General features: G+C 65.3%; 93 protein-coding genes, 2 tRNA genes and 17 pseudogenes (1 of these 112 running past the window's edge). 53 read left to right on the top strand and 59 right to left on the bottom strand.

Translation table 11 applies throughout. The features are described from left to right. The 6 genes and pseudogenes from coaBC to ACSKB9_RS25010 form a co-directional block, all read left to right on the top strand. On the top strand, positions 1–728 hold the final stretch of the coding sequence (gene coaBC, locus ACSKB9_RS25035; protein WP_438076429.1) for a bifunctional phosphopantothenoylcysteine decarboxylase/phosphopantothenate--cysteine ligase CoaBC. Its footprint begins 739 nt before the window's first position; only the last 728 of its 1,467 coding nucleotides appear in the window; its start codon lies beyond the left edge, outside the window; the stop codon is at positions 726–728. Positions 729–779: 51 nt separating this feature from the next. Beyond that, positions 780–1,238 (top strand): dUTP diphosphatase, encoded by a 459-nt coding sequence (gene dut, locus ACSKB9_RS25030; RefSeq protein WP_438076427.1) that lies wholly within the window; start codon positions 780–782, stop codon positions 1,236–1,238. 515 nt (positions 1,239–1,753) lie between these two features. Then, positions 1,754–4,265 (top strand): annotated as a pseudogene (locus tag ACSKB9_RS25025) (ATP-binding protein). Then, positions 4,262–5,785 (top strand): tRNA (adenosine(37)-N6)-threonylcarbamoyltransferase complex ATPase subunit type 1 TsaE, encoded by a 1,524-nt coding sequence (tsaE, locus tag ACSKB9_RS25020; protein ID WP_438076425.1) that lies wholly within the window; start codon positions 4,262–4,264, stop codon positions 5,783–5,785. Before ACSKB9_RS25025 ends, tsaE begins: the two are co-directional and overlap by 4 nt. An 87-nt stretch (positions 5,786–5,872) precedes the next feature. Further along, positions 5,873–6,193: a PilZ domain-containing protein gene (locus ACSKB9_RS25015; RefSeq protein WP_028337556.1), complete on the top strand. Its 321-nt coding sequence runs from the start codon at positions 5,873–5,875 to the stop codon at positions 6,191–6,193. 125 nt (positions 6,194–6,318) lie between these two features. Further along, positions 6,319–7,041 (top strand): nucleotidyltransferase family protein, encoded by a 723-nt coding sequence (locus ACSKB9_RS25010; RefSeq protein ID WP_438076423.1) that lies wholly within the window; start codon positions 6,319–6,321, stop codon positions 7,039–7,041. A 12-nt stretch (positions 7,042–7,053) separates the two neighbouring features. On the opposite strand, the gene ACSKB9_RS25005 is transcribed toward ACSKB9_RS25010, so the two are convergent. Both ACSKB9_RS25005 and ACSKB9_RS25000 read right to left on the bottom strand, forming a co-directional pair. Further along, complete coding sequence (locus ACSKB9_RS25005) at positions 7,054–8,067, bottom strand: DUF2891 domain-containing protein (protein WP_438076421.1); 1,014 nt, start codon at positions 8,065–8,067, stop codon at positions 7,054–7,056. Next, entirely contained in the window at positions 8,064–8,987 is a 924-nt protein-coding gene (locus ACSKB9_RS25000; protein WP_438076419.1) for a hypothetical protein, read from the bottom strand. The genes ACSKB9_RS25005 and ACSKB9_RS25000 overlap by 4 nt, the downstream gene beginning before the upstream one ends. Before the next feature lie 57 nt (positions 8,988–9,044). On the opposite strand from ACSKB9_RS25000, the gene ACSKB9_RS24995 reads away from it, so the two are divergent. The 6 genes from ACSKB9_RS24995 (at position 9,045) to ACSKB9_RS24970 (ending at position 18,834) form a co-directional block, all read left to right on the top strand. Beyond that, complete coding sequence (locus ACSKB9_RS24995) at positions 9,045–9,998, top strand: LysR family transcriptional regulator (RefSeq protein WP_438076417.1); 954 nt, start codon at positions 9,045–9,047, stop codon at positions 9,996–9,998. Positions 9,999–10,078: 80 nt separating this feature from the next. Continuing rightward, a complete protein-coding gene (gene addB / locus ACSKB9_RS24990; RefSeq protein ID WP_438076415.1) occupies positions 10,079–13,225 on the top strand; it encodes a double-strand break repair protein AddB in 3,147 nt (1,048 codons plus the stop codon). Further along, positions 13,219–16,695: a double-strand break repair helicase AddA gene (gene addA / locus ACSKB9_RS24985; RefSeq protein WP_438076413.1), complete on the top strand. Its 3,477-nt coding sequence runs from the start codon at positions 13,219–13,221 to the stop codon at positions 16,693–16,695. Before addB ends, addA begins: the two co-directional genes overlap by 7 nt. A gap of 115 nt (positions 16,696–16,810) precedes the next feature. Beyond that, positions 16,811–17,131: a thioredoxin gene (gene trxA, locus ACSKB9_RS24980; RefSeq protein WP_016847387.1), complete on the top strand. Its 321-nt coding sequence runs from the start codon at positions 16,811–16,813 to the stop codon at positions 17,129–17,131. A 96-nt stretch (positions 17,132–17,227) separates the two neighbouring features. Beyond that, positions 17,228–18,292: an ATP-dependent DNA ligase gene (locus tag ACSKB9_RS24975; protein WP_438076410.1), complete on the top strand. Its 1,065-nt coding sequence runs from the start codon at positions 17,228–17,230 to the stop codon at positions 18,290–18,292. Positions 18,293–18,375: 83 nt separating this feature from the next. Beyond that, complete coding sequence (locus tag ACSKB9_RS24970; protein ID WP_438076408.1) at positions 18,376–18,834, top strand: DUF2231 domain-containing protein; 459 nt, start codon at positions 18,376–18,378, stop codon at positions 18,832–18,834. Positions 18,835–19,054: 220 nt separating this feature from the next. On the opposite strand, the pseudogene ACSKB9_RS24965 reads toward ACSKB9_RS24970, so the two are convergent. The 13 genes and pseudogenes from ACSKB9_RS24965 to aroA form a co-directional block, all read right to left on the bottom strand. Continuing rightward, positions 19,055–19,792 (bottom strand): annotated as a pseudogene (locus ACSKB9_RS24965) (metallophosphoesterase family protein); the annotation flags it as partial. 128 nt (positions 19,793–19,920) lie between these two features. Further along, positions 19,921–21,165, bottom strand: a complete 1,245-nt coding sequence (locus tag ACSKB9_RS24960; protein ID WP_438080390.1) for a bifunctional folylpolyglutamate synthase/dihydrofolate synthase — start codon at positions 21,163–21,165, stop codon at positions 19,921–19,923. 95 nt (positions 21,166–21,260) lie between these two features. Continuing rightward, positions 21,261–22,202 (bottom strand): acetyl-CoA carboxylase, carboxyltransferase subunit beta, encoded by a 942-nt coding sequence (gene accD / locus ACSKB9_RS24955; protein WP_076833798.1) that lies wholly within the window; start codon positions 22,200–22,202, stop codon positions 21,261–21,263. Between the two features lie 105 nt (positions 22,203–22,307). Continuing rightward, entirely contained in the window at positions 22,308–23,144 is an 837-nt protein-coding gene (gene trpA, locus ACSKB9_RS24950; RefSeq protein WP_253605802.1) for a tryptophan synthase subunit alpha, read from the bottom strand. Then, positions 23,141–24,358 (bottom strand): annotated as a pseudogene (gene trpB, locus ACSKB9_RS24945) (tryptophan synthase subunit beta). Before trpB ends, trpA begins: the two are co-directional and overlap by 4 nt. Positions 24,359–24,528: 170 nt before the next feature. Further along, positions 24,529–25,179, bottom strand: a pseudogene (locus ACSKB9_RS24940) (phosphoribosylanthranilate isomerase); the annotation flags it as partial. Between the two features lie 75 nt (positions 25,180–25,254). Then, positions 25,255–25,641, bottom strand: a complete 387-nt coding sequence (locus ACSKB9_RS24935; protein WP_438076406.1) for a LapA family protein — start codon at positions 25,639–25,641, stop codon at positions 25,255–25,257. A gap of 84 nt (positions 25,642–25,725) precedes the next feature. Further along, positions 25,726–26,056 (bottom strand): annotated as a pseudogene (locus tag ACSKB9_RS24930) (integration host factor subunit beta). A 174-nt stretch (positions 26,057–26,230) separates the two neighbouring features. Next, positions 26,231–27,209: pseudogene (gene sppA / locus ACSKB9_RS24925) on the bottom strand (signal peptide peptidase SppA). Between the two features lie 459 nt (positions 27,210–27,668). Further along, positions 27,669–29,376: pseudogene (rpsA, locus tag ACSKB9_RS24920) on the bottom strand (30S ribosomal protein S1). Positions 29,377–29,467: 91 nt separating this feature from the next. Next, the gene (locus tag ACSKB9_RS24915; protein WP_438076404.1) at positions 29,468–29,695 is read right to left on the bottom strand and encodes a hypothetical protein; all 228 of its coding nucleotides are present in this window, start codon (positions 29,693–29,695) and stop codon (positions 29,468–29,470) included. A 74-nt stretch (positions 29,696–29,769) separates the two neighbouring features. Beyond that, complete coding sequence (gene cmk / locus ACSKB9_RS24910; RefSeq protein ID WP_018269281.1) at positions 29,770–30,399, bottom strand: (d)CMP kinase; 630 nt, start codon at positions 30,397–30,399, stop codon at positions 29,770–29,772. Further along, a complete protein-coding gene (gene aroA / locus ACSKB9_RS24905; RefSeq protein WP_438076402.1) occupies positions 30,396–31,733 on the bottom strand; it encodes a 3-phosphoshikimate 1-carboxyvinyltransferase in 1,338 nt (445 codons plus the stop codon). The genes cmk and aroA overlap by 4 nt, the downstream gene beginning before the upstream one ends. Before the next feature lie 146 nt (positions 31,734–31,879). Here aroA and ACSKB9_RS24900 point away from each other — a divergent pair, with 146 nt between their 5' ends. The 3 genes and pseudogenes from ACSKB9_RS24900 to ACSKB9_RS24890 form a co-directional block, all read left to right on the top strand. Next, positions 31,880–32,287 carry a TIGR02300 family protein gene (locus ACSKB9_RS24900; protein ID WP_057020408.1) on the top strand — a complete coding sequence of 136 codons (408 nt, stop codon included), beginning with the start codon at positions 31,880–31,882 and terminating at the stop codon, positions 32,285–32,287. Positions 32,288–32,384: 97 nt separating this feature from the next. Beyond that, positions 32,385–32,460: transfer RNA gene (locus ACSKB9_RS24895), tRNA-Ala, on the top strand. Between the two features lie 163 nt (positions 32,461–32,623). Next, a pseudogene (locus ACSKB9_RS24890) lies at positions 32,624–32,824 on the top strand (GIY-YIG nuclease family protein); the annotation flags it as partial. A gap of 52 nt (positions 32,825–32,876) precedes the next feature. Here the strand turns inward: ACSKB9_RS24890 and ACSKB9_RS24885 are convergent. Then, entirely contained in the window at positions 32,877–33,338 is a 462-nt protein-coding gene (locus ACSKB9_RS24885; protein ID WP_438076400.1) for a MarR family winged helix-turn-helix transcriptional regulator, read from the bottom strand. A gap of 167 nt (positions 33,339–33,505) precedes the next feature. On the opposite strand from ACSKB9_RS24885, the gene ACSKB9_RS24880 reads away from it, so the two are divergent. From ACSKB9_RS24880 to ACSKB9_RS24845, 8 genes and pseudogenes are all read left to right on the top strand, one after another. Continuing rightward, entirely contained in the window at positions 33,506–33,931 is a 426-nt protein-coding gene (locus tag ACSKB9_RS24880) for an organic hydroperoxide resistance protein (protein ID WP_438076398.1), read from the top strand. A 189-nt stretch (positions 33,932–34,120) separates the two neighbouring features. Continuing rightward, positions 34,121–35,326 (top strand): CaiB/BaiF CoA transferase family protein, encoded by a 1,206-nt coding sequence (locus ACSKB9_RS24875; RefSeq protein WP_438076396.1) that lies wholly within the window; start codon positions 34,121–34,123, stop codon positions 35,324–35,326. A gap of 287 nt (positions 35,327–35,613) precedes the next feature. Continuing rightward, positions 35,614–36,930 carry a sn-glycerol-3-phosphate ABC transporter substrate-binding protein UgpB gene (ugpB, locus tag ACSKB9_RS24870; RefSeq protein ID WP_438076394.1) on the top strand — a complete coding sequence of 439 codons (1,317 nt, stop codon included), beginning with the start codon at positions 35,614–35,616 and terminating at the stop codon, positions 36,928–36,930. Between the two features lie 164 nt (positions 36,931–37,094). Beyond that, positions 37,095–37,976, top strand: a complete 882-nt coding sequence (ugpA, locus tag ACSKB9_RS24865) for a sn-glycerol-3-phosphate ABC transporter permease UgpA (protein WP_438076392.1) — start codon at positions 37,095–37,097, stop codon at positions 37,974–37,976. Further along, positions 37,976–38,825: pseudogene (gene ugpE / locus ACSKB9_RS24860) on the top strand (sn-glycerol-3-phosphate ABC transporter permease UgpE). The gene ugpA and the pseudogene ugpE overlap by 1 nt, the downstream one beginning before the upstream one ends. Beyond that, complete coding sequence (locus tag ACSKB9_RS24855; RefSeq protein WP_438076390.1) at positions 38,825–39,907, top strand: sn-glycerol-3-phosphate import ATP-binding protein UgpC; 1,083 nt, start codon at positions 38,825–38,827, stop codon at positions 39,905–39,907. The pseudogene ugpE and the gene ACSKB9_RS24855 overlap by 1 nt, the downstream one beginning before the upstream one ends. Positions 39,908–40,077: 170 nt before the next feature. Beyond that, positions 40,078–40,503: an Hsp20 family protein gene (locus ACSKB9_RS24850; protein ID WP_057020402.1), complete on the top strand. Its 426-nt coding sequence runs from the start codon at positions 40,078–40,080 to the stop codon at positions 40,501–40,503. A gap of 50 nt (positions 40,504–40,553) precedes the next feature. Further along, a complete protein-coding gene (locus ACSKB9_RS24845) occupies positions 40,554–40,823 on the top strand; it encodes a DUF1150 family protein (RefSeq protein ID WP_016843536.1) in 270 nt (89 codons plus the stop codon). A 74-nt stretch (positions 40,824–40,897) separates the two neighbouring features. On the opposite strand, the gene ACSKB9_RS24840 is transcribed toward ACSKB9_RS24845, so the two are convergent. From ACSKB9_RS24840 to ACSKB9_RS24825, 4 genes are all read right to left on the bottom strand, one after another. Continuing rightward, positions 40,898–41,245 carry a DUF6665 family protein gene (locus ACSKB9_RS24840; RefSeq protein WP_438076388.1) on the bottom strand — a complete coding sequence of 116 codons (348 nt, stop codon included), beginning with the start codon at positions 41,243–41,245 and terminating at the stop codon, positions 40,898–40,900. Positions 41,246–41,351: 106 nt separating this feature from the next. Further along, positions 41,352–42,884, bottom strand: a complete 1,533-nt coding sequence (locus ACSKB9_RS24835) for an AMP-binding protein (RefSeq protein ID WP_438076386.1) — start codon at positions 42,882–42,884, stop codon at positions 41,352–41,354. A gap of 123 nt (positions 42,885–43,007) precedes the next feature. Further along, positions 43,008–44,138, bottom strand: coding sequence for a DUF5938 domain-containing protein (locus ACSKB9_RS24830; RefSeq protein ID WP_438076384.1), 1,131 nt, complete (start codon positions 44,136–44,138; stop codon positions 43,008–43,010). 36 nt (positions 44,139–44,174) lie between these two features. Continuing rightward, complete coding sequence (locus ACSKB9_RS24825) at positions 44,175–44,978, bottom strand: SDR family NAD(P)-dependent oxidoreductase (protein WP_057020396.1); 804 nt, start codon at positions 44,976–44,978, stop codon at positions 44,175–44,177. A 364-nt stretch (positions 44,979–45,342) separates the two neighbouring features. Between ACSKB9_RS24825 and ACSKB9_RS24820 the strand changes: the two genes are divergently transcribed. After that, positions 45,343–45,948, top strand: coding sequence for a TetR/AcrR family transcriptional regulator (locus ACSKB9_RS24820; protein WP_026192040.1), 606 nt, complete (start codon positions 45,343–45,345; stop codon positions 45,946–45,948). Between the two features lie 194 nt (positions 45,949–46,142). Here ACSKB9_RS24820 and ACSKB9_RS24815 read toward each other — a convergent pair whose 3' ends face one another. From ACSKB9_RS24815 to ACSKB9_RS24765, 11 genes and pseudogenes are all read right to left on the bottom strand, one after another. Beyond that, entirely contained in the window at positions 46,143–46,403 is a 261-nt protein-coding gene (locus tag ACSKB9_RS24815; RefSeq protein ID WP_438076382.1) for a HepT-like ribonuclease domain-containing protein, read from the bottom strand. Further along, positions 46,404–46,700: a nucleotidyltransferase family protein gene (locus ACSKB9_RS24810; RefSeq protein WP_057020394.1), complete on the bottom strand. Its 297-nt coding sequence runs from the start codon at positions 46,698–46,700 to the stop codon at positions 46,404–46,406. A gap of 55 nt (positions 46,701–46,755) precedes the next feature. Continuing rightward, positions 46,756–47,217, bottom strand: coding sequence for a PTS IIA-like nitrogen regulatory protein PtsN (gene ptsN / locus ACSKB9_RS24805; RefSeq protein ID WP_016843543.1), 462 nt, complete (start codon positions 47,215–47,217; stop codon positions 46,756–46,758). A 231-nt stretch (positions 47,218–47,448) separates the two neighbouring features. After that, a complete protein-coding gene (gene hpf / locus ACSKB9_RS24800; protein WP_028337939.1) occupies positions 47,449–48,048 on the bottom strand; it encodes a ribosome hibernation-promoting factor, HPF/YfiA family in 600 nt (199 codons plus the stop codon). Between the two features lie 186 nt (positions 48,049–48,234). After that, positions 48,235–49,890 (bottom strand): RNA polymerase factor sigma-54, encoded by a 1,656-nt coding sequence (gene rpoN, locus ACSKB9_RS24795; RefSeq protein WP_438080388.1) that lies wholly within the window; start codon positions 49,888–49,890, stop codon positions 48,235–48,237. A gap of 205 nt (positions 49,891–50,095) precedes the next feature. Next, a complete protein-coding gene (gene lptB, locus ACSKB9_RS24790; RefSeq protein WP_431016063.1) occupies positions 50,096–51,082 on the bottom strand; it encodes an LPS export ABC transporter ATP-binding protein in 987 nt (328 codons plus the stop codon). Between the two features lie 340 nt (positions 51,083–51,422). Beyond that, a pseudogene (locus ACSKB9_RS24785) lies at positions 51,423–52,152 on the bottom strand (LptA/OstA family protein). After that, positions 52,149–52,874, bottom strand: a complete 726-nt coding sequence (lptC, locus tag ACSKB9_RS24780; RefSeq protein ID WP_438076379.1) for an LPS export ABC transporter periplasmic protein LptC — start codon at positions 52,872–52,874, stop codon at positions 52,149–52,151. The pseudogene ACSKB9_RS24785 and the gene lptC overlap by 4 nt, the downstream one beginning before the upstream one ends. Positions 52,875–53,028: 154 nt before the next feature. Then, positions 53,029–53,643 (bottom strand): ribonuclease D, encoded by a 615-nt coding sequence (locus tag ACSKB9_RS24775; protein ID WP_438076377.1) that lies wholly within the window; start codon positions 53,641–53,643, stop codon positions 53,029–53,031. Positions 53,644–53,880: 237 nt separating this feature from the next. After that, complete coding sequence (locus ACSKB9_RS24770) at positions 53,881–55,647, bottom strand: autotransporter outer membrane beta-barrel domain-containing protein (RefSeq protein WP_438076375.1); 1,767 nt, start codon at positions 55,645–55,647, stop codon at positions 53,881–53,883. Then, positions 55,586–56,665: a hypothetical protein gene (locus ACSKB9_RS24765; RefSeq protein ID WP_438076373.1), complete on the bottom strand. Its 1,080-nt coding sequence runs from the start codon at positions 56,663–56,665 to the stop codon at positions 55,586–55,588. Before ACSKB9_RS24765 ends, ACSKB9_RS24770 begins: the two co-directional genes overlap by 62 nt. 444 nt (positions 56,666–57,109) lie before the next feature. Between ACSKB9_RS24765 and ACSKB9_RS24760 the strand changes: the two are divergent. Then, positions 57,110–58,374 (top strand): annotated as a pseudogene (locus tag ACSKB9_RS24760) (MFS transporter). Positions 58,375–58,414: 40 nt separating this feature from the next. On the opposite strand, the gene ACSKB9_RS24755 reads toward ACSKB9_RS24760, so the two are convergent. Both ACSKB9_RS24755 and ACSKB9_RS24750 read right to left on the bottom strand, forming a co-directional pair. Continuing rightward, entirely contained in the window at positions 58,415–59,626 is a 1,212-nt protein-coding gene (locus tag ACSKB9_RS24755) for a GNAT family N-acetyltransferase (protein WP_438076371.1), read from the bottom strand. Positions 59,627–59,882: 256 nt separating this feature from the next. Beyond that, complete coding sequence (locus tag ACSKB9_RS24750) at positions 59,883–60,779, bottom strand: LysR family transcriptional regulator (protein ID WP_069279043.1); 897 nt, start codon at positions 60,777–60,779, stop codon at positions 59,883–59,885. A gap of 93 nt (positions 60,780–60,872) precedes the next feature. Between ACSKB9_RS24750 and styA the strand changes: the two genes are divergently transcribed. The 3 genes from styA (at position 60,873) to ACSKB9_RS24735 (ending at position 63,143) form a co-directional block, all read left to right on the top strand. Next, positions 60,873–62,123: a styrene monooxygenase subunit StyA gene (gene styA, locus ACSKB9_RS24745; RefSeq protein WP_438076369.1), complete on the top strand. Its 1,251-nt coding sequence runs from the start codon at positions 60,873–60,875 to the stop codon at positions 62,121–62,123. Between the two features lie 129 nt (positions 62,124–62,252). Continuing rightward, on the top strand, positions 62,253–62,780 hold the full coding sequence (locus ACSKB9_RS24740) for a flavin reductase family protein (protein WP_253605779.1): 528 nt from the start codon (positions 62,253–62,255) through the stop codon (positions 62,778–62,780). Positions 62,781–62,927: 147 nt separating this feature from the next. After that, a complete protein-coding gene (locus tag ACSKB9_RS24735; protein WP_438076367.1) occupies positions 62,928–63,143 on the top strand; it encodes a hypothetical protein in 216 nt (71 codons plus the stop codon). A gap of 117 nt (positions 63,144–63,260) precedes the next feature. Here the strand turns inward: ACSKB9_RS24735 and ACSKB9_RS24730 are convergent. Continuing rightward, a tRNA-Leu gene (locus tag ACSKB9_RS24730) sits at positions 63,261–63,347 on the bottom strand. A 146-nt stretch (positions 63,348–63,493) separates the two neighbouring features. Between ACSKB9_RS24730 and ACSKB9_RS24725 the strand changes: the two are divergent. Beyond that, positions 63,494–64,463: pseudogene (locus ACSKB9_RS24725) on the top strand (complex I NDUFA9 subunit family protein). A gap of 142 nt (positions 64,464–64,605) precedes the next feature. Here ACSKB9_RS24725 and ACSKB9_RS24720 read toward each other — a convergent pair. Continuing rightward, complete coding sequence (locus tag ACSKB9_RS24720; protein ID WP_028341730.1) at positions 64,606–65,412, bottom strand: undecaprenyl-diphosphate phosphatase; 807 nt, start codon at positions 65,410–65,412, stop codon at positions 64,606–64,608. 263 nt (positions 65,413–65,675) lie between these two features. Between ACSKB9_RS24720 and ACSKB9_RS24715 the strand changes: the two genes are divergently transcribed. Genes ACSKB9_RS24715 through ACSKB9_RS24705 form a run of 3 tightly spaced genes read left to right on the top strand, consistent with a single transcriptional unit; the run spans position 65,676 to position 68,339 of the window. Continuing rightward, positions 65,676–66,368, top strand: coding sequence for a glutathione S-transferase family protein (locus ACSKB9_RS24715; protein WP_057020382.1), 693 nt, complete (start codon positions 65,676–65,678; stop codon positions 66,366–66,368). Then, on the top strand, positions 66,317–67,507 hold the full coding sequence (queG, locus tag ACSKB9_RS24710; RefSeq protein ID WP_438076365.1) for a tRNA epoxyqueuosine(34) reductase QueG: 1,191 nt from the start codon (positions 66,317–66,319) through the stop codon (positions 67,505–67,507). Before ACSKB9_RS24715 ends, queG begins: the two co-directional genes overlap by 52 nt. Before the next feature lie 34 nt (positions 67,508–67,541). Then, complete coding sequence (locus ACSKB9_RS24705) at positions 67,542–68,339, top strand: acyl-CoA thioesterase domain-containing protein (protein ID WP_438076363.1); 798 nt, start codon at positions 67,542–67,544, stop codon at positions 68,337–68,339. Between the two features lie 106 nt (positions 68,340–68,445). Here the strand turns inward: ACSKB9_RS24705 and ACSKB9_RS24700 are convergent, their stop codons facing one another. Both ACSKB9_RS24700 and ACSKB9_RS24695 read right to left on the bottom strand, forming a co-directional pair. Then, positions 68,446–68,913, bottom strand: a complete 468-nt coding sequence (locus tag ACSKB9_RS24700; protein WP_438076361.1) for a nuclear transport factor 2 family protein — start codon at positions 68,911–68,913, stop codon at positions 68,446–68,448. A gap of 176 nt (positions 68,914–69,089) precedes the next feature. Continuing rightward, positions 69,090–69,884, bottom strand: coding sequence for an alpha/beta hydrolase (locus ACSKB9_RS24695; RefSeq protein ID WP_438076359.1), 795 nt, complete (start codon positions 69,882–69,884; stop codon positions 69,090–69,092). Between the two features lie 229 nt (positions 69,885–70,113). Between ACSKB9_RS24695 and infC the strand changes: the two genes are divergently transcribed. The 3 genes from infC (at position 70,114) to rplT (ending at position 71,666) form a co-directional block, all read left to right on the top strand. Then, positions 70,114–70,653: a translation initiation factor IF-3 gene (infC, locus tag ACSKB9_RS24690; protein ID WP_438080386.1), complete on the top strand. Its 540-nt coding sequence runs from the start codon at positions 70,114–70,116 to the stop codon at positions 70,651–70,653. A gap of 378 nt (positions 70,654–71,031) precedes the next feature. Further along, positions 71,032–71,232 (top strand): 50S ribosomal protein L35, encoded by a 201-nt coding sequence (gene rpmI, locus ACSKB9_RS24685; protein WP_008539890.1) that lies wholly within the window; start codon positions 71,032–71,034, stop codon positions 71,230–71,232. A 74-nt stretch (positions 71,233–71,306) separates the two neighbouring features. Then, entirely contained in the window at positions 71,307–71,666 is a 360-nt protein-coding gene (gene rplT / locus ACSKB9_RS24680; RefSeq protein WP_018269297.1) for a 50S ribosomal protein L20, read from the top strand. Positions 71,667–71,681: 15 nt separating this feature from the next. Here the strand turns inward: rplT and ACSKB9_RS24675 are convergent, their stop codons facing one another. Then, positions 71,682–72,092, bottom strand: a complete 411-nt coding sequence (locus ACSKB9_RS24675) for a hypothetical protein (protein WP_438076352.1) — start codon at positions 72,090–72,092, stop codon at positions 71,682–71,684. Positions 72,093–72,299: 207 nt separating this feature from the next. On the opposite strand from ACSKB9_RS24675, the gene pheS reads away from it, so the two are divergent. From pheS to ACSKB9_RS24655, 4 genes and pseudogenes are all read left to right on the top strand, one after another. Continuing rightward, entirely contained in the window at positions 72,300–73,382 is a 1,083-nt protein-coding gene (gene pheS / locus ACSKB9_RS24670; protein ID WP_438076350.1) for a phenylalanine--tRNA ligase subunit alpha, read from the top strand. 85 nt (positions 73,383–73,467) lie between these two features. Continuing rightward, positions 73,468–75,877: pseudogene (pheT, locus tag ACSKB9_RS24665) on the top strand (phenylalanine--tRNA ligase subunit beta). A gap of 215 nt (positions 75,878–76,092) precedes the next feature. Further along, a complete protein-coding gene (locus ACSKB9_RS24660; RefSeq protein WP_438076348.1) occupies positions 76,093–76,869 on the top strand; it encodes a sulfite exporter TauE/SafE family protein in 777 nt (258 codons plus the stop codon). Between the two features lie 35 nt (positions 76,870–76,904). Next, entirely contained in the window at positions 76,905–77,849 is a 945-nt protein-coding gene (locus ACSKB9_RS24655) for an MBL fold metallo-hydrolase (RefSeq protein ID WP_438076346.1), read from the top strand. 88 nt (positions 77,850–77,937) lie between these two features. Here ACSKB9_RS24655 and ACSKB9_RS24650 read toward each other — a convergent pair whose 3' ends face one another. Beyond that, the gene (locus tag ACSKB9_RS24650) at positions 77,938–79,155 is read right to left on the bottom strand and encodes an IS4 family transposase (protein WP_438076344.1); all 1,218 of its coding nucleotides are present in this window, start codon (positions 79,153–79,155) and stop codon (positions 77,938–77,940) included. Positions 79,156–79,612: 457 nt separating this feature from the next. Continuing rightward, positions 79,613–81,015: pseudogene (locus tag ACSKB9_RS24645) on the bottom strand (flavin monoamine oxidase family protein). A gap of 198 nt (positions 81,016–81,213) precedes the next feature. Between ACSKB9_RS24645 and ACSKB9_RS24640 the strand changes: the two are divergent. Next, on the top strand, positions 81,214–82,095 hold the full coding sequence (locus tag ACSKB9_RS24640) for a YiiX/YebB-like N1pC/P60 family cysteine hydrolase (RefSeq protein ID WP_438076342.1): 882 nt from the start codon (positions 81,214–81,216) through the stop codon (positions 82,093–82,095). A gap of 3 nt (positions 82,096–82,098) precedes the next feature. Here ACSKB9_RS24640 and ACSKB9_RS24635 read toward each other — a convergent pair whose 3' ends face one another. Continuing rightward, positions 82,099–84,189 (bottom strand): TonB-dependent receptor, encoded by a 2,091-nt coding sequence (locus ACSKB9_RS24635; RefSeq protein ID WP_438080385.1) that lies wholly within the window; start codon positions 84,187–84,189, stop codon positions 82,099–82,101. A gap of 258 nt (positions 84,190–84,447) precedes the next feature. Here ACSKB9_RS24635 and nikR point away from each other — a divergent pair, with 258 nt between their 5' ends. Further along, complete coding sequence (gene nikR, locus ACSKB9_RS24630; protein ID WP_438076340.1) at positions 84,448–84,885, top strand: nickel-responsive transcriptional regulator NikR; 438 nt, start codon at positions 84,448–84,450, stop codon at positions 84,883–84,885. Between the two features lie 61 nt (positions 84,886–84,946). Here nikR and ACSKB9_RS24625 read toward each other — a convergent pair whose 3' ends face one another. Both ACSKB9_RS24625 and ACSKB9_RS24620 read right to left on the bottom strand, forming a co-directional pair. Further along, positions 84,947–85,894: a hydroxymethylglutaryl-CoA lyase gene (locus tag ACSKB9_RS24625; RefSeq protein WP_310880928.1), complete on the bottom strand. Its 948-nt coding sequence runs from the start codon at positions 85,892–85,894 to the stop codon at positions 84,947–84,949. A 7-nt stretch (positions 85,895–85,901) separates the two neighbouring features. Continuing rightward, positions 85,902–87,071, bottom strand: a complete 1,170-nt coding sequence (locus ACSKB9_RS24620) for a CaiB/BaiF CoA transferase family protein (RefSeq protein WP_438076338.1) — start codon at positions 87,069–87,071, stop codon at positions 85,902–85,904. Positions 87,072–87,264: 193 nt separating this feature from the next. Here ACSKB9_RS24620 and ACSKB9_RS24615 point away from each other — a divergent pair, with 193 nt between their 5' ends. From ACSKB9_RS24615 to ACSKB9_RS24605, 3 genes are all read left to right on the top strand, one after another. After that, positions 87,265–88,188, top strand: coding sequence for a LysR family transcriptional regulator (locus ACSKB9_RS24615; RefSeq protein ID WP_092081141.1), 924 nt, complete (start codon positions 87,265–87,267; stop codon positions 88,186–88,188). A gap of 327 nt (positions 88,189–88,515) precedes the next feature. Continuing rightward, positions 88,516–89,928 (top strand): MFS transporter, encoded by a 1,413-nt coding sequence (locus ACSKB9_RS24610; RefSeq protein WP_438076336.1) that lies wholly within the window; start codon positions 88,516–88,518, stop codon positions 89,926–89,928. A 104-nt stretch (positions 89,929–90,032) separates the two neighbouring features. Next, on the top strand, positions 90,033–90,785 hold the full coding sequence (locus ACSKB9_RS24605) for a sulfate transporter family protein (RefSeq protein ID WP_438076334.1): 753 nt from the start codon (positions 90,033–90,035) through the stop codon (positions 90,783–90,785). On the opposite strand, the gene ACSKB9_RS24600 is transcribed toward ACSKB9_RS24605, so the two are convergent. The 6 genes and pseudogenes from ACSKB9_RS24600 to nth form a co-directional block, all read right to left on the bottom strand. Beyond that, positions 90,782–92,284, bottom strand: coding sequence for a DHA2 family efflux MFS transporter permease subunit (locus tag ACSKB9_RS24600; RefSeq protein ID WP_438080383.1), 1,503 nt, complete (start codon positions 92,282–92,284; stop codon positions 90,782–90,784). The genes ACSKB9_RS24605 and ACSKB9_RS24600 overlap by 4 nt on opposite strands. 59 nt (positions 92,285–92,343) lie before the next feature. Continuing rightward, positions 92,344–92,856 carry an isoprenylcysteine carboxyl methyltransferase family protein gene (locus ACSKB9_RS24595; protein ID WP_438076332.1) on the bottom strand — a complete coding sequence of 171 codons (513 nt, stop codon included), beginning with the start codon at positions 92,854–92,856 and terminating at the stop codon, positions 92,344–92,346. Further along, positions 92,853–93,905, bottom strand: a complete 1,053-nt coding sequence (locus ACSKB9_RS24590) for a type III polyketide synthase (protein WP_438080381.1) — start codon at positions 93,903–93,905, stop codon at positions 92,853–92,855. The genes ACSKB9_RS24595 and ACSKB9_RS24590 overlap by 4 nt, the downstream gene beginning before the upstream one ends. A 140-nt stretch (positions 93,906–94,045) precedes the next feature. After that, positions 94,046–95,675, bottom strand: a pseudogene (locus tag ACSKB9_RS24585) (MFS transporter). After that, a pseudogene (locus ACSKB9_RS24580) lies at positions 95,662–96,808 on the bottom strand (HlyD family secretion protein). The pseudogenes ACSKB9_RS24585 and ACSKB9_RS24580 overlap by 14 nt, the downstream one beginning before the upstream one ends. Positions 96,809–96,914: 106 nt before the next feature. Continuing rightward, positions 96,915–97,700, bottom strand: coding sequence for an endonuclease III (gene nth / locus ACSKB9_RS24575; protein WP_438076330.1), 786 nt, complete (start codon positions 97,698–97,700; stop codon positions 96,915–96,917). Between the two features lie 22 nt (positions 97,701–97,722). On the opposite strand from nth, the gene ACSKB9_RS24570 reads away from it, so the two are divergent. Together ACSKB9_RS24570 and ACSKB9_RS24565 are read left to right on the top strand one after the other, a co-directional pair. Continuing rightward, complete coding sequence (locus tag ACSKB9_RS24570) at positions 97,723–98,283, top strand: DUF2244 domain-containing protein (RefSeq protein WP_244558980.1); 561 nt, start codon at positions 97,723–97,725, stop codon at positions 98,281–98,283. A 107-nt stretch (positions 98,284–98,390) separates the two neighbouring features. After that, on the top strand, positions 98,391–99,287 hold the full coding sequence (locus ACSKB9_RS24565; RefSeq protein ID WP_028335763.1) for a methylated-DNA--[protein]-cysteine S-methyltransferase: 897 nt from the start codon (positions 98,391–98,393) through the stop codon (positions 99,285–99,287). A gap of 123 nt (positions 99,288–99,410) precedes the next feature. Here the strand turns inward: ACSKB9_RS24565 and ACSKB9_RS24560 are convergent, their stop codons facing one another. The 8 genes and pseudogenes from ACSKB9_RS24560 to dnaK form a co-directional block, all read right to left on the bottom strand. Next, a complete protein-coding gene (locus ACSKB9_RS24560) occupies positions 99,411–100,034 on the bottom strand; it encodes a 2,3-bisphosphoglycerate-dependent phosphoglycerate mutase (RefSeq protein WP_028341753.1) in 624 nt (207 codons plus the stop codon). Between the two features lie 47 nt (positions 100,035–100,081). Continuing rightward, a complete protein-coding gene (gene dapB / locus ACSKB9_RS24555; protein WP_016841511.1) occupies positions 100,082–100,894 on the bottom strand; it encodes a 4-hydroxy-tetrahydrodipicolinate reductase in 813 nt (270 codons plus the stop codon). Positions 100,895–100,965: 71 nt separating this feature from the next. After that, positions 100,966–101,262, bottom strand: coding sequence for a DUF1330 domain-containing protein (locus tag ACSKB9_RS24550; RefSeq protein WP_057020363.1), 297 nt, complete (start codon positions 101,260–101,262; stop codon positions 100,966–100,968). Between the two features lie 21 nt (positions 101,263–101,283). Beyond that, positions 101,284–101,994: an orotidine-5'-phosphate decarboxylase gene (pyrF, locus tag ACSKB9_RS24545; protein WP_438076327.1), complete on the bottom strand. Its 711-nt coding sequence runs from the start codon at positions 101,992–101,994 to the stop codon at positions 101,284–101,286. A 6-nt stretch (positions 101,995–102,000) separates the two neighbouring features. After that, a complete protein-coding gene (locus tag ACSKB9_RS24540) occupies positions 102,001–102,579 on the bottom strand; it encodes an NADPH-dependent FMN reductase (protein WP_092081152.1) in 579 nt (192 codons plus the stop codon). Positions 102,580–102,627: 48 nt separating this feature from the next. Beyond that, entirely contained in the window at positions 102,628–103,230 is a 603-nt protein-coding gene (locus ACSKB9_RS24535) for a class I SAM-dependent methyltransferase (RefSeq protein WP_438076324.1), read from the bottom strand. A 99-nt stretch (positions 103,231–103,329) separates the two neighbouring features. Beyond that, positions 103,330–104,456, bottom strand: a pseudogene (gene dnaJ, locus ACSKB9_RS24530) (molecular chaperone DnaJ). 158 nt (positions 104,457–104,614) lie between these two features. Beyond that, entirely contained in the window at positions 104,615–106,516 is a 1,902-nt protein-coding gene (gene dnaK / locus ACSKB9_RS24525; protein ID WP_026192053.1) for a molecular chaperone DnaK, read from the bottom strand. Positions 106,517–107,071: 555 nt separating this feature from the next. Between dnaK and ACSKB9_RS24520 the strand changes: the two genes are divergently transcribed. From ACSKB9_RS24520 to ACSKB9_RS24505, 4 genes are all read left to right on the top strand, one after another. Continuing rightward, on the top strand, positions 107,072–108,007 hold the full coding sequence (locus ACSKB9_RS24520; RefSeq protein WP_438076322.1) for a hypothetical protein: 936 nt from the start codon (positions 107,072–107,074) through the stop codon (positions 108,005–108,007). An 85-nt stretch (positions 108,008–108,092) separates the two neighbouring features. Further along, positions 108,093–108,803, top strand: a complete 711-nt coding sequence (gene pncA, locus ACSKB9_RS24515) for a bifunctional nicotinamidase/pyrazinamidase (protein WP_438076320.1) — start codon at positions 108,093–108,095, stop codon at positions 108,801–108,803. A 22-nt stretch (positions 108,804–108,825) separates the two neighbouring features. Continuing rightward, positions 108,826–109,680, top strand: coding sequence for a helix-turn-helix domain-containing protein (locus ACSKB9_RS24510; RefSeq protein WP_438076318.1), 855 nt, complete (start codon positions 108,826–108,828; stop codon positions 109,678–109,680). A 68-nt stretch (positions 109,681–109,748) separates the two neighbouring features. Then, on the top strand, positions 109,749–110,174 hold the full coding sequence (locus ACSKB9_RS24505) for a VOC family protein (RefSeq protein ID WP_438076316.1): 426 nt from the start codon (positions 109,749–109,751) through the stop codon (positions 110,172–110,174). 49 nt (positions 110,175–110,223) lie between these two features. On the opposite strand, the gene grpE is transcribed toward ACSKB9_RS24505, so the two are convergent. Next, the gene (gene grpE, locus ACSKB9_RS24500; protein WP_028341763.1) at positions 110,224–110,829 is read right to left on the bottom strand and encodes a nucleotide exchange factor GrpE; all 606 of its coding nucleotides are present in this window, start codon (positions 110,827–110,829) and stop codon (positions 110,224–110,226) included. Positions 110,830–110,994: 165 nt separating this feature from the next. Beyond that, positions 110,995–112,083, bottom strand: coding sequence for a heat-inducible transcriptional repressor HrcA (gene hrcA, locus ACSKB9_RS24495; RefSeq protein WP_016841498.1), 1,089 nt, complete (start codon positions 112,081–112,083; stop codon positions 110,995–110,997). 182 nt (positions 112,084–112,265) lie between these two features. On the opposite strand from hrcA, the gene rph reads away from it, so the two are divergent. Genes rph through hemW form a run of 3 tightly spaced genes read left to right on the top strand, consistent with a single transcriptional unit; the run spans position 112,266 to position 114,770 of the window. Further along, positions 112,266–112,979 carry a ribonuclease PH gene (gene rph, locus ACSKB9_RS24490; RefSeq protein ID WP_016841497.1) on the top strand — a complete coding sequence of 238 codons (714 nt, stop codon included), beginning with the start codon at positions 112,266–112,268 and terminating at the stop codon, positions 112,977–112,979. An 11-nt stretch (positions 112,980–112,990) separates the two neighbouring features. Further along, a complete protein-coding gene (gene rdgB, locus ACSKB9_RS24485) occupies positions 112,991–113,626 on the top strand; it encodes an RdgB/HAM1 family non-canonical purine NTP pyrophosphatase (RefSeq protein WP_438076313.1) in 636 nt (211 codons plus the stop codon). Then, complete coding sequence (hemW, locus tag ACSKB9_RS24480; protein WP_438076311.1) at positions 113,613–114,770, top strand: radical SAM family heme chaperone HemW; 1,158 nt, start codon at positions 113,613–113,615, stop codon at positions 114,768–114,770. Before rdgB ends, hemW begins: the two co-directional genes overlap by 14 nt. The last annotated feature ends 144 nt before the right edge of the window (positions 114,771–114,914 follow it).

Here is a 114,914-nt window from a genome sequence, read left to right as displayed (position 1 = left end):
GCCCGCCGCAGCCGCGTCCGCTGGCCGGCAAGCGGGTGCTGATCACCGCGGGCCCGACCCATGAGGCGATCGATCCGGTCCGCTACATCGCCAATCGCTCGTCCGGCAAGCAGGGCTTTGCCATTGCCGCCGCCGCGCGCGCCGCCGGCGCCGAGGTCGTGCTGGTGACCGGCCCGGTCGAGCTCGACGACCCCCAGGGCATCTCCGTGATGCGCGTGGAGTCCGCCCGCGACATGCTGCACCGGGTCGAGGCCGCGCTGCCGGTCGACGTCGCGATCTTTGCCGCCGCGGTCGCCGACTGGCGGGTCGCCACCGAGGGCGGCCAGAAGCTCAAGAAAACCGCGGCCGGCATGCCGCCGCTGCAGCTGGTCGAGAACCCCGACATCCTCGCGACAATTTCCAAGCTGAAGGAGCAGCGGCCGCCGCTGGTGATCGGCTTCGCCGCCGAGACCGAGCATCTGATCGAGAACGCCAAGGCGAAGTTCGCGCGCAAGGGATGCGACTGGATCGTCGCCAACGACGTCTCGCCGGCGACCGGGGTGATGGGCGGCGACCGCAACACCGTTCATCTGCTCTCGCGCGAGGGCAAGGACGTCACCGTCGACTCCTGGCCTGTCATGACCAAGGAGGAAGTCGCGACCGCGCTGGTGTCGCGCATCGCAAGAGCGTTTTCGAGCGAAGTGGTCACCGGTTCGCGTCAAGAAAACGCGACCAAACAAAAGGATTAGAGCATGATCCGATTCAATCGGATCATGCTCTAGAGCCGTAGGAACCGCATCGTGAGCGCCACCATCAAGCTCGAAGTCCATCAATTGCCGCACGGCGCGGATCTCCTGCTGCCGATCTATCAGACCGCCGACGCGGCCGGCCTCGACCTGCTCGCGGCGGTGCCGCAGTCGGCGCCGCTGCTGCTGCTGCCGGGCCGCTACGAGATGGTTCCGACCGGGCTGACGATCGCGCTGCCGCCGGGCTACGAGGCGCAGGTGCGGCCGCGCTCCGGCCTTGCCGCCAAATACGGCGTCACGGTGCTGAACTCGCCCGGCACGATCGACGCCGACTATCGCGGCGAGATCCACGTGCTGCTGATCAACCACGGCCACGAGGTGTTCTCGATCCGGCGCGGCGAGCGCATCGCGCAGATGGTGATCGCGCCGGTCACCAGGGCCGAGCTGGTTCCGGTCGACGTGCTGTCGGCGACCGGGCGCGGCAGCGGCGGCTTCGGCTCGACCGGACGCTAGTGCGCGACGACTTCACTCGAGCGGCGGCGCCTCTTCACCTCGCCCCGCGTGCGGGGAGAGGTCGGAACGCATCGTCAGATGCGTTCCGGGTGAGGGGAGTCTCCGCGAACGCAGCTATCACCGGATATGCGGAGACGGCCCCTCACCCCAACCCTCTCCCCGTAAGAACGGGGAGAGGGAGCCAAGCGCCTTCGCATCGGAGAAGTGTGCGGACGAGCTCCGCAAGATCACGCTTGGTGCGCGTTCTCCGCATGACTACGGAGTCAATTCGCGTAAAATCCACGCCTCCCGGCGGCATTTTTTCACAGGGGATTCTGCGTTCACGGTCTGGACTCTTACTCGCCGAGTCCCGTTGGGACTATTCTGTTTTGATTCGAGCACGACGGGGGTCTCGTCGGGCTGACTGGTCCTGCTTGGGCATGATCGGCGGACAAACGTCGTACGTTTGCCGTGAGGGAACACCGGTCTCCGCTTTTCCGGATCATGCCTGGGGTTTGTGCGTTCTGGGGCAACATATGTCGGGCGTAGTCGCGGCAATGCGTCGAACCCTGCTGTCATGCACCTCACTGGCGCGCGACGGCATGATTGGGCTCGCCATCACCGCATTGCTGCCGGCCCGCACCGCGTTGGCCGCCGAGAGCCCGGTCGCCCAGGCGATGTCGGATCATTTCGGCTTCAATCACCAGGAGGTCGCGGTCCTCGCGACGTCGCTTGCGCTGGTCGGCTTCTCGGCCGTCGCCGCGATCCTCTTGATGCGCACCCGCGTGCGCGCGACGCGGAACGAGGAGCAGCTGCAGTCCGAGATCACGGACCTGCAGGCGCAATCGGACCGGCTGCGCGCGCTGCTGTTCGTCGAGCCGCAGGTCCTGATCTCCTGGGCCGCCGGCGACAACCGGCCGCAGATCTCGGGCGACATCTCGCTGGTGATGTCGCAGGAAGGCTCGCCGCAACGCGTCCTCGCCTTCGGAACCTGGCTGCCGCCCGAGCCGGCGCTGCAGATGGATCACGCCGTCGACGCGCTGCGCGAGAAGGGCGAGGCGTTCCTGCTCAACCTCTCGACCTCGGCCGGCCGCGCCATCGAGGCGATGGGCCGCGCGATCGGCGGCCAGGCCATCGTGCGGATCCGCGAGCTCGGCGGCCTGCGCCGCGAGCTCGCCGAATCCAACCTGCGCTACAAGACGCTGCAGGAGGAAACCGAGCTGCTGCGCGATTTCGCCGCCGCCGCGCCGTGGCCGATCTGGGCCAAGAGCCTCGAGGGCAATCTGCGCTATGCCAACGCGGCCTATGTCCGCGCCACCGAAGGCAAGAGCGTGTCGGATGCGCTGCAGCGCAATCTCGAACTGCTCGAAAGCGACCAGCGCGGCGAATTGACCCGCGCGCTGAACGACAACGCCAATTATGCCGCGCGGCTGCCGATCGTGGTCAGCGGCGAGCGGCGGATCTACGACGTGCAGGCGCTGAAGCTCTCCGGCGGCAGCGCCGGCATCGCGATCGACGCCAGCGAAGCTGCGGCGCTGCGCGCGGCGATCGCTCGGATGGTCGAAGCGCACCGGCGCACCCTCGACCAATTGTCCTCGGGCGTCGCGGTGTTCGATGCCGACCGGCGGCTCACCTTCTACAACGAGTTCCTATCGGCGGCTGTGGGGCCTCGACCAGGCCTTCCTCGACGGCAACCCCGACGATTCCAGCGTGCTGGACCGGCTGCGCGCCAACCGCAAGCTGCCCGAGCAGCCGGATTTCCGCGCCTGGAAGGCCAAGCTGCACGAGGCCTATCGCGCGGTCGAATCCGAGACCTATACCTGGTTCCTGCCCGACGGCCGCGCCATCAGCGTCGTCACCACGCCGAACCTCGAGGGCGGCGTCACCTATCTGTTCGACAACGTCACCGAGAGCCTCGACCTCGCGCGCCGCTACGACCGCCTGACGCGGGTGCAGCGCGAGACCCTGGACAATCTCGGCGAGGCGGTCGCGGTGTTCGGCAGCAACGGCCGCGCGGAACTGTTCAACCCGCCCTTCGCCAAGATGTGGAAGCTGCCGGCCAACGCGCTGCAGGGCGAACCGCATATCGAGGCGGTGGAAGCACTGTGCCGGCCGCTGTTCGACGACGCCCTGACCTGGCGCACACTGCGCGAGCAGATCACCGCGATCGAGAACCGCGCCCAGGTCACGCTCAAGCTCGAGCGCAAGGACGGCAGCGTGCTGAATTGCATGACCATCCCGCTGCCCGACGGCAAGACCCTGCTCGCCTTCCAGGACATCACCGACACCGAAAATGTCGAGCGGGCGCTGCGCGAGCGCAACGAGGCGCTGGAAGCCGCCGACCAGATGAAGGTGGATTTCGTCCATCACGTCTCCTACGAGCTGCGCGCACCGCTCACCACCATCATCGGCTTCGCGCATTTCCTCAGCGATCCCTCGACCGGACCGCTGACGCCGAAGCAGGCCGAATATCTCGACTACGTCACCAAATCGACCAACGCGCTGCTGGCGCTGACCAACAACATTCTCGATCTCGCCACCATCGACGCCGGCGCGATGAAGCTCGAGCTCGGTCCGGTCAATATCGGCCAGGCGATCGAAGCCGCCGCCGAAGGCATCCAGGATCGCCTCGCGACCGACCGCATCACCCTCAAGGTCGATATCGAGCCCAACATCGGCGCCTTTGTCGGCGACGAGCGGCGCGTGGTGCAGGTGCTCTATAATCTGCTCGCCAACGCGGTCGGCTTCTCGCCGCACGACGCCACCGTCACGATCAGCGCCCACCGCACCGAGCACAGCGTGGTGTTTGCGGTGACCGACGCCGGTCCCGGCATTCCGGCGGAGATGCGCGACAAGGTGTTCAACTGGTTCGAGAGCCATTCGCACGGCTCGCGGCACCGCGGCGCGGGCCTTGGCCTGTCGCTGGTCCGCTCCTTCGTCGAACTCCATGGCGGACGGGTGCGCGTCGATTCGACCGTAGGCCGCGGCACGACCGTGACCTGCGACTTCCCGATCGACCAGACCGCACACCGCAACGCTGCTGAATGACGGCGACCTCGACATTCTCGGTGGCGCTCGCGAACGAGACCGCGACAGCAGAGCTGATGGCCGACCTCGCGCTGCTGATCGGCGCCGGCGACGTCATCACGCTGTCCGGCGATCTCGGCGCCGGCAAGACCACGGCCGCGCGCGCGTTGATCCGCTATCTCGCCGACGACGACGCGCTGGAGGTGCCGAGCCCGACCTTCACGCTGGCGCAGAGCTACGAGCTGCCGTCGTTTCCGCTGGTTCATGCCGACCTCTACCGCATCAACGACGCCGGCGAGCTCGAGGAGATCGGGCTGTCGCCGCTGCCCGACGACATCGTGGCGCTGATCGAGTGGCCGGAGCGCGCGCCCGACGCGATGCCCGCCGACCGCATCGATATCGCGTTCAGCCATCGCCCGGCGCTCGGATCCGCGGCACGCGCGGCCGAGATCACCGGCCATGGCAAGGGCGCGGCGAAGGTCGCGCGACTCAACGAGCTGCGCCAGTTCCTCGATCGCGCGGGCTTTCTCAATGCCCGGCGCGAACGCATGCCGGGCGATGCCTCGACACGCTCCTATGCGCGGCTGCGCAACGACGACGGCACCGTCATCCTGATGAATTCGCCGCGCCGTCCCGACGGCCCGGCGATCTACAGCGGCCAGTCCTACAGCGCGGCGGTGCATCTCGCCGAAGACGTCAGGCCGTTCGTCGCGATCGGAAACGGCCTGCGCAAGCATGGTTTCTCCGCGCCCGCGATCCGCCACATCGACCTCGGATCCGGCTTCCTCATCACCGAGGATTTCGGCGCCGAAGGCGTCATCGAGGGCGATCCACCGCAGCCGATCGCCGAGCGTTACGAGGCCGCCGTCGACATGCTGGCGGCACTACACCGCGAGGTGCTGCCGGAGCAATTGCCGCTGACATCAGACGAGAGCTACGACATCCCGGTGTTCGACATCGACGCCTGGCTGATCGAGATCGGGCTGATGTTGGAATGGTACCTGCCCGACCGCGACGTACCGCCGAGCGAGGAGCTTCGCACCGAATTTCTCGGGATGTGGCGCGGCCTGCTCGAGAAGCCCGCAGCGGCGCCGCGGACCTGGGTGATCCGCGACTTCCATTCGCCGAACATCATCTGGCTTGCCGAACGCACCGGCATCCTGCGCGTCGGCGTCATCGACTTCCAGGACGCGCTGCTCGGCCCCGCGGCCTATGACGTGGCGTCGCTGCTGCAGGATGCGCGGATCGACATCCCCGAGCAGCTCGAGCTGTCGCTACTGACCCGCTACATCAAGGCGCGGCGCGCGACCGACGAGAGCTTCGATCCGGCCGGCTTCGCCGAGCTCTATGCGATCATGTCGGCGCAGCGCAACACCCGCCTGCTCGGCACCTTTGCGCGACTCAACCGCCGCGACGGCAAGCCGCAATATCTCAAGCACCAGCCGCGGATCTGGACCTATCTCGAGCGGTCGCTGGCGCATCCGGCGCTGACCAGCTTCCGCATCTGGTACACAGCCAATGTCCCTCCTCCAGTACCGTAGTTTACGGGTTATTAGCCTCGCCTCCCCTAAGGTTGCGGAGCCCGCACCTGATCCATGGCGCGGCCGGATCTGGAGCGGGACCACACGATGGGGACGGAACGACGCAAGGGCGATCGTGTCACGTTTGAGCGCGGCATAGCGGCGCACATGATGGGCATCGACGGCACCTGGCGGCGCGACTGCACCATGGAAGACGTGTCGGAGACGGGCGCCAAGCTCTCCGTCGACGGCTCGGTCGAGGGCCTGAACCTGAAGGAGTTTTTTCTACTGCTGTCGTCCACAGGATTGGCCTATCGCCGCTGCGAGCTGGCGTGGGTCAATGGCGACCAGATCGGCGTCAACTTTCTCAAACAAGGCGACAAGAAGAAGAAAACCGCCAGACGCGGCACGCAAGCTGCCGACGTCTAGGCCAGGGTCGTCATTGCCGTCTTACGGCCGTCATGTCTCGTGACTATGGCGTCTGATTGATGTGCTTGCCGAATCGCCGTGATATGATCGGCGCATGAGAGATGATGACCGAGAATATCCGGAAGATGCCCGTCACACCCCATAAGGCCATGGTGCTCGCTGCGGGCCTCGGCGTGCGCATGCGCCCCCTGACCAACACGATGCCGAAGCCGCTGGTCAGCGTCGCCGGCCAGCCGCTGCTCGACCATGTGCTCGACAAGCTCGCCGGCGCCGGCGTCAGCGAAGCGGTCGTGAACGTGCACTATTTGCCCGACCAGATCATCGAGCACGTCAAGACCCGCAGCCGTCCGCACGTGATCATCTCCGACGAGCGCGACCAGGTGCTCGGCACCGGCGGCGCGGTGGTGAAGGCGTTGCCGCTGCTCGGCGATGCGCCGTTCTATCATCTGAACGCGGACACGATGTGGATCGACGGCGTGCGCTCCAATCTGGCGCGGCTCGCGGAAACCTTCGATCCGGCGCGAATGGATATCCTGCTGCTGATGGCGCCGACCGCTACGAGCATCGGCTATGGCGGGCGCGGCGACTATTCGATGTTGCCGGATGGCGCGTTGCGCAAGCGGCGCGAGAACCAGGTGGTGCCGTTCGTCTATGCCGGCGCCGCGATCATGTCGCCTGCACTGTTCGCCGACGCGCCGGCCGGCGAGTTCTCGCTGACCAAGATATTCGACCGCGCCAACGAGCAAGAGCGGCTGTTCGGCCTGCGCCTCGACGGCGTCTGGATGCATGTCGGCACTCCGGACGCGATCCAGGCCGCGGAAGAAGCTTACCTGGAAAGCGTCGCGTAGGCGGCGCCGTCGTCAGCCATCGGCGTCGATCGCGAGCACCGCGAAGCTCGCAAGCCAGTGTTCACCCATATAGTCGCTGGCGATATGCGGCAGGCCGGCGTCGAGATGCCGGCGCGCGGCATCCTGCAGGATCGGACGGCGCGCATCGGCCGCCGGCAACGCACCGGCCAGCGCCCGCCAGCACCATGCGCGGCTGAGATTGAGCCCGTCGAGATGTGCCAGCTTGCCATCCGAGCGATCGGTGACCGTGGCGGGACGGAACAGGGTTGCGGGTTCGCGCAGGTCGAGCCGCGGCAGGAAGCGGTCGAGCCAGGGCAGGAAGTCGCCCGGCGCCAGCAGCCGGCGCATGCACTCGGCTTCGATCAGCGCGGACGACTGGAAGTCGTCGCCGCTCGGCTCACCCCAGGCGGGGCAGTCCTGATCGGCGCCGTACCAGCGCAGCGCTGTGTCGCGCAACAGCGCGCCGAACGCATCGTCCCGTGTCGCTGCGGCGTAGTCGGCTGCCATGCGCAGTCCGAACGCGGTGTTGAAATGGGTGCCGACCCGCACCGGATAGGTGGCGAGCGGCAGGAAATCGCGGTAGCGCTGCGCGAAGATCTCGGCGAGCGGAGCGATCCGATCGCGCCAGTTGGTGTTCTCGACGAGCGAGAGCTCTGCGGCGAGCTTCAACAGCCAGCCCCAGCCGTAAGGCCGCTTGAAGCCGCGCGCGGTCGGGGCGGCGAGATAGCTGCATTCGGCGGCAACCTTCTCCGTAACGAACTGCGCGTCGAACAGCGCGCGGATATCGTCCGCCGCCTCGGATGAGGGATAGCGGCGCAGCAGCCGGGCAAGCATCCAGTAGCTGTGGACGCAGGAGTGCCAGTCGTAGCTGCCGAAGAACACCGGATGCAGCTCACGCGGCGTGCGCGCGTCCTGCGGCCCCGCCAGCACGTGATCCGGCTTGTTCGGATATTCGCGCGTGACATGGCCGAGCGCGATGCGCGCGAAGCGGACGGCGAGGTCTTCGGTCAGGATCGTCGCGCTCATGGTGAGGCATTCTCCTTGCGCTCGCGGCGAACAAGCATCCCGATCAGCCGCGGCGTCATATAGATCGGAAACTGCGTGGCGGCGAAGAACAACGCCGTCATCGGCGACACCGCAGCGCCCATCGCCGACCAGACCAGTCCGACATTGCGGTTGCCGAGAATGAGGCCGCTGGTCAGCCGCGCAGCCAGATTGCCCGGCGTGAGGAGCGCGCCACACAATTGCAGGGCAAGATTGCAGGCGAAGGCAAGGCCGACGCAGGTGAACGCGGCGGCCGGTTGCGCTTCGATCTGGGTGCGCACCCCCGCCATGGTGGCGATCGCGAACAGCAGCAGCGAGGCGAGCACGAGCGCGTCGATGATGCGCGCATGCTGGACCAATCGTGCAGCGGCCTGACGGCGCAGCAGCAACGCCAGCACGCCGGCGCCGCCGACCAGCAGCGCAAGCCGCGTCGCAAGCGCCAGCGGATCGAGCGCGAGACCGGCAAATCCCGCGGCGATCAGCGGCACGGTGACCGGCGCCAGCGCCATCGACAGCAGCGTCACGGCAAGCGGAATGGTCGCATCGAAGCCGAGCATGCGCGCGACGGCCGCCGTGCCGCTCGACGGTGGCGCACACACCGACAGCACCAATGCGACGATCAGCTCGGGTCGAAAGCCGGCGCCGCGCGCGGCAAGGCCGACTGCAAGCGGGCTCGCCAGCATGGCGAGCGCCGGCAACAGCAGCCAGATCAGCGGCCGCCGCAACGCGCGCCGGAACGCCGTGCCGTCGACCTGGAGGAAGGTGCCTAGCACCAGAACGAAGATCGCCGCCGCCATCAGCGGGCGGGCGCCGTCCGCCAAGGCGGGGAAAGCCAATCCTGCCAGCACGCCGATGATCAGCAGTGTCGGCCCGCTTGGCACCAGCCTCGCAAATCTCGCCAAATTCCTGGGTCCCGTCGTCATGTCCGACCAACGAGCATAGGCCGGGGCAAATCATTGTTGAAATCGATTATTCTTATAAGTATTATTGCTACGATGAATTTATCCGCCGTCGATCTCAACCTGCTGGTCGCCTTCGAAGCGCTGATGGAGGAGCGCCACGTCACCCGGGCGGCCGAGCGCATCGGGCTCGCCCAGCCGTCCATGAGCAGCGCGTTGCGAAGGCTGCGTGCGCTGTTTGCGGACGAACTGTTCCTGCGTGCCGGCGCGGGCATGCAGCCGACCGAAAAGGCGCTGGCGCTGGCCGGGCCGATCGGCGAAGCGCTGCGGCAAATCCGGAGCGCGCTGGTGCCCGATCAGGGCTTCGATCCGGCGATCGCGCGACGGCGCATCACCATCGCCGCGACCGACTATGGCGATCTCGTTGTGGTGCCGGAACTGACCCGGCTGCTGCGCGTCGAAGCGCCCGGCATTGACCTTGCCGTGCGCCCGCTCACCGATGCGACGGTGGCGCTCGCGAAGCTGGAGCGCGGCGAACTCGATGCGCTGATCGGCGGGCACCTGCCGGACTCGCCGCGCTGTGTCCGGCACCGGCTGTTCGAGGAACGCTTCGTCTGCGCCCGCGATGCACGCACGAACCGATCGGAGCGCCTCAGTCTGGAAGATTACGCGACCTTGCCGCACGCGCTGTTCTCGGCGGCCGGCGGCGATGGCCTGCCGAGCGTGATCGACGCGCTGCTGGCGCGCCATGGACTGAAGCGACGGGTGGCGGTGACGCTTGCGCATGTGGTGGCCGTTCCGTTCGCCGTGGCCGGCACCGATCTGATCGCCACGATGTCCGAGCGCATCGCCCGGCGCTTCACGGATCTGGCCGACATTGCCGTCGTCGCGCCGCCGATCGACATCCCCGCCTTCGCGATCGACCTGATCCATACGAGCCGCGCCGCCCAGGATCCGGCGCTGCGCTGGTTCCTGGATGCCGCCGATCGCTGCGCCCGCCGATTGCGATATTGAGCGGTGACGGTTCTCCGACAGGGGTGGCTAACGACGGTCGCCGCTCCCTATATTGGCGCCGGATTCGAATCAGGCAGCCCATGCGCGTCTTCAGTGTTCCCGTTTCTGCGCCGTTCCTGCGCACCGTCATCTCGGCGCTGGTCGATGGCCGGCTGGTCGCGGGATTCGAGGCGCAGAGCGATCCGGCAAGGCTCGCCAACGCCACGCTGTATCTGCCGACCCGCCGTGCCGGGCGGCTGGCGCGGGAAATCTTCCTCGATGTGCTCGAGTCGGACGCCGCGGTGCTGCCGCGCATCGTCGCGCTTGGCGACATCGATGAGGACGAACTCGCCTTCGCCGACCAAAGCGAGGACGTCGGCGGCGCCGCGCCGCTGGAGATTCCGCCAAGGCTGGGCGAGCTCGAGCGCCGGCTGACGCTGGCGCATCTGGTCGCCGCCTGGGCGAAGACGCCGGTATCGGCGCCGCTGGTGGTCGGCGGGCCGGCCTCGACGCTGCAACTCGCCGGCGATCTGGCGCGGCTGATGGACGACATGGTGACGCGCCGCGTCGACTGGCGCGCGCTCGACCGCCTGGTGCCGGACCAGCTCGACAAATACTGGCAGCACTCGCTCGACTTCCTGCGCATCGCGCGCGACGCCTGGCCCAGCTACCTCAAGGAGATCGGCCGGATCGAACCCGCCGCGCGCCGCGATCTGCTGATCGAGGCGGAGGCGGCGCGGCTGACCGCGCACCACGCGGGCCCGGTGATCGCGGCCGGTTCGACCGGCTCGATGCCGGTGACGGCGAAATTCCTGCACGCGGTGGCGAAGCTGCCGAACGGTGCCGTGGTGCTGCCCGGGCTCGACACCGATCTCGACGAGGGCAGCTGGGACACGATCGGCGGCGAGCGCGGCGACGACGGCAGGTTCGTAACGCCGCCCTCGTCGAACCATCCGCAATTCGCGATGCACGCCTTGCTCGACCGCTTCGGCATCAAGCGCCGCGACGTCGAGAGCCTTGCCGAGCCGGCGCCGCTCGGCCGCGAGGTGCTGGTGTCGGAGACGATGCGTCCCTCGACCGCGACCGCGCAGTGGCACGATCGGCTGGAACGGCCGGAGATCGTGGCGCGGATTTCCGCCGGGATGACCAACCTCACCGTGGTCGAGGCGCCCAATCCGGAAATGGAGGCGCTGGCGATCGCGGTTGCGATGCGCGAGGCGCGGCATCTCGGCAAATCGGCCGCGCTGGTGACGCCGGATCGCGCGCTGGCGCGCCGCGTGATGGCGTCGCTGACGCGCTGGAAGCTCGAGTTCGACGATTCCGGCGGCGATGCGCTGATCGAGACGCCGGCCGGCGTGTTCGCCCGCCTGACCGCGGAGGCGGCGGCCAAGGGGCTGGAGCCGCCGACGCTGCTCGCGCTGCTCAAGCATCCGCTGTTCCGGCTCGGCGGTTCGCGCGGCGCGCTGCGGCGCGCGATCGAGGTGCTGGAGATCGCGCTGCTCCGCGGCACGCGGCCGCAAGCCGGGACCGGCGGCCTCGCCCGCGACTTCGCGCGCTTCCGCGCCGAGCTGGTCAAACTGCACGGCGGCGAGACCTCGTCGCTGCACGCCATGGAGCCGCGCGCCCGGCTGCGCGACAACGAGCTCAACCAGGCGCAGGACCTGATCGCCAGATTGCAGGCGGCGCTGGCGCCGCTCGAAGGCATGGCGTCGTCAAAACCCCATGATTTCGCCGAGCTCGCCGCGCGCCACCGCGAGGCGCTGATCGCGCTGTCCGGAGACCAGAACGGCGTTGCGGTCGTGTTCGAGGAGCGCGCCGGTGCGTCGCTGGCGTCCGCATTCGACGAGCTGCTCGCCAAACAGCAGCCGAGTCGGCTGATGACGCCGCTCGCCGATTATCCCGAGGTGTTCCAGACCGCGTTCGCCGACCGCATGGTGCGGCGACCGGAATCGGCGCGCGCGCAGCTCAACATCTTCGGCCAGCTCGAAGCACGTCTCACCGAATCCGATCGCGTCATCCTCGGCGGCCTGGTCGAGGGCGTCTGGCCGCCGGCGCCGCGGATCGATCCGTGGCTGAGCCGGCCGATGCGGCACGAGCTCGGGCTAGATCTTCCCGAGCGGCGTATCGGGCTTTCCGCGCACGACTTTGCGCAGCTGCTCGGCCATGACGAGGTGATCCTCACCCACGCCGCAAAAGTCGGCGGCGCGCCGGCGGTCGCCTCGCGCTTCCTGCACCGGCTCGAAGCCGTGGCGGGCCAAGCGCGCTGGAAGGCCGCGACATCGGCCGGCGAAACTTACGTGCAGTATGCCGCCGAGCTCGACCGGCCCGACAAGGTCGAGCCGATCCCGCAGCCGGAGCCGCGGCCGCCGCGCGAGGCACGTCCGCTGAAAATGTCTGTGACCGCGATCGAGGACTGGCTGCGCGATCCCTACACGATCTATGCGCGCTACATCCTGCGGCTCGATCCGCTCGACCCCGTCGACATGCCGCTGTCGGCGGCCGACCGTGGCTCGGCGATTCACGAGGCGCTCGGCGAGTTCACGCAGGTCTATGCCGACGCGCTGCCTGCCAACACCCTGCTCACGCTGCGCGAGATCGGGGCCAAATATTTTGCGCCGCTGATGGAGCGACCCGAGGCGCGGGCGCTGTGGTGGCCGCGCTTCCAGCGCATCGCAGGATGGTTTGCCGAATGGGAGCAGGCCCGGCGCGGCAATATTGCTGCGATCAAGGCCGAGATCCGCGGCGAGATCGGCATCCCGCTCGACGATGCCAGGACCTTCACCCTCTCGGCGCGCGCTGACCGCATCGAGCGGCGCGATGACGGCAGCTTTGCGATCCTCGACTACAAGACCGGCCAGCCCCCGACCGGCAAGCAGGTGCGCATGGGCCTGTCGCCGCAGCTCACGCTGGAAGCCGCGATCTTGCGCGAGGGCGGCTTCGCCGACATCCCGGCCGACTCCTCGGTCGGCGACCTCGTCTATGTCAGGCTGAGCGGCAACAACCCGCCGGGCGAGCAGCGTTCGCTGGAACTGAAGATCAAGACCAGCGACACGCCGCAGCCCCCCGATGAGGCCGCCGACAGCGCGCGGCGCAAGCTGGAGGCCCTGATCCGCGCCTTCGACGACGAGCAGCAGGCCTATACCTCGCTGAACCTCTCGATGTGGGCCAACCGCTACGGCGCCTATGACGACCTCGCACGCATCAAGGAATGGTCCGCAGCCGGCGGCCTGGGGATCGAGGAATGGTGAAGGCACCCCGTCCGATTCCGCCCGCCGTGCGCGACGCGCAGGCGCGTGCGTCCGATCCGAAGGCATCGACCTTCGTGTCGGCCAATGCCGGCTCGGGCAAGACCCATGTGCTGGTGCAGCGCGTGATCCGTCTGCTGCTGTCGGGCGTGCCGCCGGAAAAGATCCTCTGCATCACCTTCACCAAGGCCGCGGCGGCAAACATGGCCGAGCGCGTGTTCACGACGCTCGGCCATTGGGTGACGCTCGACGACGCCGGGCTCGACGCCGCGATCCGCGAGGCCGGCATTGCCCATCCTTCCGCCACGCTGCGGCGCGAGGCGCGCAAGCTGTTTGCCTGCGCGCTGGAGACGCCCGGCGGCTTGAAGGTGCAGACCATCCACGCGCTGTGCACCCGCCTGCTGCAGCAGTTTCCGTTCGAGGCCAACGTGCCGGCGCGCTTTGCCGTGCTCGACGATCGCGACCAGAACGAGATGATGGAGCGCGCCAATCTCGCGGTGTTCCTCGAGGCGTCGCGGATTCCCGACAGTCCGATCGGCCGCGCGCTGCGGACGGCGATGGCAAATGCCGCCGACGTCACCTTCAAGGAGGTGGTCCGCGAAGCCTGCCTCAGCCGCGACCACTTCATGGCCTGGACCGATGCCGCCGGCAACGCCGCGGCCGCCGCCGCGCAGATGTCGGCCGCGCTCGGCGTCTCCGCCGATGATCGCATCGAGGAGGTCGAGCGCGAGATCGTCGACGGCCCGAACCTGCCGCGCGCGAGCTGGAAGGAGATGGCGACGCTCCTCGATACCAGCAGCAAGGCGGATCAGAAGCAGGCCGAACGGCTGCGGAGCGCGCTGACCTTCACCGGTGCAGCCCAGGCCGACGAATATCTCGGCGTCTTCTTGACCGATGAACGCGCCCCGCGCGCGTCTGTCGTCACCAACAGTTTCATCAAGAAGAATGCGGTCGCGGGCCATCGGTTCGAGGCGGAGGTCGACCGTCTCGGTCCGTTGATCGAGCGCCGCCGCGCCGTGGTCGCGCGCGACCGCACCGAGGCGCTGATCCACATCGCGACCGCGGCTGCCGCGCATTACCGGCGCGAGAAGCTGGAACGCGGCCTGCTCGACTATGACGATTTGATCGACAAGACGCTGGCGATGCTCGACCGCGTCTCGTCGGGCTGGGTGCATTACAAGCTCGACCGCGGCGTCGATCACGTGCTGATCGACGAGGCGCAGGATACCAGCCCGCGGCAATGGGACATCGTCGCGCACATCATCTCGGAATTCACCTCCGGCGCCGGCGCGCGCGACGGCCTGGTGCGCACCGTGTTCGCGGTCGGCGACGAGAAGCAGTCGATCTTCTCGTTCCAGGGCGCGGCGCCGCGCGAATTCGACCTGCGCCGGCGCGAGCTGAAGCGGCGGTTCGAGGACGCCGGGCTGAAATTCGATCCGGTGTCGTTCACCTATTCGTTCCGCTCGGGGCCGGTGATCCTGCACTCGGTCGACCATGTGTTCCGCGAGCAGGAGATCTTCCGCAGCATTCACGCAGTCGAGAACGGCTACCCGATCCACAACGCGATGGCCGATGCCGGCCCCAGCCAGATCGAGCTCTGGGATCTCGCCGTGGCCGACGATCGCCAGGACATCGAGGGCTGGCGCGCGCCGTTCGACGGCGTCTCGGTGACCAGCCCCGAGGTGAAGCTGGCAAGGCGCATCCAGGCCGAGATCAAGCGCCTCGTTGCCAGCGGCACCATGACCGGCAGCGCCGGCGGACGGCGGCCGCTCAGCTACGGCGACATGCTGATCCTGGTGCGGCGGCGCGGCAACGCGTTCGACGCGGTGATCCAGGCGCTGAAGCACGCCGGCATCCCGGTCGCCGGCGCCGACCGATTGAAGTTAACCGAGCACATCGCGATCATCGACCTGATGAACCTCGCCGACGCGCTGCTGCTGCCGCAGGACGATCTCGCGCTCGCGGTGGCGCTGAAGAGCCCCCTGTTCGGCCTAGACGACGACGATCTATTCAAGTTGGCGTATCAGCGTCGCGGCTCGCTGCGCGAGGCACTGGCCGCGCAGGCGCCGACCGGTGAGCGCTTCGCGGCCGCGCTGCGCCGCCTCGAACAATGCGAGCGCCGCTTCACCCAGGAGACGCCGTTCGCGTTCTACGCCTGGCTGCTCGGCGGTGACGGCGGGCGGGCGCGCATCCTGCGCCGGCTCGGCCATGAAGCCAACGACGCGCTCGACGAATTCCTCGAGCTTGCGCTGAGCTATGAGCGCAAGGCGCCGGCCTCGCTGCAGGGCTTCGTCGCCTGGCTGCGCGCCGCCGACACCGAGGTGAAGCGCGACATGGAGATTTCGCGCGACGAGGTCCGCGTCATGACCGTACACGGCGCCAAGGGCCTCGAGGCATCGGTCGTGTTCCTGGTCGACACCACGACCTCGCCGTCGGACACGCAGCGGCTGCGGCTGATCCATCTGCCGCAGGGCAATGCCGCGCCGAACGCGCCCGGCGTCGTGGTGTGGGCCGGCAAGAAGGCCGAGGATCCGCCCGGTGTCGCCGAGGCGCGCAAGGCGATGCTCGGCGACACCGAGGACGAATATCGCCGCCTGCTCTATGTCGCGATGACCCGCGCCGCCGATCGGCTGATCGTCGGCGGCTGCATGCCCGGCAACATGAACACGGTGCGGAAATCGTCCTGGTACGATCTGATCACCAAGGGGCTCGCCAATTCCGGGCTCAAGCTCGAGGAGCTGGAGACGCCAGGAGGCAAGGTGATGCGCTATTCGCGGCCGGATGACGTCGCCGATCTCACCGGCGCGACTGCGTCGGCGGCCGCGGTGCCGATCGCGTTGCCGTCCTGGCTGCGTGCTGCGGCCGCACCGGAAGCATCGGCGGCGAGCATGCTGCGTCCGTCCGATCCGGCTGACGGCGACAGCCATCCGATCCGGACCGGCGAATCGGTGCTGCTGCGCGCCCGCGCCCTGCAACGCGGCACGCTGGTGCACCGGCTGCTGCAGTCGCTGCCCGACGTCGCCCTCGAGCGGCGGCGCGCCGCCGCGCTCGGCTACCTCGCGCGCAATGCCGACGGCTGGTCCGAACAGGAGCAGGTCGCGCTCGCCGATCAGGTGCTCGGCCTGATCGCCGATCCGCGCTTTGCCGCCGTGTTCGCGCCCGGCAGCCGCGCGGAAGTCTCGATCGTCGGGCGGCTGGAGCGGCCGGGCCAGCCGAAGGCGCTGGTTTCGGGCCAGATCGACCGCCTGGTGGTGACGCCGACCGACGTCCTGATCGTCGATTTCAAGACCAACCATGTCCCGCCCAGGACGGCGGCCGAGGCGCCGCGGGGCTATGTCCGGCAGCTCGCCCTGTACCGCGCGGTGCTCGCCAGGCTTTATCCCCAGCTGCCCGTGCGGGCCGCCCTGCTCTGGACCGAAACGACTGAAATCATGGAGATTTCTGCCTCCGCGCTGGACGCCGCCCTGGCATAAGTTCATGTCGGCGTGAGCAAGCTTGACCCGGCAAGGGGGCGTTCATAGGTTTGACCCATGCTCCCGGCGCGATTCCCAACCGCGCCCTTTTGTCTCAACCGAACGAGGTACTCACATGGCCGTTGGCAAGGTTTCTGACGCCGATTTCGAAGCCGAAGTGCTCAAGGCGACCGGGCCGGTGGTCGTCGACTTCTGGGCCGAGTGGTGCGGCCCCTGCCGCATGATCGCGCCCGCTCTCGATGAGATTTCCGGTGCGATGGGCGACAAGGTCAAGATCGTGAAGCTCAACGTCGACGAGAGCCCGAAGACCGCATCGAAGTATGGCGTGATGTCGATCCCGACCCTGATGATCTTCAAGGGCGGCGAGATGGCGTCCCGCCAGGTCGGCGCCGCGCCGAAGGCCAAGCTGCAGCAGTGGATCACCGCTGCGGTCTGATCCCGCTTCTTCTGATTAATAAATTCGTGCACGGCCGGCGGATTCGCCGGCCGTTTGCGTTGGGACCGTGCGTATTGCGTTTGAAGGTCACTGCACTTGCCCTCCCCGCGCCAGAAGCCCGCTTCCAGGTCCACGCCGCTCGTCGCGATGGAGGCACGCTCGGTCGACGCCATTCCGCGCGGCAAGGAGTGGCAATACGAACCCAAGTGGGATGGCTTCCGCTGCCTGCTGAAACGCGAGGGCCGCAAAGTCGACCTGCGCTCGAAATCCGGCGAAGACCTCGCCCGCTATTTCCCGGAGCTGGTCGCCGCGGCGCTGAGCGTGAAGGCAACGTCATTCGTGCTCGACGGCGAGATCGTGGTGCCGCACGGCCGAACATTCTCATTCGACGATCTCCTGCAGCGCATCCATCCTGCCGCCAGCCGGGTGACGCGGCTCGCACAGGAAACGCCCGCCTTGTTTCTGGCGTTCGATCTCTTGGCCGCGCCAACCAGGAAGAAGCTTTCCGGTCAGCCCTTGAGCGAACGACGACCGCAGCTCGAGGCGTTCGCCAGGTCGCAACTGAAATCCAATTCCAGCTTTCGGCTGTCCCCGGCGACGACAAGCTACGCGCTTGCCAGGAAATGGCTGGCACGATCCGGCGGCGGCTTCGACGGCGTGATCGCCAAGCGCCTGGACCGGCCCTATCAGGCCGGCAATCGCGACGGCATGCAGAAGATCAAGAAGTTTGGGAGCGCCGACTGTGTGGTCGGCGGCTTTCGCTACGCCACCAACAGGACCGGCGGCCGCCAAGTGGTCGGCTCGCTGCTGCTCGGCCTCTATGACGACGACGGCTTGTTGCATCATGTCGGCTTCACCTCCGCGATCAGGCAGCAGGAGAAGCCGGCGCTGACCGACCGCCTCGAGCCGTTGATTGCCAAGCCCGGCTTCACCGGGAATGCGCCGGGCGGTCCGAGCCGGTGGTCGACCGAGCGCTCGGCGCAATGGTGTCCGCTGAAGCCGAAACTCGTGATCGAGGTCTGCTACGACCATTTCAGCGGCGATCGTTTCCGCCACGGCACCTCGATCCTGCGCTGGCGTCCGGACAAGGCGCCGAAGCAATGCTCGTTCGAGCAACTGAAGCAGAAGGCGGCCGATCCGATGAAGCTGTTGAGGGGGTAACGGCACTGCTGGTGCGCTGCAGCGAATAGGAACCCGGACAGACGGTCCATGTTGAGGGAACAAATGGCCCTCAGGAGGGACCCATGTCGAACCCCAGATCAACCGCGCAGGTCGCGGGACATCCTATCCATCCGATGCTTATTCCGTTTCCAGTCGTATGCTTTGTTTTGACCTTCGTTGCCGATCTCGCTTTCTGGAAGACGGGCACTGACTTCTGGGCCAGCGCCTCGCTCTGGCTGCTTGGCATCGGCTTGATCATGGCCGCGCTCGCCGCCGTTGCCGGCGTGATCGATCTCCTCGGAGACGATCAGGTCCGCAACCTCTCCGATGCGTGGCAGCACGCCGGCGGCAACGTCATCGCGGTATTGATCGCGCTGTACAACTGGTATTCGCGCTTCGAGCACGGCACATCGGCCATCGTGCCGACCGGTCTCGCGCTATCGTTCATCGTGGTCCTGATCCTGCTGTTCACCGGCTGGAAGGGCTGGGAGATGGTCTATCGCGAGCATGTCGGCGTGTCGGATGAGGCACATATCCATTAGAGCTGCAAAGTAGCCCGGTTGGAGCGCAGCGAAATTGTCTTCTCCTTCCCCTGAAAGGGGGAAGGTCGGGATGGGGGTCGGCCACAGGCGACGCTGTCAGCGGAGAGAGCAGATCCCCACCCGCTTTGCTCTGGTGAGCAAAGCGACCTCCCCTTTCAAGGGGAGGTTGGAGCCAATCGGACCGTCCGGATTTTCGCTGCGCTTCATACGGGCGCGGTTGCCGTATCCACCCCGTCGCCAGCGCCGAGGCGAGTTCGGCCTGGCCGTGCTGCCGCGCCAGCGCCGCCATTGCTGCGTGGTCGTAGGGGATGTGGCGGAAGGTTACGTCCCAGCCACCATCGACCTGTTCGAGGATCGCATAGCGCGCATCGGGCGAACCGGCCTCGACGACATGCGGATGCGGTTTGCCGGCGCGATAGCCGGGCGAGCCGACGCTGCCGGGATTGACGATCAGCCGGCCGTCGCGAAGCCGCACGGCGCGCGCAGTGTGCGTGTGGGCGCAGAGGATCAGCGATTGCGGCACGCCGGCCGCTCTCGCCTCGATCGCTTCCAGCGGGGACATGCAGACTTCGCCGCCCGGCAGCACCGTCTCGAGCCAATAGGTCTCGTCATTCTGGGGCGTTGCATGACAGAGGAAAACCTCGTCGCGATAGATCGAATTCGCCGGCAGCGTGCGCAGCCAGTCGAGATGCCGCGGCTCGAGCTGGGTATAGGTCAGCCGCTCCCAGGAGCCCATTTTCTCGTGCGGACGGTCGATCAGATAGCGGTCGTGATTGCCGAGCAGATGGACCGCATCGAGCGCCATCAGCATATCGATGGTCGGCCGGGCATCGAGCGGCCCGCTCACCATATCGCCGAGGTCGACGATGTCCCGAATTCCCTGCGCGCGGATGTCCGACAGCACGGCTTCGAGCGCGAGATGGTTGCCGTGGATGTCGGCGATCGCAGCAAAACGCATTGTATTGTCCTGTCCTCAAGCGCGGCATCCCGTAGCCCGGATGGAGCGAAGCGCAATCCGGGAGCCTGCTTCCGCAGATCGAGCCGTCCCGGATTTCGCTTCGCTCCATCCGGGCTACGACAGCAACATCATGCAGGAGGCGTGCCGTTGGCCGCGAGCACCGGGCCGGCCAGATACAGCGAGCCCGTGATCAGGATGCGCAGCAGCACCTCATAGGCCAGCATCGCAAGCCGTTGCAGCGCGGCGGCGACGCCATCAGCGATCTCGACCCGCATGCCGAGCGCCCGCGCGGCATCAGCCAGTCTGTCCGGCGGCATGCCGTTGTCGCGGCCGGGCACCGGGACCGCGATGATGTGGCGGGTCAGTCCGGCGAAATTGGCGAGGAATGCATTGGCGTCTTTGTTGGCCATCATGCCTGCGATCACGACCAGCGGCCGCGACACGCGCTCCTCGAGATCGCCGAGCGCCGCGGCCGCGACGCGGCCGCCCTCGGCATTGTGCCCGCCGTCGAGCCAGACCTCGGAGCCCTGCGGCCCCTGGGCGACGAGCGCGCCGGAAACCAGCCGCTGCATTCGCGCCGGCCATTCCGCATTGACGATGCCGGCTTCAAAGGCCGCGATGTTGAGCTTGAATGCGTCGATCGCGCGCAGCGTCGCAATCGCGAGGCCCGCATTGTCGAACTGGTGCCGGCCGAACAGTTTCGGCGCGGCGAGATCCAGCAAGCCGCGCTCGTCCTGATACACCAGCCGGCCGCGCTCGACGCCGACATGCCATTGCTGGCCGGCCGCATGCAGCGGCGCGCGCATGCGGTTCGCCTGCGCCTCGATCACGGCCATCGCATCCGGCACCTGCTCGGCACACACCACCGGCACCTTGCGCTTGATGATCGCAGCCTTCTCGCCGGCGATTGCCGTCAGATTGTCGCCGAGGAATTCCATGTGGTCCATGCTGACCGGCGCGATCACCGAGGCGAGCGGCGCCTCGACCACATTGGTCGAATCGAGCCGGCCGCCGAGCCCGACCTCGAGCAGCGCGACATCGGCAGGATGCCTGGCGAACAGACAGAACGCCACCGCCGTTTCCATCTCGAAGATGGTGATGGGACTATCGGCGTTGATGCGCTCACAGTGCTCGAACGTCTCGCGCAGCTCATCGTCACCGACGAGCTTGCCGCCGCCGACGGCGCCCAGCCGGTAGCATTCGTTGATCCGCACCAGATAGGGCGAGGTGAAGACGTGCACGCGCAGGCCCGACGCCTCCAGGATCGCGCGCAGATAGGCGATGGTCGAGCCCTTGCCGTTGGTGCCGGCGACATGGATCACCGGCGGCAGCTTGCGCTCGGGATGATCGAGCCGCTCCATCAGGCCGCGCATGCGATCGAGGCTGAGATCGATGCGCTTGGGATGCAGCGCCGATATCCGCGCGATCAACGCCTCGAACGAGGCTTGCGGTGAGGTGGCGCTTGCGGTCACGCGTGCGGCGCGGCCGGCACCGTCTCCGGCGCCGTGACGATCTGGGCCGGCTCGGTGACCGCGGCCTTGGGCTTCGATGCGGATTCAAGCGCCGGCGCCTTGGTCAGCAGGCGGCACAGCCGCGCCAGCGTGGCCTTCATGTCGTGGCGGTGCACCACCATGTCGACCATGCCGTGCTCGCGCAGATATTCGGCGCGCTGAAAGCCGTCCGGCAGCTTCTCGCGGATGGTCTGCTCGATCACGCGCGCGCCGGCAAAGCCGATCAGCGCACCGGGCTCGGCGATCTGGATGTCGCCGAGCATCGCATAGGACGCGGTGACACCGCCGGTGGTCGGATTAGTCAGCACCACGATGTAGGGCTGGCGCGCCTCGCGCAGCATCTGCACGCCGACGGTGGTGCGCGGCATCTGCATCAGCGACAAGATGCCTTCCTGCATCCGCGCGCCGCCGGATGCGGCGAACACGATGAAGGGCGACTTCTTCTCGACCGCGAGTTCGAGCCCGCGCACCATGGCTTCACCGGCGGCCATGCCGAGCGAGCCGCCCATGAAATCGAAATCCTGCACGGCGACCACGACGCCGGCACCTTCTAACTTGCCGTAGCCGACCTTGATCGCGTCGTTCAGCCCGGTCTTGGTGCGGGCGTCCTTGATACGGTCGACATATTTGCGCTCGTCGCGGAATTTCAGCGGATCCGCCGTCACCTCGGGCAGCGCGACGTCGAACCAGGTCTCGTTGTCGAAGATCGACTTCAGCCGCGCCACCGCGCCCATGCGCATGTGGTAGTTCGAGCCGGGGATCACGAACTGGTTGGCCTCGACGTCCTTGTAGAACACGAGCTGCCCGGAATCCGGGCACTTGATCCAGAGGTTTTCCGGCGTCTCGCGCCGCAGGATGTTGCGGATCTTCGGCCGGACGACGTTGGTGAGCCAATTCATGGTTCGCTCCGAAATGCGGATCGGTTCCGCACCAGCTGGATATATGGGCGGGCCGGGCGAGCCCGGCAAGCCGCCATTGGCGGCCTTGTTGCCGCAAAATGTGGCTTATTCCGCGGCCTGCTTGGCGCCCCGGACCCCCTGCGCCAGCGCCGACACCAGGTCCGCCACCGCGCTCACCGTCTTCGGCGTCGCACGGCCCTCGGCATCGAGATTGGCACGCACCACATCGACGATCGCGGTGCCGACCACCGCGCCGTTGGCGTTCTCGGCGATCGCGCGCGCCGTCTCCGGGGTGCGGATGCCGAAGCCGACGCAGACCGGCAGCTTGGTGTGCCGCTTGATGCGGGCCACGGCTTCCGCGACCACCTTCGAATCGGCCGTCGCGGCGCCGGTGATGCCGGTGATCGAGACGTAATAGACAAAGCCCGAGGTGTTGGCGAGCACCGCCGGCAGCCGCTTGTCGTCGGTGGTCGGCGTCGCCAGCCGGATGAAGTTCAGCCCGGCCTTCATCGCGGGGATGCAGAGCTCGGTATCTTCCTCCGGCGGCAGGTCGACGATGATCAGGCCGTCGACGCCGGCGGTCTTGGCGTCGGCCAGGAAGCTGTCGACGCCGTAGATGTAGATCGGATTATAGTAGCCCATCAGCACGATCGGCGTGGCGTTGTCCTCCTTGCGGAAGTCGCGGACCATCGCCAGCGTCTTGCGCAGCGTCATGCCGCCCTTGAGCGCGCGCAGACCGGCGGCCTGGATCGACGGGCCATCGGCCATCGGGTCGGTGAAGGGCATGCCGATCTCGATGACATCGGCGCCGGCCTTCGGCAGCGCCTTGAGGATGTCGAGCGAGGTCTTGGCGTCGGGATCGCCGGCCATCACGAAGGTGACGAAAGCGGAGCGGCCCTGCTGCTTCAGCTCGGCGAAACGTGCGTCGATACGGGTGGTCACTTCTTCCTCGCCTTCAAGATGTCGCCGACCTGCGGCACGTCCTTGTCGCCGCGGCCCGAGAGGTTGACCACCATCAGGTGATCCTTCGGTCGCTGCGGTGCGAGCTCGGACAGTTTCGCGATGGCGTGCGCCGATTCCAGCGCGGGGATGATGCCCTCGAGCCGCGACAGCAGCTGGAATGCGGCCAGCGCCTCCTCGTCGGTCGCCGAGAGATATTTCACGCGGCCGGTCTCGTGCAGCCAGGCGTGCTCCGGGCCGATGCCGGGATAATCGAGGCCGGCCGAGATCGAATGCGCTTCCTCGATCTGGCCGTCGGCGTCCATCAAAAGATAGGTGCGGTTGCCATGCAGCACGCCGGGACGGCCGCCGGCGAGCGAAGCGGCATGCAGCTGCGTCAGTCCGTGACCGGCAGCCTCGACGCCGAAAATCTCGATCAAGGGATCGTCGAGGAACGGATGGAACAGGCCCATCGCATTGGAGCCGCCGCCGATGCAGGCGATCAGCGAATCCGGCAGGCGGCCCTCGGCCTCCTGCATCTGCTTGCGTGTCTCGTGGCCGATGATCGACTGGAAGTCGCGCACCATCATCGGATAGGGGTGCGGACCGCCACCGTGCCGATGCAATCGAAGGTGTTGTGCACGTTGGTGACCCAATCGCGCAGCGCGTCGTTCATCGCGTCCTTCAGCGTGCGCGCGCCCGACTGCACCGGGACGACCTTGGCGCCCAGCATCTCCATGCGGATCACGTTCGGCTGCTGCCGCTCGACGTCGACCGCGCCCATATCAGACCACGCATTCGAGTCCGAACCGCGCGCACAGCGTCGCCGTCGCCACGCCATGCTGGCCGGCGCCGGTCTCGGCGATGATGCGCTTCTTGCCCATGCGGCGCGCGACCATGATCTGGCCGAGCACATTGTTGACCTTGTGCGAACCGGTGTGGTTGAGCTCCTCGCGCTTCAGATAGATCTTGGCGCCGCCGAGATGCTCGGTGAGCCGCTCGGCGAAATAGAGCGGCGAGGGCCGGCCGACATAATCCTTCAGATAGACATTCATCTCGGCCTGGAACGCCGGATCGGCCTTGGCGTCGGCATAGGCTTTTTCGAGATCGAGGATCAGCGGCATCAGCGTTTCCGCGACGAAGCGTCCGCCGAATATGCCGAAATGCCCGCGCTCGTCGGGACCGCTGCGGAAGGAATTGGGCAGATTTGGATTCATCGAACCATCAGTTCTTCTTGCCGGCTTGCGGCGCTGTTTCCGCTCCCTCGCCCCGCTCTTGCGGGGAGAGGGCCGGGGTGAGGGGTTTCTCCAATTGCTCGATCATCGTTGCAGCGCCCCTCACCCGCCCGCGCGTTGCGCGGTCGACCTCTCCCGTGAACGGGGAGAGGTGAAGAAGGCTGGATTGCGCGCGCGGCGCGGATGAAGGCGCGGATCAATTCGGGATCCTTGACACCGGGCGTGCGCTCGACGCCCGACGAGACATCGACACCGCCGGCGCGCGTGACGCGGACGGCTTCAGTGACGTTGTCGGCGTTGAGCCCGCCGGAGACCATGTAGGGCAGCGCGAGATCGAGATTTTCCAGCACGTGCCAATCGAAGGGCGCGCCGAGGCCACCCGGCCGCGTGGCATCCTTCGGCGCGCGGGCATCGAACAGGATGCGATCGGCGACACCGGCATAACCCGGCAGCGGCGCAAGGTCGGCCGACGTCTCGACCGGCAGCGCCTTCATCAGCGGCAGGCCGAACTTCGCCTTGATGTCGCGCAGCCGCGCCGTGGTCTCCTTGCCATGCAATTGCAGGATATCCGGCCGCAGCGTCTCGACGATGTTTTCCAGGATCGCATCGTCGGCATCGACGGTGAGGGCGACCTTGACGGCGCGGCCCTTGGCGCGGCTGCCAAGCTCGCGCGCGGTCTCGAGGCTGACGTGACGCGGCGACGGCGGAAAGAATACGAACCCCACCATATCGGCACCGCCTTCAAGCGCGACGTCGAGCGTCTCGCGCGTGGACAGGCCGCAGATTTTGACGAGCAGGGGCATGGTCTCGAAACGGGTCTCAAAACGGGTTGTCGGGCGACCGGAACCGGGGTGAACCCTGGTCCGGTGGGGCGGGTTCTACAACGTCGCGCCCTGCTTGTCTCGCCCGGCGGCCCCGTAAAAGCCGAGTTGCGCCGGGGCCGAACGGCGCTGCGCGTCGTCCCGGGAGGCGGCGGCCTTGAGGTCGGCGAGCTCGGCGCGGACATGGCGGGCGTCAGCCTCGTGCTGCCGGGCCGCGCGGCGCCAGCGCCCTTGCTTGAACCAGGTTCCGATGCCGCCCGCGATCACGCCCAGGATCGCGGAGGCGATGATGACGACGAACAACGGCAGCGTGACCGCAACCGTCGGGGTCACCGAATTGAAGGGATCAAACGACACCGTCACCCAGTGACGGTTAGCGACTGCAAAAATGATGAAGATCAGACCGAGCGGAACGACGACCACTGCCGTGAAGAACTTTCGCATGACCATCTCTCGCAGCGATGGAGCAAATGCGGGCATATCGCCCGCAACACGGCAACGCCTGACGTCGCGCCTTAGGCGTCGGCCTTAAGCATCAGCCTTGGGCGCATCGACCTTGGCGGCGCCCGCCTCGGTCACGTCGCGGTTGAGGCGCTCGCGCATTTCCTTGCCGGTCTTGAAGAACGGCACGCTCTTCTGGTCGACCGGCACATGCTCGCCGGTGCGTGGATTGCGGCCGGCGCGCGCCGGGCGGTGCTTCACCGAGAATGCGCCGAAAACCGCGCAACTCGACACGGTCGCCACGTGCCAGCGCTGCGACGATTTCATCGAGAATCGCATTCACAATGTTCTCGACATCCCGCTGATAGAGGTGCGGGTTGTGCTCGGCGATACGCTGAACAAGTTCGGATTTGATCATCGAAAGTGGGATCCGGGCTCTTGCGGAAACCCATTTCCGTGAAAATGCCGTGCACTGTCAAGACGCTAAATCGATTTAGGGCGTCGTGAAATCACGTGACAAATAGCCCAATTGGGGCATGCGGCGATTCCCGCAAAGCGGGAATAGCCTGACGAGCACGCCTTTGGCAGCCGATCAGTTGGTTCCAGCCGGGCTCCACAGCGCCAGCATGCCGTCAAGCCCGAACCGGTCGACCGCCTCGGCCACGCCGCCCTGCTCGATCCGCCGCGCGATCGCGCCAAGACCGAACGCATCGAGCGTCACGGACGCCGCCGTGCGCAGGAAGGTCAGATCGCCGAACCGCGGATTAAGCTTGTAATTGCGCACCGGCAGGTCGCTTTTGACCTTCTTCTCGGCAACCAGCCATGCGATCGCGGTCTTCTCGTCCCCCAGCTGATCGACCAGCTTGAGATCAACGGCCTGCCGACCGGTGAAGACGCGACCGTCCGCGACCTTCTCCAGCAGGTCATCGTCCATGCCGCGCCGTTGCTTCACCAATCCACGGAACCATGCATAGGAGTCCTTGACGAGACCGTCGATCGCGGCGCGGGCCTCCGGGCTGGTGGGTTCGAAGCCGTTGGGCGCGGCCTTCAGCGGGGAAGATTTGATCTCCTCCATCTTCACGCCGACAGTCTTGAGCAATTCCGAGACGTTCGGATACTGGAAGAGAACGCCGATCGAGCCGACCAGCGAGGTCTGCTGGGCGACGATATGATCGGAGGCGATCGCCGTGATGTATCCGCCCGAGGCGGCCAATCCCTCGACCACGACGACAAGCGGCTTCTTCGCCTTCAGTTGCATCAGCGAGTCGTAGAGCTGCTCGGAGCCCGCGGTGGTGCCGCCGGGCGAGTTGATGTGCACGACAACAGCCGCATAGCTCGACTTGCCGAGCCGCTCCAGCGCCTCGACGCGATCCTGGTCGCTGCGGATCAGTCCGTCGATATTGACCCGCGCGATCGTGTTCGATGTCGAAAAGGTGCCGCGCCCGCCGGCGGCGACCACGCCCACGCCGACGATGGCCGCGATCGCGATGACCGCGGCGGCGACGCGCCAGAACGTCAGTTTGCGCCTGATGCGGCGGCGATCGACGATCACGTCTGAAATCCAGCGACATCCGATCTCTCCAGAAATGGTCAGCGCGCAATCCGCGCGTTTTGCAGTCGCAGCGTCACTATCAGCTTAGCCAAATACATCAATTGCGACGCAATATGAAAAAAACAAGGCCCGGTATTCGGAGGCACTCGAAGCCCGGGTGCACGTGCGCTTCATCCCGGCCGCTCCCTAACCTCCCCTTGAAAGGGGGAGGTCGCTTTGCTCACCAGAGCAAAGCGGGTGGGGATCAGCTCTCTCCATGAGCAGCATGGCCTGCGGCTGACCCCCATCCCGACCTTCCCCTTTCAGGGGGAAGGGGAAGAGAAACGTAGCCCGGATGGAGCGAAGCGTAATCCGGGGTCTCTCCGTCGGCGAGATCTTCCCGGATTTCGCTTCGCTTCATCCGGGCTACGGATGCCCCAAAGCAAAGGGCCCCGGCTTGCGCCGGGGCCCCGATTGTTCGCCTCAATCGCGCGAACGCTTACTTGTCGGTGCCGCGGTTCTTCAGCGCGGTGCCGAGGATGTCGCCAAGCGTCGCCCCGAATCGGAGGAGCCGTACTGCGCGATGGCTTCCTTCTCTTCGGCGACTTCCAGCGCCTTGATCGAGACCTGCACCTTGCGGGCCTTCTTGTCGAACTGGATGACGCGGGCATCGACCTTCTCGCCGACGGCGAAGCGCTCGGCGCGCTGGTCGTTGCGGTCGCGAGCCAGCTCGGACCGCTTGATGAAGGTGGTGAACTCGGTGCCCGAAATCCGGACCTCGATGCCGCTCTCCTTCACTTCGAGCACTTCGCAGGTCACGACCGCGCCCTTCTTGACGTCGCCCGGCTCGGCGAAGGGGTCGCCTTCGAGCTGCTTGACGCCGAGCGAGATGCGCTCCTTCTCGACATCGACATCGAGCACCACGGCCTTGACCACGTCGCCCTTCTTGAAGTTGTCGATGACCTGCTCGCCCGGAAGCTTCCAGTCGAGGTCGGAGAGGTGGACCATGCCGTCGACATCGCCATCGAGACCAAGGAACAGACCGAACTCGGTCTTGTTCTTGACCTCGCCTTCGACGGTCGAGCCGACCGGGAACTTCTCGACGAAGACTTCCCAGGGATTGCGCATGGTCTGCTTGAGACCGAGCGAGATGCGGCGCTTGACCGAATCCACTTCCAGCACCTGCACTTCGACTTCCTGCGATGTCGAAACGATCTTGCCGGGGTGCATGTTCTTCTTGGTCCACGACATCTCGGAGACGTGGATCAGGCCTTCGATGCCCGGCTCGAGCTCGACGAACGCGCCGTAGTCGGTGATGTTGGTGACGCGGCCGGTGAAGCGGGCACCCAGCGGGTACTTGCCTTCGATGCCCTGCCACGGATCATCCAGCAGCTGCTTCATGCCGAGCGAGATGCGGTGCGTCTCGTGGTTGATCTTGATGATCTTGACCTTCACGGTCTGGCCGATGGTCAGCACCTCGGTCGGGTGGTTGACGCGGCGCCAGGCGATATCGGTCACGTGCAGCAGGCCGTCGATGCCGCCGAGATCAACGAACGCACCGTAATCGGTGATGTTCTTGACCACGCCGTCGATCACCTGACCCTCTTCGAGGTTCTGCACCAGCTCCTGGCGCTGCTCGGCGCGGGTCTCTTCGAGAACCGTGCGGCGCGACACCACGATGTTGCCGCGGCGGCGGTCCATCTTGAGGATCTGGAACGGCTGCGAATTGTTCATCAGCGGCGCAACGTCGCGGATCGGACGAATGTCGACCTGCGAGCGCGGCAGGAAGGCCACCGCACCGTCGAGGTCGACCGTGAAGCCGCCCTTGACCTGGTTGAAGATGACGCCGTTGACCTTTTCGTTGTTCTGGAACGCCTTCTCGAGTTGCCCCAGCTTTCCTCGCGGCGCGCCTTGTCGCGCGACAGCACGGCTTCGCCGAGCGCATTCTCGATACGGTCGAGGAACACCTCGACTTCGTCACCGACCTTGAGATCGCTTTCACGGCCGGGGCCGGCGAATTCGCGCAGCGCAACGCGACCTTCGGTCTTCAGGCCGACGTCGATGACGGCCATGTCCTTCTCAATTGCAACCACCTTGCCCTTGATGACCGAGCTTTCCTGCAAATTGCCGCCGGCAAAGGACTCATCAAGCATCGCCGCGAAGTCATCGCGGGTGGGAGTATAGGAAGACGCAGAATTCGAAACCATTTGTTCTCCAGATGCGGGATCTCGCCGGCCGTTCGGGTTGATGGGCGCACCGTGCGTGAAGTGTCGGGGTTCCGCAAACCCTGACGACCGCTCATTGCAGGAGGTGCAACAGCGGGCCGGCAGCAGACTGCACGTTCGGTACGTATGATTGATCCGGAGCCTGAAACGAAAATATCGACTGCAAGACCTGGGAGCGGGCGTTCCTCCAGATGCGGCGTTGGTTTCGTTTGAGAATTGGTTCAAACCCATCGCCGGCCCGCTCAGACACGGCCTCGACATCGTCGATGCTGCTCCGAACGGCGCTGATATAGCCCTGCATGCGACTTTCGGCAAGCAGGAAATGCCCAATTTTGCTGGGTTTTCGGGCCGAAAGCGCCGCGGCGGCCCGCGATTCTAGCGCCTGGCGCGCGCCGCCTCGACGATGGCGATGGCGGCGCGGACGCCGGCCTCAATGTCCAGATTTGAATTGTCCAGCGTGTGGGCGTCCGGAGCCGGCCGCAGAGGCGCAATCGCCCGGTTCTTGTCCCGCTCGTCGCGCTTGAGGATGTCGGCGAGCACCGCCTCTTCGTCGGCGTCCTCGCCGCGGGCGCGCGCCTCCAGCGTGCGCCGCCGTGCCCGCACGCGGGGGTCGGCGACCACGAAGATCTTCACGTCGGCATCGGGGCAGATCACGGTGCCGATATCGCGTCCGTCCAGCACCGCACCGGGCGGATCGGCGGCGAACTGGCGCTGGAAGTTCACCAGCACCTCGCGAACCTGCGGAATGGCCGACACCACGGAGGCGGCATCGCCGACCTTCTGGGTCTTCAGGATCGGATTGCCGAACTTTTCGGGGTCGAGCTCGAGCGCCGCGGCCACGGCCAGCACCTCGTTGCTGAGCTCGGCACCGGCCTGCATCATCGCATAGGCCACCGCGCGGTAGATCACGCCGGTGTCGAGATGACGATAGCCGTAGTGGTGGGCGAGCCGCTTGCCGAGCGTGCCCTTGCCCGAGGCGGCAGGTCCGTCGATGGCGATGATCATGCGAAATCAGCTCCGAGCGCGCGCATCATCGGGATGAAATCCGGAAAACTGGTGGCGATGAAGGCGGTATCGTCGATTTTCACCGGCCGATCGGAGGCGCAGCCCATCACGAGCGCCGACATCGCGATGCGGTGATCCATATGCGTGGCAACGAGGCCGCCGCCTGGAACATGGCCGCGGCCCTCGACGATCAGATCGTCGCCGGAGACCTCGACCTTGACGCCGTTGACCCGCAGCATGTCGGCGGTGGCTTCAAGGCGGTCGGATTCCTTGACGCGCAGCTCCTGCAGGCCGCGCATGATCGTGGTGCCCTCGGCGAAGGCGGCCGCGACCGCCAGCACCAGATACTCGTCGATCATCGACGGCGCGCGCTCCGGCGGCACTTCGACACCCTTCAGCTTCGAGGCGCGCACACGCAGCTGCGCCATCGGCTCGCCGGCATCGCCGCGCACATCGCTCTCCTCGATCGAGGCGCCCATCTCGCGCAGCGTGGTGAACAGGCCGGTTCGCAGCGGATTGGTCATCACGTCGGAGAACACGACATCGGAACCTGCGACGATCAGCGCGGCCACGATCGGGAATGACGCAGAGGACGGATCGGCGGGCACCACGACGCTGGCGCCGTGCAGCTCGGGCTCGCCGTGCAGCGAGATTCGCCTGCCGTGGCTGCCTTCCTGCTCGGAGGATATCTCGGCGCCGAAATGCTTCAGCATTAGCTCGGTGTGGTCGCGGCTTGCCTCCTGCTCGATCACCGTCGTGATGCCGGGCGCGGAGAGCCCCGCCAGCAACACCGCGGACTTGATCTGGGCCGAGGCGACCGGCGTCTTGTAGACGATCGGCACCGGATAGCGGGCGCCGTGCAGGGTGAGCGGCAGCCGGCCGCCCTCCCTTATGTCGCTGGTTCGGGCGCCCATCAGCTCCAGCGGGTCGAGGATGCGGCGCATCGGCCGCGAGCGCAGCGAGGCGTCGCCGTCGAAAATGGCGGCGATCGGGCAACCGGCCACCGCGCCCATCACCAGCCGGCAGCCGGTGCCGGAGTTGCCGAAATCGAGCGGCGCGGCAGGCTGGGCGAAGCCGCCGACCCCGACGCCGGACACCGACCAGGTAAACAGCGCCGTCCGCTCCACTTTGGCGCCGAGCGCGCGCATGGATTTGGCGGTATTGAGGACGTCCTCGCCCTCCAGGAGGCCGGAAATGCGGGTTTCGCCGACCGAAAGCGCCCCCAGGATCAGGGCGCGGTGGGAAATCGATTTGTCGCCGGGAACGCGGACCGTGCCGGCCAGGGGGCCGCACGCGCGCGATTCCAGCGAGGTCGGGGTGTCAGAATGGGCCAAGATTGTGTCCTCTCGCGTCGCGGCAGGTATCACATAGGCAACACCGCGTCACGCGCCCGTCAAATGCGCGCAGACCGCTATTGACAGCGGCTCCTCAACTAGCCAAGTGAAGCTCTCGTTTTTCAGGAAAATTCTGGGATTACCACGTGGCCAAGTCCGAGCTCGGAACCAAGCGCATTTGCCCGACCACGGGCAAGAAGTTCTACGACCTCAACAAGAATCCGGTGATCTCGCCCTATACCGGCGAAGTCGTGCCGATCGCGCCGATCGCCCCGCCGCGGGGCCGTGGCGCCACCGTCAGTTCGCCTGCGACCGCAGCCGACATGCCGGAGCCAGCCGAGGCCGAAGAGATGGTCTCGCTCGAGGAGGCCGATGCCGAGGAGAACACCGGGAAGGTCAAGGCCCAGGTTCCCGAATCCGAGGACGATATCGAGGTCGATGAGACCATCGACGACGATGACGACGACGATTCGACCTTCATCGCCGACGAGGAAGAGGGCGATGAGGACGTGACCGACATTATTGGTGACGTCGGCGGTGACGAAGAGACTTGAGATCGGCGCCGATCTATGATCAACGGTGCTGCCGCGCGAGTCTGTCCAGGCGCGCGCGGGCCGGGATCGATCCCCCAGGATCATCCCAACTGGATAAGGGGCCATAGCTCAGCTGGGAGAGCGCTTGCATGGCATGCAAGAGGTCGGCGGTTCGATCCCGCCTGGCTCCACCAGCCTTCGCTCGCTTCGCGAGCTTCGGCTCGGCAAGCCCGGATAGTCCATCGTAGCGAAGTGAGCGAAGGCTGCCGCGGCGTAGCCCGAAGGGCGGAGCCGGGCTCTCTCCGAAATCCGAATGCGTTAGCATCCACCCCGTCAGCCGTGTGTTGGGGGGAACAGATGAAATACGTTTACATTCTCGAGAGCCTTGATTGCCTGCACTTCTATGTCGGGATTACCGACGATCTGCGGGCCAGACTGGCTAAGCACAATGCCATGGAAGTGCCCCATACATCCAAATTTGGACCGTGGCGGCTCAAGACCTACGTCGCTTTCAGCGACGAGAAGCAGGCCGTTGCTTTTGAAAAATATCTGAAGTCCGCGTCCGGCCGCGCCTTCGCCAAGAAGCACCTCTATCCGCCCCGCTCGCCCCCTACTCCCCCAGCACCGCATTCAGCCGGTCGCGCAGCGCGACGATCTCGTCCTTCATCGCCATCAGTTCGCCGACGGTGCAGTCCGAGGCCGCGAGGATCGACTGCGGCACGGCCTTGGCCTTTTCGCGCAGCGCGTGGCCCTGCGGCGTCAGCGCGATCAGCACTACCCGCTCGTCCGCGGCGCTCCGGGTCCGTTTGATCAACTCCGCCGCCTCCAGCCGCTTCAAGAGCGGCGTCAGCGTGCCGGAATCCAGGAACAGGCGCTCGCCGAGGTCCTTCACCGCGACGTCGTCGCGCTCCCACAGCGCCAGCATCACGAGATACTGCGGATAGGTCAGCCCGAGCCGGTCGAGCAGCGGCTTGTAGACGCGGTTGAAGGCGTGCGCGGTCGAATAGACCGCAAAGCAGATCTGATTGTCGAGCCGCAGCGCCTGATCCGCGGGCGTCGGTTTCCTGGCCATGATTCCCATCGAATCCATCTCGTTTCCGGGTCATTCTGGGCTCACGGGACCGCGGATTCAATTGCGAACAATTAAATGTGAGACCGCATATTTTATATTGTGCGCAATCTATTTGCGTGCAATACATGCGTCATCGAATTCAAGCCCACCCACCAAGGGAGACCACGATGTCTGTGAACGTGCTCTACAAGACCAGCGCCAAGGCAACCGGCGGCCGCGACGGCCATGCGGCGACGCTCGACGGCGCACTCGACGTCAAGCTCACGACCCCGAAGGAGCTCGGTGGCGGCGGCGGTGCCGGCAACAATCCGGAGCAGCTGTTCGCGGCCGGCTATGCCGCCTGCTTCATCGGCGCGATGAAGTTCGTGGCCTCGCAGGGCGGCCCCAAGGTTCCCGCCGACGCCTCGGTGACCTCGACGGTCGGCATCGGCCCGCGCTCGGAAGGCGGCTTCGGCCTCGCCGTCGAGCTCGCGGTGTCGCTGCCCGGCCTTGCGCGCAACGATGCCGAAGCGCTGGTCGAGAAGGCCCACCATGTGCGCCCCTATTCCAACGCGACCCGCGGCAATGTCGACGTCAAGCTGAGCGTCGTCTAATTCCACATCACGCAATGGTCCGCCGCAACACGTGGCGGACCATTGCTCTTTCAGCGGCTGGTTCGCTTGGCGAACGCATGCGCCGCCTGCTGCATGGGCCTGCGCCGACGGAAGCATTGCTGCCCCGGCTGAAGACCGTTAGCTCTGGGACCCTCGTTATCTGATCCCAACTGAGCGAAGGTTGCTTCCATGAATACCCCAGCGGCTACGGGCGCGATGACCGGCCTGCGCGTGATCGATCTGACGCGCGTGCTCGGCGGTCCGTATCGCACCCAGATTCTCGCCGACCACGGCGCCGACGTGATCAAGGTCGAGCCGCCCGCCGGCGACGAGGTGCGGGACTGGGGTCCTCCCTTCCACGAAGAAGACGCGGCCTATTTCGTCGGCATCAACCGCAACAAGCGCTCGATCGGCCTCGACCTCGCTTCCGAGGGCGGGCGTGCGGTGCTGATCAAGATGCTCGAGACCGCCGACGTGCTGATCGAGAATTTCAAGCCGGGCACGCTCGACAAATGGGGCATCGGCAACGACGTGCTGCGCGCGAAATTTCCGCGCCTCGTGCATTGCCGGATCTCCGGCTTCGGCGCCGACGGCCCGCGCGGCGGCAATCCCGGCTATGACGCGATCATCCAGGCGATGACCGGCATGATCGCGGCGACCGGCTCGCCGGAGAGCGGCCCGATGCGGATCGGCGTGCCGCTGGTCGACATCACCACCGGGCTCTACGCCACGATCGGCATCCTGATGGCGCTGTCGGAGCGGCAGCGGTCGGGGCTCGGCCAGTTCATCGAGACGACGCTGTACGAGACCGGGCTCGCGATCATGCATCCGCACACCGCGAATTACTTCATGCACGGCAAGCCGCCGTCGCTCACCGGCAACGAGCATCCCAACCTCGTTCCTTACGCGATCTTCCCGACCAAGACCGACAACATCTTCATCGGCGTCGGCAATGACGGAACCTTCCGCAAGCTCGCCAAGGAGATTGGCAAGCCCGAGCTCGGCACTGATCCGCGCTTTGCCCGCAACAAGGACCGCATCGCCAACCGCGATGCGCTCCGCGTCGAGCTGGCTGCGGTGTTCAGCCAGCACGAGGCCGAGCCGCTGTGCAACCGGCTGCTCGCCGCCGGCCTGCCGGCGGGCCCGGTGCAGAAGATCGACCAGGCGCTGACCAACCCGCACACCATTCATCGCGGCGACATCATCGAGAAGGATTGGTACAAGGGCGTCGCCTCGCCGATCCGCCTCGAACGCACCAAGCCGAACCTGCGCCGCACGCCGCCGAAGTTCAGCCAGCACGCCGCGGAAGTGCTCGGCGAATTCGGCTACTCGAAGGACGAGATCAACGGCCTGGTTGAAAAGGGCGTGGTCTGCGGTCCCCAGCGCAAGCGCTAAAGGCGTTTTGAGCCTGTTCCGCACGTGATTGCGGGATGGAGATCAGTTCGCGTCAGGACAAAGCTGATGCGTCGGCCCGTCGAACCGGCCGACGCATCAACACTGCGGTGCAGCGTCGCGGCCGGCGTTGCACCGCACGGATGCGGCTGCGGTCTTCGCCTTTTTTACCGCTTCCCTTCGCTTCGGCTTCCCCCTACCATGACTTTCGTTTATACGGTCATTCGAACGTCATCCGGCGCTGATAACGCGCGCAACGAAAGACGACGTTCCAATTGGGAGGGGTTTTGATGTTCTTTCGACGACTAGGCGCTGCCGCGGCAGCCGCTGCCGCGCTTGCATTCGCGTCGCCCGCGTTCGCGGTGACCGAGATCCAGTGGTGGCACGCGATGACCGGCGCCAACAACGACGTCATCGTCAAGCTGGCCAACGACTTCAACACCTCGCAATCCGACTACAAGGTGATCCCGACCTACAAGGGCGGCTACGCCGACACCATGAACGCCGGCATCGCCGCGTTCCGCGCCGGCAACGCGCCGCATATCATGCAGGTGTTCGAGGTCGGCACCGCGACGATGATGGCCGCCACCGGCGCCGTCAAACCGGTCTACAAGCTGATGGCCGACGCCGGCGAGAAGTTCGATCCGGGCGTCTATTTGCCCGCGATCACCGGCTACTACTCGACCTCCAAGGGCGAGATGCTGTCGTTCCCCTTCAATTCGTCGTCGACGGTGATGTGGATCAATCTCGATGCGCTGAAGAAGGCCAACATCGCGGAGATTCCGAAGACCTGGCCGCAAGTGTTCGACGACGCCAAGAAGCTGAAGGCGGCCGGCTACGCCACCTGCGGCTTCTCCGGCTCCTGGGTGACCTGGGTCAATCTCGAGCAGCTCTCGGCCTGGCACAACGTGCCGCTCGCCAGCAAGGCCAACGGCCTCGACGGCTTCGACACCGTGCTCGAGTTCAACGGTCCGCTGCAGGTCAAGCATCTCGAGAACCTCGTCGAGCTGCAGAAGGACAAGACCTACGACTATGCCGGCCGCACCAACACCGGCGAGGGCCGCTTCACCTCGGGCGAGTGTCCGATCTACCTGACCTCGTCGGCCTTCTTCGGCAACGTCAAGGCGCAGGCCAAGTTCAACTTCACCGCGGCGCCGATGCCGTATTATCCCGACGTCAAGGGCGCGCCGCAGAACTCGATCATCGGCGGCGCCTCGCTCTGGGTGATGGGCGGCAAGTCGGCCGAGGAATACAAGGGCGTGGCCAAGTTCCTGACCTTCCTCTCGGACACCGACCGCCAAATCTGGATCCACAAGGCCTCGGGCTATCTGCCGATCACCAAGGCGGCCTACGCCAAGGCCAAGGAAGAGGGCTTCTACAAGGACCAGCCCTATCTCGAGACCCCGCTGCTCGAGCTCACCAACAAGGAGCCGACCGCGAATTCCCGCGGCCTGCGCCTCGGCAACATGGTGCAGCTGCGCGACATGTGGTCGGAGGAGATCGAGCAGGCGCTGGCCGGCAAGAAGACCGCCAAACAGGCGCTGGACGCCGCCGTCGAACGCGGCAACCAGATGCTGCGGCAGTTTGAAAAGACCGCCGTCCGCTGACATGATGCCTTCGGGCATGATCCGGAAAAGTGCGAAGCGGTTTTCCGAAAAGATCATGCCCAGACGACAAGCTAAAGCGCGATGACGATCCAACCTCATCTCATCGCGCTTTAGGGTCATCAACCGGCAGGCCGCACCCGCGGCCTGCCCTTTCTTCCGAGCCCATGCAAAAGCAAGCGATTTTCCAATCAAAGCTGTTGCCTTACGCGCTGGTTGCCCCGCAACTGGCGATCGTCCTGATCTTTTTCTACTGGCCGGCCGTGCAGGCGGTGATCCAATCCTTCCTGCTGCAGGACGCCTTCGGCCTTTCGACCACTTTCGTCTGGTTCGAGAACTATCTCGATCTGTTCAAGGAGCCGGCCTATTTCGCGGCGATCGTCCGCACCTTCGTGTTCTCGTTCGCGATCGCGGTCTCCTCGCTGTCCTTCGCGCTGCTGCTCGCGGTCATGGCTGACAGGCCTCTGCGCGGCTCGACGCTGTATCGCACGCTGCTGATCTGGCCCTATGCGGTGGCGCCGCCGGTGGTCGGCGTGCTCTGGGTGTTCATGCTGCACCCCTCGCTCGGCGTGCTGTCGCGCTATCTGCGCGCCATGGGCATCGACTGGAATCCGCTGCTCGACGGCGACCAGGCGGCGGCCCTGATCATCCTCGCCGCGGCATGGAAGCAGATCTCCTACAATTTCCTGTTCTTCCTCGCCGGGCTGCAGAGCATTCCGAAGAGCGTGATCGAGGCCGCCGCGATCGACGGCGCCCGTCCGATGCGGCGGTTCTGGACCGTGATCTTCCCGCTGTTGTCGCCGACCATCTTCTTCCTCTTGGTCATCAACATCGTCTACGCCTTCTTCGACACCTTCGGCATCATCGACACCATGACCCGCGGCGGTCCCGGCAAGGCGACCGAGACGCTGGTCTACAAGGTCTATACGGACGGCCTGCTCGGCGGCAATCTCGGCTCGTCGGCGGCGCAGTCGGTCATCCTGATGGTCATCGTCGTCATGCTGACGGCGATCCAGTTCCGCTTCGTCGAGCGCAAGGTGACCTACTGATGGTCGAGGAGGAAGGCTTCCAGCGCGATCTGGCTCACGCCATCCTGTGGATCGGGATCGCGATCGTCGCCTTCCCGGTCTGATCTCGCGCTGGTCGCCTCGACCCAGGACAACGCCGTGATCGCCAACGGCCAGATGTCGCTGCTGCCCGGCGGCCATTTCCTCCAGACCTACTACCAGACGCTGTTTGTCGGCACGAGCGGCTCGACCCGCGAGCCGGTGCTCCACATGATGCTGAACTCGCTGGTCATGGCGCTCTTGATCGCGGTCGGCAAAATCGCGATCTCGATCGTCTCGGCCTACGCGATCGTGTATTTCCGGTTTCCGTTCCGGATGGCGATCTTCTGGATCATCTTCATCACCTTGATGCTGCCGGTCGAGGTGCGCATCTATCCGACCTACAAGATCGTCGCCGATCTGCATCTGCTCGACAGCTATGCCGGCCTGTCGCTTCCGCTGATTGCGTCGGCGACCGCGACGCTGCTGTTCCGCCAGTTCTTCATGACCGTGCCGGATGAATTGCTGGAGGCTTCCCGGATCGACGGCGCAGGCCCGTTCCGCTTCTTCTGGGATACGCTGCTGCCGCTGTCGCGCACCAACATGGCCGCGCTGTTCGTGATCCTCTTCATCCTCGGCTGGAATCAGTACCTCTGGCCGCTTCTGATCACGACGCGCGACGACATGCAGACCATCCAGGTCGGCATCCGCAAGATGATCACGACGACGGACGCGCTGACCGAATGGCCGATCGTGATGGCGACCGCGTTGCTCGCGATGCTGCCGCCGGTGTTCGTCGTCGTCGTGATGCAGAAACTGTTCGTGCGCGGATTGGTGGAGACGGAAAAGTAATGGCCAACGTCACGCTGCGCAGCGTCCGCAAGACCTATCCCGGCGGCTTCGAGGCCATCAAGGGCGTCGATGTCGACGTCGGCGACGGCCAGTTCTGCGTGCTGGTCGGCCCATCCGGCTGCGGCAAGTCCACGCTGCTCCGCATGGTCGCGGGGCTCGAGACCATCACCGGCGGCGAGATCGACATCGGCGGCCGCGTCGTCAACCAGGTCGAGCCCGCCGATCGCGACATCGCGATGGTGTTCCAGAACTACGCGCTCTATCCGCATATGAGCGTCTACAACAACATGGCGTACGGCCTGCGCAACCGCGGCATGGCCGAGGCCGAGATCAAGACCCGCGTCGAGGAAGCCGCGCGCGTCCTCGAGCTGTCGCCGATGCTGGAGCGCAAGCCGCGCCAGCTTTCCGGCGGCCAGCGCCAGCGCGTCGCGATGGGCCGCGCCATCGTACGCCAGCCGAAAGTGTTCCTGTTCGACGAGCCGTTGTCGAACCTCGACGCCAAGCTGCGCATCGCGATGCGGGTCGAGATCCGCAAGCTGCAGCGCCGGCTCAACACCACGTCGATCTACGTCACCCACGACCAGCTCGAGGCGATGACGCTCGCCGACATCCTCGTCGTCATGAACGGCGGCCAGGTCGAGCAGGTCGGTAATCCGCTGGGCATCTACCAGAAGCCGGCGACCACCTTCGTCGCCTCCTTCATCGGTGCGCCGCCGATGAACCTGATGCCGCTACGTGCGGACGAGCTGAAGTCCCAGATCACGGGCGCAGACGGCGCCGGCATTGTCGGGATCCGGCCGGAGGATTTCGTGATCTCGAGCGAGACCGGATCCGGCGGCATCGCGCTTGGCCTTACGGTCGAGGCGATCGAGCATGTCGGCGCCGAGACCTTCGTCTATGGCAGCCGCCAGCGCGAGGAGCAGGGCGTTGCCGCCAATCCGGGCGAGCTGCCGCCGGGCGAGGTGATTGTCCGGGTTCCCGGCGTCTCGGGTCCCGCCATCGGCGAGCGGATCCGGGCCGTCGCCCCCCGCGACAAGCTGCATCTTTTTACCGCCGACGGCCGCAAGCGCGTCGGGGAGTAACCGATCGGGAAGAATTTACCCCCATGTTGCGGGCGTTTAGGCTGGTTTCGGGGCTGCTTGAACGCTATCCAGATCGCCCCCATATCCCTCACTGACCGGAGGCCAGACGGCCCGCCGGTTGCATGGGGCGCCGCAAGGGCCCCTCAAAGTCGCTTCGAGAGGACTTTGTAATGTCTCGTGTTCCATCGTTGTCCAGTCCGTTCCTTCTGGGATTCGACGAGATCGAGCGTGCGCTCGACCGCGTCGTGAAGGGCGCCGACGGCTATCCTCCGTACAACATCGAGCGGTGCGACCGTACCAACGGGCAGCCTGAACGGCTGCGCATCACGCTGGCGGTGGCGGGCTTCACCCGCGACCAACTCGATGTAACTATTGAGGAAAATCAGCTCGTCATCCGCGGCCGCCAGCAGGACGACAAGGCTCGGCAATACATCCATCGCGGCATCGCCGCGCGCCACTTCCAGCGCACCTTCGTGCTGGCGGAGGGGATGCATGTGCTGGGCGCGGATCTGAAGAACGGGTTGTTGTCGATTGATCTGGCCAGGCCGGAACCTGAACGGGTCATTAAGACAATCGCTATCAATGAGCACGAATAATAGAAACAACGAGCGGACTCGACCGCTTATCTGACTGAGGAGTCGAGACCATGAGTGAACTGAGTACCACCACCATCGAATCCGAGAGCGTCACGCCGGAAGCGCTGGCCCATCTGGGCGAAGGTCATATCGCCTATGTGAAGCAGGTCCGCTCCGAGGACGTGCCAGATCTCTTTCCGCAGGCGCCGAAGATCGCGCCGGGCCTCAAACTGTTCGCACTGCACGCCGCCGACGGCACGCCGATCATGCTGACCGACAGCCGCGAAGCCGCGGTCGCGAATGCGTGGAGCAACGAGCTGCAGGCCGTCAGCGTCCACTGACGCAGGGTTGAACTCAGCAACCGCGAATTCAATGCGCGGGCATGTCTCGACACCGAGGCGGCCCGCGCATTTTTTTATGGCGATGAGGTCGACGTGGCGAGCATCGGGCCCATGCTGAGCTGCACCTCGCCGGGCACGTTGTAGTCGCGCATCAGCATGCGGTTGTTGCGCAGCCCGCAGGCCTCCCTCTGCACCACGAACATCCAGAGCGCATGGCCGGCCTCCCGCACCAGGAGGCGCCGTGCCTGCTGTGTGGGCGCCTGTGCTTCAGCGCGCGGATGGGCGGCATCGAACTCGCGCAGCCTGGCGAGCGCCTGTTCCAGCGCGCGGCCCATGCGGCCGAGCGCACTCGCCCTCTCTTCGGCGAGCTCGTAAGCGAGAACGTCGACGGGAACGCGATCAAGGCGAAAATCGCGGGACATCAGCCATCCCTGGTTCGCACACGCGATGTTGCGCGCGTCCGTCTTCCGGCGTCATCGGCTGGTTGTCAATACATGTTCAGGACAAGGCACTTTCGCGCGAAGCGGATCAGAACCGCGGCTCGAGTCGCTTGCGGATGTCCGGCTTCAGCACCTTGCCGACCTTGGAACGCGGCAGATCGTCCCAGACCTCGATCTGCTTCGGCGTCTTGACGCTGCCGATCTGCTGCTTGACGAAGGCGGCGAGCGCGGTCGCATCGACAGTGTGGCCGACGCGCGGCTGCACCACGGCGACGATCCGCTCGCCCCATTTGTCGTCGGGCAATCCGATGACGGCACAATCCTGCACCGCCTCGTGGGCGCGCAACGCGTTCTCGACCTCGATCGAATACACGTTGAAGCCGCCGGTGATGATCATGTCCTTGGCGCGATCGACGATATAGAGATAGCCGTCGCCGTCGATGTAGCCGATATCGCCGGTGTGGTGCCAGCCATGCGCCGAAGCCTCGCGCGTGGCCTCGGGGTTCCTGTAGTAGCCTTCCATGACAAGCGAACCGCGCACCACGATCTCGCCGCGCGATCCCGCCGGCAACAGCTTGCCGTCGCCATCCATGATGCCGGCCTGCACCAGCGGGCCGATCCGCCCGGCCGACGAGAGTCGCTCCATCGCGATGGTGCCGTCCGGATTGTAGTGATCGGCGGGCGGCATCATCGAGATCATCATCGGCGCCTCGGTCTGGCCGAACAGCTGCGCCATCGGCCCGATCCGTTTCAGGGCTTCGGCGAGCCGCGTCGCCGAGATCGGTGCCGCGCCGTACCAGAAACATTGCAGCGAGCTGCGATCGGCCGCGTCGAGCCCGGGATGATCGAGCAGCATGTAGATCACTGTCGGCGGCAGGAAGGTATGGGTGACGCGATAGCGCGCGATCAGCGCCAGGAACTCGCCGATGTCAGGGTGGTGCATGATCACGACGCGGCCGCCCAGCGTCATGATCGGGAAACAAAGCACGCCGGCGGCATGCGTCAGCGGCGCCAGCGCGAGATAAATCGGACGGCCCTTGAACGGGTAGCCAATCAGGGTCAGCGCGGTCATCGCCTCGATGTTGCGTCCCGACAGCATCACGCCCTTCGGCTTGCCGGTGGTGCCGCCGGTGCCCGGGATCATCGCGAGATCGTCGATCGTGGCGCGCTGATAGACATCGTCGGCGAGCCCGCCGAGCCAGCGGTCGAATGACGGCGCGAACGGCAGCTCGGCGTCGAGACAGACCAGCGCGCGTAGCTTGGGTAGGTCCGGCCGGACCGCGTCGACCATCGGCGCAAAGCTGGAATGAAACAGCAGCAGGCTGCAATCGAACTGATCGAGGATGAACTTGTTCTCGGTCGCCTCGTTGCGCGGATTGATCGGACACCACACGGCAGCCGCGCGCGAGATGCCGAACACGCAGGCGAAAGCGAGCGGATCGTTGCCGGACAGGATCGCGACCTTCTCGCCCGGAGAGATACCCGACCGCTCGAGCCCGCGCGCGATCCGGTAGCTCAGCCGCTGCACCTCGCCATAGCTGAGATCGCGGCCGTCCATGGTCAGGCACGGCGCGTCGGCGCCGAGCGAGGCACCCTTGTCGAGATAATCGATGAAGCGCATGGCACGTCTCGCGCAAGAGGCGGGTGACGCGCTACGCGTCACCCGCGGAAGGTGCGTTTTCGAGCAAAACGAAAACGCTTCAGGGAACGGAGTGTTGAGCCCCGATCCGATCGGGGCTCAAGCTCAATCATGCACGGTCAGGACCGGCTTGCCGACCAGGCCGAAACTGCGCAATTGCCCGAGCAGCTCGCGATGGCCGAACGCCTGACAGCCGGAGGCGAAGCCTACGCGCTTGGGCGGCTGCTGCAGCAGGTGTGCGGCAGCATAGGCCTGCAACATGCCGGTCTGCTTGTAGTTGCTGTTGCCGTAGATGACGCAGTGCGCGCGCCCCAGCGGGCCGGAGGCGTACACCGAATCCAGCGACTTGTTGACGCGTGGGTTCTCGCGCGGCGGCATGGTGTTCATCACGCCGGCAGCGGTCTGCGCCAGCGCGGCGTAGCGGTCGTCGGGCTTCATGTCCTTGGTCGCCTGCAGCGCGGCGGCGACGATCTGCGGCACGCCCAGCATCAGCCCGCGATTGAACACGCCGCCCAGCACCTTGACGTTGGCCACGCGCGGATCTTGCTTGAACCACACCGGGTGCGATGTGCCGCCCCACGGCAGCGCCAGCGCCAGCTCGTGCTGGCCGGGGATGGCGAGGTTGTAGAGGCCGGCATCGGGCTGATGCTCGACGTACTTGTTCTGCTCCAGATAGTAGGCCTTGGCCATCGCGGCGTTGACCAGGATGGTCTGCGTCGAGGCGATGGTCGGGCTGCCGCCCCAGAACACGGCGATATCGAGCGTGTCGAGACCGGGCGTTTCCAGGCACAGCTGCGCAGCGATCTCGCCGGTGGTGTACATCTGCGCGATGCCCGGCGCCAGCAACAGGCCGGCATTGGCGAATTTCGTACCAAACTCGTGCTCGAGCGTGATCAGCCAGTCCTGCTCGCCGGTCGTGTCGGTGTAGTGGCACCTGGCAGCCAGGCAGGCCTGCACCACCTCGCCGCCGAACTTGGCGAAGGGGCCCACGGTGTTGAGCACCACCGAGGCGCCCTTGAACAATTCGGTCAGCGCGGCCACGGTGTGCGGCACCGACACGACCTCGTAGTCGGCGGTCTCGATGCCGGCCACGTTCGACTTCATCGCGGCGTTGAGCTTCTCGGCGCTGCGGCCGGCGGCGATGAAGGGGATGTTGTACTCGCGCAGATATTCGCAGACCAGCCGGCCGGTATAGCCGGATGCGCCATAGACGATGACGGGCTTCTTGTCGCTCATTGCGATCCTCCGAAATGCTTGTTGTCGGCTTTGTTGCTACATGCCCATGCCGCCATCGACCGGCAGGCCGATGCCGGTGATGAATCGCGCATCGTTCGAGCACAGGAACACGGCGGCGTCGGCGATGTCGGAGACCTCCGCGAGCTTGCCGAGCGGCGTCTGCTCCACCACCGAACCGACAGCGGCGTTGACGTCGGGCGCGAGACCGATCTTCACGATGTCGTTGGCGAGCTGCAGGCCCATGTCAGTCGGGATCAGGCCGGGATAGATGCAGTTGACGCGCACGCCATAGCCGAGCTTGCCGGCTTCCATCGCGCCGACCCGCGTCATGCGGTCGACCGCGGATTTGGTGCCGGAATAGACCGCGATGCTCGGGAACGCGATCGTCGCCGCCACCGAAGCGATGTTGACGACCGCGCCGCCCTTGCCCGCGGCGCCGCCCGGCCGCATCGCGCGGAAGGCGTGCTTCATGCCGAGCACGGTGCCGACGATGTTGACGTCGCACATGCGGCGCGCGTCCTCGGCCTTGATGTCGGCGACCAGCGAGGTGATCTCGATGCCGGCATTGTTGATCAGGATGTCGAAGCCGCCGAGAGTTTCGACCGTCGCTGCGGCGGCCCGCTCCCATTGCGCATCGTCAGTGACGTCGAGCTTGACGAAGCCGGTCTTCACCCCGGCCTTGGCGAATTCGGCGGCGCTGGCCTTGCCGGCGTCGTCGAGAATATCGCCGATCATGACCGCGGCGCCGGACCGCGCCAATGCCTGCGCGATGGCCGCGCCGATCCCCCGGGCGCCGCCGGTGACCAGGGCTTTCCTGCCTTCAAGGCTCTTCCCACTCATGACGTAGTCCTCCCTTTGCTTGCCGATTGATGGTGGTGCTGACAGAGGCAGCGCGGGCCGGGCCTGCGCATTTGGAGCGCAATGGCGATCGCGGCCGGCTTCGGCAGGGCGCAGCGTTGGCGCGCCCCGGCGGTGCATTTCCTCCTGGTTCGTCGATTGGTCAGCCGTCTTGACGGTTGTCCAAATTATTTCGCCAACCCTCGTCCAGGAACTTGACACTTGTCAAGTCTGAATTTGACAAGTGTCAAAGAGGATGGTTGTGAAGAGATGGAGCGCGCCGCGGTCGTCGCGGTATAGTTGCTTGAGGGAAGAAGCAGAGGAAAGGCACGGAATGGCGCGGCAAGCGACAGGAGCGGCCCAACGCGTGGCCGTAGCGGCCGAGGCGCTGCGCGACGAGAAGTTCAACGCGCGGCGCGTCGAGCTCGCGGAGGCCGCGCTGGAGACGCTTGGCGAGCTCGGCTTCGCGCGCACCAGCCTGCGCGAGATCGCGCAGAACTCCGCATTCACGCACGGCGTGTTTCACTACTACTTCAGCGACAAGCTCGATTTGATCTGCTGCTGCGTCCGCCACTACAAGGCGAAATGCGTGACGCGCTATGACGAGGTGGTGACGACAGCACGCAGCCGCGACGAATTGACCGAAGGCTTCCTCGCCAAGCTCGCGGCGACGCTCGAGAACGAAGCGCGCATGCATCGGCTCTGGTACGATCTGCGCTCGCAGGCGATGTTCGAGCCGGCGTTCCGCAAGGACGTGCTCGAGATCGACAAGAGCCTGGAAGCGATGATCTGGCGCATCGCCACGCGCTACGCCGAGCTCGGCAACAAGCGGCCGGCATCGTCACCGGCGGCGCTGTACGCGCTGTTCGACGGCCTGTTCCAGAGCGCGCTGCTCCGGCATCTCGCCAATGACGAGAAGGCTATCCCCGATTTGCTCGACGAAGTCCGCCGCCTGCTGCCGACGATCTGCTGAGAGGTTTGCGAACGCTCCGTAGCCCGGATGGAGCGCAGCGTAATCCGGGACTGAACTATCCGCAGTTAGAGTAGCTCCGGATTGCGCTTCGCTCCATCCGGGCTGCGGACTACTCCAATGAAGCTTTGAGCGCCAACAGCGCGGCCTTCAGCGTTGGTAGATCATCCTTGACCGCTTTCCAGATGATCGTGGCGTCAACGCGCTGGGTAATCATGCCGCAAGACGTTGCCTATGCCAGCGATGTCCTTCCAGCGGACATCCTCGTGCTGAGCCTTTAACTCGCTGCCGAGGTGGCGGCTCGCTTCCGAAATGACTTCGATTCCGCGTTCAATTGCGGAGCGCAGCAGCCACGAGCGCTCGTAGTCGCGGATGGATTTTCCTGCCAACGCCTTTTCGATGCCACGGATGCTTTCGAGCATGTCGTGGATACGAAGCAAGGGGGAACGCTCGACCATTCAGAAAACCCGCGTTGCCTCCGCCTCGATCCGCTCTCGAATCAGTGGATGAAGTCCTTTGCGTGTGGTGAGATCGACTTCGACGCCGAGACTCTCTTCGAGCAGTCGCTTGGTCGCGACCAGGTCGAGAGCATTGAACCGGCTGCGAGGATCGTAGTCCACGAAAAGATCAATATCACTCCCTGCACGAGCCTCGTCGCGCGCAGTCGAACCAAATAGATACAGCGAAGTCGCCCCGAGTGCCTTGATGGCATCGGCCTGGTCACGGAGCTTCCTGAGGGCTTCGGTTCGCGTCATGAACGAACTATACCACGGGCCGCCAAGCGCCCGCAAAATCGTACGGCAGGCGGCCTTACGCCGCGCTCGCCGGCGGCAGTGCGAGCACCGAGTAGATCGCCTGGGCGTCGCGTGAGGCACGCAGCTTCTTGGCGACGTCCTGGTCGCGCAGCAGGCGGGCGATCCGCGCCAGCGCCTTGAGATGGTCGGCGCCGGCGCCTTCCGGTGCGAGCAGCAGGAAGATCAGGTCGACCGGCTGGCCGTCCATCGCCTCGAAATCGATCGGGCGCTCGAGGCGGGCGAAGAAGCCGAACAGCTTCTCCAGCTTGGGCAGCTTGCCGTGCGGAATGGCGACGCCATAGCCGACCGCCGTGGTGCCGAGCTTCTCGCGCTGCAGCAGCACCTCGAAGATGGCGCGCTCATTCTGCCCGGTCAGAGCGGAGGCACGCGCGGCGAGTTCCTGCAGCGCCTGCTTCTTGCTGATGACTTTCAAAGCCGGGAGAATCGCCTCGGGTGCGACCAAATCGGTAATCGGCATTGGGACGTTCCGAGGTGAATGACCGTCAGGTTGCGAAATAGGCTTTACAGCGGCGGCGTCAAGAAGATGAGGTGGGATGCGGGCTTAGCCCGGGTCCGGTTGGCAGGGCTTCTACTCCAACGTATCGGCGGTGCCAACACCTGCGAACCCTGTTCCGCCCCCCTTGTTCCTGGAGGCGGCGGACCATAAGCAGGGCCGGCTTCGGACGTCAATGCCATCTGCCAACTATCCTCAAGGGCTCACCGCCGGCGGATCGACCCAGCCGACATTGCCGTCCGTACGGCGGTAAATGATGTTCAACCGGCCGCTGCCGCCATGCTGGAACACCAGGCAGGAGGCGCCGGTCAGATCGAGCTCCATCACGGCTTCGCTGACCGACAGCCGCTTCAGCGCGGTGGTTGCCTCGGCAATGATCACCGGGCTGTATTCGGTGACCTCGTCCTCGTTCTCGGGCGCCTCGATGACGTAGCTCGGCGCGTCGAGCCCGACGCCGTTCAATTCGGCAAGCGCGGCAGTCGCGGCATAGGTCTTGCGGGCGGAGCGATCCTTGAGCCGGCTCTTGTAGCGGCGCAGGCGCTTCTCGATCATCAAGAGCGCGGCGTCCGCGCTGGCATAGGCGTCGGTGGCGTTGGATTCGGCTTCCAGCGTGATGCCGGAATCCAGATGCAGCGCGCAATCGGTTCGGAAGCCGAAGCCATCCTTGCTCAGCGTGATGTGACCCGAATAGTTGCCATCAAAATACTTTCGCAGGACCTCGTCGGTGCGCTCGCTGACGCGCGCGCGAAGCGCCTCGCCGATGCTGATGCTCTTTCCCGAGATTCGAAGGGTCATTTGATGCCTCAATTGCTGGATGCCTCGATCACTCTTGCAGGAGCATGATGCTTGCTGGGCTTCCGGTTACCTCCCTTTTCTGGACGACGCTCGACCTGGAAAGATTGAGACTATCCCGATTTGGCGCGAACGCAACGAGCGCATGGCCCGGTCCGTACCCGAACGGGGTCACGCTCAAGAAGTAACCTAAACGGAGGCTGTATCGCGCGACCGGTCGGACGAGGAGGCAGGAGCCGAAAGGGCATTACCGAGCATGCTCTGTTTGTCACGGCGGCGCTGCACCGAGGATGGTATCCGCATCGCCTCGCGATACTTCGCGACGGTACGGCGGGCGATATCAATGCCCGAGGCGCGCAAACGTTCCACGATCGTGTCGTCGGACAGGATCGCCGACGGGGCCTCGCCGTCGATCAATTGCTTGATGTGATGACGCACCGCTTCGGCCGAATGCGCCTCGCCGCCGTCGGCCGACGCGATCGAGGCGGTGAAAAAATACTTCAATTCAAAACTGCCGCGATTGGTCGCCATGTATTTGTTGGCGGTGACGCGCGACACCGTCGATTCATGCATCTGGATCGCGTCCGCGACCGCCTTCAGATTGAGCGGCCGCAAATGCGCGACGCCATAAGTGAAGAAGCCATCCTGCTGGCGGACGATTTCGGTCGCGACCTTCAGGATGGTGCGGGCGCGCTGATCGAGCGCGCGGACCAGCCAGGTCGCATTCTGCAGGCAGTCGGTGAAGTACGACTTGTCACCGTCCTTGCGGATCGTCTTCGACAGCTCAGCGTAATAGGTCTGGTTGACCAGCACGCGCGGCAGAGTGTCGCGATTGAGCTCGACATGCCAGCCGCCGTCGGGACCCGGACGCACATAGACGTCGGGCACCATGGTCTGCGTCCGCGCGGTGCCGAACTTCAGTCCGGGCTTCGGGTCGAGCCGGCGGATCTCGGCGATCATGTCGGTGATGTCTTCGTCGTCGACGCCGCAGAGCTTTCGCAGGCCGGCGATGTCGCGCTTGGCGAGCAGGTCGAGATGCTCGACCAGCGCCTGCATCGCCGGATCGTAGCGGTCGAGCTCGCGCAGCTGGATCGCGAGGCATTCGCTCAGGTTTCGCGCGCATACGCCCGGCGGATCGAATTTCTGCAGCACGGCGACGACCTCGTCGACCGCCTGCTGCGACGCACCGAGCCGCTCGGCAGCCTGGCCGAGATCGGCCGGCAGGTAGCCGGCGTCGTCGACCAGGTCGATCAGATACTGCCCGATCATGCGCTGCGCCGGCGACGAGAACGCGACCGCGAGTTGTTCGGCGAGGTGATCGGCAAGCGTCAGCTCGGCGGCCACGAAAGCTTCGAGATTGTACTCGTCGTCGCTGGAGGCGCCGCCGCCCCATTCGGTGTAGACCGATGGTGGCGCGTCCTGCGCTGCGCGCGCCGCCGCTTCCGCCGGCTCCTCGGAAAACACGTTGTCGAGGCGGGTATCGAGCGTCTGCTCGATCTCGGCGCGGCTGCCGAGGTCGCGGTTCAGCCATTCCTCCTGGCCGGGCTCGAAGCCGGCCTCGCCGCCCGGGCCTGCGGCCATGTCGGAGGCGTCGCCATCGTCCCCATAGCTGCTGGAACCGTCGGAATCGCCGTAGTCCGGCCGCTCCATGGCGGGCTCGCCGGCCACCGGCGGCTCCGGTCCGTCGGCGGCCCGTTCCAGCAGCGGATTGCGCTCCAGCTCTTCCTCGACAAAGGCCGACAGATCAAGGTTCGACAGCTGCAGCAGCTTGATCGCCTGCATCAGCTGCGGCGTCATCACCAGCGACTGCGACTGGCGGAACTCTAGTCTTTGGGTCAGCGCCATGGAGGCAAGAACGATCCTGAAAGTTGGCTCGATTCTTGCTGATATTAGTCCGAAGCCCTTGTACACGGCTTGACGGATTGGAAAATAGCGATAAGCGCGATCAGCAAAAGTGGACGCCCCGGTTTTGCGTCCGATCGCGCGTCAAATTCTTTAATTAGCGCATGATCTTATCGCCAACCCGCATCACACTTTGGCGGATCTTGCGCTACAGGCGGAATTCCTCGCCAAGGTAAAGCCGACGTACATCGGGATCATTAACGATCTCCTCCGGGCTTCCCTCAGTCAAGATTTCACCGGCATAGACAATATAGGCGCGGTCGGTCAGGCCGAGCGTCTCGCGGACATTGTGGTCGGTGATGAGCACGCCGATGCCGCGGTTGGTGAGATGGCGGACGAGGTCCTGGATGTCGCCGACCGCGATCGGGTCGATGCCGGCGAACGGCTCGTCGAGCAGCATGTAATTGGGGCGCGTCGCCAGCGCGCGCGCAATCTCGACGCGGCGGCGCTCGCCGCCGGACAACGCGATCGACGGGCTCTTGCGCAGCCGCGTGATGTTGAACTCGTCGAGCAGCGAATCCAGCTCGTGCTCGCGCTTCTTCTTCGAGGGCTCGACCACCTCGAGCACCGCGCGGATGTTCTGCTCGACCGACAGGCCGCGGAAGATCGAGGCTTCCTGCGGCAGATAGCCGATGCCAAGGCGCGCGCGCTGATACATCGGCAGCTTGGTGACGTCGTGGCCATCGAGCTCGATCGCGCCGCGATCGGCCTTGATCAGCCCGGTGATCATGTAGAACACCGTGGTCTTGCCGGCGCCGTTGGGCCCGAGCAGGCCGACCGCTTCGCCACGGCGCACATAGATGCTGACGCCGCGCACGACCTGGCGGCTGCCGAAACTCTTTTCCACGCTATGCACAGCCAGATAACCCGGCCGCTTGATCAGCTGCGGCGCGGCGGGAGCGCTGTTCCTGGCCGGCCTCGCACGCGCCGGCGCGGGCGCCGCTGCCGGTTGGGATCGCGGCAACTCGACGCCGGGAGCCGACGCGGCGCGCGCCATCGGCGGCGCATCACGCACCGGAGACGTCAGCATCTCGCCGAACTGATCCCCGAGCGCCGTGATGTCGTCATGCGAGCGCGCAAATCCGGTGCTGCGTTTCGCAGAGCGCCGCCGGAACATGCCGAGAAAATCCACCATCCCCGCTTCGCTTCAGCCTTTCACGGTGATCCCGCGACCTCGCCTGCGCATCGATCGATTCGCGTGCGACGCCGCAAGCATGAGCCGGAAATCTGAATACCGGCCTTCCCGCGCGACAAAAGCGGACGCGTTTGCGCGGAGATCATGCTCGAACACACGGCAAAGCGCGATCACCCGCGCCTTGAATGAATGGATGCCCCGTCCCGGCCGACATATTTCCCCTCGAGGCGCATTGTTCGGCCGGGCCGCTGCAGTAGATACAGTCTCGCCCCGCCGGCTTCAACCACGCGGCCGCAGAATATTATCTAACTGATTGATTCTGCTTGACCTTACGTGAAGCTTACTTGGACTTGCCGCCCGGAAGCAGCTGCAGCGGCGACGGGGCCGGGGCTGAGCCGGGGGCGGCCGGCGCGCCGCACTTGCCGCTCTGTCCGCCCGGCGACTGGATGAACAGGCCCTGCACCTTGCCATTGTCGGCTTCGACGCGCGAGACGCCGGTGGTCATGTCGACCAAAAGGCGGTCGCCGCGCAGCACATTCTGGCACTGGGTCAGCACCACCTGGCTGCCGCCGCCGCCGAGCATCGTGATCAAATTGGTCTTGGTGTCGAAGATCGCGGTCTCGCCGGTGACGACCTGATCCTTCTGGGTCACGACGACATTGCCCTTCGCCTCCAGCCGCTTGATCGAGGAGGCGCCGCCGGGGCCCGGGGTTGCCGTCTGCATCGGCGCGGCGCCCTTGGCGTTCGCCCCTTGGTGCCGGCCGGGCGGGCGCCGGCGCCTGGGTCGATTTATCCTCGTAGAACACGACCAGCGTCTTCGACGTCATGGTGGTGTCGCCCTGCACGACCTTCACATTGCCGGCGAAGGTCGCCTCCTTTTTCTTGTCGCGCATTTCGAGCGAAGCAGCCTCGATCTGGATCGGCTGGTCGCGGTTCTGCGAGAAGCCCTGCATGGCGTTGGGCACGCCGCTCATCGAGCCCTGCGCGAACGCAGCGCTCGCGGCGAAAAGCGCGAGCAGGAACGCCGCAATTGCCATGCCGTGCGGAAAACGTCTCATCATCAAAATCATTTCGTGTTGGCGGATTTGCGCGGCTTCGGCGGTGGCGGCGGTGGAGCGGGCTCGGCAGGCGGGGCAGCATTGTTGTCGCCAAGCTTGTCGAGATTCATCACGACATTGCCTTCGAACCGCACCAGCTCGCCGCTGTTGTAGATCCGGAGCCTGTCGGCGGTCAGCGTGCCGTCGAGCAGCTTGACGTCGACATGCTCGTCCGACGACACGTTGCCCTTGTTGATGTCGACGAAGGCCTGCGTCAGCCTCGCCTCATAGCCGGTGGACGACTGCAGGAAGATGTCCTGGCGCAAGTCGAGCAGCTGCTTCTTGTTGTCGAAGAAGCCGGTGCGCGCATCCATCGTCACCGTCGACTGATCCTGCTGCGCCACCTTGGCGCGGATCGTCTTCAGCTCGACATGATCCGGATCTGTGACATCCTGGATCGCCGCCTTGGCCCACATTTCGTAGGGCCGCCCGTCGTTGGAGAAGCCGGCGATATGCGGCGCTTCCATCGTGATCTTGGTGCCGGACACGACGAGGTTATCCATCTCGAGCGGCAGCTTGGGGATCAGGTCGTGGAACGGATTGAAGAGCGCGATGTAGATGATCACGGCCATCGCCAGCCCGACCATCGCGGGAACCGCGACGCGCAGGATCCGCACCATGCGGCTGTGCCGCGCGGCGGCGGCAAAGCGCGCCTCGAGGCCCGTGACATAGGCTGGATTCTGAACCGAATTCACCTGAGCTCCAGAGGCGCGAAACTGCCCCTATTCTAGCCGGAGCCGCCCAAATATGCAGCCCGGACCTCACCTCGCGCCCCTGCACCGGACCACGCGTGAACAGTTTGGCCGAAACGGGGCGGAACTGCCCCGGCCGCGACGAATTCGGCGCTCATCATGAATGGGCGAAAATGTCCTCGGCCTCCCAGCCGTCGAGATCGAGGCTGGCGCGGGCGGGAAGGAAATCGAAGCAGGCCTGAGCGAGATCGGTCCGTCCCTCGCGCGCGAGCATGACATTCAACTTGTCGCGCAGCGCATGCAGATGCAGCACGTCGGAGGCGGCGTAGGCGAGCTGGGCCTCGCTGAGGCTTTGCGCGCCCCAGTCGCTCGACTGCTGCTGCTTCGACAATTCGACGTTCAGCACCTCGCGCACCAGATCCTTCAGGCCGTGGCGATCGGTGTAGGTGCGCGACAGCCGCGAGGCGATCTTGGTGCAATAGACCGGCGTCGGCATCACGCCGAACGTGTTGTAGAGCACCGCGACGTCGAACCGTGCGAAATGGAAGATCTTGGTGATCTTGGGATTGGCGAGCAGCGCCTTCAGGTTCGGCGAATCGGTGTGCCCCTTCGGAATCTGGATCACGTCGGCGGTGCCGTCGCCGTTCGACATCTGCACCACGCAGAGCCGGTCACGGTGCGGATGCAGCCCCATGGTCTCGGTGTCGATCGCCACCGAGTCGGTGTAGCGGGATAGATCGGGCAGGTCGCCGCGATGCAGGCGGATGGTCATGCTGTCAAAAACCTCGTCGAATCGCTGTCGGAATAAACTACCGTCCAATCCGCCGACAGGCGAGCATGCGCCGGTCTTCGGATCGCGCATTGGTATCGGGGCCCGTCAGGGCCGGACACGAGCAGCGGGAATCCTTAATTGTTCCGGCACAGATAGTTCAGGGTGTACCGCCATTGTGCAGCGGAGACAATGGGTTGCTGTCCCCGCCGCGCGCCCCCCCCCCACGAGGGCGCGCCATCATTGCCAGCTGACGCGGAGACCGAAGCGGCCAGTGATGTCCTCGCGATGGAGGCTGTCCACCGAGGTCGTGTAGCCGGCGCTCGCATAGGCGCTGATCGTGCGATTGAGCTGCGCGGAGACGCCGGCACCGATCTCGACGGCGGTGCCACGGCTTTGCACGCCGATCAGGTCCGTCGTCGCGAACGCGATGCTGCGGTCGTTCGCGGCCGTGTGCCAGAGATTGGCCTCGAGATACGGACGCAGTTCCGCCGTGCCGACGACGAAGGTTGAGGGAATGCGCACGCCGAGCCGCCCGGTCAGCGTATCGGCGCTGCCGAGCGCGACGCTCGAAAACATGTCGTTGAAGCTGTCGAACGACTGCCGTTGCCAGATCAGCTGCACCTGCGGCTCGATCGCGAGAAAACTGTTCAGCGGGATCGGCGCGCCGGCTTCCAGCGATGCGGCGACGCCGGTGCCCGACACCCGTGCGCCGACCTGACGATCCGACTGCGGGCTTGCGCCGTAGAAACTTCCCATCAGCACGGCGTCGACATACCAGCCCGACGGGCCGACATGGGTCCAGTAGCCGCCGATATTCTGGCTGTCGATCGAGAGCGTGCCGGTGCGGACGTCGTTCAGGCCGAGCGCGAAGCCGCTGATGTTGCCGCTGGCCCAGCCATACGCATAGAAGAAGCCGGCGCGATCATGATGCTCGGGCGCGGACTGGAAGCGCAGGATGTCGACGCCGACCTGCACGCCGGCCATGGTGCCGTCGAAGGCGGGGCTGACCGTGCCGGCCCAGTTCTGCGAGCTGTGCGAGCCGTAGGCACGCGCCCACGCCGCCGGCTGTTCGCCGCCGCTGGTCAGCAAGGCCTGATCGCCCTGGCGCTGATGGAAGGTGCCGAGCGTCGCCAGCCCGAGCTTTTGCGCCACCTGCGGCAGCGCCGAGTAGACCGACACCTCCTCACGGTAGAGCTGGACCGGCGCGGCGCCCGCCGGCGGCGGCGTCAGCGACGACAGATCCTCCGCAGGCAGCCCCGGAGGCGGCGGCACCACGTTGGGCGATGAGGGCGGCGCCGGTGCAGGCGCAGCCGGCGGCGCAGGCGAGGCCGTGCCGGGCAACAATGTCGAGCGCAGATACCAGTTGTCGGCGCTGCCGGCGGAGACGCCGCCGCGGAACAAGAGATATTCGTGCGCGCCCGCCACGACGGCGTTGGAGAGGCCGAATGCGCCCGCAGCCGTGGTGCCGCCGTTGACGGCCTGCACCACCATGATGCCGTCGGCGGTGGTCAATGCGCCCGCGCCGCCGGCATTGGTGACGGTCACCGCGGTCGAGCCCGACGCATTGCCGCCGGAGATGACGAGCCGATCCGACGGCGACCCATCGCTGCCGAGCACGGTGCGCAGATAGAGCCCGCCGCCATTGCCGACATAGTTGCCGGCAATGGTCAGGCTGTTCGCCGCGGTAGCGCCGCCATTGGTCAGGTTGATGACGCCGGCATTGGTGACGGTGATCGGCGGGCCGCCCGGAAACGGCGCGATCGACGGATTGGCGCCGTTGCCGGCCAGCAGGCTGGTGCCGGCCGCGATCGACACATTGCCGGTCAGCGACGTCTGCAGCGTCAGCGAGCCGCTGTTGATGAAGGTGTTGGCGAAGGTGCCGGTGCCGGCCCAGGTCCAGTCATTGCCCTCCATCGTCAGCGTCTGGAATCGCGCGAACGCATTATCTACCGTGCCGCTGCCTTGCAGCCGCATCCTGGTCGCCGCCGCCGCCGCCGTCGGCAAGCCCGACGATCTGCGAGCCGGTTTGCAGGATCATCGTCACCGCACCGCCGCCGCCCGCGAGCGCCGTACCGCTGTTGCCGGCGATCAGGCCGGCATTGACGATGGTGGTGGCGCCGTTGAGCGTGCGGATCGCGGGTCCCGCCTGGCTGATGATCTTGCCGCCGGCGAGGTTCTCGATGCGGGCGGTGAACGACGATCCGGCGGTGTTGGAGAACACGCCGTCGGCATTGACGCCGCGCGCCTCGATCATGCCGCTGTTGCGCAACACGCCCGCATTGCCCTGCATGAACACGGTGTTGTTGGCGGTGCCGCCCGCGTCCCCACCGGTCGTGAGCAGCGTGCCGGTATTGGTGATGGTCGCAAACTGGCCGGCGGAGAAGATCGCACGGGCGCCTGCGCCGGCCGTGGTGATGGTGCCGCTGTTGGTGAAGGTGTTGCTGTCGCCGGTCTGCACATAAAGGCCGTGCGATTGCGGGCCCTGGGTGGTGATCGTCCCGGTATTGATCAGCGTGTTGTTGTTGTGCTGCGTGAGACCGGTGATGGCAAGGCCGCGCGAGGTGCCGTTCTGCGTCGTGATCGCACCGTTATTGATCAGCGTGTTGCCGTTGCTGCTGGCGGCGATCGCATTGCTGCCGGCGCCCGAGGTCGTGATCACGCCCGACGCGCCGTTGGTGAAGACGTTGCCGTCGCCGCTGCCGAAGATGCCCGTGCCACCGCCGCTGATGGTCAGCGTGCCGTTATTGGTGGCGGCACTGCCGGAGACAAGCCCGATCGCGGTCGCTCCGGCGCCGGGCGTGATGCCGGCGCCCTGCAGCACGTTCACGGTGACGTTCGAGCTGCCGGCAGCGGCCTGCACGCCGGCCGGCGAGGGATTCGGCGCTGCGGTCGAGCAGGTTACCGTCTGCCCGCTCGCCGGCGCGAGACTGTCGCAGGCGGCAAACGCCGGCGACGTGGACAACAGGCAACCGCCGCTTAGAGCCGTGCACGACAGGATCGCCGCGAGCCGCGAGGAAACCATGCCCTTACTCCAACGTCGGCGCGAAGCCGAGCCCCCGGCCTCCCGCCACCCCCGCCCCGCTCTCAGCTCCGCCGATCGCTCCATTCAAACTTGAAACGATTTGCAGCGACCTGTTGCGCGGTCGCCACAGACGGAACCATGAGATGCATCCGCATGATTCACATCCTTGACGTGCGTACGCTTTCAAGGTTGTGAAGTACAGCATTCACCCGTTGCAGTTATCGACCGACACAACCGGAAACAAATCGCCATGGCGTCTCGGGTGCGCCGCTGTCCCCATTTTCTCGCCAAGTTCGACGTGGGCACGCGGCCAAGTCGGGGCCAAGTCATTGCCGCGACGCGTTCAATTTCGAGGGAACTGTTGCCCGCGCGCCCCATGAAATCGGGCCGCGCCGACCCTATCTGTTGCCAGCCCGAACCCGCCGTCCCAATGAAATGAGCCTTATGTCCGACCAGACCATCGCCGCGCCGATCGACGACCAGCAGGAGCGCGGCTTCTCGCGCTACCAATCGTTTCTGATCGCGCTGCTTGCCTTCACGCAATTCACGCTGATCCTCGATTTCATCATCATGTCGCCGCTCGGCGCCATCCTGATGCCGTCGCTGAACATCACGGCCGGGCAATTCGGCGTCGCGGTCTCGGCCTACGCGTTCGCGGCCGGGATTTCCGGCGTCCTCGCCGCCGGCTTTGCCGATCGCTTCGACCGCAAGCGGCTGCTGCTGTTCTTCTATGTCGGCTTCATGCTCGGCACCGTGCTCTGCGCGCTGGCGCAGAATTTTCACGTGCTGCTGCTCGGCCGCATCGTCACCGGCGTGTTCGGCGGGGTGATCGGCTCCGTCGTGCTTGCCATCGTCACCGACCTGTTCCCGCTGCAACAGCGCGGCCGCGCCATGGGCATCCTGCAGACGGCGTTCGCCGCGAGCCAGGTGCTCGGCGTCCCGGCCGGCCTGTTCCTGGCCAATCACTGGAACTGGCACATCTGCTTCGTAGCCATCGTCGGCCTGTCGATTGCCGCGATCGCGGCGATCGCGATCGCGATGCACCCGGTCGATGCCCATCTCAAATTGCAGCACGACAGCAATCCGTTCCGCCATCTGATCGCGACCGTCGGCCAGCCGCGCTACACGCTGGCCTTCCTGGTGACCACGCTGCTCGCGACCGGCGGCTTCATGCTGATGCCGTTCGGCAGCGCCTTCACGGTGCATAATCTCGGCATCGACATCGTCCACCTGCCGACGATCTATCTCGTCTGGGCCTGTTCAGCATCATCATCGGGCCGCTGGTCGGCCGCGCCAGCGATGCGTTCGGCAAATATCCGACCTTCGTGTTCGGCTGCGTGGTGTCCGTCATCATGGTGCTGATCTACACCAACCTTGGCCACGTCTCGCTGCTGACCGCGATCCTGGTCAATGTGCTGATGTTCATCGGCATCTTCTCGCGCATGATCCCGTCCCAGGCCCTGATGTCGGCGATTCCCGACGCCAGCCAGCGCGGATCGTTCAGCGCGATCTCGGCCTCGGTGCAGCAGCTGTCGGGCGGGCTGGGCTCGGTCTTTGCGGCGGCGATCATCGCGGAAAATCCCGACGGTTCGCTGCTGCATTTCGACCGGCTGGGCTACATCGTCGTCGCAACGACCATCATTTCGATGATCGCGATGTATTTCGTGCAGCAGCCGATCGCGCGACGCGCGGGCCGGCGGATCGTGTGACGGCAGGGGCCGCTCGTTCCGGCTACGCGGGCTTCGGCAGTTACATTTGAAGCAAGGAAACGAGAGGAATTGCGCAGAATGCTTTGTCAAGCAAGGCCTTGCGAAGGCGCTGCGCAACACCGCGGAGCTTCGGGTGGTGTTCCACCAGCCGCTTGGTGCGGTCCACCGCGGACATCACTCCGGCGGCCTGTCGGCCGAGCCTGGTGAGCGGAATGAAACTGTCGAACAATGGCTCGTCGTCCTTGCAGAATAGCCGCTTGTACTCATGCGAGCCGAGGCCGAGGTCGAAGGCGCGATAGTGCCGGCCGGCAAAATGATGGATGATTTCCTGCATCAGGAGCAGGCCGGGACTGAATTTCGCGTTGTCTGACAAAGTGTAGGTGTTGAACATCGTCGAGAAGCGGTGGCCATCGGCAGCCAAGGCGAAGATCGCGATCACTTCCTCGTCGCATTCGAGCGCATGGATTTCGATGACACGGCCGCCGTGGGACAGCCTTGTCGTGCAGGCGGCGCGGATGAATTTCTCCACCGCGCCTTCGGCGAACACATTGGACACCTTCCGCTCGGCCAACCGCTCCGACTTCACGCGGAAAAACCAGTCGAGCAGGCGGGCAATGTCGGCATCAGTGGAGGCAACGTGATAGCGGTAGCCGGTCAGCTCCAGCAGTTTGCGCTGCTTGAGCTTCATGCGGCGGGAGGGATTGCCGATCAGGTTCGCGGCCGTTGCGCCCGGCTCGATTGTGCGCATCGGGCAGTTCAAGACCAGGGGCTCATGAGGCAGCAGCGCCAGCGGGTTTTGCACGCCGCGCCACTGCGCCGGCTGCTGGCGCAACGCCAGCACGTCGACTTTGTCACGCTTGGCGAGCATCGCCATGAATGCGTGGAGATCGGCCTTCGTGGCACCCAAGGCGAACCCACGCTCCCACAGGCCCATATTGAAGGTTGCGTGCTCGCCGCCCATGAAGCTCGCGCGGCGGACGCCGAGAACCGTTTGCAGAGCAAGCGGGAGCAAGCCCCGTGGTTGGCCATCGCCGTCACGCGCGATGACGATGAAAGGCGACAGTCCCGCGCGCTCACCGACCTCACGCTGCCACGGGGCGAGGAAGTCGAACCGCTGAAAGGGCGTGATGGAATGGCTCGAGTTCTCAAGACTCCGCCAGATCGTCTCGGCGGCGTCGAGATCGTGGACGACGTCGACGGCGGCGATGCGCGCTGATTGAGCTCGCGCCGTGCGGCTTTCGATCGCGATCATCGCCAAGCTCTGTCGTGGTGCATAGTCGGAGCGCGGCTGGGGGCCGTCCAGTCGGCGCCCGATCTGAGCGTAATTCGATGTCGGGACAAAATTGGCAAAATGCCGCAGGACGAGAGAACTGGGATTACCTCCATCGTTTATTCGTTGGTCATGAAGCTGTCGCTTCGCGCGACGCGCGGGCCGGCGGATCGTGTGACGGCAGGGGCTGCGGCGGCGATCGCCGGCGTTCTCAAATTCCCAGCATCGGCCAACGTGTTCAGCCAATCGCAAACATGTCGGCACGCTCAATGATCAGATCGCGGAATAGTCTCGCGCGGTGCGACATCCAATGCGGGTCAGGATAGACGAGATGCATCGGTAGCGATGGTACCGCATAATCCGGCAGCAGATGAACAAGCCGGCCTGCGGCGATGTGTTCGACGGCGCACCAGCTTGGCAGCACCGCGACGCCGAGCCCCTCAACCGTCGCCAGCGTCATCACGTCGGCGTCGTCGCAGGTCATCGACGGCGCGATCTCGACCACATGGCGGCCGGTCTCGGCTTCGAACGTCCACTGATTCCGCGGCGACAAGCGTGAATACGTTACGCTCGGCATGCGGCGCAGATGGTCGGGGAGGAGCGGGGCTTGATGCCGTGCGAGCAGTGAAGGGGCCGCCACCAGGAGGCGCTTGATGGTGCCGACGCGCCGTGCCACCAGCGAGCTGGAGTTCAGCATTCCGATCCGAATTGCCAGCTCCGTCCCGGTCTCCACCAGGTCTACGAACTGCTCGGTGAAGCTCGCATCGAGCCGCACGTCGGGATAGCGGCGAAGATACTCTGCGAAAATGCCGCGGAAAAAGTAGCGACCGAACGAGGTCGGCACAGTGATCCGCAAGGTCCCCGACGGACTGCGAACCCGGCTCTGCGCCGGCGTGCTGGCACTTTCCAACAGCGCGACGATATCCTTGGCGAGCTTGAGCACGCGATCGGCCTCCGGCGTCGGACGAACCTTGCGCGTGGTGCGGACGAACAGCCGGCAGCCGAACTCCGCCTCCAACAACGCCACGCGCTTGCTGATGGCCGGCTGTCCGAGGCCCAGATCGCTCGCCGCCTGGCTGAAGCTGCCGGCCTCCATCACGCGAATGAAGGTTTGCAGCGCATCGATCCGATCCATGCATTCCTCCCAGGAATTTGTAATATTCTTATCATTCCCTACATGGACACAGTCGATCCGGTCTAGCCTCTCGGTAACCAGGGAGGATCAACAATGAACAAATCGATCGGGATCGTCGGCGCTGGAATCGGGGGCCTGCATCTGGCTCTTTATCTCCAACAGCATGGGATCCAGGCGACGGTGCTGACCGACCGCACTCCGGAGCAGTACGCCTCGGCGCGGCTGATGAACACGGTCGCCCATCACAGCGTCACGATCGCGCGTGAGAACGAACTAGGCGTGAACCATTGGGATGACGCCGCCACGATCTACCACCACCACGACCATTTCTTTAATTTTCCGGGAAACGGGCTGCTGTTTCGCGGCGCGTTCAAGAAGCCGAGCCGGGCAGTGGATTACCGCATGTACCTGCCCGCGCTGATGAAGGATTTCGAGCATCGCGGCGGCAGCATCGAATATGCCAGCATCCAGGACGACGACATCCCGGCTCTGGTTTCACGCTTTGACCTTCTCGTCGTGTCGACCGGCAAAGGTGCGCTCGGGCGAATGTTCGCCCATCGGCCGGAGTTGTCCCCCTACAGCCAGCCACAGCGCCTGCTCTGCGTGGGCCTCTATGACGGCGTCGATCACGGCAGCCCGGACGGTGACGACCCGCGCGGTGTCACGCTCTCGGTGTCGCCCGGACATGGCGAGATGATCGTCATTCCGACGCTGTCATTCAGCGGCATGAAGACGGCGCTCCTGATGGAGAACATTCCCGGCGGCGACATGGCCGATCTGGTCTCGCTGAGCTACGACGCGGACCCTGCAGCCTTCAGCCAGACAATTCTCGACAAGCTGGAAAAGCATCATCCGCACACCTACAACCGGATCGACACCCATCGCTTCGGGCTTGCCCAGCCGCTCGACCTGCTGCAAGGCGCGGTGGTGCCGACCGTGCGGCAATCGTCGGTCGCCTTCGATGGTGAGAAATTCGCCGTCGCGCTGGGCGACGTACATTCAGTGGTCGACCCGCTGATGGGCCAAGGCGCCAACATCGCCTCCTACGCCGCCTTCGAACTCGGCAAGGCGATCGTGGAAACGGTGGCCTTCGACGCACGCTTCGTTGAGGAGGTGGATCGCGCCCGCGAAAATCGCGTGTTCGCGGCTGCGCGCTGGACGAATCTGATGCTGCGGCCGCCGTCCGAGGCGATGGGTCGGCTGATCCTCACCATGGCGCAGGACCGAGAACTCTGCGACCAGTTCACCGATAATTTCAACTACCCGGAGCGTCAGTGGGATCGTGTCGCGACCGACAAGCGCATCCACGCTTGGATCGACAGGCGCGCGCCGCTCGCCGCCTGACGCAACAATGATCGCGAGCCGGCCGTACGGTCCACTTGCACCAGGCCGCGACTGCGTGCCGACAAGCCATCTCTCGAACCACACGCCGAAAGGCGCGACCTCTTGCCGTTTCGCCATGGAGCGCGATCGATGAACCCGCATCCCGATCCGGCGAGCTTCCGGGCGGCCGCTGCGCGATTCCCCACAGGCGTGACAGTCGTGGCGAGCATCGACCGCGACGGCACTCCGGTCGGCATGACGGCCAACAGCTTCACGACCGTCTCCACCAAACCGCCGACCGTGCTGGTCTCGGTGATGCGAGGGCGGACCTGGCAGGCGATCATGGATTCGAAGCGTTACGCCGTGAATGTCCTTCACGCGGAAGATCTCGCACTCTGCGCGCACTTCTCCGGCAGGCCGCGGGCCGAAGGCTCGCCATCGCTGGTCAACCGGGAAGAGTTTCCCGTCCTGTCGCAAGCGATCGCCCAGTTCGCTTGCGACGTGGTCCGGTCAATTGACGTCGCCGACCACACGCTGTTCATCGGCGAGGTCCGCTGGTGCCGGCAGCGAGACGGTTCCCCGCTCGCCTTTTATTCCAGCCGATTCTGCAACGGGCTCGGTGCGGCGATCATGCCCGCGGAGACAATCGCCTATCCCGCCGACGGATGGGCGATCTAAGGCGAAGCGCGAAGCCTTCGCGCGACGACCCCTGGAGAACCCGAAATTTGCGGCGCACTGGAGCGGTGGCCACACGGGAGAACGATCACAGGCGCCAGCTGAGCAGGATGCCTGCTAAGCTCGTCAAGCCCGTCCTGAGGTGGTGGAATGAAGATCGGGGACAGAGTCGAAGTGGTGGCGATTCCGGATGCACTACCGGAAGACATGGGAACGCGGACACTCCTCACGAGATGTCTCGGCAGCCATTTTCCGATCGTCGATCTCAAGGGAGATCTGGTCGAACTCGAAGTCGGCGAGGTGGTCGAGGAGTCCAGCTACATGCACTCGATTTGGATCGAACGAGATGACGTCCGTCGCGTCTAACGACGAGAAATGAGGGCCAACGGTATAATCACTGTCTCGCCTCTACCCTCGCTGGGTGACGGCTTCGCCGCACCCGTCCTCCGGATACTGAGCGATTTCAATCGCTTAATAAGGGGGTGGTGCCCAGGAAAGGACTCGAACCTTCACGGCCGTTAAGCCACTGGCACCTGAAGCCAGCGCGTCTACCAATTCCGCCACCTGGGCATGTGGAGCGGCTTAGTAAGGATCGGTTGCGCGCTTGTCAAATTCGCGATTGGAAATTCAAATACCCTGTACAGGATAAGGCCGATGGCGTATCGCCAGACGGTTAACCCACGTCAATCGCTCTCGAATCCCACAGGAATCACCCCATGGCATCGAACCTGGACACGCTGGTCACGGTCTTCGGCGGATCGGGTTTTCTGGGGCGGAACGTGGTCCGGGCGCTCTGCAAGCGCGATTACCGCGTCCGAGTCGCGGTGCGGCGGCCCGAGCTAGCCGGCCATCTGCAGCCGCTCGGCCGGGTCGGGCAGATCCATGCCGTCCAGGCCAATGTGCGCTACCCGGCCTCGGTCGAGGCGGCGATGCGTGATTCGCATATCGCCATCAACCTGGTCGGCATCCTGGCCGAGGGCGGCGGGCAGAGCTTCGATGCCGTGCAGGTGAAGGGCGCCGAGACCATCGCCAAGGCGACGGCCGCCGCCGGCGGGCGGATGGTCCATGTCTCGGCGATCGGGGCCGACGCGGATTCGCCCTCGAGCTATTTCCGCGCCAAGGCGGGCGGCGAGGCAGCGGTGCTGGCGGCCTTGCCGTCGGCCACCATCATGCGGCCGTCGCTGCTGTTCGGGCCCGAGGATCAGTTCACCAACCGCTTTGCGGCGCTGGCACGGATGTCACCGGTGCTGCCGCTGGTCGGCGGCGGGGTCAACACGGTGCAGCCGGCCTATGTCGGCGACGTCGCGGACGCCGTGGTCCATGCCGTGGACGGCAAGGCGAAGCAGGGCGCAGCTTACCGAGCTCGGCGGGCCGGAAGTGCTGACCATGCGCGAGGTGATGCAGATCATCCTCAAGATCACCCAGCGCGATCGCATGCTGGCGCCGCTACCGTTCGGCCTCGCCAAGTTCCAGTCGTACTTCCTGCAGTTCGCGCCGGGGCCGTTCACGCTGACGCCGGACCAGGTCGAGATGCTGCGTTCGGACAATGTGGTGTCCGACGCCGCCAAGGCCGCCGGCCTGACCTTCGCAGGCCTCGGCATCGCGCCGGATTCGATGGAAGCGATCGCCCCGCAATATCTCTGGCGCTTCCGGGCGACCGGGCAGTTCCAGAAGAAGAGCGCGTAGGAACCTCCACGCGTCGTCCCGGCGAAGGCCGGGACCCATAGCCACAAATGTCCTCTTTGTGCAGAGCTGTGGCCCATCTCGCCTAACCAACAAAGACTTGTGGTTATGGGTCCCGGCCTTCGCCGGGACGACGAGATGAGTCTTACCTTCCCATCGCCAGCGCGATCAGGCCGAGCGTGCCGACGATCACGCGCCACCAGGCGAAGAAGGTGAAGCCGCGGCGGGTGACGAAGTTGAGGAAGGCCCGCACCACGATCATCGCCGTGATGAACGACACCACGAAGCCGACCGCGATGACGCTGAGATTGTCGGAGGTGAAGTCGGCCCGGTTCTTGTAGAAATCATAGGCGAACGCGCCGACCATGGTCGGGATCGCGAGGAAGAACGAGAACTCCGCCGCCGAGCGCTTGTCGGCGCCGAGCAGCATCGCCGCCACGATGCTGGCGCCCGAGCGCGACACGCCGGGAATCATCGCCAGGCACTGCGCGACGCCGATCCAGAAATACATCAGCAGCGGGAAGCGGGTCGCATCGTCCTCGTACACTTTGAGATCGAGCTGATCGACCCACAGCAGCACGGCGCCGCCGACGATCAGCGTGAAGCAGACCACCCACGGATTGAACAGGAACTCCTTGATGTATTTGCCGGCGATCAGGCCGATCACGACCGCGGGCAGGAACGCCACCAGCACGCCGATCACGAAGCGGCGGTCGTCGGGATTGGTGAACATTCCGAGCGCCACGCGCCACAATTTGACGAAGTAGAGCGCAAGGATCGCGAGGATCGCTCCGAGCTGGATCAGGATCGCAAAGCTCTTCCAGAAATTGCCTTCGCCCAGATTGAAGAAGCGCTCCGCAAGCAGCAGGTGGCCAGTCGAGGAGACCGGCAGGAACTCCGTGACGCCCTCGATGATGCCGAGAATCACCGCCCGCAGCATATCCGTCATCATGTTGTGGCCTGCCCTGTGTGGAAAACGGGATCTTTCTCGCTTATTCGCACATTGGCCGCAATCGCAAAAAATCGTCAAACAATGGGTTACCCGACCGATTTGCTGAGCTATAGCGTTTTTGTGACCCGCACCATCTGCGGGGGTGGCTACCGGTTTGCGTGCTGACGCGACATAGAGACGACCGGAACTGGTCTGGCCAAAGCACAGGTCCAGGCCGCACAGGTTGATGATTTCTTAAGCGCCGCGAAACTACCAAGGGCTTCATGTACACGCTGTATCACCATCCGTTCTGTCCGCATTCGCGCTTCATTCGGCTCGTGCTCGGCGAGTATGGGCTCGATTTGCGTCTTGTGGAGGAACGGGTGTGGGAACGGCGCGAGGCGTTCCTGGCGCTCAATCCGGCAGCCACCACGCCGGTACTGATCGCCGAGAGCTTTCCGCCGATTCCGGGTGCGCCTGTGATCGCCGAATATGTCGACGAGACGCACGGCCTCGATGCCGGCGACCGGCGGCTGTTGCCGACGTCGACGGCCGAGCGCGTCGAGGTGCGCCGGCTGATGGCGTGGTTCAACGAGAAATTCTTCGAGGAAGCCTCCAACCCGCTGGTGACCGAGCGGATCTACAAGCGCTTCATGAGCGAGGACAATGGCGGCGGCCCGCCGGCGCCCGACATCATGCGCGCCGCCAAGGTCAATGTGCGCTATCATCTGAGCTATATCGGCTGGCTGGCGAAGACGCGGAACTATCTCGCCGGTGACCGCCTGACCTACGCGGATCTCGCCGCCGCGGCGCATCTCTCGGCGATCGACTATCTGGGCGACGTGCCATGGAGCGAGGACGACGCGGCAAAGTCGTGGTACGCGCGGGTGAAGTCCCGCCCGTCGTTCCGCCCGCTGCTCAGCGAATGGCTGGCGGGGGTGCCGGCGTCACGCACCTATGTGGACCTCGACTTCTGAACCCGGCGGTCAGGCTCTCCCCTTCCGATCTCAAGGCAGCGCTTCAGCGCGAGGCGCATGCGCTCGGCTTCGATGCCGTCGGCTTCACCGCGCCTGATGCGACCAGCGAGGCCGGAAAATATTTCCTCGAATTCCTCGGCTCCGGCGGCCATGGCGACATGGACTGGCTCGCGGCCAATCCGGAGCGGCGTGCCGATCCGCGCGCGCTGTGGGGCGGCGTGCGCTCGATCATCATGCTCGGCGTCAATTACGGGCCCGACGACGACCCGCTCGACATCCTCGCGCGCCGGTCGCATGGCGCGATTTCGGTCTATGCGCAGGGCGACGACTATCACGACGTGATCAAGAAGCGGCTGAAGGTCCTGGCGCGCTGGCTCGCCACCACCACCGGCGATGAGGTGAAGGTGTTCGTCGACACCGCCGCTGTGATGGAGAAGCCGCTTGCCCAGGCAGCCGGCATCGGCTGGCAGGGCAAGCACACCAACCTCGTGTCGCGCGAATTCGGCTCGTGGCTGTTTCTCGGCGCGATCTATTCTGCCGCCGAGCTGCCGCGCGACGTTGGCGAGGCCGATCATTGCGGTAGCTGCCGCGCCTGCCAGGACATCTGTCCGACCGCGGCGTTCCCCGCGCCCTACAAGCTCGATGCGCGGCGCTGCATCTCGTATCTGACGATCGAGAACAAGGGTCCGATCCCGCACGAATTCCGCAAGAATATCGGCAACCGTATCTATGGCTGCGACGATTGCCTCGCGGTGTGTCCGTGGAACAAGTTCGCGCAAGCGGGGCGCGAGCAGAAGCTCGCCGCGCGCGATACGTTGCGTGCGCCCGCGCTCGCCGATCTCGCACGGCTCGATGATGCCGCATTCCGCGCGCTGTTCACGAAGTCGCCGGTCAAGCGCATCGGCCGCGACCGCTTCATCCGCAATGTGCTGATTGCGATCGGCAACTCCGCCGATGCAAGCCTTGCCGGCGAAGCGCAGCGATTGCTCGACGACGCGAGCCCGCTGGTGCGCGGCGCCGCGGTGTGGGCGCTGTCGCAACTGATCGCCCGCGATGCGTTCGCGGCGCTGGCATCGCGCGCCGGCGGCGAGCCCGACGTCACGGTGCAGCAGGAGTGGCGCGCCGCGGCGGCCTCTTGATTTCATCGCGCCATTCCCGTCATGGTCGCACGCCATGACAAACCAGCCCTTCTTCACCAGGCACGGCGACGGCTTCATGCCGACATCCGTTGCGAACGGACCGTGGAGTCCGGAATCCCTGCACGGCCGCGTCGTGATCGGCCTCCTCGCCTTCGTCATCGAGGAGCGCCACGGCTCCGACGAGTTCGTCCCCGCGCGGCTGACGGTCGACATGTTCCGGCTGCCCAACATCACGACGCCGATCGAGGTGACGACGAAGCTGGTGCGCGACGGCATGCGCATCAAGATGATCGAGGCCGAGTTTGTCTCCGGCGGCACCAGCATGGCGCGCGCCTCCTGCCAATTGTTGCGCCGGACGGAAAATGCCCCCGGCAATGTGTGGTCGCCGCCGAACTGGCAGGTGCCGGCACCGGCGGAGATTCCGAAGCCGACCGACCCGAGGCTCGGCATGAACGGCAAATGGGAGACGCGGCCGATCGTCGGCCATATGGGCTCGCTCGGCGAGCGACGGCTCTGGATGAGCGAGGTGCGCGAGCTCGTCGCGGGCGTGAAGATGACGCCGTTCGTCCATGTCGCGACCGGCGCGGATTTCGCCAGCCCCTTCGCCAACGCCGGCGACCAGGGCCTCGGCTACATCAACAGCGACGTCACGATCTATCTGCATCGCTTGCCGGTGACCAACTGGATCGGCTTCGAGGTCGTCAACCACCACGCCACCGACGGCATCGCGATCGGCGAATGCTGGCTCTATGACGAGAAGGGTCCGATCGGCACCTCCACGGTGGCGGCGCTCGCCCAGCGCAAGCCGATGACCAATCCGCCGCCGCCGTAGGCTCTCACCGTCGTCATTGCGAGCGAAGCGAAGCAATCCATGTCTCGGCTTGCCGAGGCGTGGATCGCTTCGTCGCTTCGCTCCTCGCAATGACGACGGAGAGTCCTCACGCCAGATGCCGCTGCATCTCCGGCCGCGCTTTCAGCTCCGCGCCCTGCTTGCCGACGATCTTGGCGATGCGCTCCGGCGCGAAGTTCAAATCGACGAAGGCCGGCGCGGTGTTGGCGACCTCGTGGTACTCCGTGATCTTGCCGTCGCGCAGCCGCATGATCGCGACGCCCTCGAACATCGCACGCGCGCCCTTGGCTTCCGGCAAGGTCGAGCGGTAGCTGAACGTGTAGCGCGCGTAGAGCGTCGCGCCATCGCTCACGGGATCATGCATCACCCAGCGGAAATCGGTCGCGGTCCGGTAGAACCAGTCGTCGATCATCTCGGCGATTTTGCCGTGGCCCTTGAAGGCACCGTAGAACACATCGTGATAGACGCCGTCCTCGGTGAAAAGGCTCGCAAAGGCCTTGGCGTTGCGCTGCTCGACCGCGTCGCAGAACGCGCGCAGCATTGTTGTCGTGTCCATTGGTATTCTCTCCCGGCTCCTCGCTTCTCTTCCCTCTCCCCTTGTGGGAGAGGGTGGATCGAATGAGCGAGAGCTCATTCGAGACGGGTGAGGGGTCTGTGTCCGCGGAGAGAACCCCTCATCCGGCGCGGACATCGTCCGCGCCACCTTCTCCCACAAGGGGAGAAGGAAAAAGCTTAGCCGATCTCTGCCACCGCGGCGATGATGCGGGCGATGTCCTGCGGACGCGACAAGCGATGGTCGCCGTCCTGGATCATGGTGAGCACGACGTCCTCGGCCGGCAGGCGGTGCACCAGCGCGAAGGCGTGCTTCCACGGCACGTCGGGATCCTGCGCGCCCTGCAGGATGCGCACCGGGCAGCCGACGTCGATCTTGCTGCCGAGCAGCAGGTGGTTGCGACCTTCCTCGATCAGGTTGCGGGTGATCGGATAGGGCGTGCCGTCGCCATAGTCGGACGGACGCAGCCACATGCCCTTGGCCTCGATCTCGGCGCGGACCTCCGGCGAGAAGGTCTTCCACATCAGCTCCTCGGTGAAGTCGGGTGCCGGCGCGATCAGCACGAGGCCGGCGACCTGTGCCTTCGCGTTCCCGCGCCGCATGATCTCACGCGCAAGCAGCAGCGCCATCCAGCCGCCCATCGAGGACCCGATCACGACCTGCGGCCCGCTGCAGAACCGCGAGAACACCGCCACGCTCTCCTCGAGCCAGCGGCCGATGGTGCCGTCGGCGAACTCGCCGCCGGATTCGCCATGGCCGGAATAGTCGAACCTGACCGAGCTGCGGCCGTGCTCGGCCGCCCACGAATCGAGCGCCAGCGCCTTGGTGCCGGCCATGTCGGACTTGAAGCCGCCGAGCCAGATCAGTCCTGGGCTGCCGCCGGCACGGGCTCGCACCGCGATCCGGCGCGCCTCACTGCCCTCGCCGACCTCGATGAAGGCAGGTTCCTGTTCCGATGCGGCGGTTTGGCTCATGGTTCGGTCACTCGGGTGTCAGACATCTGCTTTTCAATTGTCGCGCGGCACCGGTCAACGGCTGCGAGCCCAGCCTTGCGGAGCAGACGCGCCCGCTATATGTGCCGGGCGTGGCCAAAATGCCTCGCAATTGGCGGTTTTGCCGCTTAAAGAAGCGAGTTCGCTTGCCCGTCGCAGCATCTTGCTTCAAAATATCCGCCTTCCCTTTCACAACTTTGGAGAGTTACCCATTCGCCGTCCCAATAGAGCCCCGCCCACAGTCGCCAAAGAAGGGCCGCGCACCAATGACGAGATTCGCAACGCGCAGATCCAGTTGATCGATGCGGATGGTGTCGATCAGGGCACCGTCGAAACCATGGTGGCCATCAAGATGGCCATGGAAGCCGGCATGGATCTCGTCGAGATTTCGCCGAATACCAGCCCTCCCGTCTGCAAGATCATGGACTACGGGAAGTACAAGTATTCCGCGCAGAAGAAGGCTGCCGAAGCTCGCAAGAAACAGAAGGTCGTCGAGATCAAGGAGATCAAGCTCCGCCCGATGATCGACGATCACGACTATGACGTGAAGATGCGCGCGATGCAGCGCTTCTTCGAGGAAGGCGACAAGGTCAAGATCACCTTGCGCTACCGCGGTCGTGAGATGGCGCACCAGGAGATCGGCACCAAGCTGTTGGACAAGGTGAAGGCCGACGTCGCCGAATTCGCCAAGGTCGAGCAGGACGCGAAGTTCGAGGGCCGCCAGGTCGTGATGGTGCTGGCGCCGCGCTAGTTCGAATTTGTCGCTTTGTTGAAATGAAATGGCCCGTCAGGCGATCTGGCGGGCTGTTTCGTTTCCGTAGCCCGGATGGAGCGCAGCGCAATCCGGGGGCCGGTGCGTCCGCGGCGCGACCTGCCCCGGATTGCGCTGCGCTCCATCCGGGCTACCCGGTTCCGGCCCCTATTTCGCGCCGCAAACGTTGCAAAACCGCCGATCCTCTGTCATAAGCCGGGCCTTCGCCGCCCGGCTGATCAAGGGCTGCCGTGGCGACGGTTCGTGCAGGTTCTTTCAATTCGGAAAAAACCCTAGCACTTTCAACGCTCTAACGAGCATTTTAGCCGGCCGGACGCCTCTCGGGGCGATTTTCGTGCTGTGCGACAGGAGAGCCAAATGCCCAAGTTGAAGACCAAGTCGGGCGCTAAAAAGCGCTTCAAGGTGACCGCCACTGGCAAAGTCATGCACGCCCAGCGCGGCAAGCGCCACGGCATGATCAAGCGGACGAAGAAGCAGATCCGTCAGCTCCGCGGCACCCGCGTGCTGTTCAAGACCGACGGCGACAACGTCAAGAAGTACTTCTTGCCGAACGCCTGATCGCACCGATCGCTTGAACCCTCGCCGCGACTGCGCGGCGCCCCGTCACCTCTTCCAGATCAAGGATTTCCGTCATGTCTCGCGTCAAACGCGGTGTGACCGCTCACGCCAAGCACAAGAAAGTCTACAAGGCCGCCAAGGGCTATTACGGCCGCCGCAAGAACACCATCCGCGTCGCCAAGCAGGCCGTCGAAAAGGCCGGCCAATACGCCTTCCGCGACCGCAAGCGCAAGAAGCGCACCTTCCGCGCGCTCTGGATCCAGCGCATCAACGCCGCGGTCCGTCCGTTCGGCATGACCTACAGCGTGTTTATCAACGGCCTCTCCAAGTCGGGCGTCGTCGTCGACCGCAAGGTGCTGTCGGATCTCGCGATCCACGAGCCGGTTGCGTTCCAGGCGATCGCCGAGAAGGCCAAGGCCGCGCTCGCAGCCTGATCCTGGCGGGCGGCCCTAACGCGATTTGGGGCCCGCCTTCAGCGCCTTCTGCGAATAGCGCTGGGCGACGATCGCCCGGCAGAACGCCGTGAACGAGCGGTACATGGTACCGCTTTCGTTGTCGTATTTGTGGTCGCAGCGCTTGAGCTGGCCGGCATAGGCCTTCTTCTGCGACGCTCCGAGGCTGGACAGGAAGTCCCCCTCGCACCTCTTCTCGACGACGGCGCCGAACTGGACGTCTCCGCTGGCGCCGTATTCGCACGCCTCGAAGATCTTCATCGCGCGGTTGCAGCTCGGCGCCTTCTGAAGCTCCGCGATGATGTCGTCCATCTGGGTCGATTTGGCGGGACATTCCTCGGTCACGGCATGCGCCGTGGTGAGCATCAACAGCAGCGCCGGCACGGCCAGGCAAGATCGCAGCAACATCGCGTGGGCCTCCTTGAACTCCCCTTGGGTAGCCCGGCCTCCGCGCGGGGTTCAATGCTGCCAGCCATCGGCCCGAAATGACCGGCTTTTTGCTTGACGTTACCGCCTTCGGGCGGCGACAACCCAGCCGAATTTTGGCGCATGGTACCGGTTCGGGTAGCGGTTCTTCCCACCGGATCATGCTCCGCTCAAGCGCAGGAATTGACCGTGTCCGACCTCGCAACGCTCGAACAATCCATCCTCGACCAGATCGCCTCAGCCGCTGACGAGGCCGCCCTCGAGACGGTGCGCGTCTCGGCACTCGGCAAGAAGGGCTCGATCTCGGCCCTGCTCGCCACCCTCGGCAAGATGTCGCCGGACGAGCGCAAGACCGAAGGCGCCAAGATCAACCTCGCCAAGGATGCGGTGACGCAGGCGCTCGCGGCCAGGCGCGACGTGCTGAAAGCGGCCGCGCTCGATGCGCGCCTCGCCGCCGAGACCATCGACGTCACGCTGCCGCTGCGCGAGGCGCCGGCGGAGACCGGCCGCATCCATCCGCTCAGCCAGGTCTGGGACGAGCTCACCACGATCTTCGCCGACATGGGCTTTGCGGTCGCCGAAGGTCCCGACATCGAAACCGACGACTACAACTTCACCAAGCTGAACTTCCCCGAAGGCCATCCGGCGCGCGAGATGCACGACACCTTCTTCTTCAACCCGAAGGAGGACGGCTCGCGCATGCTGCTGCGGACCCACACCTCGCCGGTGCAGGTGCGCACCATGCTGACCCAGCAGCCGCCGATCCGCGTGATCTGCCCGGGCCGCACCTATCGCATAGATTCCGACGCGACGCACACGCCGCAATTCCATCAGGTCGAGGGCCTCGTGATCGACAAGGGCTCGCATCTCGGCCACCTCAAATGGATCCTGCACGAGTTCTGCAAGGCGTTCTTCGAGGTCGACCACATCAACATGCGGTTCCGGCCGTCGTTCTTCCCGTTCACCGAGCCGTCGCTCGAGGTCGACATCCAGTGCCGCCGCGACAAGGGCGAGATCCGCTTCGGCGAGGGCGAGGACTGGCTGGAGATTCTCGGCTGCGGCATGGTGCACCCCAACGTGCTGCGCGCCTGCGGCCTCGATCCCGACGTCTACCAGGGTTTTGCCTGGGGCATGGGCATCGACCGCATCGCGATGCTGAAATACGGCATCGCCGACCTGCGGCAATTGTTCGACAGCGACGTGCGCTGGCTCAGTCACTACGGCTTCAAGCCGCTCGACATCCCGTCGATCGCGGGGGGCTTGAGTTCGTGAATCTTGTCTTCGGTCCCATTGTGAAGAAAGCCGCCACCCTAACCCTCCCCCGCAAGCGGGAGAGGGGACTGGAGAAGTCATCGTCATGAAGTTCACCCTCTCCTGGCTGAAGGAACATCTCGAGACCGACGAGCCGCTCGACAAGCTCGCCGACAAGCTCACCATGATCGGGCTCGAGGTCGAGAACATCGAGGACAAGGCGAAGGCGCTCGCGCCGTTCACCATCGCGCGCGTGATCTCGGCCGAACAGCATCCGAATGCGGACCGGCTGCGCGTGTGCATGGTCGACACCGGCGACGGGGCTGAGCCGGTGCAGGTGGTGTGCGGCGCGCCGAATGCGCGAGCCGGGCTGATCAGCGTGTTCTCGCCGCCCGGCACCTACATCCCCGGCAAGAACATCACCCTCGGCGTCGGAACTATCAGAGGCGTCGAGAGCCGCGGCATGCTGTGCTCGGCGGCGGAATTGCAGATCTCCGAGGATCACGACGGCATCATGGAGCTGCCGGCGGACGCGCCGCTCGGCAAGGGCTATGCCGACTGGGCCGGGCTCGGCGATCCCACCATCGAGATCAATTTGACGCCGAACCGGCAGGACTGCACCGGCGTGCACGGCATCGCGCGCGATCTGTCCGCCGCCGACATGGGCAAGTTCAAAGACCCCGGCATCAGGCCGATCAAGGGCGAATTCCCCTGCCCGGTCGAGGTGAAGGTGGAAGACGCCACGCTGTGTCCGGGCTTCGCGCTGCGGCTGGTGCGCGGCGTGAAGAACGGCCCGTCGCCGGAATGGCTGCAGAAGCGGCTGACCTCGATCGGGCTGCGCCCGATCAACGCGCTGGTCGACATCACCAACTTCATGACCTACGACCGCGCCCGCCCGCTGCACGTGTTCGATGCCAAGAAGGTGCAGGGCAACCTCACCGTCCGCCGCGCCAAGGACGGCGAGACGCTGCTCGCGCTCGACGGCCGCACCTATACGCTCGACAGCAACATCTGCGTCATCGCCGACGAGCACGGCGTCGAATCGCTCGCCGGCATCATGGGCGGCGAAGCCTCGGGCTGCGACGACAACACCACCGACGTGCTGATCGAATCGGCGCTCTGGAACGAGATCAACATCGCGCAGACCGGCCGCAAGCTCGGCATCAATTCGGACGCGCGCTATCGCTTCGAGCGCGGCGTCGATCCGGCATTTATGGTGCCCGGGCTCGAGCTCGCGACCAAGCTGGTGCTGGAGCTGTGCGGCGGCACGCCGTCCGAGAACGTCGTGGTCGGCAAGCAGTTCGGCGAGGATCGCGTCATCGACTTCCCGCTCAGTGAAGTGAAGCGCCTCGCCGGCATCGAGGTGCCGCTGGTCGAGGTGAAGCTGATCCTCACCCGGCTCGGCTTCATGCTGGCCGGCAACGGCCCCGTGGTGAAGATCGCGATCCCGTCCTGGCGCACCGACGTGCACGGCAAGGCCGACATCGTCGAGGAGATCGTGCGCATCGTCGGCGTCGACAAGGTGCCGATGACGCCGTTCGAGCGCGGCGAGGAGCCGCGCAAGCCGGTGCTGACGCCGATGCAGCTGCGCACCCGCCGTGCCAAGCGCGCGCTCGGCGTGCGCGGCATGGTGGAAGCCGTGACCTGGTCGTTCATCACCAATGACGCGGCAAAACTGTTCGGCGGCGGCCAGAGCGAGCTCGTGCTTGCCAACCCGATCGCGGCCGATCTCTCCGACATGCGGCCGAGCCTGCTGCCGGGCCTCGTCGCGGCGGTTCAGGCCAACATCGATCGTGGCTATCCCGATGTGGCACTGTTCGAGGTCGGCCAGGTGTTCCGCGGCGACCGCCCGGAGGACCAGTTGGTCGCCGCCTCCGGCGTGCGCCATGGCTTCGCCTCGGCGAAGGGGATCGGGCGGCACTGGACCGGCTCGGCTGCGGCGGATGCGATGGATGCCAAGGCCGACGCCTTCGCCGTGCTGGCGGCCGCCGGCGCGCCGATGCAGGCGCTGCAGATCGTCCCCGGCGGTCCGGCCTGGCTGCATCCGGGACGCTCCGGCACCATCCAGATCGGCCCGCAGAACGTGCTCGGCACCTTCGGCGAGCTGCATCCGCGTGCGGCCGAGGCGCTCGGCGCCGACGGCCCGATGATCGTGTTCGAGGTGATCCTCGAGCGTATCCCGCAAGGCAAGCAGCGGGCGACGCGCGCCAAGCCGGTGCTCGAGCTCTCGGCATTCCAGCCGGTGTCGCGCGACTTCGCCTTCATCGTCGATCGCAGCGTCAAGGCGGGCGACATCGTCCGCGCGGCGCAGAATGTTCGACAAGAAGCTGATCACTGATGTGACCGTGTTCGACGTCTACGAAGGCAAGGGCATCGACCCCGACAAGAAGTCGATCGCGATCGCGGTAACGATCCAGCCGCGCGAGAAGACCATGACCGACCAGGAGATCGACGCCGTCGCGGCCAAGGTCGTCGCCGAGGTGACCAAGAAGACCGGCGGCACGTTGCGGGGGTGATGTGAACCACAGGCGGTCTATTGCACCGTCACCCTGAGGAGGCCGCGTAGCGGCCGTCTCGAAGGGTCGACGGCCCCGCCTGTGGCCGTGCATCCTTCGAGGCTCGCTCTGCTCGCACCTCCAGCGACAAAGGCGAAGCCTTTGCGCGGGGATGACGGGTCTGAGTAGGGGCGCTTTGAGTTGCCAGCCAGCTAGTCGAATCTCGTTATCCTTTCATGACCTCCTTCAGCCCGATCCCCTCCGAAATCTCGTCCAGCATCGCGCTTGCGATCTGCGCGATCGCCTTCGTGTCGGGCACGGCGCGCGGCTTCTCGGGCTTCGGCTCGGCGCTGATCTTCATGCCGCTCGCGAGCAGCGTCGCGGCGCCGCGGCTGGTGGCAGCGCTGCTGCTCGTCATCGACTTCATCGCCGCCACGCCGCTGCTGCCGAACGCCTGGACCCACGCCGACCGCAAGGCGACCGCGGTCATGGTCGCCGGCGCGCTGGTCGGCGTTCCCATCGGCACCTATTTCCTGACCGTGCTCGAGCCTGTCACGACGCGCTGGATCATCTCCTGCTTTGTCGCGGCGCTGCTCGCACTGCTGCTGTCGGGCTGGCGCTATCACGGCAAGGAGCACGCCGCCCTCTCCGTCGGCGTCGGCGGCCTCTCAGGATTTTGCAGCGGCCTCGCGCAAACCGGCGGCCCGCCGATCGTCGCCTACTGGCTGGGCCGCCCGATCTCGTCGGTGATCTCGCGCGCCAATATCGTGCTGTTCTTCGGCGCCTCGGACTTCTTCTCGCTGGTCAGCTACTGGTTCACCGGCTTGATCACGATCGAATCGGTCAAGTTCTCGCTGATCGTCGGCCCGATCTACGGCATCGGCGTCTGGTTCGGCGCCGCGCTGTTCGGCAAGGCGAGCGAAAAGGTGTTTCGCGCGATCTGCTACGCGCTGATCGCCGCTGCCGTCATCGTCGGCCTGCCGGCGCTTGATGGCATCCTGCGCGGCGGCTAGGGTCGCAGCACAAAAAAGAGACTAGGGAGACACCGATGATCGATCGCCGCAACGCATTGAAACTGGCGCTCGGCAGCGCCGCCGTGCTCGCGGCACCGGGCGTGCGCGCGCAAACCGACAAGGCGCGGACCCGCATTGTGTTCCTCGGCACCAAGGGCGGGCCGCGCGTCGGCAACGGCGCTTCGAACCCTGCCAATCTCGTCGTCGTCAACGATACCCCGTTCGTGATCGATTGCGGCATGGGCGTCAGCCGCCAGCTTGTGCGCGCGGGCGTGCCGATCCCGCAGGTCAAGTACATCTTCATCAGCCATCATCATTCCGATCACAATCTGGAATACGGCAATCTGTTCTACAACGCCTGGGCGGCCGGCCTCTCGACGCCGATCCATTCGTTCGGCCCCAAGGGCATCGAGGCGATGACCAAGGAATATTGGGAGCTGAACAAGTTCGACGTCGAGACCCGGATCGAGGACGAAGGCCGCCCGGACCCGCGCAAGCTGCTGATCGCGAAAGACATCAGCGACGACGGTGTGGTGCTGAAGACATCGGATGTCACCGTGACCGCGTTCCGCACGCCGCATCCGCCGATCACGGATAACTTCGCCTACAAGTTCGAGACCCCGGACGGCACCATCGTGTTCTCCAGCGACACCGCCTACAACCCGAAGCTCGCCGAATTTGCCAAGGGCGTCGACGTGCTGGTGCACGAATGTCTCTACGTCCCCGCGGTCGACCGCCTGGTCGCCACGACCAAGAACGGCGCCACGCTGAAGAAGCATCTGCTCGACAGCCACACCTCGACCGAGGACGTCGGCCGCATCGCAGCCGCCGCCGGCGTGAAGACGCTGGTGCTGAGCCACTTCGTCCCCGGCGACGATCGGCAGGTCACCGACGATGACTGGACGAGGGACGTGAAGAAGAACTATTCCGGCCGCATCGTGGTGGCCAAGGATCTGACGGAGCTGAAGCTGCCGGTGTGATCGGACAAATCATGTCGCGAGAATGCGGATTCATGACCACCTGCTGCACAACATCCTCGGTGTCGTCCCTGCTTTCGCACTAGTGCATCTACACGTTTGTCGGGCCATTTGCGAGGATTTGGAAGCGGGCCATTCCGGTGTGGAAGGTGATTGGTCCAGGTGGACGGTGGGAGGCGTAGCCGGTCCATCCGCCGAGTTTTGCGATGATCCATGCCGCCCAAGCAAGAGTGTTGGGGCGATGGTGGTTTTTCTGAAGCTCGGTGCGACCTTTCATGGTTTTGTTGATGGCCCTGAGCGTCTCGATCTCTTCTGCGGTGAAGACAAATTCAGCTGGCAATTCTTCGCCACTGTTGCGGGCCTGAACGAGTTGAATGACGATACATGCCGCTCTGGTGGCGACCGCCACGAGCTTGATCAGGCCTTCGGCGCTCTCGATCTGACTATCCTCGATGCGCAAACCCTGGCTCTTCAGCGAGCGAAAGAGTTGCTCAATGATCCAGCGCTGGCGGTACCAGGAGACGATCTGCCAGGCGTCTTTAACGGTGGCGACCGGATGAGTGGTCAGGAGCAGCCAGCGAATGGGCTCCGCACCTCTCGGCGGATGCAACTCGACCACTTCTACGAAGCTGAGTTTGATGCCCTCCGCCAAGTCGGTGACGCCGGGCCTCTGCGGCCGCTTGAGCACGACGGTTCCGAAGCGCATCGAGAGATGGGCCTGCCGGCCGCGCCGATCCATTCGCTGCGGCAGATCGATCACCGCGTTGTCGCAGAAGCGGCTCCGCTCGACCGCCTGATAAAGTGTGTCGCCATCGACCAGCGCATGGTCGTGCATGGCACGCGACAGAAGATGGACATTCTCAGCTGGCGTCAGCGCCCAGTGAGCAAAGAAATCCCCCTCGCGGTCGTTGACGACGGTGATCATGCGGGCATCTGCCAGGACGTCGCGGCCTTGCTCGGCGGCCGTCACCCAGCGCGCCAACTCCTTGTCGGCCAAGGCGCGCCGCTCATGCGGGATTTTTACCTTGCCTTTGCGCGTCCAAACGTTGCCGCCAGTAAGGCCAAGACAGACCCCGCTGTCGGCATCCACCGCCATCATCGCATGCAACAGCACGCCGCGAGCATTGCCCTTGCCGACTTTGCCCAGCCCGCGCCGCCGTCCCGCCTGGGTCTGGAACTTGACCTCGCTCGTATCCTGGATCGCCAGCACATGACGCCCGCTGACCGCAGTCCGCGTCTGCGCGCTCCAGCCCTCAATCAATTTATCGATCGTGACTTGGGGGTTGTTCACAAACCGCCAGAACGCCATATTGGCAGCCCAATCGCCCCGGGCCATCTGGCGCAAGCAGACGCTGCGCGTGCAAAGCATAGCCCGGAGAAGCGTCGCCCCCTTTGTCGAGACGAACGTCCCCGAACTCACCCAAAGACAAATCCGGCTGCATCGCTGGCGCTCCTTCGAATCAAAGCGCCAGTGAGAGAATCATACAACATGCTGCAGAGACGCCACTTCTTGCTGCACCGAGTCGATCTGTCGCGCCCCAAAACCGTGTAGAGACGCTAGTGCTTTCGCAGGGACCCATAACCACGAACGGTTATTGGTGAACGATGGTGGAACGACGAGTTCCGATCACAACATCTGCTGCGGCGTATGGGTCCCTGCTTTCGCAGGGACGACATCTGTTGTGCGGCAGCACTCGCCACCAAATCAAATCATCGCACACACGACGGTAAGGCCGACCGCGCTCAACCGTCACCTCACCCGACCGTCAATTCATCGCCCCGGAGCGAGGCGACGTGCGGCGCTTGTGTTTTGCGGCGGGCGCTGCGGGCGCCGGTGTCGCTTCCTTCGCCCCGCCGATCCTGCGCAGCGCGGCGTCGGCGGCGCGCTCGCCGCTGTCCCAGGCGCCGTCGATGGTGCCCCACAGCGTCTCATGGGTGGCCTCGCCCGCGAGATACATGGCGCCGATCGGCTCGGCCAGGATTCGGCGCGAGATTGTGCGCCGGGTGCAGCAGCCGACATCGCGCCCATAGTGAAGGGCTGTGCATTCCAGCGCGTCGCGCTGGTCTTCTTGACGGCGGCGCCGACCTCGCTGCCATAGAGCTTGGTCAGCCATTCGACCGCGAAAGCCGACATCGCCTGCTCGCCTTGCGCCGACAGGTCGCGGCCGAACGAGCCTGCGACGTCGATCGTGCACAGCGAGGAGCCTGCGATATTGCCGTAGAGCAGCGCCGTCTTGGTCGAATTGCTCTGCTCGATGATGACGTCATCGCGCGACAGCCCGAGCGGATTGCCGGGGATCTGCAGCGCGATGCGATCGTAGCTGCCGAGGCTGAGCTTGGCGGCGGCATCGAGCGCGCGCTTCGGAAGCTCCGGCGCGAACTTGATGTTGCCGCTCGCAAGCACGTTGCTCGACACCGTGACGATGGCGGCACGCGCGGTGATCTTGCCGGAGGGCGTCTCGACCATGACGTCGCGATTGCTCCACAGGATACGCTGCGCCGGCGTCGACAGCGCCAGCGGCAGTCCCTCGCCGAGCTTTGCGATCAGCGCGCCGAGCCCCTGCCGACAGGCGATCGCGGTGTTGCGATCCTGCGCGCGCACCTTGTCGACGGCGGAGAGATCCTTGAGGTCCTTGCCGCAGAAATTGGGCCCGAGCAGGAATTCCGCGGTGCCGGCCCAATCGCCGAGGTCCTTCGGCATCGCAGCGGCGCAGGCGATATCGGCCTTGCGCGCAGCGTCGTCGATGGCGCGATTGGCGCGCACCAGCGCCGCCAAAAACTCCTCGGTCTCGCCGGGACGGGCGTAGCGCCGGCCGATCCGGATCTTTTGCCCCGCAGGCGCCGTGACGATGTCGAGGCCCGCGGAGCGGGCCAGCCGGATCATCGGATTGGTTTCGGGATTGTGCATCCAGCGCGCGCCGCGGTCGAACGGCACGCCGAATGTCGACGCGTCGGTCTGGCAGCGACCGCCGACCTGGCCCGCCGCTTCCACCACGATCACCTTGCGGTTGGCGGCCGCGATCCGGCGCGCCGCGGCAATGCCTGCGGCCCCCGCGCCGATCACGACAATGTCGGCCTCGCGCGGCGGCGGCTGCGCGGCAAGCACCCGGCCGCCCAGCGCAGGCACCAGCGCGAAAGCCGACAGGAAATCGCGGCGGGTCACTGTCATGACATAGCTTCTGGCATGGTTTCCGGGGACTTGCGGAGAACGGGAACGCTTCGCGAACTGTGCCGCATCTCACCGACCGCAGCAACCATCATGGTAAATCAATCATGATTGATCCGCCGATGGCATGAACTAAATTGCAACAGCTTGCGACCATGATTAAGTGAAACACAAGCGGTCATAGAACCGCTGGGGGAAACCATGGGCCTAATGCTCGATACCGTCGGTAAATGGATCGCGGGGTACCTGCAGAAGGAAGTCCCCGGTTACGAGCCGTTCACGCCGAGCGACCCAGACCATCTGCGGAGCATCATGCAGCCCGGCGACGTGCTGCTGGTCGAAGGCAACAACCGGATTTCCGGCATCATCAAATACCTTACGCAGTCGACCTGGTCGCACGCCGCGCTGTTTGTCGGACCGATCGACGGCGCGTTCGAGCCTGACGGCGAACAGCATGTGCTGATCGAGGCCAATATCGGTGAGGGCGTGACCTCCGCGCCGCTGTCGAAATATCTCGCCTATCACACCCGCCTCTGCCGTCCGGTCGGACTGTCGTTCGAGGACCGCACCACGGTGTGCCGCTACGCCATCAACCGCATCGGCTTCGGTTACGACACCAAGAACGTCGTCGATCTCGCGCGCTATCTGTTTCCGCTGCCGATTCCACAGCGCTGGCGCCGCCGCATGATCGCGTTCGGCTCCGGCGATCCGACCAAGATCATCTGCTCGGCGCTGATCGCGCAGGCGTTCGACGCCGTGCGCTATCCGATCCTGCCCAAGATCACGCGCGCCGCCAGCCGCAAGGCGCGCCGCGAGATCCTGCATATCCGCGATTCCTCGCTCTACATGCCGCGCGACTTCGACATCTCGCCCTATTTCGAAGTCGTTAAACCCACCATCGTGCACGGTTTCGACTACACGGCCCTGCACTGGGCCGACAAGCAGAAGCCGCTCCAGGAGGTGGCGGGCGAATTCGGTGTGTTTCCAGAACGTAAGTCGCCGCCGCTTGTTCCTGAAGCGACTGACGAAGAGACGGCGCTTCCGGCTGCGGAAATGACCGCCGAAGGTCGCGCGCCGGTGTGACGATCAGAATGTTGCCGCAAGCGTCAGCCGAACGGCGAGCGGCTCGGCGGGATGCACATAGCGGTCGGCGACGCCATCGATCGGTTCGCCCGGCAGCCGCGACAGATAGTAGTATTCGATCTGGTTGGTTTGCGCGTTGAAGAGATTGAGGACGTCGAGCTGCAGCCGCATCCCGTTGTCGAATTTGTAGCCGGCGCGGGCGTTGACGATGAATGACGACAGCGAGCGCACGCTGTCGTCCTCGATCAGCGGGCGCGGGCCGAAATAACGGGCGCGCAGGCTGCCGAACCAGCCGGTGTCGCGGCCGAAGGTGACGCCGCCGCTGGCAACCCACGCCGGCGCACCAGGAATGAAATCGCCGGCCGGATCGACATCCGTGAAGCGGGCGCGGGTATAGGCGAGATCGAAATCGAGGCTCATCCACGGCAGGAGCTTGTACTGGTTGGTCCACTCGACGCCGACCCGCCGGCTCGGCCGGCTCGGCTCCGTGGTGCCGGCATCGCCGACGAACAGCAGCTCGGAATCGAAGTCGAGCACGAACACGGCGAGCGACGAGGTGAGACCGTCGATCGCCCTGGTGCGGATGCCGAGCTCGGCGCCCTTCGAGCGCACCAGCAGCGGCACGCGATCGAGCGGCGTCATCTTGTCGTTGGGATCGACCGTGATGGTCGCGCCCCTGATATCGTTGGAGTGCAGGCCGAAGCCGGCATTGCCGTAGAATTCGGTCTTGGACCAGGGACCGAGCACGATACCGGCCTTCGGGCTCGTCAGCGCCGCCTGCGCGTTGCCGGAATTCTGCGGCGTGTCGCTCAGCACGTGGCCGGCGAAATAATCCTCGCGAATGCCGACCGTGGTGCGCAGCCAGTCGGTCCAGCGCGCGGTGCTATCTGCCCACAGCGCGACACTGCCTTCCTGGACCTGATCATCGCGCACCGTGGACAGGATCTCGCGCTGCTCGGTCTTGAACAGGCCGACATTGATGTCGTCGTAGCGGGTCTGCACGCCGACCCGCGTCTGGGTATCGATGCCGGCGACGCGGACATCGACGGCGTGGCTGGCATCAAGGCCGTAGACGGTACGCCTGTCGGTCTGGCTGAACTGGTCGCCATTGACGGGGTCATCGAGCAAATAGGTGAAATCGTTGTAGAGCTGCAGCGACGAGCGGATCACATAGGCGTTGAGCTTGGTCTGCCCGTAGTCGCTCGACTGCACCCAATTGCTCGACAGGCTGAAGCGGCCGGCGGTGCCGCCATCGGTCGGATTGAGCGTGCCATAACGGCCGATCAGGCCCTGGTCGATCGCACGTTGCGCGACCTGGTCGGTCGAATTCCAGCCATTGGAATAGGCCATCGCGGTCAGCGAGAAGCCGTCGGTCGCGGTACCCTGACTGTAGCGCAGCACGCCGTTGAGCTTGCGGATATCGTCGGGCACGTCCCACGGGCCGTTGTATTTGTTGGCCTCGAAGGCAGCGAGCAGCGTTCCGTCGCCGACGCGCGTCGAGCCCGCGGCCAGCGCGCGCTGATAGCCGAAGCTGCCGGCGGTCAGTTCCACGATGTTCTTCGAAAGCCTGTCGAGATAGTTGATGTCGACGGCACCGGCGGAGGCGAAATCGCCCTTGTCCGCATAGTACGGGCCCTTGCGGACATCCATCGACTGGATCAGCTCCGGGATCAGGAAGTTGATGTCGGCATAGCCCTGGCCGTGACCATGGGTCGGCATGTTGACGGGCATGCCGTCGACGGTGATGGCGAGGTCGGTGCCGTGATCAAGATTGAAGCCGCGCAGAAAATACTGGTTGGCTTTGCCCTCGCCGGAATGCTGGGTGACGATCAGGCCCGGCACCGCTTCAAGAACTTCGCCGACGCGCGAGATCGGCCGCGCGTTCACCTCGTCGCCGCTGATCTGCAGCGCGCTGGCCGCGGTCGGCTGCAGATTGGACGCGGGTACGGTCGCCGAGCCGCCGGTAATGCCGCTGGTCGCAGCGGTGGATTGGCGCGGTTGCGGTGCTGCCGGCTTGCGGCCGGTGGCGGCATGGCGCGGACGTTGCGACGGCTTGGCGTGTTTGGGCGAGGCCTGGTCGGGCGACGTCACCATGACCGGCGGCAACTGCTCGGTCGTGGCGGCGCCGGTCTGCGCTTCGGCGGCCGGCGCGAATGCTGCAATGGACGCGGCGGCGGGAAATATCCGCCAAGCAGTACGACGCAACGCCCATGCCCCCGCATGATACCTGTTATAGTCACGCGACGACCGCACCAGTCCAACCAACCTCGGCAAAGCGACGCTAGCAAGCACAGTATGACGTTACAAGAAAAATGTCATACCACCAGGCAATCGAGCCACCACGGATAATCCATGCAACGCATCACCATCACCATCGAGGATGATCTGCTCGCGGAGATCGACGCCGCCGCCGAGGCGCGCGGCTATCAGAACCGCTCCGAGATCATCCGTGATCTCGCACGCGCCGGCCTGCAGCAGAGCACGGAGAACGCGCCGTCAGGGCAATGCGTCGCGGCGCTGGTCTATGTCTACGACCACGCCGCGCGCGACCTGTCAAAGCGGCTGGTGCAGAATTTCCACGGCCATCACGACCTGTCGCTGGCGACGCTGCATGTGCATCTCGACGACGACAGCTGCATGGAGGTGACGGCGCTGAAGGGCGCCAGCAGCGAGGTCCGGCATCTCGCCGATCGCGTCATCGCCGAGCGCGGTGTGCGTTACGGTCGCGTCGTGATGATCCCGACCGCCCCGGACAAGAAGCCGCGCAAGCGGGGGCACGGGCACGATTGAGAGCGTGTCGTCTCGTAGCCCGGATGGAGCGCAGCGAAATCCGGGCTACGCAATGAATACGCTACGCCGCCCTCGCCTTGGTGCCGCGCGGCAGGCCGGCGCGGGCGAGACCGCCATAGAGCGCCTCGTTCGGCATCTCCGATTTCAGGATCGCGCGCACCTCGACCAGGCGATCGAGATCGATGCCGGTCGGAAATCCCTTGCTCTCGCAGAGAAAGACGAGGTCCTCGAACACGACATTGCCGGTGGCGCCCGGCGCGAACGGGCAGCCGCCGAGGCCGCCGAGCGAGCCGTCGAGCACGCGGGCGCCCTCATCGAGCGCGGCGGAAGCATTCGCGATGCCCATGCCGCGGGTGTCGTGCAGATGCACGCAGACCGGCTTCGATCCCGCGATCTTCACCGCGCCCCGCGTCAGCTCGCCGACCTGCTTCGGCCCGGCATAACCCACCGTGTCCGCAATCGCGACCATGTCGACGCCGACCTCGTAGAGCTTCTCGGTGAGGCGCAGCACCTCGTTCGGATCGACGGGACCGACGATCGAGCAGCCCAGTGCCATCGAGATCGCGGCATTGACCAGGGGCTTGTGCGCGCTGGCATCGCGCAGCTCGCAAAGCCGCTTGATGTTCTCGATCGCGGATTCGCGCGAGCGGTTGGCGTTGGCCTGGCTGTGCTCCTCGGTCGCCGATACCACCGAGGCGATCTCGGCAACGCCGGTGGCCAGCGCCTCGTTGACGCCGCGCTCGTTCAGCGCCAGCGCGACGCCGTGCGCCCCGGGCAGCGCGGCGATGGAGGCGACCACGTCGCGGACATCGACGAATTGCGGGAAGGTCTTGGCCGGCAGGAACGAGCCGACCTCGAAATGGCGCACGCCGGCGGCGTATTCATCGCGCACCCAGCGCTCTTTCGCCGCGGTCGACGGGAACGTCTTCACGAGCTGCAGCCCGTCGCGCAGGCCGACCTCGCGCAGGCTCACCTTGTCGGTGGGATAGATATCGTGGACACGGGTCATGTCAGCCTCACGCAGCGTTTCCGGTTGATGAAATCTTCTGTTGTGCGAGCTCGGCGCGCACCGCTTCGGTATCGGCGCCGAGCACCGGCACCTTCAGACCTTCGCCGATATTGCGGCCGTTCCATTCGAGCGGCAGCGCGGGGACGCGGAACGGCTTGCCGTCGGCGTTCACGTTGTTGACCAGCCCGCCGGGACGCAGCACATGCGGATCCCCGAGCAGATCCTCCGGCCGGTTGATCGGCGAGAAGCAGATGTTAAGCGCGTCGAGCCTCGCCGAGAGATCCGCCACGTTCCAATCCTTAACCACCGCGGCAACGCGCGGAATGATCCGGTCGCGCGCCATGATGCGGTCCGTGGTCGAGCGCAGCGTCGGATCGTCGGCGAATTCCGTGAGGCCGAATTCGCGGCAGAAGCTCTGCCAGTGACCTTCGGTGACGACGCCGATGAAGATGCGATCGCCGCCGGCGGCATCGAAGATATCGTAGATCGGCCAGGCATGCTCGCGCTCCGGCATCGAGCGCGGCTTGCGCCCGGTCATCTCGTACTCGACCATGTGCTGGGCGACCAGGAACAGGCAGTTCTCGAACAGGCCGATGCGGATGTCAGCGCCATCAGCCTTGCCGCCACGCTTCTGATAGAGCGCGGCGAGGATCGAGATCACCCCGAACATGCCGCCCATGATGTCGTTGGCGGAGGAGCCGACGCGCTGCGGCTTGTCGCGCGTGCCGGTCATCGCGGCGAGCCCCGACATCATCTGCACGACCTCGTCGAGCGCCGGCCGATGATCGTAGGGACCGGACAGAAAGCCCTTGTGGCCGGCGATGATCAGATGCGGATATTTTTGGCGTAGCTCCTCGGCGCCAAGCCCCTGCTTGTCGAGCTGACCGTCGCGGAAATTCTCCAGGAACACGTCGGCGCTGGCGAGCAGCCGGTGCATCGTATCGCGGTCCTCGGGCTTGGCGAAGTCGAGCACGACGCTGCGCTTGCCGCGGTTGAACAGCGGGAAGAACGAGACGCCCATGCCGCCGAGCGAACGGGTCTTGTCGCCGGCGGGCGGTTCGACCTTGATCACCTCGGCGCCGAGTTGCGCCAGGATCATGCCGCAGGTCGGCCCCATCACCATGTGGGTCATCTCGACGACCCTCACGCCTTCCAGCGGCAGTCCGTTCCCGGTCATCGGTCTCTCCGTGCTCGTTGCGCTCTTGTTCTGACGCGTTTCTTCACGCGAACCGGTACCCATCCCGCATCAAGTGCGGGACAAGCCCCGCTCGAAAACGCTTTGTGATCGGCGCAGGTTAGGCTTCCGCACGCTATCTGAAAAATATAATCTGTCGAATAGTGTATTCGTGGTTCTAGAACGCTGAACCGTCATGGATTCGCGCCAGCTTCGCTATTTCATCGCAGTTTACGAGCAGCGCAACCTGTCGCGGGCCGCGGACCAGGCCAACGTCGCGCAATCCGCGCTCAGCCACCACATCGCTAATCTGGAAGCTGAATTCGCCACGCCGCTGTTCGAGCGTAAGCCGCGCGGCATGGAACCGACTGCGGCAGGCGAGCGGCTCTATGAACATGCCCGCATCATCCTGCGCGCGATGGCGGCGGCCGAGCGCGAGATCAAGGAAGGCGCCAGCGTGATCGCCGGCGACATCTCGATCGGCATGGCCAATTCCGGGATGAAGGCGATCGGCGTGCCGCTGATGCGCACCGTGCTGACGAAATATCCGAACCTGAAGCTGTCGCTGACCGAGAGTCTCTCCGGCGCGACGCTGCTGCATCTGCTGAGCTCCGAGGTCGACCTCGCGCTGGTCTACAATCCGCCGTCGGAAAAGGACCTCATCGCCGAGCCGGTGCTGGAGGAGCAGATGTTCTGCGTCGGCACCGAGAAGTTGATCGGCAAGAAGACGCCAATTCCCTTCGAGGAGGTGACGCGGCTGCCGCTGATCCTGTTGCGGTACGGACTATCGGCGCGCGCACTGCTGGATGATCCCGTGCTGCTGAAGCGGCTCGAGGCCAATGCGATCATGCATCTCAACTCGACCAGCGGCATGATCGGCGCGCTGACCGCGGGTTTGGGCTGCACGATCGCGACGACGCATTTCGTCAGTGAGCCGTTGAAGGCACGATTGCTGGTCGCGCGCGAAGTCATCGAACCAAAACTGACCCGCACGCTCTATCTTTGCCGCTTGCGCAATCGCCCGATGACTTACGTCATGGAGGAGATGTGCCGCCTGATCCGCGCCCTGATCGCAGACCAGGTGGGCCGCGGCGCCTGGGAGGCGACGCTGCTGATCTGAATGTATGACCCAGTGGTTGCACAGGTTCAGTGTCGTCCCTGCGAAAGCAGGACCCATAACCACCGAACCGCAAAATTGCGCACCAGTGGGACGACGAGTCCCTTTCACGACACCCGCCGCGGAGTATGGGTTCCTGCTTTCGCAGGGACGACAGTTGAACAAGCCGTTTGAAAGGTGAATCAAAAGCAACCCTCCCCCTGAGTTCGAAAATATCGAACAATTCCTTCGATATGTTCGTCTGGATTTCTGGCTCCCGGCTGCCAAACATGCGCGACCGGCACGCCTTCGCAAGAAGGGCGGCCGTTGCACCATTCGGGGAGGACCATCATGAGCGCCGTCGAACTCGGCTCGGTCGCCGATCTCGCCACCACGACAAGCGGACCCGACGAGATTTCGCGACGGCTCGAGGCGCTGCCCACCTCCGGCCTTGTCTGGCGGCTGGTGATCCTGCTCTCGCTCGGCGGCTGCTTCGAAATCTACGACCTGTTCTTTACCGGCTATATCGCGCCGGGCCTTGCCCGCAGCGGATTGATGACCACGACGACGCAGGCGTTCTTCGGCTTCTCCGGGATCGGCGCCTTCGTCGCGGCGACCTTCGCCGGCCTGTTCGTCGGCACGTTCTGCCTCGGCTTCCTCGCCGATCGCTTCGGGCGCAAGGCGATCTTCACCTGGTCGCTGCTGTTCTACAGCGCAGCATCCGTGATCATGGCGTGCCAGACCACACCCGGCGGCCTGCTGCTGTGGCGCTTCATCGCCGGGATCGGGATCGGCATCGAGGTCATCACCATCGACGCCTACATCACCGAGCTGGTGCCGAGCTGGATGCGTGGCCGGGCGTTTGCGATCAACCAGGCGGTGATGCTGTCGGCAGTGCCGATCGTCGCAGCACTTGCGTGGTGGCTGGTGCCGCTCTCGCCTCACGGCATCGACGGCTGGCGCTGGGTGGTGCTGATCGGCGCCGCCGCCAGCATGATCATCTGGGTGCTGCGGCTCTACGTTCCGGAAAGCCCGCTCTGGCTGGCCCGCCATGGCCGCGCTGCCGAGGCCGAGCAGATCATGCGAACACTCGAGGCTGCATCGCCTGCGGCTGCGCCGCGCCCCGCCGCCACGGCGGCGATGGTGCCGGCACGTGCGCCGGCCGAGATCGGCTATGCTGACCTGTTCAAGCCGCCCTACGCCTCGCTCGTCGTGCTGTTCATGATCTTCAATCTCTGCCAGGCATTCGGCGTCTACGGCTTCTCCAACTGGGTTCCGGCGCTCTTGGTGCAGAAGGGCATCAACGTCACCAAGAGCCTGCAATATTCCTTCATCATCGCCTTCGCCTATCCGCTCGCGCCGCTCTTGGCCGCGACCTTCGCCGACCGCTTCGAGCGCAAATGGATCATCTGCGGCGCGGCCGCCGCGATCTCGGTGTTCGGCCTCGCCTTCTCGCAGCTCACCGAGCCGGTGCTGCTGATCGCCAGCGGCGTGCTGGTGACGGGGGCCAACATGACGCTGTCCTACGCCTATCACGCCTACCAGACCGAGGTGTTCCCGACCGCGATCCGGGCGCGCGCCGCGGGCCTCGTCTATTCGATGAGCCGGCTCAGCGCGACCTTCTCCGGCTTCATCGTGGCTTTCATGCTGAAGGAGGCCGGCGTCGGCGGCGTGTTCGGCCTGATCACCGCGGCGATGGTCATCGTGATCATTGCCATCGGTGTCTGGGGACCGAACGTCCGCGGCAGGCCGCTCGACGCCTAGAGCATTTCGCTCGAAAACGCTCTCACCGCGGCACAAACGGCACTTGCCGAAGCCATATTGGGTGTCTACCTCTCGCGGGTCATTTGTGCAGAGGTAACCCAGTCATGTTCGCCGCCGCCGTCAAGGCGCTTTCGCAAATCCTGTCGCCGCCGATGCGCTCGATCCTGTGGCGCTCGATCGGGCTTGCGCTGGTGCTGATCACCGTGCTGGCGATCGGCTTGCAGCGGCTGCTGAGCTGGTTTGCCGACTACGGCGAGGTCTGGGCCGAAGGCATGCTCGGCCCCAACTTCCATTCCACGCTGCACGTGCTGTCCTGGATCGTCTCGATCTCGGCGGGCCTTGGCGTCGTGCTCGGCGGCATCTTCCTGATGCCCGCGATCACCTCGCTGGTGGCGAGCCTGTTTGTCGACGACGTCGCCGACCATGTCGAGCGCGAGCATTATCCGGCCGACCATCCCGGCGTGGCGCTGCCGGTCACGCTCGCGACGATCGAGGGCGTCAAGACCGCGCTGCTGACGATCCTGGTCTATCTGGTCGCGCTGCCGTTCGTGCTGTTCGCGGGCGCGGGCTTCATCATCTTCTTCATCGCGACCGCCTGGCTGCTCGGCCGCGAATATTTCGAGCTTGCGGCGATGCGGTTCCGCTCGCCTGATGACGCCAAGGCGATGCGCAAGGAGAACGCGGCGACGGTCTTTACCGCGGGCCTGTTCATCGCCGCCTTCGTCTCGATCCCGATCGTCAATCTGGCGACGCCGCTGTTCGGCATGGCCTTCATGGTGCACATGTACAAGCGGCTGTCGGGCCCGCGGCGCGAGCTGATCGAGCCGGCGCGGCGAACCAACGTGTCCTCGGTCTAGGTGGTATCCGGAAGCACGGGCGGCGATGCCGGTACCCGATCGCTTGCGAAGGGCACGAGCAGCAGTCCGACGATCGCCACGCAGGCGAGCATCGCCCATGCCTCGTTCACGGTGAGTGCGAGCGACGCCCGTTCGACCAACGGCCGGATGAACGCCACCGTGGCGTCGTCCGGCAGACCCGGCGGGCGATCGATCAGCAACTTCGGATCGAGCCCGATCGCCTGCGCCGCTGTGACATCCCCCGCCAGCAGACGCACGCGGAAATCCTCGCCATAGATCGGGCTTCGCCCATAGAGGATGGTATCGATCAGAGCGATCCCGATCGCGCCGCCCAGATTGCGCATCAGGTTGAACAGGCCGCTGGCGTCGGCAATGTCCGCCTCCGGCAGGGCACCCAGCGCAATGCGCGTCGGCGGCAGCAGGCAGAACATGATCGCGACGCCGCGCACGACCTGCGGCCAGAACATCTCGCCATAATCCGCCGTGCGCGGCTGGAAGGCGCTCCAGCCGAGGCCGAGCGCGAACAAGGCGAAGCCCGCACCGGTCAACCGCCGCGCGCCGACGCGGCTTTCCAGGATCGCCGCAAGCGGCGCGGCGGCGAGCTGCGCAACTCCCGTGACCAGCATGATCGTGCCGATCTCGAAGGCGTCATGGCGGCGGACGAAACCGAGGAATACCGGCATCAGATAGGTCGATCCATACAGGCCAATGCCGAGGCAAAAGCTCAGTGCGCAACCGATCGCGAATGGACGCCGCTTGAAGAGCGTCAATTGCGCGATCGGATAGGCCGCGCGGAGCGTGCGCCGGATCAGCAGCGCCATCCCGGCAATGCTTCCGATCAGCAGGCCGAGGCAAGGCATCGAGGCCCAACCGCGTTGCGGCGCTTCCTTCAGACCGATCATGAAGCTTGCGAGTGTCGCTGCGAGCAGGACAAGCGACCATTTATCCAGCCTGGAGAACGCCCGAAGCTGCATGCCTTCCTTCGGAAGCAGCAACGGCGTGACCGAGGCTGCCACCGTTCCCGGAAACACATTGATCAGGAATAGCCATGGCCACGACCAGGTCTGCGTGATCCAGCCGCCGACGACGGGTCCAACGGTCGGCGCGAGCACCGCGACGACGCCGCCGATCGTGGTGGCTACAGGATGAAGCCGCGCCGGGAACAGCGTGAACACGGCGGAGAACACTGCGGGGATCAGCACGCCGCCGGAGAATCCCTGCAGCACGCGAAACGCCAGCAGCGTGGCAAAACCGCCGCTGAGGGCGCAGCCGACCGAAGCGACAGTGAACAGGCTCACGGCAAGCGCAAACAACCATCGCAACGACAGCGCATGCGTGAACAGGCCGGTCAGTGGGATCGCGATCACTTCCGCGATCAGATAGGCGGTCTGGATCCAGCTCATCGCCGCCGGCGAGATCGCAAGCGCGCGCTGGATCGTCGGCAACGAGGTTGCGACGACCTGGATGTCGAGAATCGCCATGAACATGCCGAAGCACATCAGGAGGAAGCCGGTCCAGGTCGCAGCCGATGGGCCGTCGGTTCGGTGATCCGCCTTGCTCATGGCGTGCTTGTGCGCGGCCAATCGGAGACGGTGAGCGCGCGGTTCTCGATCCGAATCCGGACCGCAAGCACCGCGAGATTGAGGAGGGTGAAGATCAGCGCCAATCGCGGCAGGTGGAGCGCCAGGGGAAGAAGCGCGATTTCACCGACCACGACGGCGTAGTTTGGATGCGGGAAATATCGGTACGGCCCGAATGCGACCAGCGGCGCGCCCGGCAGCACGACGATTCGCGTGGTCCATCGCGGACCGAGCGCGGCAAGGATCCACACCCGCAAGCCTTGCAGCAGCAGAAAACCCGCCAGCGCGGCCAGATTGACGTCCTGGTTGCGGCCCCAGATCCACAGCCCGGTCAGCCAGCCGGCGTGAACCAGGACAATGAGCGGGTAGTGATTGGCGCCGACCTCGACCGCGCCTCGTGCGAGAAGCCGCTCCGTGTTGCGACGTGACAGCACGAGCTCGCCGAGACGCTGCAGCGTGACCAGAGCGAGAATGACCGACGCGAAGCTCACGCCGCGTGCCTGAGCGCAACGCAGCTGAGCGTGAAGCCCGGCCCGAGCGCCGTGAGCAGCGAGCGCGGCGGCAATCCCTTGGCGCAGGCTCGTTCGAGAACAAAGAGAACCGTCGGGCCCGACATGTTGCCGCAAGCCGCGATGACGTCGCGTTCGTGATCGAGCGTGCCCTGATCGAGCGCGAGTGCCCGCTCCAGCGCGGCGATGACCTTGGCGCCGCCGGGATGGCAGAGGAAGCGGTCGATGTCATCGGCGGTCAGCTGCATCCGCGCGAGGATTTCGGCGACGGCCGGTCCAACATGGTCGCGGACGAAATCCGGAATGGTTCGCTGAAAGACCACGCCGAATCCTTCCGGATCGACCGTCCAGCCCATGATTTCGAGCGTATCCGGCCACAGCTTTTCGCCCGTCGCCTCGATCCGCGTCGCACCACCGTCCCCGGCGCGCAGCACGATCGCGGCCGCGCCATCGCCGAACAGGCTGGCCGCAACGATATTTGCCTTGGTGAGCTCGTCATGCCGGACCGCGAGCGTGCAGAGTTCGAGCGCAACCAGCAGCACGTTCGCTCCCGGCCGCGCTTCGGCCAGCCGCGCCGCGATCGACAGGCCGGACACACCGCCCGCGCAGCCCAGGCCGAACACCGGCACGCGCGACACATCCGTCCGCAGACCGAGCTTGCCGGCGACGCGCGCCTCCAGCGTCGGCGTGGCTATACCCGTCGAGCACACCGTGACCACGATATCGATGTCCCGGCCGGTCAGGTCGGCGCGCGCAATCGCCTTGCGGGCCACGTCGACGTACAGCGTCTCCGCGCCCTCGAGGAACGCCAGCGTTCGCTCCGGCCAACCGCGCCGTTCGAGATACCATTCAATCGGCTTGACGCCGTAGCGATGCTGGATGCCGGTGTTGGCGAACAGGCTGGAAAGCGTCTCGAATTCGGCATAGCGGTCGGCGAGGAGATTGCGCGCGGCCTGCAGGACCTGTCCCTGATGGAATAGATGCGGTGGAACCGCCGTCGCCAGGGAAACAAGCGCGGCCGTCTGTTTCATCTCGATCATCGTGGCTCCATTTCCCCCGCTCTTGGAACCGCGCGATGAGCAAAATATTTCAACACGCCTGCGACATAGCGCGGGGGCCGCATTCACTATAAATTGACCCGGCGGCGATATCCGCGCCGCCTCTTCGCAAATCAGGAAGCGGTGGCGCCCAGCCTGCGCATCACGCTCTTCACCAAGCCAAGCGGCGCCGGCGACAACGGGCCCTGCGGCGCGCGCGTGATGAAGGCGACCAGGACCAGCGCCAGGATCGCGAGCCAGAAGCACAGCCAGAAGCCGTCGATATAGGCGAGCGTGTTGGCCTCGCGCTGCACCAGCGCCGCCAGCGTGCCGACGGCGCGCCCCGTCGCTGTCCCGATGCCGTGGCCGGAAAATTCACCCGCCAGCCGCTTCAGCAGGTTCACGACGTCGATATCGCCGTTCTGCACATGCTGTCCGAGATAGTTGGAGTGGATCTGCTCGCGGACCCGCAGCCAGGTCCCCATCAGGGCGACGCCGATCTCGGCGCCGCCGAGGCGCATGATCTGGATATAGGCCGCGAACGCCGTCGCCCGCGACGGATCGGAATTCGACAGCGCCATGATGATGATCGGCAGCAGCGTGAACGCCTGCCCGATCGACGTGAGCAGGACGATGCCGACAAAGTCCTCGCGCGCCCAGACATGGCTCAGCTGCGTGCCCCAGAGATTGGCGGCCGCGAACGCCGAGAAGCCGAGCACCACGACGATGCGCGGATCGAGGTGGCGCAGCAGCAGGATCGAGATCGGCACCAGCACGAACATCGGCAGCGCGCCGTAGGTGAACAGCAGCACGCCCGACTGCTCCGGCCGCAGCGCGCCGACGGTGCCGAGGAAGTTCGGCACCAGCGACGAATTCGACAGGCTGGTCAGCGTGTACAGCAGGATGACGACCAGCGAGAGCCCGATGTTGCGCGAGAACAGCACGTTGAAATGCGCCCAGGGTCGGCGCGCGACCATTTCGTTGATCATGAAGGCGACGATCAACAGCCCGCCGCCGATCAGGAGCGCCATCACCGTGCCCGACGAGAGCCAGTCCAGCCGGTTGCCCTGATCGAGCCCGGCATAGACCATCGACACCCCGGCGCCGAGCAGCAGCATGCCGCCCCAATCGGCATGGTGCAGCAGGTCGCGATTGACGGGTTCTTTTGGCGTGCCGAGATACACCATCAGCCCCATCAGCGGCGCGATCACCACGCCCTGCCAATACAGCCACTGCCAGCCGAGATGCTCGACATAGAAACCGACCAGCGAGCTCGACGAGTTCGAGCGCGAAGCCGACGCGGATCGAGTACATCGCAATCGCCGGCAGCCACCATCGGATCGGCAAATTGCGCAGGATGATCATCAGCGTCGCCGGCACGAAGGTGCCGAGCAGCATGCCGTGGGCGATGCTGAGCGCAATCAGCGTCGTGTAGTCGCGCACGAACGGAATGGTCAGCGAGACCACGGCATAGACCAGGCTCGGAATGCCGAGCACCCGGCGCAGGCCGAACACGGTGGCAAGCCAGGCCACCGCAGGCGCGACGAAGATCTGCGAGCCGATGGCAGCCGTGGAGAGCCAGGCGCCCTCGTCGAAGCTGAGCGAGAACGCGCCGCGCAGATCGGGCAGGCCGACCGAGGTCAGTCGGCTGTCGAAATTCGCCAGGAACGCGCCGAGCAGCACGGCGACGACCGCGAACAGCGGATAGCGCGCGACGTCGCCGCGCGAGACCGGACCACGGTCGCGGTCGTCACTTTCCGCCATTGGCGACCGCCTCGCCGGTGTCGATCCGCGTGACGACCGACATGCCCGGCAGCAGGCGCTCGAGCAAGGGCTGGCCCTTGTCGAACTGGATCCGCACCGGAATGCGCTGCACCACCTTGGTGAAATTGCCGGTGGCGTTATCGGGCGGTAGCAGCGCGAATTGCGATCCGCTCGCCGGCGCGATGCGCTCGACGACGCCGCGCAGTTTCTGGCCGGCGAACGTATCCACGGTGACCTCGACCGGCTGGCCCGGCTTGACGTTGGTCAGCTGGGTCTCCTTGTAGTTGGCGATCACATAGACGTTCGGCAGCGGCACGACATTGATCAGATTGGCGCCGATGTTGACGTAGTCGCCCGGCTGGACCTGGCGCTCGCCGGTGACGCCATCGAACGGCGCGACGATCTTCGTATATCCAAGCTTGAGCTTGGCCGATGCCAGCAGCGCCTTGGCGGCGTCGAGGTCGGCGGCGCGCTGCTTCTTGGTGCCTTGCAGGACCTCGAGCTGATGGCGCTGTGCCGCGATGACAGCGCGGCTGGCGCGCACGTCGGCCTCCGCCTTGGCGTAGGATGCGGTCGCCTGCTCGAGCCGCTGCCGCGTGCCGGCGTCGGTTTGCGACAGCGACTGCTGACGCTCTTCCTCCTGGCGTGCCAGAGTTCTGCTGCGCCTCCGCGGACAGCCGCGCAGCTTCGGCCTGCGCGATGGTCGCATATTGCAGCTCGACCTGGTTGTTGAGGTTGTCCAGCACGGCCTGCGCACCGACCACGCCGGCCTCGGCTTGCGCCACCTGCGCCTGGTAATCGGCGGGATCGATCTGCACCAGGAGATCGCCGGCCTTGACGCGCTGGAAATCGGAGACGGCGACGGTGAGCACCTCGCCGGACACGCGGCTGGAGAGCTGGGTCAATTCGGCGCGCACATAGGCATCATTGGTGGTCTGGATCGTGGCGCTGCCGACCCAGGCATCCCAGCGGCTGGTCGCCACCGCGACGAACACCAGCGCGACGAGCACGGCAAACAGCGGAATCGCGAAACGGCTCCAGAAGCCGCTTGCCGAAGGTTGCGGCTTGGCAGGTGCCGCAGCAGGCGCGGTCTGGCTGGCGGGTGACGAACCATCTTCAACCTGCTCTGCCACACCGCACTCCCTCAATCACGCACCGGAACAACCGACGAACCTATCACGTGAACCGATATCCACTCCGCTCGAAAACGCCCTGATAGCACATGACGACGATCATGCCTCAGACGGTCTTTTCCGGCCACCGGCAGAGATCATTGATCAGACATACGTCGCAACGTGGACCGCGGGCGAGGCAGGTGTAGCGCCCATGCAGGATCAGCCAGTGATGGGCGTGCAGCATGAACTCGGTCGGGATCACCTTCTCCAATCCCAGCTCGACCTCGAGCGGCGTCTTGCCGGGCGCGAGCCCGGTGCGGTTGCCGACGCGAAACACATGGGTGTCGACCGCCATCGTGTGCTCGCCGAATGCCATGTTGAGCACGACATTCGCGGTCTTGCGGCCGGCGCCGGGCAGCGATTCGATCTCGGCGCGCGTGCGCGGCACCTCGCCGCCGAACTCGGCGATCAGCTTCTGCGAGAGCGCGATGACGTTCTTCGCCTTGTTGCGATAGAGCCCGATGGTCTTGATGTAGTCGCGCACCCTGTCCTCGCCGAGCTCAAGCATCTTCGCCGGCGTGTCGGCGACCGCGAACAGCGCTCGCGTCGCCTTGTTGACGCCGGCGTCGGTCGCCTGCGCCGACAGCACCACCGCAACGAGCAGCGTGTAGGGGTTGAGATGCTCGAGTTCGCCCTTGGGTTCGGGATTGGCTTGGCGGAACCGGTCGAAAGCCTCGTAGACCTCCTCCGATGTCCATGGCTTCGGCTTTACCGTTCGCTTGGCGGCCGTCTTGGCCGCCTTCTTTGCCCCGCGTTTGGGCAGCAGCCTTGCCGCTTTCGCGGGCTTCTTCTTCGGAGCAGATCGAACGCTTGATGTGCTGGCGCGTTGAGAGCGGATGATTTTGGCCATGAACCGGATATACTGATACGCCATGACCGCAGGCAACGACTTTGATCCGGGCGAAGACCGCAGGGCCAATGATCTCGCGGCTGATGCCGCTGAGGCCGAGCCCAAACTGTTCTCGGCATTGCTGACGCCGCACCGCTCGCTGAATCGCACCGGCTTTATCGTGCTGATGTCGTTCGTCACCGTGGTCAGCTTCATTGCCGGCGCGGTGTTCTGGTGGCTCGGCGCCTGGCCGATCTTCGGCTTCTTCGGCCTCGACGCGCTGGTGATCTATTGGGCGTTCAAGGTCAATTTCCGCTCCGCCAAGGCGAGCGAGGAGATCACCGTCACACCGTCGGAACTGCGGGTGCGCAGGATCAGCCATCGCGGCCATGTGGCCGAATGGGTGCTCAATCCGCTCTGGGTGCGGTTCGAACAGATCTCGCATGAGGAGTTCGGTATCGAGCGGCTCTATCTGGTCTCCCGGGGCCGCCGGGTCAGCGTTGGCAGCTTCCTGGGACCGGACGAAAAGGCTAGCTTCTCCAAGGCCTTGACGGCGGCGCTCAACGCCGCGAAACGCGGCCCGACTTACAACCCCATCCATTAAGTCTTATTTGAGCATGATCTTTTCGGAAAACCGGTCTCCACTTTTCCGGATCATGCTTGTCAGAAATCGGGTGGTTTGGACGCGCCATGGCTCCTAAATCAGACACCATGATGACACTCGCCATACACGACCAGCGCCTGGCCAAGCCGGGCCTCCAGAGCGCCGCGCTGCGCGACTATGACTCGGTTCGGCGCGCCATCGCGTTCATCTCGGAGCATTGGCGCACGCAGCCGACCATCGAAGCGATGGCCGATGCCGCCGCCGTCACGCCGGATGAATTGCACCATCTGTTCCGACGGTGGGCCGGGCTGACGCCGAAGGCTTTCATGCAGGCGCTGACCCTGGACCACGCCAAGAACCTGCTGCGCGATTCCGCCAGCGTGCTCGATGCGGCACTCGACTCCGGCCTGTCAGGGCCGGGACGGCTGCACGACCTGTTCGTCACGCATGAGGCCATGTCGCCGGGCGAATGGAAGACCGGCGCCGGCGGCATGACGCTGCGCTACGGCTTCCACCCCTCGCCGTTCGGCACCGCGATCGTGATCGCAACGGATCGCGGGCTTGCGGGGCTTGCCTTCGCCGACCATGGCGACGAGCAGACCGCATTCGCCGACATGAAGCGGCGCTGGCCGAACGCGACCTATGTCGAGGACACCGACGGCACCACCGCGCTGGCGCAGCGCGTGTTCGATACAAGGTTGTGGCGGGCCGACCAGCCGCTGCGCGTCGTCTTGATCGGCACCGACTTCGAGGTGCGGGTGTGGGAGACGCTGCTCAAGGTCCCGATGGGTCGCGCGGTCAGCTATTCCGACATCGCCTGCAAGATCAACAGCCCGAAAGCCTCGCGCGCGGTCGGCGCTGCGGTCGGCCGCAATCCGGTGTCGTTCGTGGTGCCCTGCCATCGCGCACTCGGCAAGAGCGGCGCGCTGACCGGCTATCACTGGGGCATCACCCGCAAGCAGGCGATGCTGGGCTGGGAAGCCGGCCAGGTCGGATTGCACTAACCTCTATCTCGTCATTCCGGGATGGTCCGAAGGACCAGACCTCAGGTGCGCAATTGCGCACCGGGAATCTCGAGATTCCGGGTTCGATGCTGCGCATCGCCCCGGAATGACAACATCAAACCTCTACCCCGCGAGATCGACCTTGGACGCAACGGTGGAATCGGCATTGAGCCGATAGACCACCGGCGCGCCGGTGGCGAGTTCGCGCTTGAGGATCTGCTCCGGCGTCAGCTTCTCCAGCACCATGATCAGCGCGCGCAGCGAATTGCCGTGGGCGGCGATCAGCGTGCGCTGGCCGCGCAGCACGCCGGGCAGGATCTCCTGCACGTAATAAGGCAGCGTGCGCGCCAGCGTATCCTTCAGGCTTTCACCGCCGGGTGGCGGCACGTCGTAGGAACGGCGCCAGATCAGAACCTGATCCTCGCCCCACTTCTTGCGGGCGTCGTCCTTGTTGAGGCCGGAGAGATCACCGTAATCGCGTTCGTTGAGCGCAAGGTTCTTCGTGGTCGGCAAACCGGTCTGGCCGATCTGCTCCAGCATCAGCTTCAGCGTGTGCTGCGCACGGGTAAGATCGGAGGTGAACGCGACATCAAACGACAGGCCCTGCGCCTTCAGCTTGCGGCCGGCCTCGTTCGCTTCGTTGACGCCCTGCTCGGTGAGATCAGGGTCCTTCCACCCGGTGAACAGGTTCTTCAGATTCCAGTCGCTCTGACCGTGACGAACGAGCACAAGGAGACGATCACTCATTTCAGATTCCGTTTTCGCTTAGCTGGATTTCATTCCGTCGAGCGGTGTCAGTCGCTCAACCCGAGGACGTCGGCCATCGAATACATGCCGGGCTTCTTGCCGTGCGCCCATAGCGCTGCCTTCAGCGCGCCCTGCGCGAACAGCGCGCGATCCTCTGCATGGTGCGAGAGCGTGATGCGCTCGGAGGGGCCGGCAAAGATCACGCTGTGATCGCCGGCCGCAGTGCCGCCGCGCAACGAGGCAAAGCCGATATCGCCCGCGCGCCGCGCGCCGGTGAGGCCATCGCGGCCGCGCGCCGAATGCTGATCGAGCGCGATTCCGCGTCCCGCGGCCGCGGCTTCGCCGAGCATCAAGGCGGTGCCCGACGGCGCATCGATCTTGGACTTGTGGTGCATCTCGAGAATTTCGATGTCAAAGCTCTGGTCGAGCGATTGCGCGACGCGCTTGACGAGCGCGGCGAGCAGATTGACGCCGAGGCTCATATTGCCTGACTTCACCACGATGGCGCGGTTGGTCACGCTGCGGATCACCGCATCGTCGGACGGCGACATCCCGGTGGTGCCGATGACGTGAACAAGGCCGCGCTCGGCCGCGATCGCGACGTTGGCGATGGTCGCGGCCGGCACGGTGAAATCCAGGATGCCGTCGGCGCCGGCCGACATCGACCACAGATCGGCCGACAGCTTGACGTCATTGGCGGGGAGGCCGGCGAGCACGCCTGCGTCCTTGCCGAGCAGTTCCGAGCCCGGCGCTTCCAGCGCGCCGACCAGCACCGCCCCCGGGGTTTCGGAAATCACCCGGGTCAGCGTGCGGCCCATCCGGCCGCCGGCTCCCGCAACGATCAAACGCATGTCAGCCATGGCTCACCTCTCCACGCGATATAGCGAGCCAAGGCTGTTCCGGCAACCGAACCGGCTACCCGATGTGCGGACTATGGGCTGTCGTGCCCCTCGATGATGATGAGGTCGGCGATCGAATGCGGCTGCCGCACCTTGATGTTGGCTTGGTATTCCGGCGATTGGTAGCAAGCGAGCGCGGTCGCGTAATCGGGGAATTCGATCACGACATTGCGGGAGCGGCTCTGGCCCTCCACGCCGGTGAACTTGCCACCGCGAACGATGAACTTGCCGCCGAATTTCTGGAAGATGGCAGGGTTGGCCGCCATGTAGGGCTTGTAGCCTTCCTCATTGTGAACGTCGACGCGTCCAATCCAGTATCCCTTCGCCATCTCTGTTCTCCCTCTTGTTGTTCAGGCGAGCGCCTGGGCGATTTCGGCGTGAATGGCTTCGGCTGATGCCTTCGGGTCGGCGGCTTCCATCACCGGACGTCCGACCACGAGATAGTCGGCGCCGGCGGCAATGGCGCGAGCCGGCGTCATGATGCGCTTCTGGTCGCCGGTCGCCGAGCCTGCGGGACGGATGCCAGGGGTCACCAGGTTCATCTGGTCGCCGACGATCTTGCGCAAGGCGGCGGCCTCCTCGGGCGAGCTGACGAGGCCGTCAACGCCAAGCGACTGCGCCTGTTTGGCGCGCGCTTCGACGAGATCGGAGACGTTGAGGCGATAGCCCGCCGCATGCAGATCAGTGTCGTCGTAGGAGGTCAGCACCGTCACCGCGAGGATCTTCAGGCCGGAGTCGGCGCGTGCCTCGACCGCCGCCTTCATGGTCTGCGGGTAGGCATGCACGGTGAGGAAGGTCGCGCCAAGCCCGGCGACGCTTTCGACCCCGCGCGCGACGGTGTTGCCGATGTCGTGCAGCTTCAGATCGAGGAAGACCTTCTTGCCGCTGCCTGCAAGCTGCTTCGCCAGGATGAGGCCGCCGGCATAACCGAGCTGATAGCCGATCTTGTAGAAGCTGACGGCATCGCCGAGCCGGTCGATCATCGCCTCGGCGCCGGCGACGGACGGCAGATCGAGCGCCACGATCAACCGGTCTCTTGGAGCGATCCTGGCTGGCTGCATGTCACCTCACATCATGCGTTGGGATTGGTCGATCAGCTGCCGCACCAGCGCCTGCATCGCGTCGATGTCGGCCTGGTGCTTCAGATGATCCATATCGTCGTAGGCCTGCTCGGCAAATGACAGCGCGAGCTGGTTTGGGATCACGGTGGCGCGGCACGCCGTCAGGATCAGGCGCAGCGCAGCCAGCGCGCGGGTGCCGCCGAGCCGGTTGCCGGATGCGGCTGAAATCGCGAACGCGCGGCCGTGGAACACCTGACCTCGCACCTCATGCGGATCCTGCACGCGGCTCACCCAGTCGATCGTGTTCTTCACCAGCGCCGGCACCGAGGAGTTGTATTCCGGCGTCACGATCAGCACGCCATGATGGACGCCGATCATCCGCTTCAGATTCACGGCATGCTGCGGCACGCCGGATTTCGCTTGCAGGTCGCCGTCATAGATCGGCAGCGGAAAATCGCCGAGCGAGATGCGGGTGACGTCGGCGCCGGATTGCGCCAGTTCGTGCGCCAGCACGGCAGCCAGCTTCGCATTGAGCGAGCCTGACCGAAGCGATCCGGGGATCACGAGGATTTTCAGCGCGGACATTTTGAAATCGCAGGTAAGGCGCTCGCCCGGCGCGACGGCGCCGGGTGGTCAGCCCTTGCGATACACCCAGACCCGCGCGGGCGGAAGGTTCATCCAGATCCGCTCGGAGGCCTCTGTGGACACGCCCGGCAGCGACTTCGGAATCGGAGGCACCACCGAATAGGTGAACTGAATGAACGGCGCGCCGGGTGCGAGCGCCAGGAAAGCGTCACGGACCAGCCTCAGGCGGGTCAGCATCGGCTTGGTGACGAGCGGCAGGCCGGAGACCACGGCCGAGGCGGGAGATTTCATGACATCCCACAGCGTGTCGCGGAGCCTGTAGGCGTCGCCCTGGACCACCTTGGCGTGCGGATAGCGTTCGCGCAGCAAGGCGCAGAAGCCGGGATTGTATTCGACCAGGACGAGACGTTTTTGATCCACGCCATGCTCGATCAGCGCGTTGGTAATCGCCCCGGTGCCGGGTCCAAGTTCGACGACCGGCCCCTCGGCGTCGGGATCGACATATTGCGCCATGGTGCGGGCGAGCAGCCGTCCGGACGGCATCACCGCGCCCATATGCAGCGGCTTCTCCATCCATGAACGGAGAAATCGAACCTCGTCGTCGAGACGGAGGGGCTTCTTCGACGCACGCACGGACGATTGCAAAGGCATGTCGCTACCAGGCGGGGACCGCACAATCGAGCGGTTGTCAGAAAACAGTCACAAAGACGTATAGGTCGAAGTCGTTACGGTCAAGCATAACGACTGCGGCTAGACGGAGCGATTGCCAAAGAAGTCCTTGACCTTAGAGAAGAAACCCGCGGCCTCCGGCTGGGTTGCGCCGGACGACAGCTTTTCGAACTCCATCAGCAGTTCTTGCTGCTTCTTGGTCAGATTCTGCGGCGTTTCGACCACGACCTGGACATACATGTCGCCGGTCTGGCGCGAGCGGAGCACCGGCATGCCCTTTGATGCGATGCGGAATCGCCGGCTGGACTGGGTGCCGGCCGGCACCTTCACCTTGGTCTTGCCCTTGTCGATGGTCGGCACTTCGAATTCGCCACCGAGCGCTGCGGTCACCATCGAGATCGGCACGCGGCAGTGCAGGTCGGCGCCGTCGCGCTGGAAGAACTGGTGCGTGGTCAGCGACAGGAAGATGTAGAGGTCGCCGGGCGGTCCGCCGCGAACACCGGCCTCGCCTTCGCCGGCGAGACGAATGCGGGTGCCGTCCTCGACGCCCGGGGAATGTTGACCGACAGCGTGCGCTCGCGCGTCACCCGGCCGGAACCGGCGCAGGAGGTGCAGGCATCCTCGATCATCTGGCCGCGACCCTGACAGCCGGGACAGGTCCGCTCCAGCGTGAAGAAGCCCTGGGCCTGCCGGATACGGCCGGCGCCGCCGCAATGCGAGCAGGTCTTCGGCTTGGTGCCGGCCTTGGCACCGGTGCCCGAGCAGGATTCGCAGGTGACCGAGACCGGGATCTCGATCTGCGCGGTCTTGCCCTGGAAGGCCTCCTCGAGCGTGATCTCCATGTTGTAGCGCAGGTCGGCGCCGCGCTCGCGGCCGCCGCCGCGGCGCTGCCCGGCCATACCGAACAGGTCTTCGAAAATGTCGGAGAAGGATGAGGCGAAGCCGGCGCCGAAGCCGGGGCCGCCACCGCCCATGCCCTGCTCGAAAGCGGCATGGCCGAAGCGGTCATAGGCGGCGCGCTTGTCGCCGTCCTTCAGCACCTCATAGGCTTCGTTGATTTCCTTGAACCGGACTTCGCTGGTGGCGTCGCCCGGATTCTTGTCCGGATGCCATTTCATCGCGAGCTTGCGGAAAGCCGATTTCAGCTTGGTCTCGTCCGCGTTCCGCTCAACCTCGAGGGTCTCGTAGTAGCAGCGCTTGGTGGACATCCTTCAATTCCGTCCGAAGTTCATCGCGATCGCCAAAGATTGCGTAAAGGATTGCGCCTGTCTGGAAGATGCAGCGATCGCCTTAAAGAAAAATGACCCCCACTCCTCCGAGACGCGGCGCGTGCTCATTGGTGTGAGGGTCATGATCGCAAATCCGCTTAAGCAGACTTCTTGCTGTTCTTGTCGTCGTCGACCTCGGTGAACTCCGCGTCGACAACGTCATCCTTGGCAGCGTCCTTGGCCGCATCGGCCTCGGCCTGCTGCTTGTACATGGCCTCGCCGAGCTTCATCGAAGCCTGCGCCAGCGTGTTGGTCTTGGCCTTGATCGCCTCGGCGTCGTCGCCCTTCAGCGCTTCCTTGAGGTCGCTGACGGCGTCTTCGATCGCGCGGCGCTCGGTGTCGGCGATCTTCGAACCGTGTTCGGCCAGAGCCTTCTCGGTCGAGTGAACCAGACCGTCGGCATGATTCTTGGCGTCGACAGCCTCGCGGCGCTTCTTGTCCTCGGCCGCGTTGACCTCGGCGTCCTTGACCATCTTGTCGATGTCGGCTTCGGACAGACCGCCGGATGCCTGGATCCGGATCTGCTGTTCCTTGCCGGTCGCCTTGTCCTTGGCCGAGACGTTGACGATACCGTTGGCGTCGATGTCGAAGGTCACCTCGATCTGCGGCATGCCGCGCGGAGCCGGCGGAATACCCATCAGGTCGAACTGGCCGAGCATCTTGTTGTCGGCCGCCATTTCACGCTCGCCCTGGAAGACCCGGATGGTGACGGCGCCCTGATTGTCTTCGGCGGTCGAGAACACCTGGCTCTTCTTGGTCGGGATCGTGGTGTTGCGGTCGATGATGCGGGTGAACACGCCGCCCAGCGTCTCGATGCCCAGCGACAGCGGGGTCACGTCGAGCAGCAGCACGTCCTTGACGTCGCCCTGCAGCACGCCGGCCTGGATCGCAGCGCCGATCGCGACGACCTCGTCGGGATTGACGCCCTTGTGCGGCTCCTTGCCGAAGAACTGCTTCACGACTTCCTGGATCTTCGGCATGCGGGTCATGCCGCCGACCAGCACCACTTCGCCGATCTCGCCGGCGGTCAGGCCGGCATCCTTCAGCGCCTTGCGGCACGGCTCGATGGTCTTCTCGACGAGATCGGCCACCAGCGCCTCGAACTTGGCGCGGGTCAGCTTCATCGTCAGATGCTTCGGACCGGTCTGGTCAGCCGTGATGAACGGCAGGTTGATTTCGGTCTGCGTGGTCGACGACAGCTCGATCTTGGCCTTCTCCGCAGCCTCCTTCAGGCGCTGCAGGGCAAGCTTGTCGTTGCGCAGGTTGATGCCCTGCTCCTTCTGGAATTCGTCGGCGAGATAGCCGACCAGGCGCATGTCGAAATCTTCACCGCCGAGGAAGGTGTCGCCGTTGGTCGACTTCACCTCGAACACGCCGTCGCCGATCTCGAGGATCGAGACGTCGAAGGTGCCGCCGCCGAGGTCGTACACGGCGATCGTGCCGGACTTCGACTTGTCGAGACCGTAGGCGAGCGCGGCAGCCGTCGGCTCGTTGATGATGCGCAGCACTTCGAGGCCGGCGATCTTGCCGGCGTCCTTGGTGGCCTGACGCTGCGCGTCGTTGAAATAGGCGGGAACCGTGATGACGGCCTGCTCGACCTTCTGGCCGAGATGCGCCTCAGCGGTCTCCTTCATCTTCTGCAGAATGAAGGCCGAGACCTGCGAGGGCGAATAGGTCTTGCCATCGGCTTCGACCCAGGCGTCGCCGTTCGATGCCTTGACGATCTTGTAGGGAACGAGCTTCTTGTCCTTCTCGACCATCGGGTCGTCATAGCGGCGGCCAATGAGGCGCTTCACCGCAAAGAACGTACGCTCGGGATTGGTCACCGCCTGGCGCTTCGCCGGCTGGCCGACGAGGCGCTCGCCATCGTCAGTGAAAGCAACGATCGACGGCGTCGTTCGCATGCCCTCGGCATTCTCGATCACCTTGGCGTTCTTGCCATCCATTACGGCGACGCACGAATTCGTGGTGCCGAGGTCGATCCCAATGACCTTACCCATGGTTTTGATATCCTCTTTGCTACGGCAGGTTGGTTGGGCCCTGACGGCGCTCCGTACCGAACCCCCAGACGTTCACATACTCGCGATATTGCGACGGTGAGCCTGATATAGGAGAGAGGGTCCTGCCCGCAAGGACTGGACGCAACGTTGAGGCCTGAAAAGACTGACGTTTGAAAGATTGTGTCAGCCCGGCCGCAGCGCCGGTTCAAGCCCGATCCAAGTTAACAAATCGGCAATGATGCGGCACGCCGTCGACCGCGAACATCCGCCACGCGACGTCCGCGCTGTTGAGTGAACACTCACAAACGTCGTATGCGGAAGCGGGCGCAGGCCGAGGGCGCGCTGTTTGGCCGCTGGTGGCCGATCGTCGGAAACGTCGGGAAACTGGAAAGTGCCAGCCAATCGGGACGAAAAGCCCCTGGAATCGGGCCTGCGCGGCTTTGGCGGCCTGTTGCAGGGTCATCAAAACCGCTAAAAGCGGTCCGACTGAAAGAGGCCATCCAGCCCTGCACCGGCCCCGTTGCGCGGCCACCAAGCAAAACCGGTAGATCCCCCATGACGCCTTTTCGACTTCTCGTTGCGGTTGCCTTGCTGCTTGCTGCCACCTGTCGTGGCTTTGCCGCCGACGTGGTGTTTCCGCCGGGCGCGCATGTCGGGATGAAGCCGCTGGTGGGCCTCAACCGCGCCAAGTCGTTCATCGGCTTCGAGACCGAGGACCAGGGCGTGAAGGTCTTGATCGCCGATCTGCCCGCGGACGCCTACAACGAGGTCGTGAGCGCCTTCAAGGCCAACCCGGCCGGCAGCGGAAACATCAAGCCGGAGAGCCTCGAGACGCCGGCGGGCCTCGCCTATTACACCGTGGAGAGCGCGCGTGACGGCACCACCAATGTGCGGCGCTACTCCATGATCCTGCCGGGACCGACCTTCTCCGGCTATGTCGCGGTACAGGTGCCGGAGAACGCCAGCAAGATCTACACCGACGACGCCGTGCGGCAGATGTTCGCCACCGCCCAGATCCGCAACGAGGTGCCGGTCGACGAACAGCTCGGCATGATGCCGTTCAAGGTCACCGAGCTCAGCAGCTTCAAGAATGTCCGCATGCTGGCGCCGGGCGCGGCGCTGCTGATGGCCGATGGCGACGACAAGGGCCTCGAGACCAAGCCTTTCATGCTGCTTGGCATCATCGGCTCGGCCCCGGCCACACCGGATGATCGCGGCCGCTTCGCCCAGCAGATCGCCACCACCATCCCCGGCGTGCGTGACGGCCGGATCACCATGTCCGAACCGATCCGGATCGACGGCCAGCCCGGCTTCGAGACGCGCATCGACGCCGTCAGCGGCAAGGACAATACCCCGGTGACCATCGTGCAGTGGCTGCGGTTCGGCGCGCAGACATCGCTGCGCATCATCGGCAGCTCCCCGCGCACCGATTGGGAGAAGGCTTTCCCGCGCTTCCGCGCGGTGCGCGACGGCATCCAGCCGCGCGGCTGACAGGCCCGCCGAAAAAATCGGACTTTCGCAGCTCCACGAACGGAACTAGCCTCCTCGCACGGTTATCAGAGCGAGGAGGGGCGCGATGCTGGATCGACGACAGGTCGTTGCAGGGCTCGGTGCGCTGGCGCTTGCGGCGCTGGTTCCAAAACATCTCTGGGCGGCTGCGATCAAGCCCGACGACGGCTCCGCGCTGCTCGTGATCGACGTCCAGAACTGCTTCCTGCCCGGCGGCAGCCTCGCGGTGAAGGACGGCGAGCAGGTGGTGCCGGTGATCAACCGGATCGCCAAGAGCTTTGCCAATGTGGTGATGACGCAGGACTGGCACACGCCCGGACACATCTCCTTTGCCTCGACCCATTCCGGCAAGAAGCCGTTCGAGACCGTCGACCTTGCCTATGGCAAGCAGGTGCTGTGGCCCGACCACTGCGTGCAGGGCACCGACGGCGCCTCGCTGTCGAAGGAACTCGCGATCCCGCACGCCGAGCTGATCATCCGCAAGGGTTTTCACAAGGACGTCGACAGCTACTCCGCCTTCACCGAGGCCGACGGCAAGACCACCACCGGGCTCGCCGCCTATCTCAAGGCGCGCAACGTCGAGCGGGTTTTCGTGGCCGGGCTCGCCACCGATTTCTGCGTGGCATGGACCGCGCTCGATGCGCGCAAGGCCGGCTTCGAGACCTATGTGGTGGAAGATGCCTGCCGCGGCATCGACACCCAGGGATCGCTCGCCAAGGCCTGGGACGACATGGCCAAGGCCGGCGTCAAGCGCATCCAGTCCTCGGATATCGCGTAGGACGCCGCCTCGCGAGATTTGCATGGCCGAGCCTGCGTCACCCGTTGCATTCGATCTCGCGCAGCGCCTGCCATCGCTACGCCTGGCGCGCCTGATCGTCCGGATCACCGGTTATCGCGAGACCGCGACGGGCCGGTTCGCGCAGCGGCAGACCGCGCCGCTGATCGTCCCGCTGATCATCAGTTTCGGCTCGCCGTTCCTGATCGCGCTGTCGCGCGAGCCCGGTGCGGCCGATCGTCAGCTCAGCTTCGCCGCCGGCCTGCATGCCGGGCCTGTCTACATCGAGTCCGACGGCCACGCTGCCTGCGTGCAGGTCGATTTCACCCCGCTCGGCGCCTACGGCTTCTTCGGCGGCGCCGTGACCGACCTGGTCGGGCGCATGGTCGATATCGACGATGTGCTCGGCCATGATGGCCGTCGTCTGCGCGAGCAACTCGGCGCCGTGACGTGCTGGCAGCGCCGCTTCGACCTGATCGAGGCGTTCGTGCTGCGCCGCGCCGGCCACATGCCGTCTCCCGAAATCGCGTTCGCCTATCGAAAACTGGCGCGTTCGGCCGGCGCCATCAGCATCACGGCATTGGCCGACGAGATCGGCTGGAGCCGCAAGCATCTTGCCGGCCGGTTTCGGTCCGAGCTCGGCCTCGCCCCCAAATCGCTGGCGCGCATGATGCGGTTTCACCGGGCGAGCCGGCTGGCACAAAGCGGCGCAGCGCTTGGCTGGGCGGGGATCGCGGCGGAAAGCGGCTATGCCGACCAAGCCCATCTCGCCCGCGAGTTCGTCGAATTCGCGGGCGAACCGCCAACCGCCTGGGCGCGCCGCCAGGCGCTGACCGACCGCCGGCTGGTTCATTCCGACAATGGGCTGGCGGACTGGTAACAAACCTTCAAGCCGACGCCGCGTTGCCTCGTGCAGGATGGCGCCGTCAGCCAAGGAGGTGAGCGACCATGACGCACGACATCGAACCGCCCCGCATCTACCCGACCCTGCGCTGCAAGGACGCCGAGGCGATGACCAATTGGCTCACGGCGGTGCTTGGGTTCACCGAACACGTCGTCTACCGCGACGGTGGCGTGATCCATCACGCCGAGCTCGCCTATGGTTCCTCGATGCTGATGCTGGGTCAGAGCCGTGACGACGCCTATGGCAAGCTGGTCGGCGACCTCGACCACCGCCGCACCGACTCGATCTATATCGCCGTCGGCGATCCCAACGCGCTGCACGCGAAGGTCAAGGCTGCCGGCGCCAAGATCGAGATGGAACTGCGCGATACCGACTATGGCAGCCGCGACTTCGCCTGCCGCGATCCGGAAGGAAATCTCTGGAGCTTCGGCACCTATTGGCCGAAGGCACACGAGAAGCCGCGACCGTGAGCCCGCGCAATCCGCGAGCTCACAAACGCGCAGCCGGGATCGGGATGGATCAGGCGGTGATGTCGGCGGTCGGGGCGGCCTTGGCGCCGCCCTTGGAGACGCCGACCAGCGCCGGACGCAGGATGCGCTCGCCGATCATGTAACCGGCCTGCACGACCTGCACCACGGTGCCCGACGGCACCGACGGATCAGGCACCTCGAACATCGCCTGCTGGAAGTTCGGATCGAACTTCTCGCCGATCGGGTCGAACTTCTTGACGCCGTTCTTCTCCAGCGCGTTGAGCAGCGAACGTTCGGTCAGCTCGACGCCTTCGATCAGCGCCTTCAGGCCGGGATCGGCGGCTTCCTTGGTCTCGGCCGGCACCGCATCGAGCGCGCGCTGCAGGTTGTCGGCGATATCGAGCACGTCGCGGGCAAAGCCGGTGATGCCGTAGGTCTTGGCGTCGGCGACCTCGCGGCGGGTGCGCTGGCGGAGATTCTCCATCTCGGCCAGGGTGCGCAGCGTCCGGTCGCGCGCCTCGGCGAGTTCCTTGGTCAGCGCCTCCGCCGATCCGGCCTCGGGCTCGTCAGGCATGATGTAGGGTTTCGAGACCACGGGCTCACCCGTCGGCGCCGAATTCTCGGTGTTGTCATTGGCCCGGTTCGGATCGGTCATGGCTTGCCTTCTCGAAAACTCGCGTCGGTTCAAATCTTGGGGATTGCTTGCCGGGATATCGTGCTTTGGGCGGCGAAAATCAAGCGCAACATACCGGTCTCGGGAACTGGGATCTCCGGCTTGGGTGAAGAAAACCCGTCAAATGAAAGCGAAATCGCCCTCCGGTCAGCCGCCGAGCATCTTGCTGACGATGCGCGCGGCATAATCGACGGTCGGGATCACCCGCGCATAGTTCAGCCGTGTCGGTCCGATCACGCCGAGGACGCCCACGATCCGCCCCTGGGCGTCGCCGTAGGGCGCGATGATGGTTGAGGAACCCGACAGCGAGAACAGCTTGTTCTCCGAGCCGATGAAGATCCGCACGCCCTCGCCGCGTTCGGCGCGGCCGAGCAGATCGATCACGCCGCGCTTGGTTTCGAGATCGTCGAACAGCGACTTGATGCGCTCCAGGTCGTCGAGCGCATGCAGGTCCTCCAGCAGATTGGCGTGACCGCGCACGATCAGCTGGCGGTCTTCGTTCTCGCCGCCGGACCAGCTCGCAATGCCCGCCGCGACCACCTTCTGCGTGAGCTGATCGAGCTCGGCGCGGTTTTGCGTCAGTGCCGTCTCGAGCTCGAGCCGCGCTTCGGCCAGCGTCCGGCCGCGGATCCGCGCATTGAGGAAATTGGTCGCCTCGGTCAGGGCTGAGGATGGAACACCCGGCGGCAGTGCCAGCACGCGGTTTTCGACCTGGCCGTCTTCGCCGACCAGCACGACCAGCGCCTTTTCCGGCTCCAGCCGGACGAACTCGATGTGCTTCAGCCGCGCATTCGACTTTTGCGTCAGCACCACCGCCGCGGCGCGGGTCAGCCCCGACAACCGCGTCAAGGCTTCGCCAAGCGCGGCCTCGACGGATTGCGCGCGGCCGACGGCAGCAAGCTGGGTCTGGATCGACTGACGCTCGGCCTCGGTGAGGTCGCCGACCTGCATCAGCGCATCGACGAAGAAGCGCAGCCCGAGTTCGGTCGGCAACCGGCCGGCGGAGGTGTGCGGCGCATAGATCAGGCCGAGCTGCTCGAGATCCGACATCACGTTGCGGACCGAGGCCGGCGACAGCGGTAATGCGATCAGGCGCGAGATGTTGCGCGAACCGACCGGCTCGCCGGTCGCGAGATAGCTTTCGACGATTTGACGAAAAATGTCGCGCGAACGCTCGTTGAGCTGGGCGAGCCCGGCATGCGGCGCGATCAGGCCAATCGGATCGTGGTGAGTCACACTCCAGTCCCTCACAATTACTGCATAATTTGTCGATCCGGGAGGCCGATGACAAGCATGCATTCGGCCCCCTCGTACCGGACCCTACCGGGGCCGAAAACCCTCGCCAAAACCCTTGCCGCTGCCCCTTCCCGCTCCTACAAGCACGGCCAGCCAATTTTCTCGGATTTCTGGAGGATTTCATGCGGCCAAGCCGCCGTGCACCCGATGAACTGCGTCCCGTGTCGCTGGAACGCGGCGTCGTCAAATATGCCGAGGGTTCCTGCATGGTGAAGTTCGGCGACACCCATGTGCTGGTGACCGCCACGCTGGAAGAGCGGTTGCCGCCGTGGCTGAAGGGACAGGGCCGCGGCTGGGTCACCGCCGAATACGGCATGCTGCCGCGTGCCACCCTGGAACGCACCCGCCGCGAGGCCTCGGCCGGCAAGCAGGGCGGCCGGACGGTCGAGATCCAGCGGCTGATCGGCCGCTCGCTGCGCGCAGCCGTCGATCTCGAGGCACTCGGCGAGCGCCAGATCACGGTCGATTGCGACGTCATCCAGGCCGATGGCGGCACCCGCACCGCCTCGATCACCGGTGCCTGGGTGGCGCTGGCCGACTGCATCAACTGGATGAAGACCCGCAACATGCTGAAGACCAATGTGTTGCGCGACAATGTGGCGGCGATCTCCTGCGGCATCTATCAGGGCACGCCGGTGCTCGATCTCGACTATGCCGAGGACTCCGAAGCCGACACCGACGCCAATTTCGTCATGACCGGCGACGGCCGGATCATCGAGGTGCAGGGCACCGCCGAGAAGACGCCGTTCTCGGAAGGTGAATTCCTGGCGCTGATGGCGCTGGCGCGCAAAGGTGTCGCGCGTCTGGTCGACTTGCAAAAGATCGCGGTGGCGTAGTCAGATTGGTCATGCACCGCCGAATCACCGGAAGGCTCGTCATCGCCACCCATAATCCCGGCAAGCTTGCCGAGATGCGGGAATTGCTGGCGCCGCACGGCGTGGAGGTGGTGTCGGCCGGCGAGCTCGACCTCGCCGAGCCCGAGGAGACCGGAGACAATTTTCGCGCCAACGCGGCGATCAAGGCGATCGCGGCAGCGAAGGCGACCGGACTGCCCGCCTTCGCCGACGATTCCGGCCTCGTGGTCGATGCGCTCGACGGAGCGCCCGGGATCTACTCGGCGCGCTGGGCCGGCGAGGGCAAGGACTTCATGGCGGCGATGACGCGGATCGAGCGGCTGCTGCAGGAACGCGACGCCACCGCACCGGACCGGCGCAAGGCGCACTTCGTGTCGGCGTTGTGCGTGGCCTGGCCCGACGATCATCTCGAGCAGGTCGAGGCCCGCGTCGATGGAACCCTGGTCTGGCCGCCGCGTGGCACCGCCGGCTTTGGCTACGATCCGGCCTTCCTGCCCGACGGCTACACGCGGACCTTCGGCGAGATGACCAGCATCGAGAAGCACGGCCTGCCGCCGCTCGGGCTCGGCCTGTCGCATCGCGCCCGCGCCTTCGTGAAGCTCGCGGAGATCTGCCTTGAGCCACGCTGACCGAGAAGCCTTCGGCGTCTACGTGCACTGGCCGTTCTGCCTGTCGAAATGCCCGTATTGTGATTTCAACAGCCATGTGCGGCATGCGCCGGTCGACGAGGAGCGTTTCGTGCGCGCGTTCGCCCGCGAGATCGAGACGACGGCCGCGCGCGTGCCGGGGCGGCAGGTGTCCTCGATCTTCCTCGGCGGCGGCACGCCGTCGTTGATGCAGCCGAAGACCGTCGGTGCCGTGCTCGATGCGATCGGCAAGCACTGGACGGTGGCGCGCGATGTCGAGGTCACGCTCGAGGCCAATCCGACCAGCGTCGAGGCGACGCGCTTTCGCGGCTATCGCGCGGCCGGCGTCAACCGCGTCTCGCTCGGCGTGCAGGCACTCGATGACGCCTCGCTGAAGGCACTGGGCCGCCTGCACAGCGCGCGCGAGGCACTCGACGCGGTCGCGATCGCGCGCTCTGCGTTCGACCGTTACTCGTTCGATCTGATCTATGCCCGCCCCGACCAGACGCCGCGGATGTGGGCCGATGAACTGAAGCAGGCGATCTCGGAAGCGGCCGAGCATCTGTCGCTCTACCAGCTCACGATCGAGGAAGGCACGCCGTTCTTCGGGCTGCATGCCGCCGGCAAATTGCAGACGCCGGACGAAGCGACCGCGCGCGCGCTCTACGACGTGACGCAGGAGGTCTGCGCCCGCGAAGGGTTGCCGGCCTATGAGATCTCCAATCACGCCCGCGCCGGCGCGGAGTGCAAGCACAACCTCGTCTACTGGCGCGGTGAGGAATATGCCGGCATCGGCCCCGGCGCACATGGAAGGCTCGACATCGATGGCGTCAGGCACGCGACCGCAACCGAGCGGCGTCCCGAGGCGTGGCTGTTGAACGTCGAGGAACGCGGTCACGGCGTCGTCAGCGATGACAGCCTCAACAGCGAAGAACGCGCCGACGAGTTTCTGCTGATGGGGCTGCGGCTCGCCGAGGGCATCGATCCCAAGCGCTATGCGAAGCTCTCCGGCCGCCAGCTCGACCCGCACCGGATCGCGATGCTGCGCGAGGAAGGCGCGATCGCCGTCGACGCCGACGGACGACTGCGGGTGACGACATCGGGATTCCCGGTGCTCGACGCGGTCGTTGCGGATCTCGCCGCCTAGAACCTATCCCGTTCCGATTGAATCGGAACGAGGCTCTAAATTCTTGTTTTGACGCGTTTTCTTCACGCGAACCGGTATCCACTTCGCTCGAAACCGCTCTAGGTGCACGCTGCCAAAATATCGAAAACAACCCCATGCAAAGGA

The sequence above is a fragment of the Bradyrhizobium sp. BR 1433 genome (genome assembly GCF_051547665.1).
Lineage (GTDB): Bacteria > Pseudomonadota > Alphaproteobacteria > Rhizobiales > Xanthobacteraceae > Bradyrhizobium > Bradyrhizobium australafricanum.
This window is presented reverse-complemented; position numbering and strand designations above follow the sequence as displayed.

Bases quoted from the DNA above. Each gene is read 5' to 3' on its own strand.
- ACSKB9_RS24715 (WP_057020382.1), top strand. From the start codon at position 65,676: ATGTACACGCTGTATCACCATCCGTTCTGTCCGCATTCGCGCTTCATT.
- ACSKB9_RS24775 (WP_438076377.1), bottom strand. From the start codon at position 53,643: ATGACCATCCGCCTGCATCGCGGCGACCTGCCCGATCTATCCCGCTAC.
- ACSKB9_RS24765 (WP_438076373.1), bottom strand. From the start codon at position 56,665: ATGGTTTCCTCGCGGCTCGCGGCGATCCTGTCGTGCACGGCTCTAAGC.
- lptB (WP_431016063.1), bottom strand. From the start codon at position 51,082: ATGGTGGATTTTCTCGGCATGTTCCGGCGGCGCTCTGCGAAACGCAGC.
- ugpB (WP_438076394.1), top strand. From the start codon at position 35,614: ATGTTCTTTCGACGACTAGGCGCTGCCGCGGCAGCCGCTGCCGCGCTT.
- rpmI (WP_008539890.1), top strand. From the start codon at position 71,032: ATGCCCAAGTTGAAGACCAAGTCGGGCGCTAAAAAGCGCTTCAAGGTG.
- ACSKB9_RS24655 (WP_438076346.1), top strand. From the start codon at position 76,905: ATGATCGATCGCCGCAACGCATTGAAACTGGCGCTCGGCAGCGCCGCC.
- ACSKB9_RS24740 (WP_253605779.1), top strand. From the start codon at position 62,253: ATGAACCCGCATCCCGATCCGGCGAGCTTCCGGGCGGCCGCTGCGCGA.
- rph (WP_016841497.1), top strand. From the start codon at position 112,266: ATGCGGCCAAGCCGCCGTGCACCCGATGAACTGCGTCCCGTGTCGCTG.
- ACSKB9_RS24535 (WP_438076324.1), bottom strand. From the start codon at position 103,230: ATGCCTTTGCAATCGTCCGTGCGTGCGTCGAAGAAGCCCCTCCGTCTC.
- ACSKB9_RS24570 (WP_244558980.1), top strand. From the start codon at position 97,723: ATGACCGCAGGCAACGACTTTGATCCGGGCGAAGACCGCAGGGCCAAT.
- ACSKB9_RS24845 (WP_016843536.1), top strand. From the start codon at position 40,554: ATGAGTGAACTGAGTACCACCACCATCGAATCCGAGAGCGTCACGCCG.
- ACSKB9_RS24650 (WP_438076344.1), bottom strand. From the start codon at position 79,155: ATGGCGTTCTGGCGGTTTGTGAACAACCCCCAAGTCACGATCGATAAA.
- trxA (WP_016847387.1), top strand. From the start codon at position 16,811: ATGGCCGTTGGCAAGGTTTCTGACGCCGATTTCGAAGCCGAAGTGCTC.
- ACSKB9_RS24830 (WP_438076384.1), bottom strand. From the start codon at position 44,138: ATGAGCGACAAGAAGCCCGTCATCGTCTATGGCGCATCCGGCTATACC.
- nth (WP_438076330.1), bottom strand. From the start codon at position 97,700: ATGGCCAAAATCATCCGCTCTCAACGCGCCAGCACATCAAGCGTTCGA.
- ACSKB9_RS24635 (WP_438080385.1), bottom strand. From the start codon at position 84,189: ATGGTGACGTCGCCCGACCAGGCCTCGCCCAAACACGCCAAGCCGTCG.
- ACSKB9_RS24550 (WP_057020363.1), bottom strand. From the start codon at position 101,262: ATGGCGAAGGGATACTGGATTGGACGCGTCGACGTTCACAATGAGGAA.
- ACSKB9_RS24540 (WP_092081152.1), bottom strand. From the start codon at position 102,579: ATGTCCGCGCTGAAAATCCTCGTGATCCCCGGATCGCTTCGGTCAGGC.
- rpoN (WP_438080388.1), bottom strand. From the start codon at position 49,890: ATGGCGCTGACCCAAAGACTAGAGTTCCGCCAGTCGCAGTCGCTGGTG.
- ACSKB9_RS24850 (WP_057020402.1), top strand. From the start codon at position 40,078: ATGTCTCGTGTTCCATCGTTGTCCAGTCCGTTCCTTCTGGGATTCGAC.
- addB (WP_438076415.1), top strand. From the start codon at position 10,079: ATGCGCGTCTTCAGTGTTCCCGTTTCTGCGCCGTTCCTGCGCACCGTC.
- dapB (WP_016841511.1), bottom strand. From the start codon at position 100,894: ATGGCTGACATGCGTTTGATCGTTGCGGGAGCCGGCGGCCGGATGGGC.
- queG (WP_438076365.1), top strand. From the start codon at position 66,317: ATGGCTGGCGGGGGTGCCGGCGTCACGCACCTATGTGGACCTCGACTT.
- ACSKB9_RS24755 (WP_438076371.1), bottom strand. From the start codon at position 59,626: ATGATCGCGATCGAAAGCCGCACGGCGCGAGCTCAATCAGCGCGCATC.
- ACSKB9_RS24885 (WP_438076400.1), bottom strand. From the start codon at position 33,338: ATGGCCAGGAAACCGACGCCCGCGGATCAGGCGCTGCGGCTCGACAAT.
- accD (WP_076833798.1), bottom strand. From the start codon at position 22,202: ATGAATTGGCTCACCAACGTCGTCCGGCCGAAGATCCGCAACATCCTG.
- ACSKB9_RS24590 (WP_438080381.1), bottom strand. From the start codon at position 93,905: ATGAAACAGACGGCCGCGCTTGTTTCCCTGGCGACGGCGGTTCCACCG.
- nikR (WP_438076340.1), top strand. From the start codon at position 84,448: ATGCAACGCATCACCATCACCATCGAGGATGATCTGCTCGCGGAGATC.
- ACSKB9_RS24640 (WP_438076342.1), top strand. From the start codon at position 81,214: ATGGGCCTAATGCTCGATACCGTCGGTAAATGGATCGCGGGGTACCTG.
- ACSKB9_RS24835 (WP_438076386.1), bottom strand. From the start codon at position 42,884: ATGCGCTTCATCGATTATCTCGACAAGGGTGCCTCGCTCGGCGCCGAC.
- ACSKB9_RS24520 (WP_438076322.1), top strand. From the start codon at position 107,072: ATGACGCCTTTTCGACTTCTCGTTGCGGTTGCCTTGCTGCTTGCTGCC.
- cmk (WP_018269281.1), bottom strand. From the start codon at position 30,399: ATGATCATCGCCATCGACGGACCTGCCGCCTCGGGCAAGGGCACGCTC.
- ACSKB9_RS24695 (WP_438076359.1), bottom strand. From the start codon at position 69,884: ATGAGCCAAACCGCCGCATCGGAACAGGAACCTGCCTTCATCGAGGTC.
- ACSKB9_RS24970 (WP_438076408.1), top strand. From the start codon at position 18,376: ATGTCGAACCCCAGATCAACCGCGCAGGTCGCGGGACATCCTATCCAT.
- hpf (WP_028337939.1), bottom strand. From the start codon at position 48,048: ATGACCCTTCGAATCTCGGGAAAGAGCATCAGCATCGGCGAGGCGCTT.
- ACSKB9_RS24565 (WP_028335763.1), top strand. From the start codon at position 98,391: ATGATGACACTCGCCATACACGACCAGCGCCTGGCCAAGCCGGGCCTC.
- ACSKB9_RS24750 (WP_069279043.1), bottom strand. From the start codon at position 60,779: ATGGATCGGATCGATGCGCTGCAAACCTTCATTCGCGTGATGGAGGCC.
- ACSKB9_RS24620 (WP_438076338.1), bottom strand. From the start codon at position 87,071: ATGACCGGGAACGGACTGCCGCTGGAAGGCGTGAGGGTCGTCGAGATG.
- ACSKB9_RS25015 (WP_028337556.1), top strand. From the start codon at position 5,873: ATGGGGACGGAACGACGCAAGGGCGATCGTGTCACGTTTGAGCGCGGC.
- ACSKB9_RS24825 (WP_057020396.1), bottom strand. From the start codon at position 44,978: ATGAGTGGGAAGAGCCTTGAAGGCAGGAAAGCCCTGGTCACCGGCGGC.
- pncA (WP_438076320.1), top strand. From the start codon at position 108,093: ATGCTGGATCGACGACAGGTCGTTGCAGGGCTCGGTGCGCTGGCGCTT.
- ACSKB9_RS24505 (WP_438076316.1), top strand. From the start codon at position 109,749: ATGACGCACGACATCGAACCGCCCCGCATCTACCCGACCCTGCGCTGC.
- ACSKB9_RS24735 (WP_438076367.1), top strand. From the start codon at position 62,928: ATGAAGATCGGGGACAGAGTCGAAGTGGTGGCGATTCCGGATGCACTA.
- styA (WP_438076369.1), top strand. From the start codon at position 60,873: ATGAACAAATCGATCGGGATCGTCGGCGCTGGAATCGGGGGCCTGCAT.
- ACSKB9_RS24915 (WP_438076404.1), bottom strand. From the start codon at position 29,695: ATGCAGGGCTATATCAGCGCCGTTCGGAGCAGCATCGACGATGTCGAG.
- grpE (WP_028341763.1), bottom strand. From the start codon at position 110,829: ATGACCGATCCGAACCGGGCCAATGACAACACCGAGAATTCGGCGCCG.
- rplT (WP_018269297.1), top strand. From the start codon at position 71,307: ATGTCTCGCGTCAAACGCGGTGTGACCGCTCACGCCAAGCACAAGAAA.
- ACSKB9_RS24510 (WP_438076318.1), top strand. From the start codon at position 108,826: ATGGCCGAGCCTGCGTCACCCGTTGCATTCGATCTCGCGCAGCGCCTG.
- ptsN (WP_016843543.1), bottom strand. From the start codon at position 47,217: ATGCCGATTACCGATTTGGTCGCACCCGAGGCGATTCTCCCGGCTTTG.
- addA (WP_438076413.1), top strand. From the start codon at position 13,219: ATGGTGAAGGCACCCCGTCCGATTCCGCCCGCCGTGCGCGACGCGCAG.
- tsaE (WP_438076425.1), top strand. From the start codon at position 4,262: ATGACGGCGACCTCGACATTCTCGGTGGCGCTCGCGAACGAGACCGCG.
- ACSKB9_RS24610 (WP_438076336.1), top strand. From the start codon at position 88,516: ATGAGCGCCGTCGAACTCGGCTCGGTCGCCGATCTCGCCACCACGACA.
- ACSKB9_RS24660 (WP_438076348.1), top strand. From the start codon at position 76,093: ATGACCTCCTTCAGCCCGATCCCCTCCGAAATCTCGTCCAGCATCGCG.
- ACSKB9_RS24560 (WP_028341753.1), bottom strand. From the start codon at position 100,034: ATGAGTGATCGTCTCCTTGTGCTCGTTCGTCACGGTCAGAGCGACTGG.
- ACSKB9_RS24720 (WP_028341730.1), bottom strand. From the start codon at position 65,412: ATGATGACGGATATGCTGCGGGCGGTGATTCTCGGCATCATCGAGGGC.
- ACSKB9_RS24700 (WP_438076361.1), bottom strand. From the start codon at position 68,913: ATGGACACGACAACAATGCTGCGCGCGTTCTGCGACGCGGTCGAGCAG.
- rdgB (WP_438076313.1), top strand. From the start codon at position 112,991: ATGCACCGCCGAATCACCGGAAGGCTCGTCATCGCCACCCATAATCCC.
- ACSKB9_RS25005 (WP_438076421.1), bottom strand. From the start codon at position 8,067: ATGAGCGCGACGATCCTGACCGAAGACCTCGCCGTCCGCTTCGCGCGC.
- ACSKB9_RS24855 (WP_438076390.1), top strand. From the start codon at position 38,825: ATGGCCAACGTCACGCTGCGCAGCGTCCGCAAGACCTATCCCGGCGGC.
- ACSKB9_RS24675 (WP_438076352.1), bottom strand. From the start codon at position 72,092: ATGTTGCTGCGATCTTGCCTGGCCGTGCCGGCGCTGCTGTTGATGCTC.
- pyrF (WP_438076327.1), bottom strand. From the start codon at position 101,994: ATGCAGCCAGCCAGGATCGCTCCAAGAGACCGGTTGATCGTGGCGCTC.
- ACSKB9_RS24815 (WP_438076382.1), bottom strand. From the start codon at position 46,403: ATGGTCGAGCGTTCCCCCTTGCTTCGTATCCACGACATGCTCGAAAGC.
- ACSKB9_RS24705 (WP_438076363.1), top strand. From the start codon at position 67,542: ATGACAAACCAGCCCTTCTTCACCAGGCACGGCGACGGCTTCATGCCG.
- ACSKB9_RS25010 (WP_438076423.1), top strand. From the start codon at position 6,319: ATGCCCGTCACACCCCATAAGGCCATGGTGCTCGCTGCGGGCCTCGGC.
- ACSKB9_RS24810 (WP_057020394.1), bottom strand. From the start codon at position 46,700: ATGACGCGAACCGAAGCCCTCAGGAAGCTCCGTGACCAGGCCGATGCC.
- ACSKB9_RS24615 (WP_092081141.1), top strand. From the start codon at position 87,265: ATGGATTCGCGCCAGCTTCGCTATTTCATCGCAGTTTACGAGCAGCGC.
- ACSKB9_RS24935 (WP_438076406.1), bottom strand. From the start codon at position 25,641: ATGCGAAAGTTCTTCACGGCAGTGGTCGTCGTTCCGCTCGGTCTGATC.
- ACSKB9_RS24600 (WP_438080383.1), bottom strand. From the start codon at position 92,284: ATGTGCTTCGGCATGTTCATGGCGATTCTCGACATCCAGGTCGTCGCA.
- ACSKB9_RS24840 (WP_438076388.1), bottom strand. From the start codon at position 41,245: ATGTCCCGCGATTTTCGCCTTGATCGCGTTCCCGTCGACGTTCTCGCT.
- ACSKB9_RS24875 (WP_438076396.1), top strand. From the start codon at position 34,121: ATGAATACCCCAGCGGCTACGGGCGCGATGACCGGCCTGCGCGTGATC.
- ACSKB9_RS24960 (WP_438080390.1), bottom strand. From the start codon at position 21,165: ATGCGCGGCCTGATGGAGCGGCTCGATCATCCCGAGCGCAAGCTGCCG.
- ACSKB9_RS24625 (WP_310880928.1), bottom strand. From the start codon at position 85,894: ATGACCCGTGTCCACGATATCTATCCCACCGACAAGGTGAGCCTGCGC.
- ugpA (WP_438076392.1), top strand. From the start codon at position 37,095: ATGCAAAAGCAAGCGATTTTCCAATCAAAGCTGTTGCCTTACGCGCTG.
- ACSKB9_RS24880 (WP_438076398.1), top strand. From the start codon at position 33,506: ATGTCTGTGAACGTGCTCTACAAGACCAGCGCCAAGGCAACCGGCGGC.
- ACSKB9_RS24605 (WP_438076334.1), top strand. From the start codon at position 90,033: ATGTTCGCCGCCGCCGTCAAGGCGCTTTCGCAAATCCTGTCGCCGCCG.
- dnaK (WP_026192053.1), bottom strand. From the start codon at position 106,516: ATGGGTAAGGTCATTGGGATCGACCTCGGCACCACGAATTCGTGCGTC.